Source organism: Oceanisphaera psychrotolerans (genome assembly GCF_001870485.1).
In the GTDB taxonomy this organism is placed as follows: domain Bacteria; phylum Pseudomonadota; class Gammaproteobacteria; order Enterobacterales; family Aeromonadaceae; genus Oceanimonas; species Oceanimonas psychrotolerans.
On record NZ_MDKE01000022.1, the window covers coordinates 55,237 to 170,262 of the forward strand.

The 115,026-nt window shown below is 57.9% G+C and carries 102 protein-coding genes and 5 pseudogenes (2 of these 107 cut by a window edge); 55 read left to right on the top strand and 52 right to left on the bottom strand.

Translation table 11 applies throughout. The features are described from left to right. The 4 genes from BFR47_RS09010 to BFR47_RS09025 all read right to left on the bottom strand — a co-directional run. Nucleotides 1-240: the 5' portion of a head completion/stabilization protein gene (locus BFR47_RS09010; RefSeq protein WP_071472754.1), read on the bottom strand. The gene continues 219 nt to the left of window position 1, outside the view; only the first 240 of its 459 coding nucleotides appear in the window; the start codon lies at nt 238-240; its stop codon lies off the left edge, out of view. A gap of 105 nt (nt 241-345) precedes the next feature. Then, nucleotides 346-1,059, bottom strand: a complete 714-nt coding sequence (gpM, locus tag BFR47_RS09015) for a phage terminase small subunit (RefSeq protein WP_071472755.1) — start codon at nt 1,057-1,059, stop codon at nt 346-348. A gap of 10 nt (nt 1,060-1,069) precedes the next feature. Beyond that, nucleotides 1,070-2,116 (bottom strand): phage major capsid protein, P2 family, encoded by a 1,047-nt coding sequence (locus tag BFR47_RS09020; RefSeq protein WP_071472756.1) that lies wholly within the window; start codon nt 2,114-2,116, stop codon nt 1,070-1,072. 9 nt (nt 2,117-2,125) lie between these two features. Continuing rightward, nucleotides 2,126-3,013 carry a GPO family capsid scaffolding protein gene (locus BFR47_RS09025; protein ID WP_071472757.1) on the bottom strand — a complete coding sequence of 296 codons (888 nt, stop codon included), beginning with the start codon at nt 3,011-3,013 and terminating at the stop codon, nt 2,126-2,128. Between the two features lie 176 nt (nt 3,014-3,189). Between BFR47_RS09025 and BFR47_RS09030 the strand changes: the two genes are divergently transcribed. From BFR47_RS09030 to BFR47_RS09050, 5 genes are all read left to right on the top strand, one after another. Further along, nucleotides 3,190-5,013 carry a terminase large subunit domain-containing protein gene (locus BFR47_RS09030; protein WP_071472758.1) on the top strand — a complete coding sequence of 608 codons (1,824 nt, stop codon included), beginning with the start codon at nt 3,190-3,192 and terminating at the stop codon, nt 5,011-5,013. Next, complete coding sequence (locus BFR47_RS09035) at nt 5,010-5,999, top strand: phage portal protein (RefSeq protein WP_071472759.1); 990 nt, start codon at nt 5,010-5,012, stop codon at nt 5,997-5,999. Before BFR47_RS09030 ends, BFR47_RS09035 begins: the two co-directional genes overlap by 4 nt. 94 nt (nt 6,000-6,093) lie before the next feature. Next, nucleotides 6,094-6,348 carry an ogr/Delta-like zinc finger family protein gene (locus BFR47_RS09040; RefSeq protein ID WP_071472760.1) on the top strand — a complete coding sequence of 85 codons (255 nt, stop codon included), beginning with the start codon at nt 6,094-6,096 and terminating at the stop codon, nt 6,346-6,348. 103 nt (nt 6,349-6,451) lie between these two features. Next, a complete protein-coding gene (locus BFR47_RS09045; protein WP_071472761.1) occupies nt 6,452-6,634 on the top strand; it encodes a type II toxin-antitoxin system HicA family toxin in 183 nt (60 codons plus the stop codon). A gap of 42 nt (nt 6,635-6,676) precedes the next feature. Continuing rightward, nucleotides 6,677-7,117: a type II toxin-antitoxin system HicB family antitoxin gene (locus BFR47_RS09050; RefSeq protein WP_071472762.1), complete on the top strand. Its 441-nt coding sequence runs from the start codon at nt 6,677-6,679 to the stop codon at nt 7,115-7,117. Between the two features lie 59 nt (nt 7,118-7,176). On the opposite strand, the gene BFR47_RS18000 is transcribed toward BFR47_RS09050, so the two are convergent. The 10 genes from BFR47_RS18000 to BFR47_RS09095 form a co-directional block, all read right to left on the bottom strand. Continuing rightward, entirely contained in the window at nt 7,177-7,353 is a 177-nt protein-coding gene (locus BFR47_RS18000) for a hypothetical protein (protein WP_175514086.1), read from the bottom strand. Between the two features lie 79 nt (nt 7,354-7,432). Then, entirely contained in the window at nt 7,433-7,744 is a 312-nt protein-coding gene (locus tag BFR47_RS09055; RefSeq protein WP_071472763.1) for a hypothetical protein, read from the bottom strand. Next, on the bottom strand, nt 7,737-10,079 hold the full coding sequence (locus tag BFR47_RS09060) for a replication endonuclease (RefSeq protein WP_071472764.1): 2,343 nt from the start codon (nt 10,077-10,079) through the stop codon (nt 7,737-7,739). Before BFR47_RS09060 ends, BFR47_RS09055 begins: the two co-directional genes overlap by 8 nt. Then, nucleotides 10,079-10,330 carry a hypothetical protein gene (locus BFR47_RS09065; RefSeq protein ID WP_071472765.1) on the bottom strand — a complete coding sequence of 84 codons (252 nt, stop codon included), beginning with the start codon at nt 10,328-10,330 and terminating at the stop codon, nt 10,079-10,081. Before BFR47_RS09065 ends, BFR47_RS09060 begins: the two co-directional genes overlap by 1 nt. Then, nucleotides 10,327-10,569 (bottom strand): hypothetical protein, encoded by a 243-nt coding sequence (locus BFR47_RS09070; RefSeq protein WP_071472766.1) that lies wholly within the window; start codon nt 10,567-10,569, stop codon nt 10,327-10,329. Before BFR47_RS09070 ends, BFR47_RS09065 begins: the two co-directional genes overlap by 4 nt. 50 nt (nt 10,570-10,619) lie before the next feature. After that, complete coding sequence (locus BFR47_RS09075; RefSeq protein WP_071472767.1) at nt 10,620-11,033, bottom strand: hypothetical protein; 414 nt, start codon at nt 11,031-11,033, stop codon at nt 10,620-10,622. Then, nucleotides 11,030-11,278: a hypothetical protein gene (locus tag BFR47_RS09080; RefSeq protein WP_071472768.1), complete on the bottom strand. Its 249-nt coding sequence runs from the start codon at nt 11,276-11,278 to the stop codon at nt 11,030-11,032. Before BFR47_RS09080 ends, BFR47_RS09075 begins: the two co-directional genes overlap by 4 nt. 12 nt (nt 11,279-11,290) lie before the next feature. Then, nucleotides 11,291-11,830 carry a phage regulatory CII family protein gene (locus BFR47_RS09085; protein WP_071472769.1) on the bottom strand — a complete coding sequence of 180 codons (540 nt, stop codon included), beginning with the start codon at nt 11,828-11,830 and terminating at the stop codon, nt 11,291-11,293. Nucleotides 11,831-11,869: 39 nt separating this feature from the next. Next, nucleotides 11,870-12,100: a regulator gene (locus BFR47_RS09090; RefSeq protein ID WP_071472770.1), complete on the bottom strand. Its 231-nt coding sequence runs from the start codon at nt 12,098-12,100 to the stop codon at nt 11,870-11,872. Nucleotides 12,101-12,142: 42 nt separating this feature from the next. Continuing rightward, on the bottom strand, nt 12,143-12,388 hold the full coding sequence (locus tag BFR47_RS09095; RefSeq protein ID WP_071472771.1) for a hypothetical protein: 246 nt from the start codon (nt 12,386-12,388) through the stop codon (nt 12,143-12,145). Nucleotides 12,389-12,544: 156 nt separating this feature from the next. On the opposite strand from BFR47_RS09095, the gene BFR47_RS09100 reads away from it, so the two are divergent. The 3 genes from BFR47_RS09100 (at nt 12,545) to BFR47_RS17495 (ending at nt 15,576) form a co-directional block, all read left to right on the top strand. Continuing rightward, nucleotides 12,545-13,252 carry an XRE family transcriptional regulator gene (locus tag BFR47_RS09100; RefSeq protein ID WP_175514087.1) on the top strand — a complete coding sequence of 236 codons (708 nt, stop codon included), beginning with the start codon at nt 12,545-12,547 and terminating at the stop codon, nt 13,250-13,252. A gap of 418 nt (nt 13,253-13,670) precedes the next feature. Beyond that, nucleotides 13,671-14,870, top strand: coding sequence for a reverse transcriptase family protein (locus BFR47_RS17490; RefSeq protein WP_083399069.1), 1,200 nt, complete (start codon nt 13,671-13,673; stop codon nt 14,868-14,870). After that, nucleotides 14,854-15,576: a retron Ec48 family effector membrane protein gene (locus BFR47_RS17495; RefSeq protein WP_083399070.1), complete on the top strand. Its 723-nt coding sequence runs from the start codon at nt 14,854-14,856 to the stop codon at nt 15,574-15,576. Before BFR47_RS17490 ends, BFR47_RS17495 begins: the two co-directional genes overlap by 17 nt. Before the next feature lie 165 nt (nt 15,577-15,741). Here the strand turns inward: BFR47_RS17495 and BFR47_RS09105 are convergent, their stop codons facing one another. Then, nucleotides 15,742-16,266 (bottom strand): hypothetical protein, encoded by a 525-nt coding sequence (locus BFR47_RS09105; RefSeq protein WP_071472772.1) that lies wholly within the window; start codon nt 16,264-16,266, stop codon nt 15,742-15,744. A gap of 122 nt (nt 16,267-16,388) precedes the next feature. After that, nucleotides 16,389-16,862 (bottom strand): ImmA/IrrE family metallo-endopeptidase, encoded by a 474-nt coding sequence (locus tag BFR47_RS09110; protein WP_071472773.1) that lies wholly within the window; start codon nt 16,860-16,862, stop codon nt 16,389-16,391. A gap of 257 nt (nt 16,863-17,119) precedes the next feature. Here BFR47_RS09110 and BFR47_RS09115 point away from each other — a divergent pair. Then, a pseudogene (locus BFR47_RS09115) lies at nt 17,120-18,174 on the top strand (phage integrase). A 256-nt stretch (nt 18,175-18,430) separates the two neighbouring features. On the opposite strand, the gene BFR47_RS09120 reads toward BFR47_RS09115, so the two are convergent. The 8 genes and pseudogenes from BFR47_RS09120 to BFR47_RS17805 form a co-directional block, all read right to left on the bottom strand. Continuing rightward, nucleotides 18,431-18,967 carry a hypothetical protein gene (locus BFR47_RS09120; RefSeq protein WP_071472774.1) on the bottom strand — a complete coding sequence of 179 codons (537 nt, stop codon included), beginning with the start codon at nt 18,965-18,967 and terminating at the stop codon, nt 18,431-18,433. Between the two features lie 261 nt (nt 18,968-19,228). Further along, nucleotides 19,229-20,701 carry a Na+/H+ antiporter NhaC gene (nhaC, locus tag BFR47_RS09125; protein WP_071472775.1) on the bottom strand — a complete coding sequence of 491 codons (1,473 nt, stop codon included), beginning with the start codon at nt 20,699-20,701 and terminating at the stop codon, nt 19,229-19,231. 132 nt (nt 20,702-20,833) lie between these two features. Then, entirely contained in the window at nt 20,834-23,113 is a 2,280-nt protein-coding gene (locus BFR47_RS09130; protein WP_071472776.1) for an ATP-binding protein, read from the bottom strand. Between the two features lies 1 nt (nt 23,114). After that, nucleotides 23,115-23,894 (bottom strand): substrate-binding periplasmic protein, encoded by a 780-nt coding sequence (locus tag BFR47_RS09135; RefSeq protein WP_071472899.1) that lies wholly within the window; start codon nt 23,892-23,894, stop codon nt 23,115-23,117. Then, nucleotides 23,894-24,613, bottom strand: coding sequence for a response regulator (locus BFR47_RS09140; protein WP_071472777.1), 720 nt, complete (start codon nt 24,611-24,613; stop codon nt 23,894-23,896). The genes BFR47_RS09135 and BFR47_RS09140 overlap by 1 nt, the downstream gene beginning before the upstream one ends. A gap of 285 nt (nt 24,614-24,898) precedes the next feature. Further along, nucleotides 24,899-26,136: pseudogene (locus BFR47_RS09150) on the bottom strand (NAD(P)/FAD-dependent oxidoreductase). A gap of 205 nt (nt 26,137-26,341) precedes the next feature. After that, nucleotides 26,342-27,535 carry a sodium:solute symporter family protein gene (locus BFR47_RS09155; RefSeq protein WP_139215142.1) on the bottom strand — a complete coding sequence of 398 codons (1,194 nt, stop codon included), beginning with the start codon at nt 27,533-27,535 and terminating at the stop codon, nt 26,342-26,344. Further along, nucleotides 27,496-27,753: a hypothetical protein gene (locus BFR47_RS17805; RefSeq protein ID WP_139215143.1), complete on the bottom strand. Its 258-nt coding sequence runs from the start codon at nt 27,751-27,753 to the stop codon at nt 27,496-27,498. Before BFR47_RS17805 ends, BFR47_RS09155 begins: the two co-directional genes overlap by 40 nt. A gap of 148 nt (nt 27,754-27,901) precedes the next feature. On the opposite strand from BFR47_RS17805, the gene BFR47_RS09160 reads away from it, so the two are divergent. Further along, the gene (locus tag BFR47_RS09160; protein WP_083399071.1) at nt 27,902-28,819 is read left to right on the top strand and encodes a LysR family transcriptional regulator; all 918 of its coding nucleotides are present in this window, start codon (nt 27,902-27,904) and stop codon (nt 28,817-28,819) included. Nucleotides 28,820-28,896: 77 nt separating this feature from the next. On the opposite strand, the gene cuyB is transcribed toward BFR47_RS09160, so the two are convergent. Beyond that, nucleotides 28,897-29,607: a cysteate racemase gene (cuyB, locus tag BFR47_RS09165; RefSeq protein ID WP_071472781.1), complete on the bottom strand. Its 711-nt coding sequence runs from the start codon at nt 29,605-29,607 to the stop codon at nt 28,897-28,899. A gap of 275 nt (nt 29,608-29,882) precedes the next feature. Here cuyB and BFR47_RS09170 point away from each other — a divergent pair, with 275 nt between their 5' ends. The 9 genes from BFR47_RS09170 to BFR47_RS09210 all read left to right on the top strand — a co-directional run bounded on the left by BFR47_RS09170 (nt 29,883) and on the right by BFR47_RS09210 (nt 43,377). Further along, complete coding sequence (locus BFR47_RS09170) at nt 29,883-30,800, top strand: LysR substrate-binding domain-containing protein (RefSeq protein ID WP_071472782.1); 918 nt, start codon at nt 29,883-29,885, stop codon at nt 30,798-30,800. Continuing rightward, complete coding sequence (locus BFR47_RS09175) at nt 30,797-32,497, top strand: transporter substrate-binding domain-containing protein (RefSeq protein WP_071472783.1); 1,701 nt, start codon at nt 30,797-30,799, stop codon at nt 32,495-32,497. Before BFR47_RS09170 ends, BFR47_RS09175 begins: the two co-directional genes overlap by 4 nt. 341 nt (nt 32,498-32,838) lie before the next feature. Further along, a complete protein-coding gene (locus BFR47_RS09180) occupies nt 32,839-34,104 on the top strand; it encodes a dicarboxylate/amino acid:cation symporter (RefSeq protein WP_071472784.1) in 1,266 nt (421 codons plus the stop codon). A gap of 409 nt (nt 34,105-34,513) precedes the next feature. Then, nucleotides 34,514-35,713: a formaldehyde dehydrogenase, glutathione-independent gene (gene fdhA, locus BFR47_RS09185; RefSeq protein ID WP_071472785.1), complete on the top strand. Its 1,200-nt coding sequence runs from the start codon at nt 34,514-34,516 to the stop codon at nt 35,711-35,713. Between the two features lie 154 nt (nt 35,714-35,867). Continuing rightward, nucleotides 35,868-36,359: a formate dehydrogenase subunit gamma gene (locus BFR47_RS09190; RefSeq protein ID WP_071472786.1), complete on the top strand. Its 492-nt coding sequence runs from the start codon at nt 35,868-35,870 to the stop codon at nt 36,357-36,359. Then, the gene (locus BFR47_RS09195; RefSeq protein ID WP_071472787.1) at nt 36,359-37,906 is read left to right on the top strand and encodes a formate dehydrogenase beta subunit; all 1,548 of its coding nucleotides are present in this window, start codon (nt 36,359-36,361) and stop codon (nt 37,904-37,906) included. Before BFR47_RS09190 ends, BFR47_RS09195 begins: the two co-directional genes overlap by 1 nt. 3 nt (nt 37,907-37,909) lie before the next feature. Then, nucleotides 37,910-40,795 (top strand): formate dehydrogenase subunit alpha, encoded by a 2,886-nt coding sequence (gene fdhF, locus BFR47_RS09200; protein ID WP_071472788.1) that lies wholly within the window; start codon nt 37,910-37,912, stop codon nt 40,793-40,795. A 185-nt stretch (nt 40,796-40,980) separates the two neighbouring features. Continuing rightward, on the top strand, nt 40,981-41,826 hold the full coding sequence (fdhD, locus tag BFR47_RS09205; RefSeq protein WP_071472789.1) for a formate dehydrogenase accessory sulfurtransferase FdhD: 846 nt from the start codon (nt 40,981-40,983) through the stop codon (nt 41,824-41,826). Nucleotides 41,827-42,210: 384 nt separating this feature from the next. Continuing rightward, nucleotides 42,211-43,377, top strand: coding sequence for a BCCT family transporter (locus BFR47_RS09210; RefSeq protein WP_071472790.1), 1,167 nt, complete (start codon nt 42,211-42,213; stop codon nt 43,375-43,377). Nucleotides 43,378-43,505: 128 nt separating this feature from the next. On the opposite strand, the gene BFR47_RS09215 is transcribed toward BFR47_RS09210, so the two are convergent. Next, the gene (locus BFR47_RS09215) at nt 43,506-43,925 is read right to left on the bottom strand and encodes a MarR family winged helix-turn-helix transcriptional regulator (RefSeq protein ID WP_071472791.1); all 420 of its coding nucleotides are present in this window, start codon (nt 43,923-43,925) and stop codon (nt 43,506-43,508) included. 120 nt (nt 43,926-44,045) lie between these two features. Between BFR47_RS09215 and BFR47_RS09220 the strand changes: the two genes are divergently transcribed. Further along, nucleotides 44,046-44,795, top strand: coding sequence for a siderophore-interacting protein (locus tag BFR47_RS09220; protein WP_071472792.1), 750 nt, complete (start codon nt 44,046-44,048; stop codon nt 44,793-44,795). Nucleotides 44,796-45,187: 392 nt separating this feature from the next. Here the strand turns inward: BFR47_RS09220 and BFR47_RS09225 are convergent, their stop codons facing one another. Further along, nucleotides 45,188-46,294 (bottom strand): FAD-binding oxidoreductase, encoded by a 1,107-nt coding sequence (locus BFR47_RS09225; RefSeq protein ID WP_071472793.1) that lies wholly within the window; start codon nt 46,292-46,294, stop codon nt 45,188-45,190. 295 nt (nt 46,295-46,589) lie between these two features. On the opposite strand from BFR47_RS09225, the gene BFR47_RS09235 reads away from it, so the two are divergent. Then, nucleotides 46,590-47,864: an aromatic ring-hydroxylating oxygenase subunit alpha gene (locus BFR47_RS09235; protein ID WP_071472795.1), complete on the top strand. Its 1,275-nt coding sequence runs from the start codon at nt 46,590-46,592 to the stop codon at nt 47,862-47,864. 129 nt (nt 47,865-47,993) lie between these two features. Here the strand turns inward: BFR47_RS09235 and BFR47_RS09240 are convergent, their stop codons facing one another. From BFR47_RS09240 to BFR47_RS09250, 3 genes are all read right to left on the bottom strand, one after another. Further along, nucleotides 47,994-48,221, bottom strand: a complete 228-nt coding sequence (locus tag BFR47_RS09240) for a hypothetical protein (RefSeq protein WP_071472796.1) — start codon at nt 48,219-48,221, stop codon at nt 47,994-47,996. Between the two features lie 224 nt (nt 48,222-48,445). Beyond that, nucleotides 48,446-50,392 carry an acetoacetate--CoA ligase gene (locus BFR47_RS09245; protein WP_071472797.1) on the bottom strand — a complete coding sequence of 649 codons (1,947 nt, stop codon included), beginning with the start codon at nt 50,390-50,392 and terminating at the stop codon, nt 48,446-48,448. Between the two features lie 226 nt (nt 50,393-50,618). Next, the gene (locus BFR47_RS09250) at nt 50,619-51,101 is read right to left on the bottom strand and encodes a thioesterase family protein (RefSeq protein ID WP_071472798.1); all 483 of its coding nucleotides are present in this window, start codon (nt 51,099-51,101) and stop codon (nt 50,619-50,621) included. 185 nt (nt 51,102-51,286) lie between these two features. Between BFR47_RS09250 and BFR47_RS09255 the strand changes: the two genes are divergently transcribed. Then, nucleotides 51,287-52,243 (top strand): GlxA family transcriptional regulator, encoded by a 957-nt coding sequence (locus BFR47_RS09255; protein ID WP_071472799.1) that lies wholly within the window; start codon nt 51,287-51,289, stop codon nt 52,241-52,243. A gap of 13 nt (nt 52,244-52,256) precedes the next feature. On the opposite strand, the gene BFR47_RS09260 is transcribed toward BFR47_RS09255, so the two are convergent. Next, the gene (locus tag BFR47_RS09260) at nt 52,257-53,111 is read right to left on the bottom strand and encodes a LysR family transcriptional regulator (protein ID WP_071472800.1); all 855 of its coding nucleotides are present in this window, start codon (nt 53,109-53,111) and stop codon (nt 52,257-52,259) included. A gap of 131 nt (nt 53,112-53,242) precedes the next feature. Here BFR47_RS09260 and BFR47_RS09265 point away from each other — a divergent pair, with 131 nt between their 5' ends. The 5 genes from BFR47_RS09265 to BFR47_RS09285 all read left to right on the top strand — a co-directional run bounded on the left by BFR47_RS09265 (nt 53,243) and on the right by BFR47_RS09285 (nt 60,772). Then, a complete protein-coding gene (locus BFR47_RS09265; protein WP_071472801.1) occupies nt 53,243-55,771 on the top strand; it encodes a CoA transferase in 2,529 nt (842 codons plus the stop codon). A gap of 218 nt (nt 55,772-55,989) precedes the next feature. Next, a complete protein-coding gene (locus tag BFR47_RS09270; protein ID WP_071472802.1) occupies nt 55,990-56,880 on the top strand; it encodes a beta-keto acid cleavage family enzyme in 891 nt (296 codons plus the stop codon). Between the two features lie 47 nt (nt 56,881-56,927). Further along, a complete protein-coding gene (locus tag BFR47_RS09275) occupies nt 56,928-57,896 on the top strand; it encodes a 3-hydroxyacyl-CoA dehydrogenase NAD-binding domain-containing protein (RefSeq protein WP_071472803.1) in 969 nt (322 codons plus the stop codon). 118 nt (nt 57,897-58,014) lie between these two features. Beyond that, entirely contained in the window at nt 58,015-59,691 is a 1,677-nt protein-coding gene (locus tag BFR47_RS09280; RefSeq protein ID WP_071472804.1) for a BCCT family transporter, read from the top strand. A gap of 61 nt (nt 59,692-59,752) precedes the next feature. Then, nucleotides 59,753-60,772 carry a GlxA family transcriptional regulator gene (locus BFR47_RS09285; protein ID WP_083399072.1) on the top strand — a complete coding sequence of 340 codons (1,020 nt, stop codon included), beginning with the start codon at nt 59,753-59,755 and terminating at the stop codon, nt 60,770-60,772. Nucleotides 60,773-60,797: 25 nt separating this feature from the next. On the opposite strand, the gene BFR47_RS09290 is transcribed toward BFR47_RS09285, so the two are convergent. The 8 genes from BFR47_RS09290 to BFR47_RS09320 all read right to left on the bottom strand — a co-directional run bounded on the left by BFR47_RS09290 (nt 60,798) and on the right by BFR47_RS09320 (nt 69,505). Further along, a complete protein-coding gene (locus BFR47_RS09290; protein ID WP_071472805.1) occupies nt 60,798-61,976 on the bottom strand; it encodes a gamma-butyrobetaine dioxygenase in 1,179 nt (392 codons plus the stop codon). Nucleotides 61,977-62,173: 197 nt separating this feature from the next. Continuing rightward, nucleotides 62,174-63,598 (bottom strand): NAD-dependent succinate-semialdehyde dehydrogenase, encoded by a 1,425-nt coding sequence (locus tag BFR47_RS09295; protein WP_071472806.1) that lies wholly within the window; start codon nt 63,596-63,598, stop codon nt 62,174-62,176. A 98-nt stretch (nt 63,599-63,696) separates the two neighbouring features. After that, a complete protein-coding gene (locus BFR47_RS18175; RefSeq protein ID WP_217645501.1) occupies nt 63,697-64,176 on the bottom strand; it encodes a zinc-binding dehydrogenase in 480 nt (159 codons plus the stop codon). Further along, nucleotides 64,173-64,778, bottom strand: a complete 606-nt coding sequence (locus BFR47_RS18180; protein WP_217645502.1) for an alcohol dehydrogenase catalytic domain-containing protein — start codon at nt 64,776-64,778, stop codon at nt 64,173-64,175. The genes BFR47_RS18175 and BFR47_RS18180 overlap by 4 nt, the downstream gene beginning before the upstream one ends. An 85-nt stretch (nt 64,779-64,863) precedes the next feature. Then, on the bottom strand, nt 64,864-66,204 hold the full coding sequence (locus tag BFR47_RS09305; RefSeq protein ID WP_071472807.1) for a class-II fumarase/aspartase family protein: 1,341 nt from the start codon (nt 66,202-66,204) through the stop codon (nt 64,864-64,866). Between the two features lie 336 nt (nt 66,205-66,540). Further along, on the bottom strand, nt 66,541-67,818 hold the full coding sequence (locus tag BFR47_RS09310) for a TRAP transporter large permease (RefSeq protein ID WP_071472808.1): 1,278 nt from the start codon (nt 67,816-67,818) through the stop codon (nt 66,541-66,543). Nucleotides 67,819-67,828: 10 nt separating this feature from the next. Then, nucleotides 67,829-68,359, bottom strand: a complete 531-nt coding sequence (locus tag BFR47_RS09315; RefSeq protein ID WP_071472809.1) for a TRAP transporter small permease — start codon at nt 68,357-68,359, stop codon at nt 67,829-67,831. Between the two features lie 147 nt (nt 68,360-68,506). Further along, the gene (locus tag BFR47_RS09320; RefSeq protein WP_071472810.1) at nt 68,507-69,505 is read right to left on the bottom strand and encodes a TRAP transporter substrate-binding protein; all 999 of its coding nucleotides are present in this window, start codon (nt 69,503-69,505) and stop codon (nt 68,507-68,509) included. A 385-nt stretch (nt 69,506-69,890) separates the two neighbouring features. On the opposite strand from BFR47_RS09320, the gene BFR47_RS09325 reads away from it, so the two are divergent. Continuing rightward, entirely contained in the window at nt 69,891-70,619 is a 729-nt protein-coding gene (locus tag BFR47_RS09325; protein WP_071472811.1) for a GntR family transcriptional regulator, read from the top strand. Nucleotides 70,620-70,855: 236 nt separating this feature from the next. On the opposite strand, the gene BFR47_RS09330 is transcribed toward BFR47_RS09325, so the two are convergent. From BFR47_RS09330 to BFR47_RS09345, 4 genes are all read right to left on the bottom strand, one after another. Beyond that, nucleotides 70,856-71,737 carry a LysR family transcriptional regulator gene (locus BFR47_RS09330; protein ID WP_071472812.1) on the bottom strand — a complete coding sequence of 294 codons (882 nt, stop codon included), beginning with the start codon at nt 71,735-71,737 and terminating at the stop codon, nt 70,856-70,858. A gap of 223 nt (nt 71,738-71,960) precedes the next feature. Further along, nucleotides 71,961-73,598 (bottom strand): BCCT family transporter, encoded by a 1,638-nt coding sequence (locus tag BFR47_RS09335; protein ID WP_175514088.1) that lies wholly within the window; start codon nt 73,596-73,598, stop codon nt 71,961-71,963. 335 nt (nt 73,599-73,933) lie between these two features. After that, the gene (locus BFR47_RS09340; protein ID WP_071472814.1) at nt 73,934-74,296 is read right to left on the bottom strand and encodes a YqfO family protein; all 363 of its coding nucleotides are present in this window, start codon (nt 74,294-74,296) and stop codon (nt 73,934-73,936) included. Nucleotides 74,297-74,309: 13 nt separating this feature from the next. Next, nucleotides 74,310-75,167, bottom strand: a complete 858-nt coding sequence (locus BFR47_RS09345; RefSeq protein ID WP_071472815.1) for an N-acyl homoserine lactonase family protein — start codon at nt 75,165-75,167, stop codon at nt 74,310-74,312. 161 nt (nt 75,168-75,328) lie between these two features. Here BFR47_RS09345 and BFR47_RS19120 point away from each other — a divergent pair, with 161 nt between their 5' ends. Beyond that, nucleotides 75,329-75,451, top strand: coding sequence for a hypothetical protein (locus BFR47_RS19120; RefSeq protein WP_281245957.1), 123 nt, complete (start codon nt 75,329-75,331; stop codon nt 75,449-75,451). A gap of 365 nt (nt 75,452-75,816) precedes the next feature. Then, entirely contained in the window at nt 75,817-77,421 is a 1,605-nt protein-coding gene (locus tag BFR47_RS09350) for a BCCT family transporter (RefSeq protein ID WP_071472816.1), read from the top strand. Between the two features lie 154 nt (nt 77,422-77,575). Here BFR47_RS09350 and BFR47_RS09355 read toward each other — a convergent pair whose 3' ends face one another. The 3 genes from BFR47_RS09355 to BFR47_RS09365 are packed head-to-tail and all read right to left on the bottom strand — an operon-like array spanning nt 77,576 to nt 80,189. Further along, entirely contained in the window at nt 77,576-78,757 is a 1,182-nt protein-coding gene (locus tag BFR47_RS09355; protein ID WP_071472817.1) for an acetyl-CoA C-acetyltransferase, read from the bottom strand. A gap of 19 nt (nt 78,758-78,776) precedes the next feature. After that, nucleotides 78,777-79,439: a CoA transferase subunit B gene (locus BFR47_RS09360; protein WP_071472818.1), complete on the bottom strand. Its 663-nt coding sequence runs from the start codon at nt 79,437-79,439 to the stop codon at nt 78,777-78,779. A gap of 51 nt (nt 79,440-79,490) precedes the next feature. Next, nucleotides 79,491-80,189, bottom strand: a complete 699-nt coding sequence (locus tag BFR47_RS09365; protein WP_071472819.1) for a CoA transferase subunit A — start codon at nt 80,187-80,189, stop codon at nt 79,491-79,493. Nucleotides 80,190-80,365: 176 nt separating this feature from the next. On the opposite strand from BFR47_RS09365, the gene BFR47_RS09370 reads away from it, so the two are divergent. From BFR47_RS09370 to BFR47_RS09385, 4 genes are all read left to right on the top strand, one after another. Further along, on the top strand, nt 80,366-81,259 hold the full coding sequence (locus BFR47_RS09370) for a LysR family transcriptional regulator (protein ID WP_071472820.1): 894 nt from the start codon (nt 80,366-80,368) through the stop codon (nt 81,257-81,259). Nucleotides 81,260-81,405: 146 nt separating this feature from the next. Beyond that, nucleotides 81,406-82,077, top strand: a complete 672-nt coding sequence (locus BFR47_RS09375; RefSeq protein ID WP_071472821.1) for a CsgG/HfaB family protein — start codon at nt 81,406-81,408, stop codon at nt 82,075-82,077. 13 nt (nt 82,078-82,090) lie between these two features. After that, nucleotides 82,091-82,450 (top strand): DUF4810 domain-containing protein, encoded by a 360-nt coding sequence (locus tag BFR47_RS09380; RefSeq protein WP_071472822.1) that lies wholly within the window; start codon nt 82,091-82,093, stop codon nt 82,448-82,450. Further along, the gene (locus BFR47_RS09385; protein ID WP_071472823.1) at nt 82,447-83,106 is read left to right on the top strand and encodes a DUF799 domain-containing protein; all 660 of its coding nucleotides are present in this window, start codon (nt 82,447-82,449) and stop codon (nt 83,104-83,106) included. The genes BFR47_RS09380 and BFR47_RS09385 overlap by 4 nt, the downstream gene beginning before the upstream one ends. A gap of 129 nt (nt 83,107-83,235) precedes the next feature. On the opposite strand, the gene BFR47_RS09390 is transcribed toward BFR47_RS09385, so the two are convergent. Further along, nucleotides 83,236-84,132, bottom strand: coding sequence for a choline sulfate utilization transcriptional regulator (locus BFR47_RS09390; protein WP_217645503.1), 897 nt, complete (start codon nt 84,130-84,132; stop codon nt 83,236-83,238). 238 nt (nt 84,133-84,370) lie between these two features. Between BFR47_RS09390 and betC the strand changes: the two genes are divergently transcribed. The 14 genes and pseudogenes from betC to gbdR (BFR47_RS09455) all read left to right on the top strand — a co-directional run bounded on the left by betC (nt 84,371) and on the right by gbdR (BFR47_RS09455) (nt 101,077). Next, nucleotides 84,371-85,903: a choline-sulfatase gene (gene betC, locus BFR47_RS09395; RefSeq protein WP_071472825.1), complete on the top strand. Its 1,533-nt coding sequence runs from the start codon at nt 84,371-84,373 to the stop codon at nt 85,901-85,903. 59 nt (nt 85,904-85,962) lie between these two features. Further along, nucleotides 85,963-87,537, top strand: a complete 1,575-nt coding sequence (locus BFR47_RS09400) for a SulP family inorganic anion transporter (RefSeq protein ID WP_217645504.1) — start codon at nt 85,963-85,965, stop codon at nt 87,535-87,537. Nucleotides 87,538-87,549: 12 nt separating this feature from the next. Next, a pseudogene (betT, locus tag BFR47_RS18660) lies at nt 87,550-89,606 on the top strand (choline BCCT transporter BetT). A gap of 176 nt (nt 89,607-89,782) precedes the next feature. Continuing rightward, on the top strand, nt 89,783-90,019 hold the full coding sequence (locus BFR47_RS17810) for a hypothetical protein (RefSeq protein WP_175514089.1): 237 nt from the start codon (nt 89,783-89,785) through the stop codon (nt 90,017-90,019). A 156-nt stretch (nt 90,020-90,175) separates the two neighbouring features. After that, nucleotides 90,176-91,228 (top strand): choline metabolism transcriptional regulator GbdR, encoded by a 1,053-nt coding sequence (gbdR, locus tag BFR47_RS09410; RefSeq protein ID WP_071472827.1) that lies wholly within the window; start codon nt 90,176-90,178, stop codon nt 91,226-91,228. Between the two features lie 332 nt (nt 91,229-91,560). Next, a complete protein-coding gene (locus BFR47_RS09415; RefSeq protein ID WP_071472828.1) occupies nt 91,561-92,421 on the top strand; it encodes a LysR substrate-binding domain-containing protein in 861 nt (286 codons plus the stop codon). Between the two features lie 158 nt (nt 92,422-92,579). After that, complete coding sequence (locus BFR47_RS09420; protein ID WP_217645507.1) at nt 92,580-93,383, top strand: class II aldolase/adducin family protein; 804 nt, start codon at nt 92,580-92,582, stop codon at nt 93,381-93,383. Nucleotides 93,384-93,779: 396 nt separating this feature from the next. Further along, a complete protein-coding gene (locus BFR47_RS09425) occupies nt 93,780-94,778 on the top strand; it encodes an ABC transporter substrate-binding protein (RefSeq protein ID WP_083399074.1) in 999 nt (332 codons plus the stop codon). Nucleotides 94,779-94,837: 59 nt separating this feature from the next. Beyond that, nucleotides 94,838-95,701 (top strand): ABC transporter permease, encoded by an 864-nt coding sequence (locus tag BFR47_RS09430; RefSeq protein WP_071472830.1) that lies wholly within the window; start codon nt 94,838-94,840, stop codon nt 95,699-95,701. Between the two features lie 21 nt (nt 95,702-95,722). Further along, nucleotides 95,723-96,784: a quaternary amine ABC transporter ATP-binding protein gene (locus tag BFR47_RS09435; protein WP_083399075.1), complete on the top strand. Its 1,062-nt coding sequence runs from the start codon at nt 95,723-95,725 to the stop codon at nt 96,782-96,784. 46 nt (nt 96,785-96,830) lie between these two features. Further along, nucleotides 96,831-97,916, top strand: coding sequence for a mandelate racemase/muconate lactonizing enzyme family protein (locus BFR47_RS09440; RefSeq protein WP_071472831.1), 1,086 nt, complete (start codon nt 96,831-96,833; stop codon nt 97,914-97,916). Between the two features lie 94 nt (nt 97,917-98,010). Continuing rightward, entirely contained in the window at nt 98,011-98,940 is a 930-nt protein-coding gene (locus BFR47_RS09445) for a 2-hydroxyacid dehydrogenase (RefSeq protein WP_071472832.1), read from the top strand. Nucleotides 98,941-98,982: 42 nt separating this feature from the next. Next, nucleotides 98,983-99,875, top strand: a pseudogene (locus tag BFR47_RS09450) (NAD(P)-dependent oxidoreductase). A gap of 149 nt (nt 99,876-100,024) precedes the next feature. Further along, nucleotides 100,025-101,077 (top strand): choline metabolism transcriptional regulator GbdR, encoded by a 1,053-nt coding sequence (gene gbdR / locus BFR47_RS09455; RefSeq protein ID WP_071472833.1) that lies wholly within the window; start codon nt 100,025-100,027, stop codon nt 101,075-101,077. A gap of 64 nt (nt 101,078-101,141) precedes the next feature. Here gbdR (BFR47_RS09455) and BFR47_RS09460 read toward each other — a convergent pair whose 3' ends face one another. Beyond that, nucleotides 101,142-101,423: a hypothetical protein gene (locus BFR47_RS09460; RefSeq protein WP_071472834.1), complete on the bottom strand. Its 282-nt coding sequence runs from the start codon at nt 101,421-101,423 to the stop codon at nt 101,142-101,144. Between the two features lie 305 nt (nt 101,424-101,728). Between BFR47_RS09460 and BFR47_RS09465 the strand changes: the two genes are divergently transcribed. From BFR47_RS09465 to etfB, 6 genes and pseudogenes are all read left to right on the top strand, one after another. Continuing rightward, nucleotides 101,729-102,709: a dipeptidase gene (locus tag BFR47_RS09465; RefSeq protein WP_071472835.1), complete on the top strand. Its 981-nt coding sequence runs from the start codon at nt 101,729-101,731 to the stop codon at nt 102,707-102,709. A 31-nt stretch (nt 102,710-102,740) separates the two neighbouring features. Then, a complete protein-coding gene (locus tag BFR47_RS09470; RefSeq protein WP_071472836.1) occupies nt 102,741-103,271 on the top strand; it encodes a DUF5943 domain-containing protein in 531 nt (176 codons plus the stop codon). A 146-nt stretch (nt 103,272-103,417) separates the two neighbouring features. Further along, a pseudogene (dgcA, locus tag BFR47_RS09475) lies at nt 103,418-105,477 on the top strand (dimethylglycine demethylation protein DgcA). A 45-nt stretch (nt 105,478-105,522) separates the two neighbouring features. Beyond that, complete coding sequence (locus BFR47_RS09480; RefSeq protein WP_071472837.1) at nt 105,523-107,490, top strand: (Fe-S)-binding protein; 1,968 nt, start codon at nt 105,523-105,525, stop codon at nt 107,488-107,490. Continuing rightward, nucleotides 107,483-108,721, top strand: a complete 1,239-nt coding sequence (gene etfA, locus BFR47_RS09485; RefSeq protein WP_071472838.1) for an electron transfer flavoprotein subunit alpha — start codon at nt 107,483-107,485, stop codon at nt 108,719-108,721. Before BFR47_RS09480 ends, etfA begins: the two co-directional genes overlap by 8 nt. Then, entirely contained in the window at nt 108,711-109,499 is a 789-nt protein-coding gene (gene etfB, locus BFR47_RS09490; RefSeq protein WP_071472839.1) for an electron transfer flavoprotein subunit beta, read from the top strand. The genes etfA and etfB overlap by 11 nt, the downstream gene beginning before the upstream one ends. Nucleotides 109,500-109,625: 126 nt before the next feature. Here etfB and BFR47_RS09495 read toward each other — a convergent pair whose 3' ends face one another. After that, complete coding sequence (locus BFR47_RS09495) at nt 109,626-110,567, bottom strand: 2OG-Fe(II) oxygenase family protein (RefSeq protein WP_071472840.1); 942 nt, start codon at nt 110,565-110,567, stop codon at nt 109,626-109,628. A 771-nt stretch (nt 110,568-111,338) separates the two neighbouring features. Here BFR47_RS09495 and BFR47_RS09500 point away from each other — a divergent pair. Then, nucleotides 111,339-111,995: an NAD(P)H-dependent oxidoreductase gene (locus BFR47_RS09500; RefSeq protein ID WP_071472841.1), complete on the top strand. Its 657-nt coding sequence runs from the start codon at nt 111,339-111,341 to the stop codon at nt 111,993-111,995. A 63-nt stretch (nt 111,996-112,058) separates the two neighbouring features. On the opposite strand, the gene BFR47_RS09505 is transcribed toward BFR47_RS09500, so the two are convergent. The 3 genes from BFR47_RS09505 to BFR47_RS09515 all read right to left on the bottom strand — a co-directional run. Continuing rightward, nucleotides 112,059-113,747: a BCCT family transporter gene (locus tag BFR47_RS09505; protein ID WP_071472842.1), complete on the bottom strand. Its 1,689-nt coding sequence runs from the start codon at nt 113,745-113,747 to the stop codon at nt 112,059-112,061. Between the two features lie 235 nt (nt 113,748-113,982). After that, a complete protein-coding gene (locus BFR47_RS09510) occupies nt 113,983-114,312 on the bottom strand; it encodes an AzlD domain-containing protein (protein WP_071472843.1) in 330 nt (109 codons plus the stop codon). Further along, nucleotides 114,305-115,026: the 3' portion of an AzlC family ABC transporter permease gene (locus BFR47_RS09515; RefSeq protein ID WP_071472844.1), read on the bottom strand. 10 nt of this gene lie beyond the right edge of the window; 722 of the gene's 732 nt are visible here — the last part of the coding sequence; its start codon lies off the right edge, out of view; the stop codon is at nt 114,305-114,307. Before BFR47_RS09515 ends, BFR47_RS09510 begins: the two co-directional genes overlap by 8 nt.

Here is a 115,026-nt window from a genome sequence, read left to right on the forward strand (position 1 = left end):
CGATGGGCCGGGCACGCCGGCGGCGGTCAGGTGGCCGTCGGCCATCAAGCGGGCTTTGGTGAACACCAGCTCGATGTTGACCTGGGCCACGGCAGAGAGCACCGCTGCCGCTACGGTGGCGGCTTGCAAATCGGCCGGCATGGATCTGTCGCGCTCAAAGTCGCCGACCTCGATGTTCGGCCAGAAACCATCGTTGGTGACGGTGGTCTGCTGATAGTCGGTGGTGTTGCCGTTAAACATGGCTGCCCTCTGCGTTAAATAGGTGCCCCCCTGGCCACGGTGGTGGGAAGCAGCTCATGGCATGGCCTGGCTGTTCCCGCACCGCCGGGGGGCGGCGGCGTTGAGCTAGTCTTGCTCAAGCGCCCGCAGGCGCATGGCAATTCGGTTACGGTGGGTTTTTACCTGGGCACCCACCGGATCCCATTCGTGTGCTTTCACCAGCAGCGCGTCGGCCTGTTCCAGTACCTCCGGATCGGTCACCGCGCTGGGCCTGGGCTCTCCCATGGCGTCGCGCAGCAACAGCAAGCCGGCGAACTTGAAATACTTGGCGGTCAGCTTTTCGTTCAGTCGCCAGTCGCTGGCCACATGCCGAAATACCCGACTGAAATAGGGCTCGACCGCCTGACCCTCTGCCGCTTGCTGCTCGGCCCACTCCAGCACCGTGTCCGCCACAAAGTGGGGGAAGTCGCGCTTCATGCGTGTGGGCGTGTGCTGGCCCTGGGCTATGGCCACTTCGGCCCAGTCCAGCGCCTGTTCGAACTCGCCCAGGTCGAACAGCCAGACCACCAGAGTGGCGAACAGCGGGTTCTGGTGGGTCTTTTCCCCGGTCAGATACTGCTCCACATAGGGGCGATACTTGGGCAACAGCTCCCGCTTGAGCGTGACCTTGTCGGCGATACGGTCCAGTGCTTTCAGCCGTTGCTGGTCCTGCTCCAGGGCCAGCAGTTGCAGGTGCAGGCTGTGCGCCAGTTCACCTGCGGCTTGCCCGGTGTCGGCGGCCTGTTGGGCAGCCTGCAGAGCGCGGTGCTTGTCTCTGTGTCGCTGGGCCGGGGTGCTCATGAGTCAGCCCTTACGCCGCCGGATCGGGGCCGGGACCGATAACCACATGGTCTTCATCAAAGGCGGCATAGGCGCGGTAGTCGCCCACGGCGTAGCCTTCCATGCGCCAGTATTGGGACTCGAAGCCCTTGCGGTCCTGATTCTGGGCTGCGCTGCGTTGGCGGGTGCCACGCTGGGTATACAGGTGCAGGTTGCCGGGCATGGTGACCACCATGCGCTTGCCGGGGAAGAACGGCGGCGTCATGGCGCGGCGGCCGGCAATGGAGGTGGCCAGCTGCTGGGCGGCAATCTGTTCGGTAGGCTTGTCGGCCTGGCTGTACAAACGGCCCTGAGCGGCGGCCACCAGATCGGCACCGACCAGCACGGTGAGGCGCGGATCGTTACGAAACGCCGGGTCCATGGTGCTGTTGATGAGATCCGATGCCATGGCGTCCAAGGTGTTGTATTCGCCATTTTTGCCGTCCGGCTCGAAGTACACCTTGCTGCCGGCGTCGCCCACGATCTGGGATCCTCCGTTCCATTCTTTTGCCAACTGCTGCCAGCCCTTGTTCACGTCCTGGCCCAGCGGGTTGGTGACAGGGTCTGTGGTAGCGGCAATGGAGATACCGTTAAAGCCGACGCGCAGCATATCCAGCGCAAAGCTGCGGTTGATGAACTCGTTCACCTTTTGCAGGAACTCGCCTTCGTTGCCGGCGTTGGCCCACACGGCTAGGGTCGACCAAGGCAGCACGGCGCCGGAGTCGGTTTCGGTCAGCTCGTAGTTGTGACCATCAACCCCCACGGCCTGCAGGAAGCGGCCGTTGGCCTTGCGGCCTGAGTGGATGCCGCCGATGCCGACGTCGATAACCTGCCCCTTGATCTGGTCGACGTCGGCCAGGGTGATCATGCGCAGAAAGTCGACCGATTCCAGCAGGGCCGTACGCAGGCGGGTCTCTTGCGGACCGGTAACGGAAAACTTGTCTTTGATGCGGCTAACATCAATGCCATAGCCGGTGGCCAGCGCCTGAAAGTATTTATTCAGCTGGGTTTCGGCGGCCTGGGTGAGAATCATGCTCATGCTGGTTCCTTACACCACGTGGTAGATATCGCCGCCGGCAGGGGCGGGGTTGGGTGTCTGGCCGGGCTTTTCTTTCAGCAGGGTAGAGAACTGGTTTTCCAGCTCGCCCTGCTTGGAGGCCACGCCCTTGACCACGGTAAGCAATTCACTGAACTGCTCACTGGTGATGCCCGTTTCAGCGGGTACCGGCGGAGGCTCGGGCGCCACTGTTGGCTCGGGTGTGGTCTTGGGTTCTTGTTTGCTGAACTGCTCGAACTTGGTTTCAAGTTCGCCTTGTTTGGCGGCCACGCCTTTGACGGCGGTCAGCAGCTCGTTGAACTGTTTTTCGTCCATTGCTGGATCCTCGGTTTCTGGTATTGGGAGGGCAGGGGTTTCGGGTTCCTGGGCTTTGAACCAGGTCATGAATTTCTTGAACATGCCGGCCTCTTGCTCACGGTCGGCCAATTCGGCCAGGCTGAAGGGCTCGCTCTGACCAATCACTTTCGGGGGCTGGTCTTTGGCGCTGAACTGCATGCGGGTGGTGCCTGTGCTGGCCGGGCGGTCGGTGACGCCCAGACCGCCCAGGTAGGTTTTGTCCCCACCGGCAAACTGCTCTTTCGGTTCAATGCTGCAGAACTGGTACTGGCCGAGCTGGTTGTAATAGATGAGATCCCGGGTCGGGCGAAGGATGGCGAACAGCTTCATCTTGCCGTCCACTTCTTCAGCCTTGAGTGCTTCCACGGTGCCCATGGCGGACCCTTTGTAGTGATCTGCCCAAATGACTGCCGTGTAATGCTCGGGGTCATAGGTTTCGGCCATGTCGGTCAGCCACTCACGAGAGATAAAGCGTTCGTCGACGCTGTGGCCCTCGGTGGCAATACAAATCCAGCCTGTGCGTAACCGTGAATCGGGTTTCATGTTCCTGCCCATGTTCTGTGATGGCGACAGGCTAGGGACTATTCGGGGCAATTTCATCCGGTGCCGTTCCGCGCAATTCCGATTTTTGGGAAATCGGAATTCTGTGGAATTTCATGGCGATAGGTGACGGTTTTCGGTGGGTATGATGGCCGCATTTATCATTACCACGGACTGCCATGGCCTACACCGAAGAAATCCGCAACGCCGCCAAAGGGCTGTATTTAAAACGCTGGCTACCCCGGGAGATTGCCCAGGAGCTCAACCTGGCATCGGTGCGGGTGGTGTATCAGTGGGTAGAGAAATACAGCTGGGATGCACTGCTGTCGGACGAGCAACTGGAAGACGCCATTGCCCGGCGGGTGCAGCTGCTGCTGGGCCGGGAGAAAAAGAACCAGACCGAGCTGGACGAACTGGATCGCTTGATTGGTCAGCATGTGCGGCTGAAGAAAGAGCTGCTGCAGCTGCGCGAGAAAGAAGTGGGGCTGAAGGAGCGGGAAGCCGCCATTGCCGCCGGGGTGCCCGCCGATGACTTGCCAGCGGCCAGAACCGGCAAACGCGGGGGCGGGCAGAGTAAGGGCGGCAAGGGGAAAAAGGGCAAGCAGCGCAAGAACGACATCGGCGAACTGTTGCCGGAAGACTTTACGGGCTGGCTGGGCACCCTGTTCGGCTACCAGTTGCGTTGCCGGGAGGCAAAAGACGACCCGAGCGTGCCGCGTACCCGCAACATCCTGAAAAGCCGCCAGGTGGGCATGACCTACTATTTTGCCGGCGAGGCGCTGGAAGACGCGGTGGTGACCGGTGGCAATCAGATATTCCTGTCGGCGACACGGGCCCAGGCGGAAGTGTTCCGGGCCTACATCATCAACATTGCCCGCGAGTTTCTGCAGGTGGAGCTGTCGGGCAATCCGATTATCCTCAGCAACGGCGCCGAGCTGCATTTTCTGTCCACCAACTCGAACAGCGCCCAGTCCCGTTCCGGTAACGTCTACATTGACGAATACTTCTGGATCCCCGGCTTCACCAAGCTCAGCAACGTGGCCTCGGCCATGGCCACCCAAACCCGCTGGCGAAAAACCTACTTCTCGACCCCTTCGGCCAAGTCGCATCCGGGATATGGCTTCTGGACCGGCGACACCTGGAAAGAAGGCAAGGACAGCCGCAAGGACATTGAGTTTCCCACGCTCGACGATTACCGCGACGGCGGCCGGGTGTGCCCGGACCGGCAATGGCGTTATGCCATTACGGTGGAAGACGCGGTGGCCAGCGGCTGCAACCTGATTGACGTGGAGGAGCTGCGGGACGAATACGCCGACGAGGTGTTCCGCAATCTGTTCATGTGCGAGTTCGTGGACGATGCGGCCAGCGTGTTCAAGTTCAACCAGCTGGAAGGCTGCGGCGTCGATACCGATATCTGGACCGACTTCAAACCGCGAGAGGCGCGGCCGTTCGGCAATCGGGAAGTGTGGCTGGGTTATGACCCCAGCCGCACCCGCGACAACGCCACCCTGGTGGTACTGGCCCCGCCGGAAGTGACTGACGAGCCATTCCGGGTACTGGAAAAGCACCACTGGCGGGGGCTTAACTTTCAGCACCATGTGGCTGAAATTGCCAAGCTGTTCAAACGCTACCGGGTGACCTACATCGGGGTCGATATCACCGGTATTGGCGCCGGGGTGTTTGACCTGATCAAGACCAAGTACCCGCGCGAGGCGCACGCCATTCACTACTCGGTAGAGAGCAAGAACCGCCTGGTGCTGAAGATGATCGACGTGGTGGAAGCCGGCCGCATCAGCTGGGATCAAGAGCAGAAAGACATTCCCCTGGCATTCATGGCCATCAAGCGCACCACCACCGGCAGCGGCAATGCCATGACCTTCAAGGCGGGGCGGGACGCCACCACCGGCCACGCCGACGCCTTCTTTGCCATTTCTCACGCGGTGATCAACGAACCGCTGGATCACTCGAACAAACGTTCTTCAACCTGGGCCATACAAGCATGACCGAGCAAACCACCCCCAACCCGATGATCGCCTTCAATTTTGGCGAGCCGGAAGCGATAGAAAGCGGTCGCTGGCTGACCGATTACACCGAGCTGTTTTACGACCACTTTGCCGACTACTGGAGCACCCCGATCAGCCGCCAGGGGCTGGCCCAGATTGCCAACACCAACGCCCACCACGGCGCGCTGATTTATGCCCGGCGCAACATGGTGGCCGGCAAGTTCAAGGGCGGCGGCGGCATGCAGCGGGTGCAGATGCAGGCCTTTGCCCACAACCTGATCCAGTTTGGTGATGCCGCCTTTCTGAAGGTGCGCAACGGCCTGGGTCGGGTGGTGCGGTTGCACCCGTTGCCGTCCATCTATCTGCGCCGGCACCAGAGCGGTGACTTTGTGTTACTGCAGGCCAACAATGAGCAGATTCGGTACCGGCAGGAAGACGTGATTTTTCTGACCCAATACGACCCCCGGCAGCAAATCTACGGCCTGCCGGATTACCTGGGCGGCATTCAGTCGGCGCTGCTGAATCGGGACGCCACCATGTTCCGCCGGCGCTACTACCAGAACGGGGCGCACATGGGCTTTATCTTCTACGCCACCGACCCGAACCTGAGCGAAAGCCAGGAAGAAGATCTGAAAGCCAAGATCCAAAGCTCGAAGGGCGTGGGCAATTTTCGCAGTCTGTTTATCAATATTCCCAACGGAAACCCGGACGGGGTCAAGCTGATCCCGGTGGGAGACATCGCCACCAAAGACGACTTTGACCGTATCAAGAACATCAGCGCCCAGGACGTACTGACAGCGCACCGGTTTCCGCCCGGGCTGGCCGGCATCATTCCTACCAATGCCGGTGGCCTGGGTGACCCGGAAAAAATCGATGTGGTTTATGCCCGCAACGAAGTGCTGCCGCTGTGCGAGCTGATCGCCGACGTGGTGAATTCAGACCCGGATATACCGGCCCGGCTGGCTCTGCAGTTTGCGCTGGAATAGTGGGATCTTGGCTGTATAAATAAACAGTGGTTTGGTGTTATCCGGAAGCGGATGATTTATCATAGGTGCATGTTTACTCGGGAGAAAAATAAAGATGCGTGTTTACTGCAGAGAGTGCGGCGACCGAGGCCGGATAACCAAAACCAATCGTCTGAGCCCGGACTATACCGAGCTGTATTGCCAGTGCAACGATGCCGAATGTGGCCACACCTGGGTGGGTGGCTTTGGTTATCGGCACACCCTGAACCCCAGCGCCAAGACCACCACTCAGATGGCGTTTCAGTTGGTGAAGGCACTGCCGCCTGGGGCACAGAAGGATTTACTGAGGGAGCTGGAAGGGGCGCGATAAGCGCCTTTTTTATGTGTCCTCGCTTCTTGTGTGTATTGGTGTGTATTGGTTGTGCTTTGTGTGTGTGCGTGTGTATAATTGTGACACTTGATTAGGAGGTTCAATGACGTCAGGTGACCTGATCAAGGAATTGAAGTCCGCAGGCTGCGAACTTGAACGGCAAGGGAAGGGGAGCCACCAGATATGGTACTCGCCGATTACGGGCAAAAAGTTCGTAGTTCCGCATCCTAAAAAGTCGTTACCTGTTGGAACTCTCAAGTCCATTAAGAAAGCGGCGGGGATTTAATCCCCCCGCTCCTTGCCTGATATAGATTTAGCGGAGGTACTTATGTTGTTTTCAGTCGGTGTTGAATATCCGTCGCATGATGGGGAGGCGCTCGGCCTGGTAGTGCCTGCGCTCTGCAATGATGATTATGCCTGTTTTAGTGCTGCCGACAGCGAAGAACAGGTGAAGGTGATGGCCACCGAAGCCATCGCCATGGTGGTGGAAGAAATGGTGAGTAACGGCACTAGCGTCGATAGCATCAAGGATCTGGGACCGCGTCATTATCGACAGTTAGAAGACTATGATCACTGCGATGGCTGGTTACTGCTGGACGTGGATTTGACCGAATTTATGGGCAAGCCCAAACGCATCAACGTCAGCTTGCCTGATGGTCTTATTCAGCTGATTGATTCCCGAGTGAAAGCTTCACATGGGGAATATAAAGATCGCAGTCACTTTCTGGCGGTGGCCAGCCGTCACGAACTGGAAGAACGCAGCCACTAACACCTTAAGTCCCAAGCCCCTGCCGACTTTCAGCAGGCCGGGGCTCAGTTCTTCGAGAGTTACATCCAGTCCAGGTAGATATGTACTCCCCATTCATCTACCAATTTCTCGAATTGTTGCTGCGCCTCTTCCCACGAGTTGAAAGGGCCAGCAACAGCTTCAGATCCTACGAATGCCCAAACCTGTTCATCTTTTAGTTCATCGCACTTTTGGGGAGATTGGTTTTGCTGAATCATTCTTTCTCCTTGCCTGCTTAGTGTGACCGGTCACAGCTCTAACTGTTTTGCTTGCTCGGTGTGCCACAGCGCCCTAGCTTCACCACTTGCCCCTTTGGTCTCTACGCCATTGATCTTCTATTTCGTCTAGATACTTCTGATCTGGATCACGATTGAGCTTTCCTCTTTGCTCTTGCCATGCTTCTTTGAATTCCCAGTACTTGCCCTTGAGCTTTCGTTCATCCGTGCCATTGGCCAGGCTGATGTAGACCTCTCTATGCACCACAGCTTGTTCTTTTGACATGGCGCCGAGCCAGGCTGTCACTTCGGGGGGGAAGGTGCCGTGGAATCGCCGGACCATTTGCCGGCAGTCTCTTATCACAAATACATCGGCAAACACGTATTTACTCAAGGTATAGCCTCCAGAACTCTGAATCGGCAATAGTCTCTTCTATCAGTTGCTGTAACTGTACCAGTAGCATGTCTTCTTTATAAGTCAGTGGGTTTAGCTGGCGTTCTTTCAGCAACATATCGTCGATTTGCATAATGACATCACCCAGATCGTGTTCGGGTACCGTCTTCAGCCACTCATTCACCGGCGTGTTGCCAGTGAACAGTTCACCTTGGATCCGACGTTTCCAGTATGCCTTGCCGGATTTCAAAGGCTCCAAATCATGATCTAGTTTGTCATATTCCGGTCGCACGTTCGGGCGTTGGCGGCAGGTGTTCAGGCAGCCGTTGCGAATGCTGACGAATAAACCATCAATTTCGATAACGGCACCGTTCAGCAGCAACTTTTTGTCTCGGGCATCCAGACCGAGCATTGCCATTTCCCGGTCTAATGGGTCCTTTTCTGCCAAAACTGATCCTCGCGTACAGTTATTGTCAGAACTCCAAGGGGCGCGGCTGTCGCCGCTTAAGGGCAGTTCGCTGCGCTTACCAGAAGGCAACTCGCTACGCTCGCCAAGGCCAGTGCGCGACAACTCCCAGCCCTGGTGGCGGGTTTGAGCCTCAGACATGCCCACCATGATGCCGGTGGCAGTACCGTTCACACTGGTGAAGATGTTGGCGGTGCGCAGACCGGTGAGCTTGGCCACGTCTTCGCCGTACTTGCTGGCGGCGGGTTTAACCAGGTGAGCCAACTGGATGGGGTGATCTTTTCTGGCGGCATCAATGCCGCCCATGGCATCCACATAGGCGGCCCACTTGCCGGCATCTGCGGCTTTGCGGGCAGGTTCAAGAATGGGGTTTTGGGTGGCTTCGCGCAGGCGGCGCAGCTCGCGCCACACGGTTACGCTCGGACCACCCACTTGTTGAAACTGACGAATACCCCATAGGCTCGACCAGGCGGCCACGGCGGGGACAGCAGTAGAAATGGCTTCTTCGGACTCTTCATCCCAATCCATATTGAAGCCGTCGATGTTCTTGGCGATGTACTTGGCAATGTAACCGGTGGCAGTACCCTTGGCGGGGTCAATGGCGCTCCAGTCGAAGCGGGGCTTGTAAGACTTGGCCAACTCTTTTTTGTCGTGCTCACAGGCATATTTGCGCAGCACCCAGCGCAGTAACAGGCGTTGGCTGGGATGAACAAAAAACAACATGTGCCAGTGCGGGGTGCCGTCGTGATGGGGCTCAACGACCCGAAAGCCGAAGAACCGCACACCCAGGCGTGCCAGTTTGGCGCGGGCCTTTGCCCACTGGCCGCACAGATAACGCTGGGTATGGCGCGGGGTGCTGCCGTCGTAGCGGGTATTACGTACCGTTTTTTTGGGTTTGGTTTTGTCCTTGCCTTTGTCCTTGCCTTTGTCTTTGTCTTTGTCTTTGATAATGGTCCAGGCATGGAAGCGGCTGGGGGCGGTCCAGGTATAAAATTCGCCGACCAGATCCTGCTCTTCTGCCACCTCTTCAAAGCCACGCATACGAACCATGAGTTCCATACGGCGGATCTCAGGGTTGGCCACGCTGGCCTTAACGGCATCGGCCAGGGGAACTTCCAGCTCCAGCTCGGGGTTGATGGCGTACATTGTTTTCAACCAGGCGGCACCGGCCTGCTTGCGCGCGCGGTAGTCTTGCAGCGATCGCTGAGAGACATAGGCGCTAACGCCCTTGCGCACCTTGCCGATCAGAATGGCGACGTGTTCGGCATAGCGGCGCCAGGCGCGGGTGATTTGGCGCTCCCACCACTCGGCATCCTGCAACCGGGCCACGGCGCTAACGGCCATGTCTATATGCTGATCGCTGATTTCAGCATGGGGGCAGGCCTTGCTAAAGGAAGGCAGCAGCGGAGAAATGCCCCATTTTCGGGCCGGCTCCATGGCGGCATCCAGCAGTTGCTCGGCATTAACCGGGGTGGTGAAGTTGGCGGTTTTCTCTTGCACGATGGCGGCACAGGCGTTCGACCACTCGCGGGCAATGTTGGCCCGGCCCAGTTCGCTGGCGACCATGCGCAAGGGGAGAGGGAAACGGGCGGCATGTTCCCGGATTTGCTCTACCGATTTACGCAGCCAGATATTGGCACTGAGGGTCTGATTCTTGTTCAGGCGGTACTGATATTCTTTGAACAGGGCGCTGGCTGCGTGATCTTCTATCTGGGCCAGCAGTTTTCCGGCCCAGCGCAGATTGTCCTTTTCGTGGCGTTGTTCGAACAGTTCCTTTTCTACCGGTACTCCTGCCACTCGTTTGGCTTTATCTTTTTCAGCAGGCGCAAAAAAGGCGGCCACATCGGCCGCTTCAATAGCGTGAGTCATTAAATTACCTGTGGACCGAGTTGATGAACGGGGGCGGTTTTGCGCCACCAGGCGCTGATGGTTTTGGCGATGGAAAGGGCATTCAGGCCCAGCGCCTGCCAGTAGAGGGAACGGATGGTTCCCAAGTCCAGCAGCAGGCGGGCACGATCTTCCCCTTGTTCAAAACAGGGGCGCCAGTGACGCCAGAAGTCGGCTTTGGCCTGGTGCCAGTGGGCACGCAGATGATCCGCGGCCAGGTAAAGTGTGCTCATACCCCCACCCCCATGGCGGTGATCGGGGCCAGCACCCGGTGCTGCTCCAGCTGATGTATGCGGTTGGTAATTTGTTGATACATGCCCAGCGCACCGAGTTCGTCGGCCAGCTCGGCCAGCACTTCCAGCGCGCATTCGGTGGCAAACTCGATGCTGTGCGATTGCTGGCGGCGCACCAGCTGGTTGTAAGCGTAAATACGCTCGTTGGCTGCTTTGCGGATAGCATTAAGCTGTGTCATAGTTATCTCGATTCGATTGGCGTGAGTTCACGTCTGAAGGCCGCTTTCAGTTACAGCTGAGCGGCCTTCAACTTTTTTGCCCGTTGTTGCAGCCGGCGCGCCTGCTGGTGCAATTCCTCTCGGCGTTGTTGCTCTGCCTGCTTCACTTCTTCACCAGATTCCGCACCGGCAAAGTCCGGCACGTGCAGCCATTCGCTGCGGTCGGTGGCACTAAATCCGGCCAGTGCCTGTTTTAATGCCACTACCGCCCGGCGGATGGCTTCGCGCTCGTCGTCGGTCATGTCTTCCAGGCGTTTATCCCAGTACGCCACCGGCTTGAGGGCGGCCGCCCGGCAGATGCCTTCGCGTACCTCTTTGTTTTGTTCACTCCACCAGGCAGAGATACGGCAGCGGCGCAGCAGGTGCCGCATGTGGTTGATCGCCAATTCGGCAGGTGGCTGGGTAATGGGGTGATAAGAGCTCATGCTTTACCTCCGGATTGAGTGCGGCTGTTATCGCCGAGCATGCCGGCCAGCCAATGCCACAAACGACGACGAGCCTTGGGCTTGTTGCGACGGCGCTGCACCGGTGAGTGAATGGGCAGGCAAATCCAGCTGCCATCCTGGCGTTCGATAAAGCCGGGGCGGCTGCGATGGGTGACCACTTCCGGGCGTTGCGGGGCGTATACCGAAGCAGGGGTACGCAATAAACGGGCGGTATTGATGTACATGGTTCGGTCTCCTTATCCGGTGATGCCAGGCATGGCGCTGTTGCTGAAGGTGTCGATGGCTATGGTCAGCCCCGGCACGGCCTGAAAGCGGGCCTCAACGTCGTGCACAAACAGCGCGAGGGCACCCATCAGACTGGTGGCCTTGTTTACGGCGTTGTCGCGTTTGGTGCGGCTTACCCTGCCGGCCTGTTGCACGGTAATGGCGTCGCGGGCCAGTTCGCCGGCGGTAGCGGTGATCTCCAGCGCCTGACTGGTCAGCGGGGTGTCGCTGCCCTGGTGATCAGATTTGGGCAGGGTGATACCGGCCATATCCAGTTCCAGCAGCAGACCGTGTACCAGGGTGTGATCACCGGTAACACGGGCGGCGGCAATCACGTTTTTAACCGTGGGCTCGCCGTTCTGGTCTGCCGACAGCTTATTGATCCACAGCTGCGGCTTGCTGCCGATGGCGCGGGCTACGTCGCTCTGGTTGTGAGCCGCTTTAAAGCGGGTAACGGCGGATTCCCAGTGCGGGAATTCGGTGCCGTATTTATCTAAATGAGGCTTATACATTCGTTGGCATCCTTGGCGTGGTTGAATAAGCGTGAACACTCAGAGGGCGCTGCGGCGTTTGGCCGCCATCTGCTGGCCCTGGGCCAATGCCTGCTGGGTGTAGAGCACCAGGTTGATCAGCACTTTTTCCGCTTTGCCTTCTTTGGGCATGATGGGAATGCGACCGGCTCGTACATAGTTTTCTACCGTGCGCTGGGTCAGCCCGGTGAGCTCAGAAAAGCGCTCCACCGTGCACACCGGCACATCAAAATGAATGGGGAATGGGGTCATGGTTTATTCCTGTGGTGATGGTTATCTGGGCGATGGCCGCCGTTATGCCCGGGGAGTAACAGACTGGGCTTGCTTTCTGCTCTGTATCTGCTGGAAGCACTCCATGCCCAGAGCCGCCAGGCCCATCAAATTCACCATGACCACCTCGCGCTTGCCCTGCTTGGGCAGCACCGGAATGCGGCCTTCTTCTATACGGCGTTGCACCGTGGCCTTGGTCATGCCCGAAAGCTCACAAAAGCGGTCTACACTGACCACCGGGCAGTCGAAATGGATAGCTATTTGAGTCATAATTGGAACCTATTGCTTGTTATTGCGCTTAGTTGGTCTTGTTTGAATCGGTTAGTCGGCTCATTCGTTTTCGTGAGGTGATTATTAGATCATTTGGTTTGATCATCAAGACCATTTAAACTGCAATATTCACCATAAAGGCGCTAAGTGTGATCTATGTCAAACTTTGAGGGTTCAAAAGAGGCTGCTGCAGGCATGGACTCGTTCGATCTGAAGGGTTTTACAGAACGAATGGAGCTAATCCTCGGGGATGAGTCAGCTCGTTCGTTCGGAGCTAGATGTGGTTTGAGCGATACGGCGATCAAAAAGTATCGCTCAGGCGCATCAACTCCAAACGTAGAGAGACTAATTGCTATCGCGAATGCTGCTGGCGTAGATGTTAAGTGGTTGGCTACTGGTCAAGGTAATCGCTCGGCAGATGACAGTGATGCCGAATCACAATCCAAAGTGCTCTGGGTCGATAGCTACGACGTTTTTGTCTCGGCCGGTAACGGTGCCCATAACGAGTGGGATCACCTGGAAGCCCGCGTGCCGTTCTCTACTGCTTGGCTGGAAGACCACGGCCTGATCGGCAAACGCCTGGCCGTGCTTAAAGTGCATGGTGACTCCATGAGCCCGACCCTGGAACACGGCGACACTCCTTTAGTGGAAATGCTGCCCGAAGACGCCGTCGAAAACCTGCCCGACAGCGTGTACGTGCTCCGCCTAAACGGCCAGCTGCTGATCAAGCGCCTCCAGTCCGACCTGATGGGCGGCCTCTACATCAAAAGCGACAACCCGGCCTACGACAAGCTCCACCTCACGCAAGACAATAAACCCGACGACATACGCATCATTGCCAGGTGGACAGGGAAGAAAATTTAATATTAGTTTCATTAAAATTTTACACGCAATAAGTAATAGCTGAGGGCAAAACATCTCAGTTGGTCACCAATAAATTAGTGATTTCTAATTTATTGGATATTATTAAGCTACTTATTGCGTTTTGTTGCTTGTTCCGCTAGAGTCCCATGTGCATGAGCGTATCGCTCAGCTTGCTGCAGTTGATGTAATCGTATTTGTCTTTTGCTCTATTTTATATAGAGCGCTGGAGTTAAAAAACCAGCATTGCCGAGGCCTGCACCCTATGCGCCCCTCCCGGCCCTTCGGACCGAGAGTAGCGAAGGACGATGAGCTTAGCCAGAGAAATGGTGGCAGTTGACAAATATAATCAATGAATGCAACACCATTTCTCGATCTCTAGAGTATGAGTGGCTAAGCTTTTATTGTCAGTGATCCCTTTATGTATATCAAAAAACCTCAAATCACAACATTGAACGCTATCGCTAATGTATCAAATTTATGCAGTGTTCTTGATATTAGCGAAGAAGAGCTTAATCAGGCTCTTGCGTTGAGTGATTATGATAGATACGTTCAAGCCAAAACTGAAAAGAATGATGGTTCATTTAGAACCATTCATAAGCCACATTATTTATTGCGGAAAGTGCAGAGGCGAATAAATACTCGAATTTTTCAGAAAATAGTACGTTGGCCTAGTTATATATTTGGATCTGTTCCTAATACTAAAGATGAAGGCAATAATGTTGTTGAGAATAAGGATTATGTGAGTTGTGCGGCTCAGCATTGCGGAGCTAAAAGCTTATTGAAGTTAGACATAAAAGACTTCTTTGATAATATAGATATTTTTCATGTCAAGAAAATATTCACAGGTCTTTTTAAATATAACTGTGATGTGTCAAATGTATTGAGTGATATTTGTTGTTATAGAGGAGTGGTTGTACAAGGTGCATTGACATCTAGTTATATTGCTAGTCTATGTTTGTGGGATGAAGAGTATAAAATTATTGAGAGGTTGCAAAGAAAAGGATTAGTTTACACTCGGTTGGTAGATGATATTACAGTATCATCTAGAATATCAAATTTTCAATTTGATCATGCACAATCGATTATATCCAAGATGTTGCAAGACAAGGACCTTCCGATAAATAATAATAAGACAAAAGTATTTCACGCATCTATTGAGCCATTAATGGTGCATGGTATGCGAGTTAATTTTAAAGAACCACGATATCCTTCTGATGAGGTTAGAAGATTACGGGCAGCTGTACAAAATATTGAAAAGTTATCATCGGAAGTTGGTTATAGAACAACATTTGCTTATAGAAAAGATTTTAACCGTTGCATGGGGAGGGTAAATAAATTAAAGCGTGTTAAACATGAAAAACATCAGGTGCTAATAAATAAACTAAATAAAATTTTGCCTTTGCCGTCAAAGACAGACTTAAGAAGATGTAAGCTGGCTGTTAAACGGTTAGAAAATGACTTCAATAACAAAAAAGAATCATATTGGTACAAGAAAAGATACTATATGGCTCAAGATAGATTAAACGTCTTGCAACGGACATATTATAAAACTGCATTAAAATTAAGAAGCAGGTTGAACGTAATAAAGCCAGAGTATGACAATGTTGAAAATGCTTAGAAAAATAAAACTGATACCTTTTGTTGTTTATTCTTTTGTTATTGTAGTTCTGGTCAGTTTGCTTTTAATGGTAACGATACTCTACACTACAATTTATAATGAAAAAATGTACTTGCTAGAGTTTTGTTTTACCAATGAATGTGTTTTGTATACCAATAAAAAACTTAGTGCTGTAATTAAGGTTTTCAATGCAACTATTTCTATTTTGACATCAATCGCTACTGTTGGTGGTATTGCTGTTGCCGTGAAAAGTTATCTTAATGTCACTCGCTCAAACGCATTAAATAATCATATTGCGCATTTTAAAATATTCCAAGACTATATAGATTTTGAAGTGAAAAAAAGAGATAGACTGCTACTTTCCGCCATTGATACTTTTAAGTGGTACAACTTGATTTTTAAACGTTCACGCTCTGGGTCTATGAATGTGTCTGATGAGTATGTTGAAGTGGTTACTCGAATGAATAATGAAATATTATCATCTAATAAACAGGCTCAGAGTGCAACAGAAGGTTCCTATCGTTATAAGGAGCATCAAAAAAGAATTTCTGGTGCAGTAAGCTTTTTTGGTATTAATTTAAGTTTTCATCCAAGAAATGATTTTTATGAAATAGAGACACAAATGTTAGATTTAATTTCTACAGTGAATAAAGCGTTTTGTACTGAATCGCTCGTTCCTGAGATTGAGAAGAGAAAATACATTTAAAAATAGACACTAAATAAAGAGGAAGGTAAAAATAAAGATAGGACCAAGGTTACGCACATCCGCAAGCAGTTAGCCACCAAGGTCGAGGTGCTGGTATTTGAGAGTTTCATTGAAGAACCTGGGCAACACCGCCCTTGGTGAAAGGACGGTGCTGAGGTCGCTTTGTTACTTGCCTTTACTCTTCAACCAGTTTGCAAATTGTGTCAGTAGTTCACTGAATGGGCCGGCCAAGCCTACATAATCTGATGCTGGTTCGTTTGGCTTGTTGGCCGAAATTGATAACTTAAGTACCGCAAGTATCAAGGTCAGGCCTACACCCAGCACAAATGCAATAAGCGTGATAATGGAGCCGGACGAAATCAGCGCCTTGTCCCATTCATTTTTTTCGGTCTTGTTTTCTTCGGTGCCTTTGCTATCCGTACTGGCTTTGCTGCGGGCGCTGGCCTGGGTTTCGTTGGCAGGGGAGATATTGGCCTCTTGAGCCTTTGCTGATGCTATGACTACAGCTGATGATTCTTTCTGGCTTGCATGACCAACCACACTGGTTATGGCCAAGTCGGTATATTTCAGGCCTTTGTACAAGAAGCAAATAGACACTGCCATAGCTAGTACAAGTGAAATGATACGAAGCCACATCATTGCCTTGGCATCAAACGTTTGCCACCGGAGTACATGCTGGGCCTCGTTCACTTTCTCGCTGGGGAGATCGCCTTCGGCAGATCATCAAATGTTATTTTTTCTTTTTTATCGGACATAAAAAACCCTCTGCAGTCAGAGGGTTAATGTATTGGCCTGTACGCTTAGTTGCAAGCCTATAGCATGCCAAGGTTCTTAAGGCGGTAGTACATGGCTGCTTCAGACACGCGCAAGGTCTCTGCCAAGCGGGAAATGTTGGTCATGCCTTCGCGATATACCAGAGTCTCAATGGCCAGTTTAGGCATGAGCAGAGCGGCAGCGAAACGGTTGGCCTGCACTTCCTGCCAGTCGTTGTTGCCGCTTGAAAACGAGCCAGCGTTATCGCGGTGTTTGGACTTAGAGGATGTGACATGCCCCAGCACATGATGGCCAATCTCGTGCGCCATGGTAAAGCGTTGACGATTGGTACTCTCATTGCGGTTAAACTTGATGACTTTCTGTCCGTCACGGATTTCTGCTTCACCGCTCAAATCAGGCCCATCAAGCACGTCGATCCGCATGCCCAGAGAGCGGGCAATGTCGGCTGGACGAACTGGTAGCAACTTGTCCCAATGGGCGTCAAGTATGCGTTTAACAACAGCTTCTTCCATCACACCCTCCTTTTAAACCCGGCAGGTATACGCTGCCTCGTTACGGTTACAGCGGGATGACGCTTCCACTGCGTCACCCCTAACATAGCACTCCCACACAAATTTGCATTGATGCAAATGGGGCCTCACATTTTACACCAAACGTGTTCGTTGTCACTGTATGTCACTACTGGTGTTTATTGGTTGCATCTTTAAAGATAGCTCAGTTAGGATTTTGCTGTATAAATTAACAGTATCCTGATGTGCTGAGTGAGACCATGGCAGTAAGAAAACTCCCGTCCGGTAAGTGGCTGGCCGAGCTGTACCCCGAAGGCCGGCCCAGCAAAGACAGGCCCAAGGTGCCGCGCATCCGCAAGCAGTTCGCCACCAAGGGCGAGGCACTGGCGTTTGAGCGCTTCCTGGATGATCCCGAAAAAAGCACGCCCTGGCTGGAGTCTGGTGCCGAGCCGAGCGATCCACGACGGTTAACCGACCTGGTGGAGCGGTGGTTTGCCTTGCATGGGCAAAGCCTGCGGGATGGCGAACGGCGGCAGGCAAAGCTGATTAGCTTGTGCGAGGCATTGGGCAATCCCCTGGCGGCATCGTTTTCAACGCGGGACTTTGCCGCCTACCGAGAAGCCCGGCTTTCCGGCAGTCTGCCGGACCGGCGAGCGACCAATCAAGCCAGCCAGGGGGTTACCCCCAACACCGTTAACCGGGAGCATGCCTATTTGCGGGCGGTGTTCAACGAACTGAAGAGGCTAGGGGAGTGGCAGGGCGAAAATCCGTTGGACGGGCTGCGGGCCTTCAAGGTGGCCGACAGTGAACTGGCGTTTTTGTATGAAGCGAGATCAAGCGACTGCTGGATGCCTGTGCCGACAGCAGTAATCCGGATCTGCTGTTGGTGGTTAAGCTGTGCCTGGCCACCGGTGCCCGTTGGTCCGAAATTGAAGAACTTACCCAGTCACAGGTGACCCCTTACCGACTGACCTTTACCCGCACCAAAAGCAAAAAAAGCCGGGCTATTCCCATCAGCCCCGATCTTCATGCCCAACTGCCCAAAAAGCGCGGTCGGCTGTTTGGTGACTGTTACCGCGCCTTCGAAAAGGCACTGACCGTCGCCGGTATCGAACTGCCCGACGGCCAATGTACCCACGTGTTACGCCACACCTTTGCCAGCCACTTTATGATGAACGGCGGCAACATTCTGGTGCTGCAAAAAATTCTGGGTCACTCCACCATCACCATGACCATGCGTTACTCTCACTTTGCTCCCGATCATCTGGAAGATGCCATCCGGCTCAACCCGCTGGCATCTATCAAACCGTCCTGAAAAGTGGCGACGAAGTGGCGACAGAAAAAGTAGAGGCTGGCTTTTTTTAGTCGCCATTGGTTTATAAGTGATTGATTTTAAACGTAACGCATTGATTCATAAGCACTTGTAACTGATTTAAAATCCCTCGCTGGTAACAGCGTGCCGGTTCAAGTCCGGCTCCGGGCACCATTTCCTGTCGTATTTTATCCAGCTTTTTTCGGTATCTCTACCTGATGGCACCGGCCTTCGGCCGTGGCTTCATCGTTGCGCAAACTTATCCCGCTACACACGCATCCAGCTGTTGATATAACCGCTGCAGTTCCAGGTATACCTGTTGGGTGGTCCGGCCTGCGGGGGGTATGGTGATAAAATCATGGTTGCCGAGATTCAGCGCATCTTGCCGTGCCACGCGGATCTGGCTGAAGCCGTAGGTGGTGCCGTTTTTCTGGCTGAGTTCGGCCATCTGAAAACGTATCCGGTAACGGCTGGGCAGAATACCAAGCTCTCTATTGTTGACCTCGATCATCCCCCTGGCGTTAAGCACGTCTTCCCCCACATAACCAATCGGTTCGGGATCCTGTTCGGGTGCCTGCATCAGTTGTCTGGCACAGGGCTCGGCCCGGTTGGCGGCAAAGCGCCGGGAGGAGAAGAACGACAGGCTCTCCAGTCGGGGTGGTTGCGTCCGGGTTACGGCGACGCCGGGAGTTTGGGCGGACACCTGCTCGGTCTGTCCGAGATAGCTATAAAGGGATTCCATACTGGTGCAGCCTGTCAACAGCAACGCCAGCAGGGTGGTGATGCCTGGGTTCATCCTAAACCTCCGATTGCGTCCATTTGCGTTAAGTGTGGTGGCTGCCCGGCCGTATGACAATGTGAATGCCTTCATCCGCCGACCCCGGTCCTCTGCTCGGCTGAAGAACAACGTGTTGCAGGCGATATGGAAAGGAGGGCTCGGTGCCCCCTGTATACGGAGCCCGTCTTTGCGAGGGTGACGATTGCACCAATGAACAAGGGCCCCGATGGGGCCCTTGTTGTTTAGTTTGCCTGCCGCCGGTTTCTGGCCGGCTGGTGCTTATTTGGCGAGGGCCGGCTTGACGCTCGCTGTCTGCTCGGATTGGTTCTGGTCGGCTTCTGCCGGGCTGAGCCTGGGCGAGAACCAGCCCAGGTGGGCGTAGGCCATGCCGATCAGCGGCGACAGCCAGCAGGCGAAGGCCAGGGGGATATAGAGCAGGTTCTCGGTCTGGCCTTCGGCAATGCCGAGTCCGAGGGCGGTGATCACCACGGCACCACCGGCGTTCCAGGGGATCAGCGGCGATATCAGGGTGCCGCCTTCTTCAACGGCCCGCGACAGGTTCAGTGCCGAATAGCCTTTGGCCCGGTAGGCGGGAGCATACATGCGGCCGGGCAGGGCGATGGACAGGTAGGGGTCGCCGCCAATCACGTTGGTCATGGCCGAGGTGGCGATGGCGGATGACTGGATGGCGCCGAAGCTCTTGGCGCGGGTCAGAATTTTTTCCATGATCACTTCCAGACAACCGGTACGCTCCAGCACGCCGCCGAAGGCCAGGGCCACCAGCATCAGGGTGATGACCCAGGTCATGCTCTGTATGCCGCCGCGGTTGAGCAGGGCATCGATTTCGCGCACGCCGGTATCGATCTGATAACCGCTGAACATGAAGTTGAAGGCCTGCTGCAGGCTCACGTCCTGGGTCAGCATGGCGGTACCCAGGCCCAGCATGGCGCCGGCAAACAGGGTAGGCAGGGCGGGCATCTTCTTCAGCGCCAGCAGCACGGTCACGCCCAGGGGCAGCAGCAGAGGCCACGACAGGTTGAAGTGTTGATCCAGGCCGTTGATGATGGTCTCGATACGGCCGAAGTCCACGGCCTGATCGCCAATCAGACTGAAGCCGGCGAACAGATAGATAACCAGGGCAATCAGCATGGCCGGAATGGTTGTGGGCAGCATGTTGCGGATATGGTCGAACAGGTTCACGCCGGTCACCGCCGGCGCCAGGTTGGTGGTGTCCGACAGCGGCGACATCTTGTCACCGAAGAAGGCGCCCGACACCACGGCGCCGGCGGTCCAGTACATGGGAATGTCGAAGCCGCTGCCGATGCCCATCAGCGCCAGGCCCACGGTGCCGGTGGTGCCCCAGGAGGTACCGAGTGACACCGACACCACGGCACAGATCAGCACGCTGGCGGCCAGAAACAGCTCGGGGGAGATCAGGCTCAGGCCCAGCTTGATGAGATAAGGCACGGTGCCGCTGGCAATCCAGATGCCGACAATCATGCCCACGATGATCAGAATGCCGACCGACTGCAGCCCCAGGCGCACCACACGCATGATGCCGTCTTCCATTTCGGGCCAGCGGTAGCCGCGCAGCCAGCCGATCAGGGCGGTAATGGCCACGCCGATGGCAAGCGGAATATGGGGGGTAAAGTTGCCGAAGTAAAACAGCTGTACGCCCAGCACCACAAAGGTCAGGGCGATGGGCAGGCAAGCCAGCCAGAAGCCGGGTTTGCGTGGAATCGGTGTTGTCATTGGTTCTCTCCTTGAGCCGGTAAGGCAGGCCAATACTGCTGGCCTGCGCGGTTATCCCTTGGGATGACTCCAGCTTACGGCGTGGATGTAACCTGTATTGCTGTAAATGTAATGAATTGTAAATGGGTTGTCTTAAGTGACATGGGTCAGGCGGGTGCGAATGGCGTCCAGCTCGCTCAGGGTCTGGTTTACTCTCTGGTTCAGCTGTTCGACCAGGGCCGATGGCACCGGCTGTTGCTGCTCGGCGAGGGTTTCCAGCCGGGCCAGTAGATTACCCAGATTTAGTTGTCCCAGCATGTGTGCCGTGCCACGCAGGCGATGGGCCAGCTGAGCCAGCTCTATATGGTCACCGCAGGCCAGTTCCCGGCGCAGGGCGGCATGCTGCTCTGGCAGCTCCTCTGCAAAGCGGGTCAACAGGGCCAGCAACCGGGAGTGACCCAGTACCGTCAGTTGTTCCTGCAGAAGCGGATTGTCCAGCCGGGGCGGCACCGGCCGGCCGAGCGCCTGGATCAGTGCCTGATGCAGGGCGGGCCATAGTACCGGCTTGGCCACCACCGCCCGCAGCCCCGCCGCCAGATACCGGGCTATATCCTGCGGGGTGACGCTGGCGGTCAGCGCCACAACCGGCGTGTCGTGGTTCAAGCCGTGAGCCTGGCTCTGGATGTGACGGTGGGTTTCCAGGCCATCCATGCCCGGCAGATGCATGTCCATCAGGATCACGTCGAAGGCCTGCTGTTCGGTCATGCTTTGGGCCTGTTCGCCGCTGTCGGCCAGGCTCACCAGGTGGCCCTGTTGCTCCAGCAGGGCGGCGATGATCTGCTGGTTGATGGCCATGTCTTCCACCAGCAACAGACTCAGGCTGGGGAACGGGGGCAGCGGTACCTCGGGCATGGGTTGCGGCGGCGTCTCGGCCGGCGTCAGCGGCAGTTCGAACCAGAACCGGCTGCCCCGGCCCGGCTGGCTCTCTACCCTGATGCATCCGCCCATGGCGGTGACCAGTCGCTGTGAAATGGCCAGCCCCAGCCCGGTGCCACCGTAGCGGCGGGTGATGCTGTCGTCGGCCTGGGTAAAGCGGTGAAAAATACGCTGCTGCTGCGCGGGGGCGATACCGATACCGTTATCGCTCACGCTGAATCGCCAGCCGGCATCGACGGGGGTGACGGCCAGCTCCACCCGGCCGTGTTCGTCGGTAAACTTGATGGCATTGGACAACAGATTGATCAGCACCTGGCGCAGCCGGTTGGCGTGCCCCTGTACATGACCGCCTGGCAATGCGGGAGCCGCGACTTCCAGTGTTATCCGTCTGGCATCGGCATAGCCCTGCATCATGGCCCGGGTGGTATCCAGCAGCTCGGTCAATGCAAAGGGGGCGGCGGCGTCGGACAGTTGTTCCTGCTCCAGGGCGGCAAAATCGAGCACGTCGTTCAGCAGCATCAGCAGGTGCTCGGCCGACTGTTGCAGGGTATCCAGTCTCGGGCCTTGCGGGCTGTGCTGCAGGGCCGGACGCAGCAGCGCCAGGGTGCCGAGAATGCCGTTCATGGGGGTGCGCAGCTCGTGGGTCATGGTGGCGATAAACCGGGTCTTGGCCCGGTCCGCCGCCTCGGCGGCCTCCTTGGCCTGGCGCAGGCGTTGGGTACGCTTGTCGACCAGTGCCTCGAGCCGGTCTTTGTCCAGTTGCAGTTCGCTCTGGCGCCGTTCCCGGTGCTGTATGTCCTGCTTCACCGTGTGGCGCAGGGTGTTGATGGCCTGCACCAGGGTGTCCAGTTCGTCCTGCTGGTGCCCGGCTCGGCGATCCAGCGCCAGCGTCTGGTGCCAGCGGCCCTGCACCAGCTGTTCCACATAACGGGCCATCCGTTCCAGATGACGGGTAACCAGTCGCTGAAACAGCAGCATCAGGCTGCAGGCAATGGCGAGCACCGTCAGCGTCTGGCCGGCAAAGGTCGAGAGGGCATTCTGTACCAGCTGCTCACGGATGCTGGCCCGGCTGAAGGCCAGTTCGAGCTGCCCCAGGGGACGCGGACCCAGTAGCGGGCTGGGATAGATCAGCTCGAAACGATACAGGTAAGGGTCGCCTTCTTCGTGCCGGGTCAGCACCAGTGGCGCTGCCAGGTCGTCGCCGGTCAGGGTCAATTGGGCCACATGGGGCATGTCGAGCATACTCTTCAGTTGCAGTCGGGTCTGGGGCAGGTTGAGATCCCACAGGCTCTGACTCAGGCTGTCCAGATAGCTCTGTTCGATCAGGCTGACTCTGTCAGTCATGTCCTGCTGAGTCTGGCGATAGTCCAGATACAGCTGTACCGAGGTCGAGATCAGCGAAAACAGCAGGCTGAAGCCGAGTACCAGCAGCAACAGTCGATAGCCGAGCGGGTGCCGGCGACGCCAGGCGGGGAACAGGGCAAACGACGTGAACATGTCAGCGGGCATCCGTGAGCGCCAGATAGCGTTGCTCGTAATAGGGGGTGATCTGGCTGATGTAGTGATCTTCGGTGAGCTGGCGTAACCGTTCGGAAATCACCGGCAGCAGTGGCAACAAGGCGGAGCCGTTGGGCAGGGCCAGATGGTAATACTCTACGGTGATGATGGACGGCAAGGGCCGGATCTGCTCCTCAAGGTGCAGCCGCTGCGCCTGCAAACGGCCGGTGGACAGGCCGATAGGCATGTAGTCGATTCGTCCCAGTGCCAGCTTGCCGACGTTTTGCTCGCCGGTGGAGACCCGCTCTACATCGGGATGGCGGGCCAGCGCCTGGTCGAATTGATCGCCGAAGCTGTCGCCGAACAGCAGCCCCAGGGTCTTGCCGCTCCAGTCCGGGGACGATTCCGGCTCGCTGTTGCGCTCGGCCCGGGTGAACAGCACCACGGGATCTGCGATGATGGGCGTCTCGCTGAACTGGAATACTCGCTCGCGCTGACGCGTCTTGTAGGCGGCCACAATCACGTCTACCCGTCCCTGCCTGGCTTCCAGCTGACAGCGTTCCCAGTTGCCGAACACCCGCAGGTCCAGCTCGTAGCCGAGTTCGCCAAAAATCAGCCGGGCCAGATGAGGTGCTATGCCGGTAAGCTGGCCGCTTTCATTCCATGACAGCGGCGGATACATGGGGTGGCCGCAGGCGGTGAGGACGCGGACATCGGTCCGGGCTTTAGCCTGAGCCTGAAGCGGCAGTGCCGGCAGCAGGACAAGCAGCAGCGTGAGCATCAGGGGCACGATATCGCCCGGGGCGTGAACACATAGCCGGCACCGTGCACGGTGAGAATGGTTCTGGGCTGGGCGGGGTCGTCCTTCAGCTTGCGCCGGAGCCGACCCACCAGCACGTCCACGGTTCTGTCGTTGGGCGCCCATTCCCGGTTTTTCATTTGATCCATCAGCTGATCCCGGGACAGGGTCTGGCCCGAGTGGCGCATGAAGGCGCACAGCAACTGGTATTCGCCGTGGGTGAGGGGGGTCTGTTGGCCGTCCTGGTCGAGCAGTACCCGGCGATCCAGGTCGAAGCGCCAGTCGTCAAACTGGCAGACGTTGCCTGTGGCTTCCGTCGGCAGGCCGGCGGTCGAGGCGCGCACCCGGCGCACCAGGTTCTTGGCCCGGGCCAGCAGCTCCCGCGGATTGAAGGGTTTGGTCACGTATTCGTCGGCGCCGCATTCCAAGCCGATGATGCGCTCGATATCGTCCTGGCGGCTGGTGACCAGTATGATGCCGACTTCGGAACCGGCGCGCAGCTCCCGGGTAAGCGTCAGGCCGTCTTTGCCCGGTAACCGGATGTCCAGCAGGATCAGGTCGACCTCCTGCCCGGATAACAACTGCTCGGCCGCTTCCGCACTTTGTGCCGAGAACACCCGATATTGTTCTTCCCTGAAGTAATCAACCAGGCAATCCCGGGTGATAGCATCGTCTTCCACTATCAGGATGCGGATATCCATATCATTCATTCTCATCTGTTCGGGCAGGCGCGAACCTCACTGTCCGCGGGAGCAAACTTCTAACACCGCCGGGCAGAGCTTGTCAACTTGTCGCCGGTTGTGTCACCGGCGCTGCGCAACCCCGTACCGGCCGGCAGTGCCGCCGATGATCTGAGGCCGGTGATGTGAGGCAGAGCGACGATCACCAGGCCGCGGGGCCTCGGCCACCATAGGTTTCATGCCCCGGGGGCCGATAGGGCCGGTGTTTGGGCAGGTGTTTGTGCTATAAAAATCAAGCGGTGAGTCTTACAGGAAGCGGCTCGGCGACAGTGCCCTGGCCAGCCGGTCGGGTTGATGGCCGGCCAGGGCATCGGCGATCAGCTCACCGGTGACCGCGGCCAGGGTCATGCCCAGATGGCCGTGGCCAAAGGCCAGCAACACGCGGTTGTGGTCCGGCAGGGGCCCGATGACCGGGAGTGAGTCGGGGGTGCTGTGGCGGACTCCCATCCAGCGCGACGTCACCTCAACCGGGCGGCCAAACAGGCGTTCGGCCCATTCCTGCATATGGCGGTATCTGTCTTGTGCCGCGGGCGCGACGGTTGGGCAAATTGGGTGGTACCGGCGATGCGGATGCCGTTGTCCATCGGGGTGGCATAAAAATAGCGGGCGAGCCAGCCAACGGGCCGGTTCAGCACCAGTTCCTCATCATCCAGCATCAGGTGATAGCCGCGCTCGCTGACCACCGGCAGTCTGACTCCCAAAGGCGCCAGCAGTTGCTGGTTGCCGATGCCGGCAGAGAGCACCACGGCATCGGCCGCCAGCTCCTGATCGCCGGCCCGCACCAGGGCACGGCCACCGGCCTCGCTGATGCTGTCGACCGCCAGCGGCTGGTAATCCAGCCCTTGCGCCAGTAACCGCTGGTGGAGCTGCGTGCAGAGCTGCCGGGGATGGCGCAGCGACCAGGTGTCCGGATACCAGAGGCCGCCCTCCAGACCCTCTGGGTTCAAGCCCGGCTCCAGGTTCAGCAACGCCTCCCGATCCAGGGCTTCACACTGCACCCCGTCTCGTTGCTTGGCGGCGGCCAGTTCGGTCAGTTGCGGGCCCATGGCGGGAGCCTGGCGATAGACTTGCAGGCATCCTTTGGTCTGATAGAGGTCATCCGAACCCAGGCTTTCCAGCAACCGCTGCTGCAACAAGGTTCCCCTGGTGACCAGCTCGACCAGGGTTTGTTTGTTTTCGGTAAAGGGGCCGTGGCCGATGGCACGCAGAAAAGCGCGGCCAAAGCCGGTCAGTTCGGCAAGGTAACGGGGATCTATCGACAGCGCACGCTGGCGGCGGGTGATTTCTTTAAGCATGGCACCCAGGCTGTCGGGGTTGGCCAACGGGGTGGTGGCGTAGTTGGCAATAAGACCGGCATTGCCCGACGAGGTACCCGATCCGGGTTGATTCCCATCCAGCAAGGTGACCCGATGGCCCTTGTCCAGCAAGGTTTTAGAGACGCACAGGCCGACAATACCTGCGCCGACCACGATGATATGTTTCATGTTGATAAAACCACCTGATTGACTTGAATGGCAGTGACAAGATGCGCTGTTGAATAACGGCGGGTAAGGGGGGCGAGCCCCCCTGTTGATCAATGTGCTTTATAGAACCGGTAGGACATAACTCCGATAGCCAGTGCCGTCAGAATACAGGTGGCGGAGGTGGCATAAATGGCGAATTCGAACCAATGCATATCTGAACTCCTTGTTAGCTGTTTTTGGTCACGAGCGACGTGGCTCGGCTGTTTTTGAAGGTGTGATAAATCAGGGTAAAGGTCAGCAGGTTGGCCGATACACCGGCGACCAGTGCCGACAGCCCCGTCATGCCGCTCAGATCCCAGGGGCCCCATTTCCACACAATGGTGACCAGGGCACCGGCGATGATGGCGCCGATGGCCGACTTGCTGCATTTAAGGTCAAGGAGCACACCCAGCACGAAAGGAATGAGGATGGTCGGTGCCCACAATGAATAACTGATCAGCAGGGCATCGATGATGGAGGTCGCATACAGCGCGAACACCACGGCGCCGATACCGATCAACAGATTCACCAGACGTTCAATCCACAGTTTCTTTTTCTCGTCGACATCGGGGTTGATAAAGCCCTGATAGATATCCTTGACGAAGATGACCGATGCCGAGTTGAGGTAGGAATCGGCAGTCGACATCACCACCGCCAGCAGGGAGGCGAGTACCAGGCCGGTGATACCCAGGGGCAGGGCGGTTCTGATCAGTTCCGGCATGGCCAGATCCGGGCTGATATCCGGGTAGAGGATCAGCGCAATCAGACCGATGGTCGAGCTGACAAAGTAGAACAGAAAACCGAACAGGCCCGAGATGGTGTAGCCGATTTTGGCATTGCGGGAGTCCGGGGCCGCCAGCGCGCGCTGGGTATAGGGCGGGACCAGGGTTTCACCCAGCAGGAAGGCGATAAACAGGCTCAGGAACATGCCGGGGCCGTAATCGCCCATGATGCTGAAATGGCTGTCGGGCAACCGGGCAATCAGCTGTTCTGCGCCACCCACCTCATTGATGCCGATCAGCAGGGTGATGGGCATGAAGATGGCCAGCATCAGGAACTGGACCACATCGGTCTGGATCACCGCCCACATGCCGCCAATGGTGGAATAAAGCAGCACCACGCCCATGCCGATCAGGATGCCGGTGGTGATATCGATACCGATAATGGCATTGAATACGGTCCCGACCGCCAGGGCCTGGGCACCCAGGATCCCGACACAGAATATCAGTGAAAAGATACCGGTAATCAGCCGGGCATAACGACCGAACTGTTGTTCCATGATGTCGCCCACCGTATGGGCGCCGATATACCGCTTGAGTTTGGGGGCAATGAATATCCCGGTCAGCACAGTGGCAATCGGAAAGGCACTGGCCGCGAACATGAAGCGTAGCCGTGATCAAATGCCTGTCCGGCCCGGCCCATGGAGGCGCCGCCGCCGAGGAAGGAGGCCGCCAGGGTGGCAAACAGGATCGGCCAGGTTATCTTGTTGCCGGCAACGGCAAAGTCGGCGCTGGAGTTTACCTTTTTGACACTGCGGTATCCTATGTATCCCAGCAATATGAAGTAGGCCAGCAGGCCCATCGTATCCAAATAGTGCATAACTCTCTCCTACATCCCTTGTTTGTTGTGAGTCTGTGTTGATTATGTTAACTGTGTCGGTATAAGAACAAATAATACTTTTCGATAGATGTATAAATAATATTTTTACCCTACTTTGGTTAACGGCAACCGCTATTCGAGGTAACGGATGATCCCGAAAATAAATGCGAAACAACTATATATATTTCAAGAGGTTATGCGTGGTGGTAGCATCAGCAAGGCGGCGCGGAGACTGGGGTTGACGCAACCGGCGGTCAGTGCCGCCATCGCCAACCTCGAAAGTGACATGGGCTTCTTGCTATTCAAACGGAACCACTATGGCACCGAGATGACCCTGGAAGCCAAGTCCTTCTCCGAAGGAGCAGAGCGGGTGATCACGGCGTTGAACAACCTCGAGGAACTGGCCGAGGATCTGAAGCATGGGCGGGTCGGTAAACTGCAGATAGGGTGTATGCCGGGATTGTCTACCATCACGCCCACCATTGCCGCCCGCTTTATGCGCGACAATCCGGAAGTGAGGCTTTCCCTGCAGACCTTTCCTTCGAGGAAGGTAGAGGAGTGGGTGGCCGCCGGTCACTTCGATCTTGGTATCGTGGAACGGCCACAGTCTAAAAACGAGCTGGAGATCTTTCCCTATAAGTTCGAGATGCTCTGTGCGCTACCCGCCGATTCGGCGCTGGCAGCCAAAGATGAAATAACCATCGGGGATCTGGATGGCAAGCCCATGATCACCCTGGGTGATGGACATCAAACCACCATGCAGCTGCGCAGCCTGGCAAACCGGCATGATTGTCGGCTTAATGTTGTTGCCGAAACCCAGCTTTTCCCTTCGGCGATGGCCCTGGTCAATGAAGGGGTTGGCTATGCGCTGATCGATCCGGTCACCGCCATGGAGTACGGCAAGAGGAGTGACAGTCAGGTACTTTTGCGGCCGTTCAGGCCACTGGTCGAATTCGAGGTGGCCATCATACTGCCGAAATTCCATCTGGTTTCCCGGCTTTGTCGCCATTTTCAGGTGGCCCTGAAAGAGGAGTTTGACCAGCTGGTGCAGTCGCTGGCCGAATAACGGCAAGCGGCGAGTGTGAGCTCGCCGCCAAACCGGGTATTGCCGTCAATAGTGATGGGTTCCGGCCTGTGGCCGAACTACGCCGCGACCGCCATCTGCCGTGAGCCGTGCCACTGAATGCAGGCGGCCGCCAGTGCCTTGGTGGCATCCATGCCCAGGTGAGCGTTGGGCGAGCCGATGTGATCGAGCGCAAAGGGGATTTCGGTACAGCCGAGGATTACCCGTTCCACGCCCTGTTGCAGCATCTCGCTCATGCAGGCGTCCAGCAACCGGCCTCCCTGCTCGACGGCGCCGGACTTGACCAGGTAGATCCCCTCCATTACCTGCCGCTGCAGTGCCGCATCGGGCATCTTCATGTCGATACCGAACGCCGCCAGGTGTTTGGGGTAGAAGCCGGCCTTCAGGGTGCCGTCGGTGGCCAGCAGCCCCACCGAGGTGATCTTGTCCTGCGCCAGCGACTCGGCACAGGCCTGGGCAATATGTAGTATGGGGACGCTGCTCGCCTGAGCCAGTTGCTCGTACCAGTGGTGGGCGGTGTTACAGGGAATGGCGATACAGCCGGCACCGCCATTGATCAGGGTGTTCAGTCCCTGCAGCAGCGCATCGATAGGGGACTCCCGGTTGTCCATCAGGCAGGCGGTGCGGTCCGGGATCTGGGGGACGGAATGGACCAGCAGCGGCAGATGATCCTGATCCCGGCTGGCCGGAGTCTGGTTGATGATTTTGGTAACGAAATCGACGGTGGCGAGGGGGCCCATGCCGCCAAGTATTCCTATCAGGGAACTCATAATGGCTACTCCATGCTGTTTGTCAGCAGCCTAAGACAGCCGATAGCGTCGGTAACAATGCTGTTTGAGTACCCCCTATGTCCAATCTGTATAATGGGCAGGTAATACTTTATATATCAAAAAGATGGCGCCGTTATGCGCAATTATCATAACCGGTGCCCGGTTTGCATGGGCCCATATTGGCCTGAGGAATGGCACCATTCGGGTGATATAATGCGGCAGGACCGGTCATAACCTGACCGCAAGCAGATCATTATCGAGCCGAGGGGTGGGGCATGAATATAGAAACAAAATGGCTGGAGGACTTTCTCTCTCTGGCCCATACCCAGAGCTTCTCCCGCTCCGCACAGGAACGGCACATGACCCAACCGGCATTCAGCCGGCGGATCAAGGCACTGGAGGCCGCACTCGGTTGCGAGCTGATAGACAGGACCGGCACGCCCGTTCAGCTGACCGACGAGGGGCGGCTGTTCCGCATCACCGCGCGCAACCTGGTGTCCCAGCTGGCCGACAGCATCGGCCACCTGCGTTCGATGAAGCAACGGGGGGCCAGCACCATCGATTTTGCCGTGTCCCATACCCTGTCCCTGTCCCTGTTTCCTGCCTTTCTGCAATCCTTTCGGCAGGAGCTGGAGGGCGTCAGTACCCGTCAGCTGGTGGCCAACGTGGATGACAGCGTGCAGGCACTGAAAAACGGCATCTGTGATTTCCTGCTGGCGTTCGAAGATCAGACCCTGGCATCGGAACATTTTCACAAGTTCGATCTGCAGACGGTGCAGCTGGTGCCGGTGTGCCGGGGAGATGAAGAGGGCCGGGCGATTTTCAACCTGGATACCGCCGAGCCGGTGACCCTGCCTTACCTGGGTTACCCCGGGGAAATTTTTCTCGGCCGCTGCGTAGAGCAACTGTTGCGTCGCCGGCCGCGAACGGTGGCACTGCAGCAGGCCTTTGAATCTCCGCTGGCCGACAGCCTGAAGGTCATGGCCATGCAGGGGATGGGCATTGCCTGGGTGCCGAGCTTCGCCATTCGGGAAGAATTGCGCCAGGGATTTCTGGTGATATGCGGCGGCAGTAGCTGGCAGCTTCCTCTCAATGTCTGCCTCTATCGTTGCAGCCGGCCCTTGTCTGCCACCGCCGAGGCCTTCTGGCAGGTGTGCGGGCACCGCTATGGTCAGCCGGAGCCGAGGAGATGACGCTGTCCCTGTATCGTCCCGGGCGGTATCTGCTGTCCGTCGCCCTGTTGTGGTTGCTGAGCCTGAGCGGAGCGACGGCCGCCGACCGCCGCAATGACGACATCATCAAGGTGGGCGGCGATCACAGCTATCCGCCCTATGAGTTCCTGAATCAGGAAGGGGAACCGGACGGGTACAATGTTGAACTGACCCGTGCCATCGCGGAGGTGATGGGCATGAAAATCGACATCCGGCTGGGGGACTGGGATGCCATGCGCAAGGCCCTGGAGGAGGGCGAGCTGGATGCGTTGCAGGGCATGGTGTTTTCCGATGAACGGGCGGCCGAATACGACTTTTCACCTTCCCATGCCTTCGTGCACCAGTCGATCTTTGCCCGCAAGGGCGAGGGCCAGGCGACCGATCTCGCCGAGTTGCGGGGCAAGGAGGTCATCGTGCAACGGGGCGGCATCATGCACGACTACCTGGTGCACAATAACGTGGGGGCGCGTCTGATCCTGGTCGATACCCACGCCGTCGGCCTGCGGCTGCTGGCCGCGGGCAAGCACGACTATGCCCTGGTGGCCAACCTGCCGGGGCTCTATCTGGGACGCGAGCTGGAGCTCTCCAACCTGGTACCGGTCGGTCAGCCCTTCAATCCGCAGCGCTATGGCTACGCGGTCAAAAAGGGCAACGAAGCACTGCTGGCGCGCTTCAGCGAGGGGCTGGCCATTCTCAAGAATACCGGCCGTCACCAGCAAATCTATGACAAGTGGCTGGGGCCGCTGGAGCAGAGTGGCTGGCCCTGGAAGAAGATCGGCCTGGCCGCCGCCCTGTTGTCTGCCGTGCTGCTGGTGGTACTGGGAGGCATCGTTATCTGGAACCGGATGCTGTCCCGGGAGGTAACCCGGCGTACCCGGGAACTGAATCTGCAGCATCAGCAGCTGATCCAGGCCGACAAGATGTCCTCCCTGGGCATCCTGGTGTCCGGGGTGGCCCACGAGATCAACAACCCCAGCAGCCTGCTGCTGCTGAATCTGCCGGTGCTGAAAGAGGCCTATCAGGATATGGAGGAACTGCTGGAGGCACAGTATCAGCAGCAGGGCGACTTCTATCTGGCCGGGCTGGCATACAGCCGCATGCGCGAAGAACTCCCCGCCATGCTGGATGATATGCTGACCAGCGCCGGCCGGATCCGGCGCATCGTCGATGATCTGCGGGACTTTGCCCGCCAGGGCCCGAGCGAACTCGGTGAAAGGGTTGATCTCAACCAGGTGGTCGCAACCGTGATCCGGCTGGTCGACAACAGCATCCGTAAATCCAGTGACCATGTCGAGGTAAGCTATGCCGAGGCGCTGCCGGTGTTCAAGGGGAACGCCCAGCGAATCGAACAGGTGGTGATCAACCTGATCGTCAATGCCTGTCAGGCCCTGACCTCCCGGGAACAGGGCATTTCGATCAAGACCGGATATCATGCCCGGAGCGAAGAACTGTGGCTCGAGGTCATGGATCAGGGTTGTGGCATAGAGGCACAGGACTTGTCTCGTCTGAAAGACCCGTTTTTCACCACCAAGCGCGAGCAGGGGGGCATAGGACTGGGTCTGTCCGTCTCGGCCAGCATCGTGCAGGAGCATGGCGGACGGCTGGTCTACGAGTCCGAACCGGGCAAAGGAACACGCGCCACCCTGTTTCTGCCCGCGATAACGGAGGCCTCGGCGTAATCCATCGTCACCCGCTTTTGATGCCTGGCAAACCCCTATAACCCGGGGTGAGGTTATAACCCGGGCTATATTTTTTATCTCATTGATTTTAAAGCTTATTTGTTCTTTCTCGCTCGACGCTATTACTTTGGTTATACCTTGGCAGTGTCACGACTGTCGCCTTGTTAAAAAATAAAATCATTAATAAACAATGGCTTATATTTTTTAACGGACTTGGCACACAGCTTGCTTTTATCTGGTCAGGAATTGGCGATTGACCGCCAGATACCGATGGGCCGGACCGCCGCATCGTGCAGTCGCGTCCGGTAGCAAGCCATGACATCAATGACAAGGAACAGGCGATGGAACAGACAATATTGAAACAAGAGCGCACCGGCTTCTGGAGCAGACTCGCACTCTGGAAAAAAATTCTGGTGGGCATGGTCCTGGGGGTTATTGCCGGGGCTGTAATGGGACCCGATGCCGAGGTACTCAAGCCAATCGGTACCCTCTTTATCAATGCAATCAAGATGCTGATCGTGCCGCTGGTATTCTGCTCCCTGGTAGTGGGGGTGACCTCCATGCAGGATACCAGCAAGATGGGTCGTATCGGCCTCAAGTCGGTGGTGCTCTATCTGGGCACCACGGCGGTGGCCATCACCATCGGCCTGGCACTGGCACTGCTGTTTACCCCGGGTGCCGGTCTGAACATGACCATCACGGACCCGACGGCGGCAAACGAAGCCCCTTCTCTGGTTGAGACCCTGCTGGCGCTGATCCCGCAAAACCCCATCGGTGCCATGGCCGCAGGCAACATACTGCAGATCATCGTCTTTGCTCTGGGACTGGGGATTGCCCTGACCCTGTGTGGTGAAAAGGCCAAGCCGGCCATCCAGTTGTTCGAAAGCCTGGCCGAAGGCATGTACAAGCTGACCGAAATGATCATGAAACTGGCTCCCTACGGTGTCTTCGGTCTGATGGCCTGGGTGGCCGGCAAATATGGCCTGGAGGTACTGCTGCCGCTGATCAAGGTGATTGCCCTGGTTTATGTGGGCTGTCTGATCCATGTGCTGGTGTTCTACACCGGCCTGATCAGCGTGCTGGGTCGCCTCAACCCCGTTCGTTACCTGAAGGGCCTGATCAACCCGGCCGCCGTGGCCTATACCACCACCAGCAGTTCCGGCACCCTGCCGGCGACCATCAAGGCTTCCCGCGAAGAAATGGGTGTTTCCCAGGGTATTTCCAGCTTTGTGCTGCCGCTGGGCGCGACCATCAACATGGATGGCACCGCCCTGTATCAGGGTATCTGTGCCGTGTTCGTGGCACAGGCCTTCGGGATTGATCTGGCGGTTTCCGACTACATGCTGATCATCATGACTGCCACCCTGGGTTCCATCGGTACTGCCGGGGTGCCCGGTGCCGGCCTGATCATGCTGTCACTGGTACTGACCACGGTCGGTCTGCCGCTGGAAGGCCTGGCCATTGTGGCCGGTATCGACCGCATCCTGGATATGGCGCGGACCAGCGTCAATGTCTGCGGCGATCTGATGGTATCGGTACTGATCGGCAAGAGCGAAAACGAGCTGGACGAAGAGGTTTATAACCGCGCCGGTTCCGACAAGGCATAACAGACGCCGATAACACGGGACGGGGCATGGCCCCGTCCCGTTACCGTCTCTGCCCCCGTCTGAGCTGGGCAGAGACGGGCCACCGCCAGATACCCCCGTATCGCCATTCCCGCCGCAACACCCCCAAACCGGCCATGCCGACAGGCTCTGCCACACTCGTCCCTTTCCTGTTTCGTCCCGCTAGATGGACACGTTGCCTTAATTCTTCATTTTCCCGATGACCTTCCCCGTGTTGACTCATGTCGTGTTCTGACACGCCGGTGCCTTATTCAGCAATGTTGCCAGAGTGTAACGGATGTTTACTGTCGGTTATCCGAGCAGGGGTACCGATATGGCTGCCTGCTGCGGTTTTATAACGCCCAGTTCAGATGCCGGCGTTGGCTCCCGTTAAGCAAAAAGGACGTTGATTATGTGCGCAATTCACGGAAACAGAGGTGTTGTCTATACCGGTCCGGGTAAGGTCGAGGTGCAATCCATCGCCTTCCCCGAGCTGTCCATCGGCAAACGCGCCTGTCACCACGGGGTGATCCTGAAGGTAGTATCGACCAATATCTGCGGCAGCGACCAGCACATGGTGCGTGGGCGCACCACCGCCGAAGCCGGCCTGGTGCTGGGTCACGAAATCACCGGACAGATCATCGAATGCGGCCGTGATGTCGAGTACCTCAAGGTGGGCGACATCGTTTCCGTGCCGTTCAACATCGCCTGTGGCCGTTGCCGCAACTGCAAGGAAGGCAAGACCGGTATCTGTCTTAACGTCAATCCGGCTCGTCCCGGTGCCGCCTACGGTTATGTAGACATGGGTGGCTGGGTCGGTGGCCAGTCCGAGTACGTGATGGTGCCCTATGCGGACTTCAACCTGCTCAAGTTCCCGGATCCGAACCAGGCCATGGACAAGATCCGAGACCTGACCCTGCTGTCCGATATCTTCCCCACCGGCTTCCACGGCTGCGTGACCGCCGGCGTCGGCCCCGGCTCCACCGTCTATATCGCCGGTGCCGGTCCGGTCGGTCTGGCTGCCGCCGCCTCGGCCCAGTTGCTGGGAGCCGCCTGCGTCATCGTCGGCGACATGATCCCGGACCGTCTGGCCCAGGCCCGCAGCTTCGGTTGCGAAACCATCGATCTGCGTGAAGAAGGCTCGATGGAAGACAAAATCGAACGGATCCTGGGTGAGCGCGAAGTCGACGCCTTCGTCGATTGCGTCGGTTTCGAAGCGCACGGCTGTGGTTGCGACCATGGCAAGGAGCAGCCGGCCACGGTGTTGAACTCGGCCATGGCCCTGACCCGTGCCGGCGGCCAGATTGGTATTCCCGGCCTGTACGTGACCGAAGATCCGGGTGCCGTGGACGAGGCCGCCAAGCAGGGTGCCCTGAGCATGCGCTTCGGCCTGGGCTGGGCCAAGTCCCATTCGTTCCACACCGGTCAGTGCCCGGTAATGAAGTATCACCGGCCCCTGATGCAGGCCATCCTGTTCGACAAGGTGAAGATTGCCGATGCGGTCAACGTGCAGGTCATCAGCCTGGATCAGGCCGCCCAGGGCTATGCCGAGTTTGACGGCGGGGTGGCGAAGAAGTTTGTGATCGACCCCCATGGCATGGTGCCGGCGTAAAGGATAGGGTTGACTGGTTCATGCCTTCCATCTCTGGTGGAGGGCATGTTCTGGTTGAAAGAAATTGTCCGGTCAGGAGCGGCCGGCAGCACAGAACAACAGATGGCGGTGTGCACAGCGCCGCCGTCATGACCGCTTTTATAAGGTTGATACTATGGATGAGACTCAAGCAGGCGTTCTAGACACTATCGAAGAGATAGTCGGTTCGATAAAACACAAACCCGGCGCACTGTTGCCCATCCTGCATAGTATTCAGGACCACTTCGGCTATATCCCCGATGCCGCCATCGAGGTCATTGCCACCCATTTACGCAGCACCGCGGCCGATGTGCACGGGGTGATTAGTTTCTATCATTATTTCCGCAGCCAGAAGCCGGGCCGGCATGTGATCGAGGTTTGCCGGGCCGAGGCCTGCCAGGCCCAGGGCAGCCGGGAGTTCGAGCGCCATGTGCGGGAAAAGCTCAACATCGACTTCGACCAGACCACTCCGGATCAGGACATCAGCCTGAAGGCAGTTTATTGCCTGGGCAACTGCGCCACCGGCCCCTCCATCCGGGTAGGGGACAAGATCAAGGGGCGGATGAACCCGGCCAAGTTCGATCGGCTGGTGGACGAACTGACCACTTTCAAACTGGAGCTGAAATAATGACCCTGCGAGTCTATGTTCCCTATGAAACCACCGCCCTGTCGCTGGGCGCCGACGACGTGGCGACCCTGATCCGGCGTGAAGCCGAACGGCGTGGTATCGAGATTGAATTAATCCGCAATGGCTCGCGCGGCCTGTTCTGGCTGGAGCCGCTGGTCGAGGTGGCCACCGACGAGGGGCGCTATGCCTTCGGCCCGGTGGAGCTGGATGATGTGGCCTCCCTGTTCGAGGCCGGCTTCGAACGCGGTGCCGTCGAGCACCCCCTGGCCCTGGGCCTGACCGACCAGATCCCCTATCTGAAAAAGCAGCAACGGGTGACCTTTGGCCGTATCGGTATCACGGATCCGGTGTCGCTGGACGATTATCGCGCACTGGACGGCTTCAAGGGCCTGGACAAGGCGGTGACCCTGCCGTCCCAGGCGCTGGTCGACAGCGTCAAGGCATCCGGCCTGCGCGGCCGCGGCGGGGCGGCCTTTCCCACCGGCATCAAATGGCAGACGGTGCTGGATACCGAAGCCTCGCAGAAATACATCGTCTGCAATGCGGATGAGGGCGACTCCGGTACCTTTGCCGACCGCATGGTGATGGAATGCGATCCCTATATGCTGATCGAGGGCATGATCATCGCAGGCCTGGCGGTGGGTGCCACCCAGGGTTACATCTACCTGCGGGAAGAATATCCGCTGGCTCACGAGCTGCTGAACACCGCCATCGAGCGGGCCTATGCCGCCGGGGTACTCGGTGCCGATGTCGCCGGCAGTGGTCGCCGTTTCGAGCTGGAAGTGCGGCTCGGCGCCGGCGCCTACATCTGCGGCGAAGAGACCTCCCTGCTGGAAAGCCTGGAAGGCAAGCGCGGCATGGTCCGCGCCAAGCCGCCGCTGCCGGCCATTGTCGGCCTGTTCTGTCAGCCGACCGTGGTCAACAACGTACTGACCTTTGCCGCCATTCCTTCCATCCTCGCCGAGGGTGCCGAGCATTACGCCAATTACGGCTATGAGCGCTCCAAGGGCACGCTGCCGTTCCAGCTGGCCGGTAACCTCAAACAGGGTGGTCTGGTGGAGCTGGCCTTCGGCCAGCGCCTGAGTGACCTGATCTATCAATTCGGCGGCGGTACCCGCAGCGGTCGCCCGGTGCGCGCGGTGCAGGTAGGCGGCCCCCTGGGGGCCTACCTGTCGCCGGAGCAGTTCGATGTGCTGCTGGACTACGAGTCCTTCGCCAGCATCGGCGCCGTGCTCGGCCACGGGGGCGTGGTGGTGTTCGACGAGTCGGTCAACATGGCCGAGCAGGCCCGGTTTTCGATGGAGTTCTGTGTCGAAGAGTCCTGCGGCAAGTGTACCCCCTGCCGGATCGGCTCGGTACGCGGGGTCGAGGTCATCGACAGGATCATCAAGGGCGACAACAGAGCCGCCAATATCGAATTACTGGAAGACCTGTGCGACACCATGATTCAGGGTTCCCTGTGCGCCATGGGCGGCATGACGCCGTTCCCGGTCAAGAGTGCACTCAAATATTTTCCCGAAGATTTCAATCGCTCAGAGGGGGCGTAACAGATGGTTGAGCATTTTTATCCCGAGAAGGATTACGGGACGCCGGCCCGGCTGTCGGAAAACCTGATTACCCTGACCATCGACGGTGTCGAGGTGACGGTACCCGAAGGCACCTCGGTGATGCACGCGGCGGCCCGGGCCGACATCAATATTCCCAAGCTGTGCGCCACCGACAGCATGGAGGCCTTTGGCTCCTGCCGGCTGTGCACGGTGGAAATCGAGGGGCGGCGTGGCTATCCCGCCTCCTGCACCACCCCGGCCGAACCGGGCATGGTGGTGCGCAGCCAGACCCAGGCCCTGGCCAGGCTGCGGCGCAACGTGATGGAGCTGTATATCTCCGATCACCCTCTCGACTGCCTGACCTGCCCGGCCAACGGCGACTGCGAGCTGCAGGACATGGCGGGTGCTGTGGGCCTGCGCGAAGTGCGCTACGGCTTCGACGGCGAGAACCACCTCGATGCGGTCAAGGACGAGAGCAACCCCTATTTCAGCTTCGACCCCAGCAAGTGTATCGCCTGCTCCCGTTGTGTGCGGGCCTGCGGCGAGGTGCAGGGCACCTTCGCCCTGACCATCGAAGGCCGGGGCTTCGACTCCAAGGTGTCCACCGGCAAGAACACCAGCTTCGTCGACTCGGCCTGCGTGTCCTGCGGTGCCTGCGTGCAGGCCTGCCCGACCTCGACCCTGATGGAAAAGTCGGTGATCGCACAGGGGCAGCCCGAGCACAGCGTGATCACCACCTGCGCCTACTGTGGCGTCGGTTGCTCGTTCAAGGCGGAAATGAAGGGCGACAAGGTGATCCGCATGACCCCCTGGAAGGGCGGCAGTGCCAACCATGGTCATTCCTGCGTCAAGGGTCGTTTCGCCTTCGGCTATGCCACCCACAAGGACCGGTTAACCAAGCCCATGATCCGCGCCTCGATAGACCAGCCCTGGCGTGAAGTCAGCTGGGAAGAGGCGATTAACTTTGCCGCCCGCCGGTTGCGCGAAGTGCAGGATCAGTATGGCCGCAAGAGTGTGGGCGGTATCACCTCGTCCCGCTGCACCAACGAAGAAACCTACCTGGTGCAGAAGCTGGTGCGCGCGGCGCTGGGCAACAACAACACCGATACCTGTGCCCGGGTCTGTCACAGTCCCACCGGCTATGGACTGAAGATGACCCTGGGCGAGTCGGCGGGTACCCAGGACTTCGACTCGGTGATGCAGGCAGACTGCATCATGGTGATCGGGGCCAACCCCACCGATGCCCATCCGGTGTTCGGCTCCATGATGCGCAAGCGCCTGCGCGAAGGCGCCAGTCTGATCGTGGCCGACCCGCGCCAGATTGATTTGCTGGACACCCCTCATGCGCAGGCGGGTATTCACCTGCCGATCCGTCCGGGCACCAACGTCGCGCTGATCAACGCCCTGGCCCATGTGGTGGTCACCGAGGGGCTGGAAGATGAAGCCTTTATTGCCGAACGCTGCGATCCGGAGGATTATGGTATCTGGCGCGCCTTTGTTGCCGAAGAGCACCATGCTCCCGAGCAGATGGCCGAGGTGATCGGCGTACCGGCCGAGACCATCCGCCGGGCGGCGCGGCAGTATGCCACCGCCGGCAATGGTGCCATCTATTATGGGCTGGGCGTGACCGAGCACAGCCAGGGATCGACCATGGTGATGGGCATCGCCAACCTGGCCATGGCCACCGGCAACATCGGCCGGCCCGGGGTCGGGGTCAACCCGCTGCGGGGCCAGAACAACGTGCAGGGCTCCTGCGACATGGGCTCCTTCCCCCACGAACTGCCGGGCTACCAGCCGGTCAACAACGACCAGATTCGCGGCCAGTTCGAGGCGGCCTGGGGCGTGAGCCTCGAAGCCGAACCCGGACTGCGTATTCCGCACATGTTCGATGCCGCCATTGCCGGCCAGTTCAAGGCCATGTATGTGCAGGGGGAGGACATCGCCCAGTCGGATCCCAATACCCAGCATGTGGAGGCGGCGCTGCGCTCCCTGGAGCTGCTGATCGTGCAGGATATCTTCCTCAACGAGACCGCCAAGTTCGCCCATGTGATCCTGCCCGGTTCCACCTTTCTGGAGAAGAACGGCACCTTCACCAATGCGGAGCGCCGCATCAACCGGGTGCGCAAGGTGATGCCGCCGCTGGCGGGCAAGGAAGACTGGGAGATCACCATGGCGCTGGCCAATGCCCTCGGCTATCCGATGCGCTACGGTCATCCCTCCGAGATCATGGATGAAATCGCCAGCGTGGCCCCGTCGTTCGCCAATGTCAGCTACGAGCGGCTGGAAGAGCTGGGCAGTATCCAGTGGCCCTGCAACGACGAGCATCCCGACGGCATGCCGATCATGCACGGTGACAGCTTCCCCATCGGTTTGGGGCGCATGGTGGTGACCGAGTTCATGCCCACCACCGAGAAGGTGTCGGAAAGCTACCCGCTGCTGCTGACCACCGGGCGTATCCTCAGCCAGTACAACGTGGGCGCCCAGACCCGGCGTACCGACAACAACGTCTGGCACAGCGAGGATGTACTGGAAATCCATCCGCACGATGCCCGGTTGCGGCAGATTGCGGACGGCCAGCCGGTGACCATCGCCAGCCGCACCGGCAGTACGGTGCTGAAGGCCAGGTTGAGCAAGCGCATGCAGCCGGGGGTGGTGTATACCACCTTCCACTTCCCGCACAGCGGCGCCAACGTGATCACCACCGACAATTCCGACTGGGCCACCAACTGCCCGGAATACAAGGTGACGGCGGTGCAGGTGTTGGGCACGGATGCCAATACACTGTCTGACTGGCAGCAGAGGTTCTACGCCTTTACCCGCGATCAGCTGGATCACCTCGAGGCTGGCGGCCAGCAGGAGACCGACAAACCGTCTCATAACGCGCATTAATGTCGTTGTTTGCCTGACAGACATTGCGAGCGGGTCGGGGTTTCATGATACTGACCCGCTGATATCGATGCTCACAGGGGGCGCTTGTTTGACAGGCGCCCCCGTTTTTTTTAGGAATGGCTTGCCGATGGTCGCGGGTAGCGGTATCAAGGCAGGGTATTCAAATAACAGCGCAAGGAGTCACCATGAGCGCCCAGCAGTCCAGGACACCCACCGCGGGGGTGATCAGTGCAGAAGTGGAGCGGAGCCGCCAGGGCAGCCTGTCTCGGCAGCAGGATCTGGTGGCCGAAGAGGTGCCGGTGGCGTTGGTCTATAACGGTATCTCCCATGCGGTGATGATGGCGAGCCCGCTGGATCTGGAAGATTTCGTACTGGGCTTCAGCCTGACCGAAGGCATCATCGACCGGCCCGGGCAGATCTATGGCATGGAGCTCAGCCAGCAGCCGCTGGGTATCGAAATAGAGATTGAGCTCAGCAGCGAGTGCTTCCTTAAATTAAAGGAAAAACGGCGAGCCTTGACCGGTCGCACCGGTTGTGGCCTTTGTGGCCGGGAGTCGCTGGTGCAGGCCCTGCCGCCGGCGCCGCGGGTCAGTGCCGCCGCCTTGCCGGAACTGACGGTCATTGCCCGTGCCGGCGAGCAGTTGCAGGAGCGGCAGACGTTACACCGGCTCAGCGGGGCCGTTCATGCGGCGGCTTCCTTTGACCAGGCCGGCCGGTTGCTGGCGGTGCGGGAAGATGTGGGCCGGCACAATGCCCTGGACAAGTTGATCGGTGCCCAGCTGAGCGGCAGCGCACCGGTTGCCGGTTTTATCATGGTCACCAGCCGGGCCAGTTACGAGATGGTACACAAATGCGCCATGCTGGGCGTAGCGACGCTGGTGGCGGTGTCGGCGCCGACGTCGCTGGCCATCGACTATGCTCGCCAGTCGGGCATGAACCTGCTTGGCTTCACTCGCGGCGATAACAGCGTGATTTACCATCGGGCCGCCGATACCCGCCCGTGTGACACTCTCCCCGATTTATCCGCATAAAGCCGGACCCACCCATCCGGTTCGACACCTTCGAGCCTAATATTCGGGTCTACAACAGTCCGCCGACGTTCTGTTGGCGCGGTAGGCCTGATCTGCCCGGGAGCCGTGTGTCGGCTCCGCCATGCCCTGTCTCATACGAATCTCATCGTTAATTGAATAAATCTCCTCTGTCGCATCCGGATATGAAGGTGACGTATACAGCGTCTGCCCGATAGGTTAAGTTGTCTAGAGTTAAAATTAATTGATCGTTCAATCAAAAAACCGGACGGCAGTCGTCAGGCAAGTCGGTTCATGTTCGCAAGGGGGTACTCACCGACCAGAAAAACCAGTGGATGGTATTGATGTTAATGATGAGTCATGGAATCAAGACAAGAGGGTTTACCCATGGAAATGGTGTTATCGGTTGCAATTATTTTTACCCTGGTGGCTTCAGTGGTGATACTGCTGCGTCACGGGAATGTTCGCTGCAAGGGCGAGATGCCCACCTCCCTGTTTACCTTTATCGCAATTCTGTTTACCTCCGGCCTGGATGTGGGCCTGATCATGTTCCCGCTGACCGAATTTCCGGTGTATGCCAGTGAAGCCGAATACGGCTTTGCCAATCCGCTGGCCATCGAATTCGGTTTCTGGGGCTTTCTGGTGTGGGGCTTTTACTTCCTGACCACGTTCTACTTTGTGCTGATCGAGCCCAGGGTCAGGCTGTTCGAGCTGCCGCTGGTCAAGCTGGTCAACAACCTGGTGATCATCGGTACCTGTGCCTTCACCGGCTTCCTGTTTCTCAGTTATCTGCCCAGCTACATCGAAGGCATCTCACCGGCCATGACCTACGGTCTGGTGGCACTGGTGGTACTGGCGGCGGTGTGGTCGAGCTCGGACGTGCGTTATGTGAAAGTGCTGAGCGTGGCCTCGACCTGGTTGTTTATCGCGTTGATTGCCGCCATGTGGCTGAATACCGGAGCGGGCGTACAGGGGCTGGGCAATACCATGGCCGGCCTCGGTGAATATTTCGGCAATATCCATCAGTTTGTGACGCCCATCAGCGATTACCATGCCTTTTATCTGTTCTGGTGGTTCTCCTGGAGTATCATGATCGGTCAGTTCGTGGCCCGTTTTTCGGGTGGTCTCAAGGCCTGGCAGCTGTGCATCTCCATGCTGGTGGTGCCCTCCATTCCCATCGCCATCTGGTTCTCCGTGCTGTATCTGCACTTCGAACAGGCGCTGGCGATCGGCGGCCTGCTGAATATGGCGATGGTGGTGGTGGGGGTTATCTTCGTGGTCAACTCCCTGGACTCGCTGATCCGTCTGTATACCACCAACCTGCGTATCGAAGCGGAGAAGCTGGGGCCGGTGCGTTATGTGGCCTTTAACTGGACGCTGATGTTCGGCCTGGTGCTGTTGTTCCAGTTCACGCCGCTGAAAATAGAGTGGGTGGGCCTGGTGGTGATCGGTCTCTATGCCCTGATCACGGTACTGCTTTGGCAACGCCGTCGTCAGTTGGGGAATTTGGGACAGGAGGCTGCCAAGGTAAGCACGGCATCGGCCAGGGGCTGATAGTTTCCTCTACGCTGATACCCTGATTCAGGCCGCCTCCGGGCGGCCTTGTTGTTTTCGGCGCTGGCGTAACATGCTGCCACGCTACCTGCGTTCTGGTTGAACGGCGCCACATGATCAATGACCGCTCATTGCATGTTGTTGATCATTTTTTTGGCGGTAGCTAAAAAGTCGCTGATTTGCTGCTCATTCAGGTTTTTACACATTTGCTCGTTGACCTGCTGTTCGGCATCAAGCAGCTTGTTGAACAGTTCGGTTCCCTGAGGGGTAAGCGAGATAATAAAACTGCGTTTATCATGTTCGCTGGCATATTTATTGATGAGGTTTAGTGCAACCAACTCTTTGATCAAACGCGCTATTTGTGCCTTGTCGCGTTGAGTCTGGGTAACAATATCGTTAGCGGTACAGTGACTGGTTGCTGAAATGATATGCAGGCAGCGTACATGCATGGCATTTAATCCCAGCTCATTGGCATCAATGGCCTGACGTATCGTTACGCGGTAGTGATTCATCAGTGTGAAAAGGGTATTGACCAGGGTGGTGTTCATAGTAGATCCATGTGGTTGACAATATCAACTAAACTGTTATAGTTGATTTTATCAACCAGTTTGGCGTTGCGCAATTTTTTCTGCTCATCGCTTAAATATTCTTGTAATACAAGGTGATACATGAGCAAACAAGTCCGCAAAGCCAGGGTGCTGAGTACGGAACAAATTACACCGCATCTACAACGTATTACCGTCGGCTCTGACGAATTCAAAGGGCTCACACCCGCGTACACCGGCAATTACGTCAAAGTGCTGATCCCCCGGGATGGTGCAACCGATGCCGAGCTGAATGTGAAAACGGCGTATATGCGTTCCTATACCATCAGGCATGTAGACCCGGCCACGGGCGCGCTTACGCTTGATTTTGTGATTAATATGCACCAGGGCCCCGCCACCGACTGGGCAAAGGCGGCAAAGGTCGGCGATAACCTGGCCATAGCGGGCCCGGGCCCGAAAAAGCTCGATAACCTCAGTCATTCACATTATGTATTGCTAGGGGATTTAACCTCGGTTAATGCCATTAAAGCGTACCTCGAACAACTGCCCGCCAGTGCCAGAATTGATGCCTTTGTGCATGTACCTACCAAGCAGGATATTATTGATCTGAATACATCACGAGCCGTCAACTGGGTGGTCACCCACACACCGGATACCTGTATGTCGAGTGCATTAAATAACCTGGAGTGCACCGCGCAGGCGCCTGTCGTTTTCATGGCGCTGGAGGCCGGACTGGTGCGCAAGCTGAAAACAAGGCTGGATGAGCAATACGCCATACCGCGCGGCAATATCGTGGCGTCGGGCTATTGGAAAAAAGGGCTCAACGCCGAGCGGTACAAGCAACAGCGCCAGCAAGAAGCGGAGGCGGTATGAATGTGCCGTCAAATCATGGTCGTAAAAAACTGGCCTGGGCATGGGCCCGGGCCAGTAAAAGTGGACCGACCTTATCAAACAGCATGCCTGTCAGGCATGCGTTGATAATGTCATAAGGCGGTTTGGCCATATTGCCCGAAAGCGACACAAGTCATTGTTTTAATGACGGAATAATCAATATGAAAGGTGCTTTTTCCGGGGATGTGGCGAGTGTCGGGTCATCGAGGTAATGGGGGCGCTGGTGCCTGACCGGCGTTCGGTTGAGCCGGGGAGGCGACCATGGTGGTTGTCGCGGTGTAACTCAGGCGGGGGATGGGGGCGTGAGGGCTTCCATTCCATCGTGCGCCGGGGCACATCGGGAATGGAAGCCGGGAGGGATTATGAAGCGATGCTTAGAACGCCACTTCCACATTGCCCTTGGGTACGCTGCAGCAGCTCAGCACGTAGCCTTCTTCGATGTCTTCGTCAGTGATGCCGCCGTTGTGCTCCATGGTGACTTCTCCCTTCACTACCTGCACCTTGCAGGTACCGCAGATACCCATACCGCAGGCCTTGGGAATGTGCAGGCCCACCTGGGCGGCGGCGCTGTGCAGGGTTTCGCCCGGCATTATCTCTACCTGCAGATCGCTGTCCTGGAATGACACGGTCAGCCGTTCCTCGGTACGCTCCAGCTCCTCGGCCAGCTCGACCGCATCACGGACCTGCTCTTCGACGTCTTCGGCCACATCGACCGGCGTGGCGCCGAAGCTTTCCTCGTGGTAGTGATCCATCGGGAAGCCGCTGTTCTGGAGCAGGGTACGTACCGCTCTCATGTAAGGAGCGGGACCACAGCAGAACACTTCCCGCTCCATGAAGTCCGGGGCGATCAGGGCGAGCATGGAGCCGCTCAGATATCCCTTGAAGCCGCTCCAGGTTTCGCCGATGTCGGTACGTTCACAGATCAGGCTGAGGTGGATGTTGTTCAGTCGGGAGTCCATGTGCTGCAGCTCCCGGTAGAACACCAGATCCTTGGGCGTGCGGGCACTGTGCACGAAGTGGATGTCCACGTCGGCATTGGTGTCGAACCACCAGCGGGCCATGGACATCACCGGGGTGATGCCGACGCCGCCGGAAAGCAGCAGCACCTTGTCATTGGGGAAGTCGATACAGTTGAAGTTGCCGACCGGGCCATGGACCGCCAGGGCGTCGCCCTCGTTGAGGTTGTCGTGCAGCCAGTTGGACACCTCGCCGCCGGGCACCCGCTTGACGGTAATGGAGAAGCTGTAGGGCACGGAAGGAGAGGAGGCGATGGTGTAGCTGCGCATCACCGTCTGTCCTTCGATTTCCAGCTCCAGAGTCACGAATTGTCCCGGTTTGAAGAAGAACAGCAGGGGGCTTTCTGCGGTAAAACAGAAGGTCCTGACGTCCCAGGTTTCCTGGATGACCCTGACACACCGTACCGGATGGCGCCCGTTACTCCAGGTCTGGGTATTGATGGGTGAGATAAAATCCTGATTCATCGCTGTTCTCCGTCTCGCTTCGCCAGATTGTCCTTAATGACGGCATTTTTGTGCACTTTGGTCCTTGGCGATTGCCTGAAAACGACATGCAGATGTCTGCCAGCCCCGCTTTTGATCATGAGCAGACGTATATTGGCCGGGGAGGGAGCCGGGAGGTCGGAAATCACCGGCTGTCGAGTCGTTTTCAGATAATCATGAAAGGATGACCTTGGTAAGAATAGGGCCATCCGGTGGGGTTCCATCCTGGGTGTCAGGGACACACCGTTCAACCACAACAGCAAAGGAAGCAGCACACATGGAGCAGACCAGCACCGCATTGTTAGGCACAGCCCCCGGCTTGGGTGAGGCAGTGCAGATGTTGCAGCAGCGTCGTCCCGGCTATTCACTCCCGCAGGCGTTTTACAACAGCCCTGAAGTCTTTGCCGCCGACATGGAACATATCTTCTGCAAGGAATGGCTCTATGTTGGTATGACCTGCGAAATCCCCAAGGTCGGCAACTTCATGACCCTGGAAGTGGGCAACAACCCCATTACCATAGTGCGCAACAAACAGGGCATTCAGGCGTTTCATAACGTCTGTCGCCACCGGGGTTCGCGTCTGTGTACCTCCAGGAAAGGCAAGGTCGCCAAGCTGGTTTGCCCTTACCACCAGTGGACCTACGAGCTGGACGGCGATCTGATCTATGCCGGCAACGACATGGGAGAAAGCTTCAACAAGGCCGACTTCCCGCTGAAGCAGGTGCACACCAAGACGGCGGGCGGTTATATCTTTATCAGCCTGGCCGACAACCCGCCGGAGATCGACGACTTCCTGGCACAGCTCGAGCATTATCTCGAACCCTATGATCTGGAAAATGCCAAGGTGGCGGTGCAGTCCGAGATTGTCGAGGATGCCAACTGGAAGCTGGTGATCGAGAACAACCGCGAGTGTTACCACTGCAACGGCTCGCACCCCGAGCTGCTCAATACCCTGCTGGAATTCGATGACACCACGGATCCCCGTGCCACCGATGCCTTCAAGGCCCATGTGGCACGCATGGCCGAGGAATGGGATGCCGAGAACATTCCCCATGAACATGTGTCGTTCGGACTGCGCAACCGCATGGTGCGTATGCCGCTGGCCGAAGGCAAGGTGGCCATGACCATCGACGGTTCCAATGCCTGTGAAAAGACCCTGGGCCGGGTCAAGAACCGGGAGCTGGGCTCGCTGCGTATCCTGCATCTGCCCAATTCCTGGAACCATGGCCAGAGCGATCACCTGATCACCTTCCAGGTGGTGCCCATCGGTCCGCAGAAGACCAAGGTGATCACCAAGTGGCTGGTACACAAGGATGCGGTAGAAGGGGTCGATTACGACGTGGAAAAACTACGTCGGGTGTGGGATGCCACCAATGCCCAGGACAGAACCCTGGCCGAAGAAAACCAGCGGGGCATTAACTCCATGGCTTATGAGCCAGGCCCTTATTCTGCGACCTATGAATTCGGGGTGGTGAACTTCATCGACTGGTATTCCGATACCTTTATCGAGCATGCCACCGGTCAGACGCTGTCTATCGAGTTACCCGAGTAAGAAACCTGTCGGGGGAGCCAGCGGCTCCCCCTTTGTCAGTGACCTGACACCCTTCCCGGATTATCTGTTGTCACTCCAGCGGGTCTTTCGCCGTCACTTCCGTGCAGGCGTGAGTCCGGTGACCTTATGTTATTTCACGCAGGCATTGAGCACGGCCTGAACCTCCGGGTGCAGCAGCTCCCGCTTGGCCAGCAGTGATGCCAGCCGTTCCTGCCACAGTTCCCGTTCCGGTCCTGCCAGCACTTCGCTCAGTCTGTCACTGCACTCCGCCAGCGTCAGCCGGTTTGATCCTTCCAGCCCCCATGCCTGCAACTGGACACGAAAATCGTCCTGATCCATCAGCTCGGTGATCATCATGGCTTTGTTCTCCTTTAACCAACAATGGCTACAGACTATTCAGCCGGTTTCCGCCCGGCAATAGCTAACTGTCTTTGATGTCGCATTCAGGATAGTGGGCGGCCGGCAGAGTAGCTAACGGGTACGGTTAACCACCCGGTCCCGGCTCTGCCACCCTAAAACGGCGGCGCGGCGGCCTGTAGGGCAGGTCGCCGCGCCGGGCGGGAAGTGTCATCAGCAGGACATCAGCAGGACAGTTGCGGCAGATCCCGGTACAAGGCCAGTGCCTCGGGGTTGGCCAGCGCATCCAGGTTTTTCACCGGCTGCCCCTCCACCGTGCTGCGAATGGCCAGCTCCACCAGCTTGCCGGTCCGGGTGCGGGGGATATCCGCCACCTGGATGATCTTGCCCGGCACATGGCGTGGTGTGGTATGGCGGCGAATGGTCTGGCGGATCTCCTGCTCCAGCGCCGTGTCGAGGTGGTATCCGGGTTTGAGTACCACAAACAGGATCACCCGCACATCGTCCTGCCAGCTCTGGCCGATGGCCACGGCTTCCTGCACCGCGTCGACCTTTTCCACCTGGCGGTAGATCTCGGCGGTGCCGATCCGTACCCCACCCGGATTGAGTACCGCATCGGAACGGCCGTGAATGACCACGCCGCCGTCGGGAGTCAGCTCGGCGTAGTCGCCATGGGCCCAGACATGGTCGAAGGTGCTGAAGTAGGCATCATGGTATTTGCGGCCATCGCTGTCGTTCCAGAAGCCGATGGGCATGGCCGGAAAGGGGCGGGTACAGACCAGTTCGCCCTTGCCGCTTGCCACCGGACGACCTTGGTCCCGGATCTCGACCGCCATCCCCAGTCCCCGGCACTGCAGCTCACCGGCACGCACCGGCAGCACCGGGCAGCCCAGAGCAAAGCACGACAGTATGTCGGTGCCGCCCGAGATCGATGACAGGCAGAGATCGGCCTTGATCTCCCGGTAGACATATTCGAAGCTCTCGTGGGTGAGGGCCGAGCCCGTGGACAGCAGGGTCCTGAGCGCATCCAGCCGGTGACTCTGGCCCGGGCGGACGCCGGCCTTTTCCTGGGCGGCAATATACTTGGCGCTGGTGCCGAAGACGGTGACTTTTTCCTGTTCCACGATATCCCACAGCACCTCCGCCGTGGGGGCGAAGGGGGAGCCGTCGAACAGCATCAGGGTGGCGCCACTGGCCAGGCCACTGAGCATCCAGTTCCACATCATCCAGCCACAGGTGGTGTAATAGAACAGGGTATCCTCGCGCCCGAGGTCGGTATGCAACTGGTGTTCCTTGAGGTGCTGCAACAGGGTGCCGCCCACGCCATGGACGATACACTTGGGTACGCCGGTGGTGCCGGAGGAATAGAGAATACAGAGCGGACTGTCGAAGGCCACCTGGGTAAATTCGACCGTCGTTGCCGCCGGGTCGATAAAGTCATCGAGCAGCACGGCGCCGGGCACCGGACCCAGATCGGGCGCGGTGTCGAGGTAGGGCATCACCACCAGCTGGCAGGGTGCCGGCAGGTGCGGCAGCACCTGCGCCAGGCGTTCCAGCGAGTTGAAGCGCTTGCCGTTGTAGAGGTAGCCGTCGGTGGTGAACAGTATTTTGGGCGTGGTCTGGCCGAAGCGGTCGATGATGCCCTGGAGTCCAAAGTCGGGCGAGCAGGCGGTCCAGACGGCACCCAGGCTGGCGCTGGCCAGCATGGCCACGGCGGTGTCGATGACGTTGGGTACAAAGCCGGCCACCCGATCACCTGCCACCACCCCGGCGCGGCGCAACCCGGCGGCCACCTGCGCTACCCGTCGGTAAAGTCCGGCGTAGCTCAGGCTGTCGCGCCGGCCGGCCTCGTTGCGAAACACCAGCGCCGGCCGATCGTCACGACAGCGCAGCAGGTTTTCGGCGTAGTTCAGCCGGGCCTCGGGAAACCAGCGCGCGCCCGGCATCCGTTCACCATCGACCAGTACCCGATCGCCGCGCACGCTCGCCTGCACCCCGGTAAAATCCCAGATCAGCGACCAGAAGTCTTCCGGCTGTTCGACCGACCAGCGATAAAGCGCCTCGTAGCTATCCAGGTTCACACCGGCCCGTTCGCCAGCCTGCTGCATGAATCGGTGCAGATTGCTGCGCTCGATGCGTTCGGCGTCCGGTTGCCACAGTAGTTTGTTCATCGTCACTACTCCCATTCAGTCCTTGTGGGATTACGCCCGTGGTACCTTCGCGTGATGCCATGGGCGCGCTGATTGTTCCTGTCAGCCACAGTGTGTAATGCTGGCGTTTATTTATTAAGTTTGTTTTTCTTGTGTATTATTTAATTTTTACAATAAATTGCCGCGCTTCGGCACGGCCCCGGATGTCGGTGACATACCGGACCGTTTTGTGAAGGCGGCCCTACATTCAACCACGCGGACGCGTCAGGGCGATGCTGCGTCCGGCCAGTGCCGGCCAGTCGGTGTTACCCTGGCGCTGTTGCAGGGTCGCGACCCGGTCGGCGGTCGCGGGCAGCATGGGCGCGGCGCGATGGGCCGCCATGTCCATGTGCAGCAACAGGGTTTCCATTGCCGCCAGTTCCTCGCCGCTGTCGCCGTGGCGCATGGTGAAAAAGACCCGCAGCTTTTTGGCATCGCTTTCGAGCAGGCGCGCCTCCACCAGCAAGGGTTCGTCCAAGCTCACCTCCTGCAAGTAGTGCACCATGCTCTGCAGCGTATAGACAGATACCTGATGCGCGGCACGAAACGCCTCGTCCAGGCCAATCTGTACCATGAATTCGTCGATGGCCTTGCTGAACACCACTACGTAGCAGGCGTCGTTCATATGGCCGTTGTAATCGATCCACTCGGGCAGGACAGCCCCGTCAAATACCTTGAGTTCAGTTGTCATGTTCAGTCTCTTGTGAAGATTGCACCAGGGTACCTTTTGGACAATACTACCCGGCCTTTTCCGAGTAATTTGCCTGTATCCGCTTATTATTAGCCTTATGGATCAACAGATGATGGAGGAAGGCATATCGCTGCTTGCAGAGCGATATCCGAAAACAACCCTACACCCAAGGACCGAGTGAACCCATGTTTGGAGATCGTCCCCACAGCTACCCTCAGCGCATCGGTTTTTTGCTGGTGCCCGGCTTCTCGTTGTTCGGCCTGACGGCCATGCTGGATCCGTTACGTCACGCCAATCACAGCAGCAACCGCGAACTGTACCGCTGGCAACTGATCTCGGAGCAGGGGGGGGCGGTGCGCAGCAGCGATGATCTGGACATCATGAGTGATACCGGCATCCGTGACCTTTCCGTTTGCGATACCCTGATTATCTGTTCCGGCTACGATCCCCATGCCCGGATCACTCCCGGGCTGCTGGGGTTTATCCGCAAGCAGGCCAGCCACGGGGCCGATATAGGCTGTCAGGACACCGGCGCCTATATTGCCGCCGCCGCCGGCATACTGGATGGCTATCGCGCCACCCTGCACTGGGAAAACCTGGACAGCACCGCCGAGGCATACCCCCGGGTCGATTTCGTGCAGGAACTGCTGGTGGTGGACCGGGGCCGTTTCTCTTGCCCCGGCGCCCTGTCGGGGCTCGACATGATGCTTTATCTGATAAACACCCAGCACGGTAACGGCCTGGCGACCACGGTGTCGGACGAACTGATCTATACCCACAAGCGGGCCCACAGCGATCCCCAGCGCACCTCGCTGCAGAAGCGCCTGGACAGCCGCAACCCGCGGCTGCTTGAGGCCGTGCAGCTAATGGAGCTCAACCTGGAGGAGCCGCTGCGCATCAGCGACATCGCGGCCCAGCTGCAACTGTCGGAGCGGGAGCTGGAGCGCCTGTTTCGCCATTATCTGCAGCAGACCCCCAGCGCCTACTACCGCAACCTGCGTCTGGATCAGGCCCGCTGGATGCTGCAGCAAACCAGCCAGAGCGTGACCGACATCTCCATCGCCTGCGGCTTTGTTTCCCTGTCCCACTTCACCCGCAGCTACCAGCAGCGCTTCAACAAGAATCCCAGCCGCGAACGCTGAGTTGGCATCACGGCTACCATCGGTTATCAACCAACCCTGCCAGATCCTGGAGGGCCTGGTCCAACAGGGCCCGATCCGGCCTGTCGGGTGCGTAGGTGGCGAATATCGGTCGCCTGAACTCCGGCGCACCTGTTACCGGCCACAGGATACCGGCTGTCAGCTGCGGCTCGACCGTACGTGTGGGCAGGTAGGCCGTCCCGCCATTTTTCAGCAGCCAGGGTAGCCCCAGATCGGCCTTGCCGAAGGACAGAAGGCTGTTCTGCAACTGAGGCAGGTGCTCGGAGTGGGCCGCATTGTAGCCCCAGCCCCAGTCCAGGTAGAGATAGTTGTCGACGCTAACCTGATCGAGACGCCTGGCTGCGCTGGATACCATGATCAGGCGATCCTCAAGAACCTGGTCGACCACCAGTCCGGCCGTTGTATCGGCGACGAAGATCAGGCCGATATCCAGTGCCCCCTGTGCCACCTGGCGGACAATCTCGCTGGAGTAGCCTGTCTCCAGGTGAAGCTCCAGTTCCGGATTGCGGTGACGGACGGTACTGCCCCAGGCCAGTAGCAGATCGTTGGCGAGTGCCGAATGCGCGCCCAGGCGCAGAAGCGGGGCGGCGTTGCGCTTCTGGCTGATTTCCAGCTTGGCGCGTATCCAGCGCTGGTGCATCACCATGGCATGGCGATAGAAGTGGCGCCCGGCATCGGTTAACTGCATGCCCCTCGCGCCCCGAATGAACAGCGGTTCACCGAGCTGTTGTTCCAGCTGCCGAATACGTGCACTGACGGCGGATTTGGTCAGGCATAGCTGTTCGGCACAGAGACTCAGCCGTTGCACCTCCGCCAAGGTCAGAAAGGTTTTCAGTGTCTGAATATCCATGGTTCCTGCCTCCGTCACCGATTTTAAGGTGTACAAAATTATCGAACACTCGGGCAAAAATTATCCGATATGCGGCGTTGAATCAATCTCTTAGGATCACACCCATGACAGGAACAACAACCGAGGTGTGTATGAAAAATGTGAACACTGCAAGCAATCGTCCCCTTGCCGGTATCCGGGTAGTCGATTTCGGTCAGTACATCGCAGGCCCGGCGGTCGCGATGATGCTCGCCGACCAAGGCGCGGAGGTGGTGCATATCGATCCACCAGGGGGACCTCGCTGGGACAATCCGGCAGATGCTATTCTCAACCGCGGCAAGCAGCGAATCTGTCTGGATCTTGCCGACGACAGCGATCTGCAGCTGGCCCGGGGGCTGGCTTGTCATGCGGATGTGCTGGTGGAAAACTTCCGTCCCGGCGTCATGCAGCGCCTGGGATTGGGAGCGGACAGCCTGCGTGAGCAAAATCCGGGTCTGGTCTACCTGTCGTTGCCAGGCTTTTCCGCCCGGGATGCCAACTACGCCGGCGTACCCGCCTGGGAAGGCGTTATCGCGGCCGCGGTTGGCCAGTTCACCGATATGGGGCTGAATCGCATCCTGATGGGCATCAACCCCTCCTTCTCTCCTTTGCCACTGGCCTCGGCCTATGCCTCGGTACTGGGTGCCACCGCGGTTACCCTGGCCCTGTTCGCCCGTGAGCGCTTAGGCCAGGGCGATACCATAGAAGTTCCGATTTCCGCGGCCCTGATGGAAGGGCTGGCCTACAATTCGATGCATATAGAGAGCCTGTCCGACCGTTACAAGTCGCCACGCGAAAAGGAAATAGAACGCCGGCGCGCGAGTGGCGAGCCGCTGAATCTGGATTATCGGGATTTGCAGGAGTTTCTCGATCCCTTCTATCGCACCTACCTCTGCAAGGATGGCCGTCCCTTCTATGCCGTCTGTTCCTCTCACCGCCGCCATCCCATCGGCTGCCTGAAGCTGCTGGGTCTGTGGGAGGAGGTCGAGGCGGCCGGCATACCCACTCACAGTCCCTACCTCGACCTTGCCGACTGGCCGCAGGGCGCCGACTGTACCTTACTCTCCTACCCGCTGTCGCGCGACTGGGCCGGGTTTGTCTCCGAGCGGATGAAGGCGGCCTTCAAAACCCGCACGGCCAGCGAGTGGGAACATCTGTTCGGTGAAGCCGGGGTTCCCGGTTGTGCCCACCGCACGACCCGGGAGTGGTTGCATTCGGACCATGCCCTGCAATCACGCAGCATCCTGGAGGTCGAGGATCCGGTGCTGGGCACCATGCGCCAGCCGGGCAATATCTGCTGGCTCAAGGACGACGAAGCGGTAACGCTGAAGCAGCCGGCGCAACGGCCGAACCGGGACCATGCCCCGATCAGGGCCACGCTGCAGCGTTGGCGTGAACGCGGTGACGGACCAGGTGCCGGATCAGCGACAGCACAGGGCTGGCTGGAGGGAATTCAGATCCTGGATCTGACCAATGTCATCGCCGGCCCGACCATCGCCGGCACCCTGGCCCGGTTCGGCGCCGAGGTGATCAGCATTGACCCGCCCCAGCCCGCGCTTGACCCCTGGAACAGCACAGTGTTCGGCATGCAGGCAAATCAGGGCAAGTCCAGCCTGCTGCTCGATCTCAAGTCGCCCCAGGGGCAGGCGGTGCTCGACCGGCTGCTGCCCGATATCGACATTGTCACCATCAACGCCAGCGACGTTCAGCTTGAACGCCTGGGACTGACCGCCGAGCGGCTGCAGCGGGCGAATCCTGAGCTGATCCTGTGCCAGTTCGACGCCTGGGGCGGACCCGCCATCGGCCCGCGCAGCAACCACCCTGGCTATGACGATCTGGTGCAGGCCAGCACCGGCATCATGTGCCGTTTCGGCGGCGGCATGGCGACGCCGGAGGAACACGCCCATTTCGGCACCATCGATGTACTCGGTGGCTATTGCGCCGCGCTGGCCATCGGGGTAGCGCTGATCAAGCGTGCCAGGGGGCATGGCGGCTCCGTGGCCCGTAGCTCGCTGGCCGCGGCCGGCCAGCTGATCCAGTTGCCTTTTATGTACGACTACGAGGGGCGGGGTGCCTTCAATGAGCCCAGCGGTCGCGAGATCAAGGGAGCCCATGCCCTCTATCGCTGCTATGAGGCGGCCGATGGCTGGTTCTTCCTGGCGGTCGACCGAAAGCAACGGGGTGAGGCCTTTGTGGCGTCGCTGGATATGGAGAATATCGACCTCGATGACCATGACGTGCTCGAGGTCCGGCTGGCGGATCTGTTTCGCACTCGGCCACGGGTCCACTGGAAGCGCCTGCTGGGGGCGGCCGACATCGGCTGTCAGCCGTTGGCGACCATGAGCCAGTGGCGCGAGCAGTCGCTGATGACCAGGGCAAGCGGCATCGATCTGGCCGGCCCGGCCAGCGTTGCCTTTATTCGCCACCTTGATCATCCCTGTGGCCGCACCGTCGATTTGATTGCGCCCAATGCGATCCGCCCGCGCCTTGGCAAGGTGACGCTGCCTGCAGCGATGCGCAAGTACGGCAGCGACACCTGTGCCCAGCTGTCGAGACTCGGCTACGGTGCCGCGGAAATCGAGGAGATGCTCGCCGCCGGTGTCGCTGCTACCTCCTGGAGCCGGCATTACCTGCCGGATTGAAACTATTCCGGTCCATTCCCCGGCCTGCTGACGCAAACAGATATCTCGTATCGATTTACGACAACACGCAAAGGTGTTCGTCAATGGGCAATATTAGTGCGGATTTGGGCAAAATTCGAGATCTCAGACGAGTAACTTAGTCATCAACCGATGGCGTGACGGGCATCCGGACTCCCGATCGGTCATTTAACGAAATCCTAACAGGAGCGAGCAACAGCATGAATCAGGACGTCATCATCACTTGCGCCATTACCGGCGCCGCCGATACCGCCAACCGCAGCCCTTACGTGCCGGTTACCCCGAAAGAGATTGCCGATGCCGCCATCGAGGCCTGGAATGCCGGCGCCGCCATCGCGCATATGCACGTACGGGATCCCGAAACCAAGCAGTGCTCCCGGCGCCTGGATCTGTATGCCGAAGTCTGCGAGCGCCTGCGTGCCGCCGACTGCGATGTCATCATCAACCTGACCGCCGGCATGGGTGGCGACCTCTACATCGGCCCCGAAGAAGACCCCACCGCCTTCTGCCCCGAAACCGACCTGGTCGGTGGCCTCGAACGCCTGGTGCATATCGAAGAGCTCAAGCCCGAGATCTGCACCCTGGACTGCGGTTCGGTCAATTTCGGTGACAGCAACCTGGTATACATCTCGACGCCGGACATGCTGCGCAAGGCGGCGGCCCGCATCAAGCAACTGGACGTCACCGTCGAACTGGAAATCTTCGATACCGGAAACCTCTGGTTTGCGCTGCAGATGATGAAGGAAGGCCTGCTGGACGACAACGCCATGTTCCAGCTTTGTCAGGGCATTCCCTGGGGCACGCCGCCCGAGCTGAGTCTGCTTAAGGGCATGGTCGACATGCTGCCGGCCAACACCAACTGGACCGCCTTTGCGCTGGGCCGCAACCAGCTGCCCTGGGCGGCGCAGTCCGCCCTGCTCGGCGGCCATATCCGCGTCGGCCTGGAAGACAACCTGTATCTGGGCAAGGGTCAGTTCGCCACCAATGGCCAGTTGGTGGAGCGCGCCGTCAATATCGTCGAGAACATGGGCTCGCGTATTCTCAGCCCCAGCGAGGCCCGCCAGAAACTGCGCCTGCGCGGCACCCAGTAACGCCTGTTGCAACGACACAGCACCCAACCTTATTCGGAGCAAATATCATGAATCGTCCCTTACCAACCGAAGTCACCAAGGCCGGCGTACTCGGCACCGGCGTTATCGGCGGCGCCTGGGCGCTGCATTTCCTGAGAATGGGCATGGACGTGGTTGCCTACGATCCGGGCCCCAATGCCCGTGAAAGGCTGCTGGCGATGGTGGACCATATCTGGCCGACCATGGAAAAGCTGGGCCTGCGCGAGGGTGCGAGCCCCAGCCGGCTGCGCTTTGCCGACAGCCTGGAAGAGCTGGTCAACAGCGTCGAGGTGATTCAGGAAAGCACGCCGGAAAACCTCAATGCCAAGCGCGGCCTGTTCGCGGAACTCGACCGGCTCGCCCCGCCCGAAGTGGTGATTATTTCCAGCACCTCGGGGTTTGCCATGACCGACATGGCCGTCGAAGTGCAGCAGCAGGCCGATCGCTTTGTGGTTGGCCATCCGTTCAACCCGCCCTATCTGGTGCCCTTCTGCGAAGTCTGTGGCGGCGAGCGCACCAGCCAGGAAGTGGTTGACTGGACCGCGGCCTTCTACGAGGCGATCGAGAAACAGGTCGCCAAGATGGACAAGGAGCTGCCGGGCTTTATCGGCAACCGTCTGCAGGAAGCCCTGTGGCGCGAGGCGCTGCACATGGTGGCCAACAACGAGTGCTCGGTCGAGGACATCGACAAGGCCATCGCCTACGGGCCGGGTCTGCGCTGGGCCATCATGGGCCACTGCCTGACCTATCACCTGGGCGGCGGTCAGGGTGGCATGGCGCACCTGCTGGATCACTTCGAGGAATCCCTGAAGGAGCCTTGGACCCGGCTGGATGCCCCCGAGCTGACCCAGCAGCTCAAGGATGATATGGTCGCCGGCTGCCTGAGCCAGGCCAATGGCGCCTCGATCAACGAACTGATCCAGGAGCGGGACGACTGCCTGATCCGCATCATGCAGACGCTCAAGGAATACCGCGACGAACACGGTATCCGCCGCTAAAACACTCGCAATGGGGCCGGACACAGGCCCCATTGTTACCTATCCCCAACCTTAAGGAGGCTGTTGATCCATCAAGCAATACAAGGACCCGTATTATGGCTTATCGGAGACAAACAGAATGTCTATAGAACAACAAATTTCAGACAGTGGCAGTCAGGTTTTCAAGTCTGACACCCTGGCCCGCGAGGGTATTTTCAAGGGCATGCACAAGGGCATGACGGTGGCCTCGGCCGCACTGGTGCTCGCCTTCGTGCTCTTCACCGGCTTCAATACCGAACTGGCCAGCAGCATCTTCGGTACGGCCCGCAGCTGGATCGAAACCACGTTCGGCTGGTACTACCTGGTGACGGTGGTGTTCCTGATCCTCACCTGCTGCTACATCGTGTTCAGCCGCCATGGCAGCATCCGCCTGGGCGATGACGACGCCCGACCCGAGTTCAGCAACTTTGCCTGGTTCTCGATGCTGTTTTCCGCCGGCATCGGCATCGGCATCCTGTTTTTCGGCGTTGCCGAGCCCATCTTCTACCTCGACAACAGCGGCGCCTTTGGCTATCCCAACAACCCCTACGCCGATATGGCCGGCGCCACCGCCATCGGCCACGACCGCGCCGTCGATGCCATGCGCGTCACCTTTTTTCACTGGGGTTTCCATGGCTGGGCGGTCTACGTCATCGTCGGCCTGTCGCTGGCCTATTTCGCCTACCGCATGAAACTGCCGCTGGCATTGCGCTCGGCCCTGTATCCCTTTATCGGTGATCGCATCTATGGTCCCATCGGGCATGTGGTGGACATGCTCGGCGTGCTGGGCTGCGTGTTCGGCGTCGCCACCTCGCTGGGCCTCGGCGTCAGCCAGATGTCGGTGGGCCTCGAACGGCTGATTGGTGTCGACCCCGGGATCAATACCCAGCTGATACTGATCGCGGGGATTTCGGTGATTTCCATCCTGTCGGCGGTGTCGGGCGTTCAGCGCGGCATCAAGGTCATCTCCGAGTGGAACATCATTATCTCGGTGATGGTCATCGGCTTCTTCCTGTTCGGGGGCCCGACCACCTGGCTGCTGAGCCTGTTCGCCGAGTCTCTGGGCGACTATCTGGTCAACTTCGTGCAGATGGGACTCTGGTTCCCCGAAGAGGAAGGACCCGCCAGCTGGCAGAATGGCTGGACCGTATTCTACTGGGGCTGGTGGCTGGCCTGGGCACCCTTTGTCGGCCTGTTCATCGCCCGTATTTCAAAGGGCCGTACCCTGCGTGAATTCGTGCTCGGCGTGCTGCTGGTCCCGACCCTGGTGATTTTTGTCTGGCTGGGTATCTTCGGTGGCACCGCGCTCTGGCAGGAACTGCACGCCGCCGGTGGTCCCGGCAGTGCCGGTCTGATCGATCTGGTCAAGGACTGGAACCTGCCCGCCGCGCTGTTCGCCAGCTCCGACGGCATCGCCGGTACCGGCCCCCTGGGCTGGATTCTCTCGGCGCTGATGGTGTTCCTGCTGATGAGCTGGTTTGTCACCTCATCGGACTCCAGCACCCTGGTGCTGACCACCATACTGTCACTGGGCAATGACGAGCCGCCGCAGCTGTTCCGGGTGTTCTGGGGCCTGGTGATCGGCCTGGTAGCTGCCGTGCTGCTGCTGGCCGGGGGCCTCAGCGCCCTGCAAACGGCGCTGATGGCCGCGGCCCTGCCTCTGAGTCTGGTCATCCTGGCCATGACCTTCGGGGTCCTGAAATCCCTGTGGCAGGAGTCGGGTCAGATTGCCGCGCCGAATCCCGCGGCCAGCGTCTCGGCCCCCCAGAAAGACTGACGTCGCCCGGGCCTGCGCTGCACTTAACTTTACGCAGCGCAGGCCCGTATCAGGAATTCATATGCCAGCATCCATACCCACCGGGACGGCGGCGCTCAGCCCCGTCCCGTCCGTTCTCCATCCCGATGACGACGGTGTGATCACCGTCTCTTTCCTGTTGTTGCCTGAATACGCCATGGTGTCGCTGCTGTCGGCCATAGAGCCGCTACGCATCGCCAACCGCCTGGCCGGCCGGGAGCTGTATCGCTGGCAGTGTCTGAGCGAGAACGGCCAAGCGGTGATGGCCAGCAACCAGATGGCGTTGCAACAGCACCTGGACATGCATGCCGTCGACCCGCCGCGTAACCTGTTCGTCAACGCCAGCTTTCACCCCGAACGCCATCGGAGTCGCGAGCTCATCGACTGGCTGCGGCGGCTGAACCGGCGTGACAGCCTGCTGGGTGCGCTGGACACCGGCTGTTTCCTGCTGGCCAGGGCCGGCCTGCTGAAAGGGCATCGCGTGACCCTGCACTGGGAAGCGGTACCGGCGTTTCAGGAAACCTACCCCGATATCCTGATCAGCCCCGAGCTGTTCGAAATCGGCCGCAACCGTATCACCTGTGCCGGCGGCACTGCCGCCACCGACATGATGCTGCACCTGATCCAGCAGCAATCGGGTACCGCGCTGGCGCTGCAGATTTGCGATCAGTGCATCAAGAACGGCATACGCCCGCCCTCGGACCGGCAGCGTATCGGCCTGCCGCGACAGCTCAATATCCATCATCCCCGCCTGATCCGGGTGCTGGCGCTGATGGAACAGCACCTCGAAACCCCGCTGACCCCGGCAGAACTGGCCAGCAGCGCCTTTATCTCGCTGCGTCAGCTGGAACGCCTGTGTCAGCGCTTCCTCGAGGCATCGCCTTCGGCCTACTACCTGAAACTGCGCCTGGAACGGGCCCGGCAGTTGCTGCAGGAGACGGATTTGAGTGTCGCCGAGGTCGCCGGTGCCTGCGGTTTTGTCTCGGCATCCGGTTTTTGTCGCAGCTACCGGCGTCATTTCGACATGACGCCCGGTGAGCAGCGGCGCCGTGGCGCCGCCTGATCCCCAAATCGGCAGGGGGGGGAGATTACAGGGTGCGTTCCAGCACCCGGATACGGGACAGCAACTCGTCGCGATCCACATAGCAGCCCTGCAGGTGACGATGGCCCTGTTGCAGATCAAAGGCTTGGCGGGCATGCAGCACGCGGCGGTTGTCGAACACCAGCAGATCACCGGGCACCAGACGATATTCAAACTGGAACCGGGGCTCCCGGGTCAGGCTGATAAAGGTACGGTAGGCGCGATAGTGCCGCACGACCTGATCGGCCGGCACATCCAGCGGGCCGCGGAGGAAGTTGGCAAAACGCACCTCGATAACCGTGCCCTGGCCGTCGAGCACCAGAGCCGGCCCGCGGAACCGGTAATCGCTGTGGCGGTCCTTGTTGTAAAAGTCCATCGGCAGGCTGCTGAGGGCCTCGAAGTCATCGGGATACTGTTCGCGCATGTGTTGGGCAATGCGAAAGCCGTCCACCAGAATCGACTCGCCGCCGGTGGCGTCATTGTTCAGACAATGCAGAAACTGTAATCCCGGCTGCAACTCCCGCGTGGGCAGATCGGTGTGCAGCGGCAGACGCAGGTTGGTGTAGGCGGCGCTATTGGCGTCGGGCTTGGCGCGCACATCGAACAGGGTGCCGAAATTGGTTTCCCGGATAAAGGAAATACGGGCGGCCACCTGCTGTAGGGTACCGGGCGTGGTATCCGTGTTCTGCAGCAGGGAAATGCCTGTATCACGCAACTGGCGCAGCCAGCTCAACAGCACGGTATCGTCCTGCATCATGGCGGTGTAATCATAGGTAGGCAGGCTGGTTTCGATCGTGGCCTTATCCCAGATTTCGGGTTGCCACTGCCGTGCCGCCCGGGCCTGTTCGCTGTAGCAGTGGCTTCGCAACCAGCCGGGGTGGAAGCGACTGACGTGACCATCGTGATCCCACTGGATATGAAGATAGCCTCCGTCCAGTTGCGCCTCCAGCGGCCGGATGGACAGCGGCACATCGCAGATTTCGAACATCTGCTCCCGGGTCAGGGTCGATACGCAGCCGGGGCAGGGGCAATTGTCCCGCAGCCACAGATAATGAAATTCGCTCTCGTGACCGTCGTCCCAGGTCAGGCGCAGAGAGTCCGGCCCGGTCTCGATACTGAGCGGCTGGTGGTTCACCGGATAGTGGCCGTAGCCGGCGATGTCGAAAGTGGCGCTATTGTCCGTCATGTTGGGTTCTCCTACCTCGTTACCGCTGTTCACGCGATAGCATTGGCAACGATAGTAAGGGGAAATCCCACTCCGCCGGTGTTCCCGAATCGCCATGCTATAGGCGTGGCGCGACAATCGAATGGTTAACACATCAATGAAAAAGGGGGAGCCTGATGACAGGACTCCCCCCAACTCATGCTGTTATCTCATGCGCATCAGCGCAGGCTAACGTACTGGCTCTTCATGTAGGATTCCAGGGCTTCAATGCCGCCCTCAACGCCATAGCCACTGTCACCCCAGCCGCCCAGCGGCACTTCGGCAATGTGCGCGGGCACGTCATTCACGCCAATGGTGCCGGCGTACAGTCTTTCACTCACACGGCGGCGGCGGGCCACGTCGTTGGTGAAGAAGTAGGCGGCCAGGCCGTAGTCCACGCTGTTGGCAATGTTCACCACTTCTTCTTCGCTGGAGAATGGCAGAATGGGCACGAGGGGGCCGAAGATTTCGGTGTTCATCAGATCGGCGTCCAGGCTGACGTTGGTCAGCACCGTCGGCGCAAAGAAAAAGCCCTTGTCACCGATGCGCTTGCCGCCCACTTCCAGCCTGGCGCCTTTGGCGACCGCGTCTTCCACCAGGTGCTCCATGGCCTGTAGCCGGCGTTCGTTGGCCAGCGGTCCCATCTGGGTGGCGCTGTCGGCGCCGTTGCCCACGGTCAGTGCTTTGGCGTGCTCGCAGAAGATGGCGACAAACTTCTCGTACTGTGATTCATGCACAAAGAAGCGAGTGGGGGACACACACACCTGGCCGGCATTGAAGAACTTTTTGGCGACCAGTGATTTGGCCAGCGATTCCACGTCGGCGTCATCGAAGATGATCACCGGAGAGTGGCCGCCCAGCTCCATGGTCACCGGCTTCATCACTTCTCCGGCCTTGGCGGCCAGCAGCTTGCCCACTGGCGAGGAGCCGGTAAAGGTGATCTTGCGAATGGCCGGGTGGGCGATAAGCGTGCTGGAAATCTCGGCAGGCTTGCCCAGCACCATGTTCAGGGCGTTGCCGGGCACGCCGGCATCCAGCAGGGCCCTGACCAGCTCCACCGCCGAGCCCGGGGTTTCTTCCGCCGGCTTCACTACACAGGAGCAGCCCGCACCCAGCAGGCCGGCCAGTTTCTTGGCGGTGAGCACCACCGGAAAGTTCCAGGGAGCAAAGGCGGCGACCACGCCCACGGGCACCTTGCGAATTTCAATGGTATTGCCCTGATCACGGCCATGGATCAGGCGGCCGGCCACACGGCGGGCTTCCTCGCCACCCCACTCAATAAAGTCGGCGGCGCGCTCAATTTCGCCCAGCGACTCCGCCAGCGGTTTGCCCTGCTCTTCGGTCAGGATCTCGGCAATCTGCTGTTTGCGCTCGCGCAGCAGGCCGGCGGCACGCACCAGAATGGCACCTTTCTCCCACTGGGGTACGGCCTTCCACTCTTCAAGCCCCTGTTTGGCCGATGCCACGGCGCGCTCGATATCGGCCGAGGTGGCGTGGCAGAAATGCGCGATCACCTCTTCGGTGGCCGGGTTGATCACCGCTTCGGTAACGCCGTCGGCGCCATCGGTCCAGCGGCCTTCAATATGCAGTTGATACGTTTTCATATGAGATCCTTTACATGTAACCGGTAAAAACAATAGATAGTCTGCTTCTTTGACCCGCGGCCGGGACGGTTATCACCATGTTGGCCCGGCCCTTCGGGTTATTCCATCACAATGGAGGCCCGGGTCACCTTGCGTTCCATCGAGTCGCTCAATGCCTTTTCAACGCAATCGAGCGAATACTCGGCATCCATCATCTTGTGGAAGGGCAGCGTGTCGATGTTGTCGCTCAGGAACTGCAGCGACTTGTTCAGGTAACGGGGGTGGTAGCGCATGATCGGCAGAATCGAAATCTGATTCCGGGTGATATAGCCGGGATCAATGGCCACGGTTTTACCCGGGGTGACGTTACCCATGGTGACCAGCTTGCCCCCGCTGCATACCAGCTCGATGCCTTCGGCAAAGGCAACCGTCACGCCGGCCACTTCCAGGCAGACATCCGCGCCCCGGCCCTTGGTCAGAGCTTTTACCGCCTGCACGCGCTCTTCCTTGGTGGCCAGCTCTTTCATGTTCAGCACATGATCCGCACCAAATTCCTGAGCCAGCGCCAGGCGAGACGGATCGGCATCAATCACAATCACGGTGACGCCCTTGCTCTTGGCGATGGCGGTGGCATAGATGCCCAGGCCACCGGCGCCTGAATAACCAGGGTGTCCTGAATGGTGACGCCGGCCTGCTCGATGGCGTAATAGACCTGTGACAGGGCGCAGTTGGCACCTGCGGCCAGTTTATCCGGCACATTGTCGGGCACCTTGTAGAAGAACTGGCCCGGGTGAATGTAGTAATGGGTCGAGAAGGTGGTATGAAAGTGAGGCGCTTCTTCAGGCTGCTTGGCCCAGAAACTGAACACATTCTCGCACAAGTTGAGCTTGCCTGCCTGGCAGGAAGGGCAGCGCTGACAGGTGATAAAGTAGGCGGCCGCGATACGGTCTCCCACCTTGATGGCCTGGCCGGCATTATCGGTGGTGACGCCCTCGCCCAGCTGGTGCACCAGGCCGACCGTCTCATGGCCCAGGCCGCCGCTCTTCTTGGGGTGATGGCCAGACCAGATATGCAACTCGGAACCACACACGTTACTGCACAGCACCTTGACGACAACCGAGCCGGGACCAGGAGAGGGAACCTCGTACTCCTGATACTCGAGGCTGCCGGGCTTGTTCATTACTGCGATTTTACCTTTCATGTCAGTACCACCATAAATCAGTTCATGTTTCATTCTGAAAACCGACGGCCATACATCCTGTGGTCATCGGTGCATACGGTTGCGGTCAGCCTGCCAGCACCCGGTCGACGATATGCTGGGACAGCCCCAGATAGGAGGACGGCGACACGATTTTCTTCAGCGCTTCGGCATCAATGTACCGGGTGACCTCACTTTGTTCCAACAGCGCCTCGTACAGCGACGATCCGCTGGCCTGAGCTTCGCGGCAGGCGTCATAAACGATATCGTGGGCGGTCTGCCTGCCAACATGGGGCGCCAGCGCCATCATGGCCGACTCGGCGACGATCAGCCCCTTGCTGATGTCGAGGTTGCGGGCCATTTTGTCGGGAAACACTTCCAGTCCTTCCAGCAGGAAGACGGCCTGTGACAGGGCACAGTGCGCCAGCACAAAGACCTGAGGCAGGGCAATCCATTCCGCATGCCAGGGACCGGTGGCCCGTTCGAAATCGGCTTCCTGGGCGTCCATCAGCAGCGCGGCGGCCTTGGCGACCCCCAGGTTGCAGCCGCGAATGACTTCACAGGAAATGGGGTTGCGTTTCTGCGGCATGGTGGATGATGCGCCCCGATCCTTGACGAAGGGCTCGGCGGTCTCGGAGATTTCGTCCATGCACATGATCATGATGTCGAACGCAATCTTGCTCAGCGAGCCGGTCATCAGAGCCAGATTGCAGCCGGCCTCGGCGAATCCGTCCCGGGTGGCGTGCCAGGGGGCGATGGGCGTGAACAGGTCAAGCTCCTTGGCCAGGGTATCGGTCAGCAGTTCGGCCCGCTCACCAATGGAGGCCAGGGTGCCGGCGGCGCCCCACAGCTGGGCATTCAGTACCCGGGGACGCATTTGTTCAAGGCGCTGCTGGGCACGGCGTACGCTGTCCAGCCAGATTGCCGCCTTGTAGCCGAAGGTCACCGGCAGCGCATGCTGCAGGTGGGTGCGCCCGGCCATCACAGTATCACGGTGTTCCCGTGCCAGTACCATCAGCGCCTTCTCTACCCGCTTGAGATCCTTGTCGATCAGCGCCAGGCCATCACGGATCTGCAGTACCGAGGCGGTATCCATAATATCCTGGGTAGTTGCTCCCCAGTGCACAAAGCCACCGGCTTCCTTGCCCGCGGCCGCCGCCAGCTGACGCACCAGGCCGAGAATGGGGTATCCAACGGTGCCGGTATCATGAGCCAGGCGATCCATATCAATCTGTACGCTGCCGGCGGCCTGGTCGATCTGCCGGGCGGCCTCGGTCGGAATCATCTCCAGCTTGGCCTGGGCGCGGGCCAGCGCGGCCTCGGTGTCCAGAAAGGCCTTTACACGCGCATCGTCATTAAAGACAGCCTGCATTTCCTGCGAATGGAACAGGGGAGCAAATATTTTCGAATCAAGAATGGAAGAGGTCATTAGGGGTACCCTCGGTTTGCGATAACGGTTGATATAGTTGTCCGTACAAATATTGAGTTCACACTATCACCGCGGAAATTATTTGTCCATACATATTATTTAATATTTATGTAACATCATTTCGGGTACATATGGTGCTTTTTGGAATGATTGTGCAGTAGAGACAGGGGGGTGCCGAGGGGGGCGCCGTGCCGCTGCCGCCATCACGGGGTTGTGTTGCAACCGCCACTCACTGGCTTGAGTGAGCGGCGGTGTGACGCAGGTGGAAGCTTCACCGAAGAATGGACCCACGCTCGTTACGGTGGTTGAGTGTGGTTGGCGGTGGTTGCCTTTGCGTTAATAGGCGCCCGCCAGCCTGGGGACATAGAGCACGAGTTCCGGGAACAGCATGACAATGCCGATCACACCGAGCAACAACAGCAACCAGGGCAGGATGAGTGAAGCAAACGCGGGAACGGAAACCCGAGTGACCCGGCACAGGGTGAACATGACGATGCCAAGCGGCGGCGTGATGGTGCCAACCGACATGATCAGCGCGAGAATGACACCGAAGTGCACAGGGTCAATGCCAAAGGACACCAGCACCGGCATCACCACCGGAATGGTCATGGTCACGATGGCAATGGCCTCGATGAAGCAGCCCAGCACGATATACAGCAGGCCGAGCAGGAACAGCAGAGTCATGGGGTTCGAGGTCAGCTCGGTCAGCAGGCTGGCCGCGGCCTGCGGTGCCTGTTGGTAGGCCAGTGACCAGGAGAAGACCGCGGCCATGGCCATAATCAACAGAATGCCGGCCGACTCGACCACGGTCTCGACGACAAGCTGCCAGGCCTGGCGAAGCCCCAGGCCCTGCTTCGCGACCAGCGCCACAACAAGGGCATAGAAGGCTGCCACCGCGCCGGATTCCGTGGCCGTGAACACACCGGACAGGATGCCGAGCACAATGATAAAGGGCGTGATCAGGGCAGGAATCGCCAGCCATGCCGCCGTTCTGACGTTTGCCATGTTGAACGGTATTCTTTCAACGGCCTTCTCGCGCCGGGCGAGCACCGACACCATCGCCATCATGGCGACGGCCATCAGAATGCCCGGCACCACCCCGCCCAGAAACAGCGCCCCGATGGAGGTGCCCGAGGCGATGCCGTAGACGATCATGATGATGCTGGGAGGAATGATCGGGCCCACGGTTGCCGAGGCGGCGGTGACACCGACGGCAAACCGCCGGCTGTACCCGGCTTTTTCCATGGCCTTGACTTCCACCGCGCCCAGCCCGCCGGCATCGGCGACCGCCGAACCGGATACGCCCGCAAACAGGAAGGAAGCCATGACATTGGCGTGGCCCAGGCCACCGTACATCCAGCCGACGAGGGCCTTGCCCAGCTCCATGATGCGATCTGTCGCTCCGCTGGCGTTCATCAGCTTGCCGGTGAGAATAAAGAACGGCAGCGCCAGCAGGGTATAGGAGTCGACCCCCTTTGCCGCCATTTGCACAAAGCTGGCCAGGGGCACTTCCTCAACCACAAAGAAAACGATCGACACCACGGCCAGCGCGAAGGCGACGGGCACGTCCATCAGCATCAGGGTAATGACACCGACAATCATAAAGAAAAGCATGAAAAACTCCTTAGACTGACTGGCAACCCATGCCGTCCGGTTTCTGGTGACTGCCCGCCCGACGAACCTCACCGAGATGGTGTATTGCGTTGACCACGGAATACATCATGATCAACCCGCCCCCCACGACAGTGGGTAAAAAGAAGAAGCCGCGTGAAAATCCGAGACTGGTCGAGTGATCCGGCATTGCCAGCTCAACAATCACCGCGCCCTGCCAGCACAGGACGACGCCAACGGCAGCGACCAGCAGATTGATGAAGACGTTGAACAGGTGCTTGAAAGCATGTGGCAGCCGGTTGATCACCAGATCCACGGCGAGATGGTTCTGATCCCGGGTCGCAGCGGCGGCGGCGAGAAAGGTCATCCAGATAAGCAGCAGGCGGGCCACTTCCTCGGTCCAAGTGGCCGGGTTGTCCAGGGCATAGCGCCGGAATACCTGAACCCACGACAGCCCGAGAATAATGACGAACATGGCGCTGGCCAGGGCCTCGACCCCGTGGTGATAGATGATTCTGAATAGTTTGGTGGCTGAATGTCGCATCACATGACGCTCCCGAGAGGTGATTCAAATAACCGGGCGCCGTTGACGCAATCTGCCGACGCCCGTTTGTCAATAACGGATACCAATACCGTGACGAACCTGACTGCAGCGGCATAATCAGAACCCGTTATTGACCCGACGGCGAATTTACTGACTGGCGGCCTGTACCTGATCGAACAGCGCCTGGCCCCATACCTCCATCTTGGCGTTGTAAACGGGCTGCACCGACTGCTGGAATGCCGCGTAATCGGTGTCAACGAAGGTCACGCCCTTGCTCTGGATTTCTCCGCGCAGGGCGTCTTCTCCTTCCATCACCAGCCGAGTGTTGAGCTCACCGGCGTTTTTGGCCGCCTCGACGACAATGCCGGCCAGATCCTCGGGCAGCTTGTCCAGCCACCTGCCGTTAACGACCATCACGTTGGAGTACAGGTAGTGTCCGGTGAGGGCAACGTGGCTGCCCAGCTCGACGAAGCCGCCCTTGATCATCCAGTCGAAGGGAAGCTCGATCGCATCCACGACCCCGGTTTTCATGGCCGCATTCGCTTCAGGAAACGCCAGGGGCACCGGGTTGGCACCCATGCCTTGCCAAAGATCGTTGTACAAGGGCACTCCGGCCGGAACCCGAATCTTGATGCCGGCCAGATCGCCCGGCTTTACTGCCGCCCGCTTCATCAGGGCATGGCGCGTGCCCTGCTGCCAGTTTGAGGCGATAACGCTGATCCCGGTGCTGTTCCTGTATTCATCCCACAGCGCCTGACCGATGGCTCCGCTCAGCACTCGGCTCATGTGATCCCGGTCTTTCCACAGGTAATACATGTTGAGAATATCCAGTTTCTTGAGCTTTCCGCTCATCACCGGCGTGCCGATATTGGCCGCCTGAATGGTGCCGAGGGCCACCTGGTCCTGCAGTTCGATTTCCCCGCCCAACTGGCCGCCGGGAAACACCTTGACGCTGATTTTGCCATCAGAGTTTTTTTCCACTTCCTGGGCGAAGCTTTGTGCGGCCACCTCGACCGGATGCCCGACCGGTGCAATGAGACCGAGCTTCATGGAGTAGTCGGCGGCCATGGCCAAAGGCGTGATGGCAAACGATGCCAGCACCGCGACAATATTTCGTTTTACACGCTTTCCCATTTTCTTATTCATTTTTCACTCCCTCGTATTAAGCATGATATCGACCCACTTCCCGCTCGGCACCACAAGGCCCGATACGCCGAAAAGGGCGAAGCTGTTGAAAGCACGAACCGGCAGCTGGCAAATCAAAGGGTTGCTCCACATCACTGCACCTGCCCTTCTGACAAATGGATATTTGTCCGCACAAATTGACAGTGGTCAAGCTAACACCGGATACATTATTTGTCCACACATATTTAACAATCACCTTACCTTGCCAGAAGGCCTCCGATCGGGAAGTCACCGGCGCGGGCGACGTATCGGCGTGTTCCAAGGGGGGAGAGTTTGTAAGGACATATTTTTATACGCACCAATCTGAGGTAAAATCCCGGTTAAATTTTTTTTGAGATCGAACCCCATGAGCAAGGCTGCACCTCGCTATATAGAAATCGCGGAAAAACTGGAGGGCGATGTTCAAAAAGGCCTGTACCCGGTTGGTGATCTGCTGCCAACAGAGGCGCAGCTTTGCAAAACCTATGAGATCAGCCGGTTTACCGCACGCAACGCCCTGGCCGTACTCGAAGATAAAGGGCTGATTCAACGTACCCAGGGGCGGGGGAGTGTGGTGGTGTCGCTACAGACCTCGATGTTTAAGGACACCTGGTCTTCCATCGACGAACTGCTTGCCCACGCCGGAACCGTGCATACGGTGTTTGAGTCTGTGGACGAGGTGGTGGTTGACGACGCGATGGCGGCCAAGCTGGGCTTTGCCGTCGGTGAGGCGTTGATTGAAATTGACGGACTTCGCTATCAGAATGAAGGCGGTGAAGCTTTTCCCATCTGCACCATTAAAATATGGATTCCCTCCCAGTTCAAATCAGTGGTCGATAATCTTTCTCAGTTGAAAGGCTCGGTGGCTTATCTTCTGGAAAAGCAGTTTGGAAAGCAATCAACTCAGGTCGATCAGGCTATTTCTGCATGTATCATGGACCAAACCATAGCCAGCCGGCTGGAAGCCAAAGAAGGAGAGGCCGCGTTACACCTGGTGAGAAGATTTATCGACGAGAAAAATGCAATATTTGAGGTGAGTGAATCCGTGTTGCCAGCAAAACGGTTTACCTACAATATGCGTTTAAGGCGAAACTGAGTAAAGGCTGATACGTTTTTCGCCTTGGTATGCTTTCCATTCTTATTGATAACACCAAAACCGAGAAATGCTTGTTCCATCCCAGCATTTCCGGCCGTCCAAGACGGTCTGTGGTGGGGCGTCTCACCTATGATGGGGTTACGACGAGTCTGTGTATTGTTCCTGACCCTGCGGTACAATCAGGAACAGTTTTCATGATGTTTCAGCTAATTAATATTAAGGTAACCACTGGTTTTTCATTGCTCTTGTTTATAATTTGATGTTATCCATTCGATAAACGTCTTGTCCTTTTCAGATATGCAGTAATTATTGGGTTCCAGAAGGAAGAAATTTTCCCGACTCTTTACATCACCATACTCAAGCTTGATCAAACTACCATCTTTAATAAAGTTATCGACCAGTGAGTTGATCCCCAATGTAATATAATCTCCTTCAGCCGAAGCTTTGTAGGCTAACAGGTTGCTCTCAACATAAAGGCTGCTTGGTTTGATATCTGAACGAATTCCCTGCTCGAGAAACCATTCTGCCCAACCAGTCTTGTTACCCATCACCGAAATAAGAGGATAATCAAGAATGTCTTCGGGTTTGTTTATTTTTTCTTTAAGTGATGGAGAACAAACCGGAAACACACGGTCATTTGTCAATTGATGACATTTCAAATCACTCCAGGAGCCATCCCCATACCTAATTTCTATTTCGCTACCCACATCCCGGAAATCGGATAACCACAGCATGGTATATATCTCGACACTGACCCCCGGATGGCGTTTGTGAAAGTCGGATATATTTCTGGATAGCCAAACATCAACGAAAGAATAGTTTGATTTTATGGTGATGGTATTCTTGTGCTCAAACCCAAATAACTGTTCGGTTGCAAGAGATATTCTATCTAAAGAAATCTTTATGATGTTGAAATAGTGTTTTCCTACATCAGTGAGTACTATCCCCTTCTTTCCTCGTATGATAAGGCGACTGCCCAGATAATCTTCCAGCGACTTTAATTGCTGGCTGACAGCCGACTGGGATACATTGAGCCTTTCAGATGCTTCTGTTATTGATCCTGACTCGACAATAACCTTGAAAACAAACAGCCAATTATGCGGTGGTGGTCTTTTCATGTTATATCTCCAGTGGCAGCTGCTTGAGATAATCAGGGAGGCCGTATAACACTCTGATTATCTCAATGCCTCATGTGTCAAGTATAGCCTGATTTATACCACATTGAACTGTGTTAAAAAAGTTAATGTGCCATTAGTATCTGAATTGGCTCTGTTTATAGTTGTAAAAAAATCCTCGCAAAAAGCGAGGATTTTTATGGGTTGCAAAACCAGTCAATGCGGGTTATTGCACGGCCTGCTGTTGTTTTGCTGTTATCACTTCCTCAGACGGTATTGTTGTCTTGTTAGCTTCCTCGACGACAAGCTCGAGTTTATGCATGGCCTGAATTTCCGTTACAAGGAGATGCGAGTAATCTGCATGCATGTAACCAATGGTTTTATACAACATAAAGGAAGTAAGCAGCATTATCGGCAGTGCAAAGATGAGAATTGCCGATTGCATTGACTGCACTGGAGCATCAACAATGATAAAAATGGTCGGCAATGCCACAATCACCAGGCACCAGAACATTTTCAGCAAGGTGGACGGGTTGTTGTTCTCATCCAGTTTCTTCTGCGTGTTACAGGCAACGGTGAAAACGGAGCCATCCAGAGTCGTCACCAACAGCAGAAACGTGGAGATAATAAACACCACCAGCATGACGGAAGAAAGTGGTAACGTATTGAGTGCCTGGACAATTGCTTCGCTTGCCTGACCATCGGATACCATCTTACTGATGTTAACCTTTCCATCGAGCTCCGTTTCCATCATGAATGAACTCACAATGGAGAAAAGAGCTACTACACCAGCAGTACCGCCACCAATCATGCACACTACCACTTCACGGATGGTCCGGCCTTTTGATACCTTGGTAACGAAGACACACATCAGCGGGATGAAGATCATCCAGTACGCCCAGAAATAGGCCGTCCAGGACTGAGGAAATTTGGCTTGGTTGATCGCATCAGTATATAGGCTCATCATGATGAAATTTTGTGCCCAAAGAGCAATGGATGAGCTCGTGTTTTCAATGATGAATTGGGTCGGTCCCAGAAACAGGATGCACAGAACCAGGGCAATAACAAAGTAGGTGCCATAATTGCTTATTTTTTGCATGCCTTTCTCGATGCCAAAGAAAGAGCTGGTAAGCAATATTGCAGCAACAATGCCAAGCATTAATACTTTCATGAACAGGGTGTTTTCAACACCAAAAAGCAATGATGCTGCGGCAGAAGCGATGGGGACCCCAAGCGACAGTACGATGATCAACCCAAATGTCAGTGCAATTGGATATGTGATATCGATCACCCGGCCAATAATTCTGGCTGTTGTTGGGTTCTTGATCATTGCCTTGACCACATTGCTGATCTTGAGTGAGCGGTTCTTCCTGATATAGAAAGAATACATCACAGGAATCGCTGTGATGCAGTAGATGGTCCAGCCAATAACTCCCCAATGATGAAGACTGTAAGTTACTGCCCATTCGATAGCAGTAACCGAACTTGCTTCAATGGTAAATGGCGGCGTCTTGATATAGTAGGACCATTCCAGGAAGGCCCAGTAGATTGTTCCGGAGCCAAATCCAGCCATCGCCATCATGGCGATATAGGAAAAGGTGGAGAAGTCAGGCCTCTCGTTTCCCATACGGATGTGACCATATTTACTGAATGTAAAAAAGCCAGCTAGGATAACGAGTCCAAAAGAAAACCAGAGAATTGGTGTGCCGAAATTATATGCTATCAAGGTGAATATGTCACCGGCCAGCTTGATAGCCTGTTCAGGGCTGGTTAAAAAATACATTGATATTGATGACACAATAACCAACGAGGAAATGATAGTAGATCTATCAAAGTTATTTATTCCCTTCATACTTATCATCATATTTTTCCTGTGATTAGTAAGTAACGTCCACATTGTTGCAGGCCAGTTCAGTTGCTAATTAAAGGCAGTGCTATGCATATTTAACAGTACAATGACCTATCACACTGTCGATGTGATGTAGGTCTGTTTATATACTTGGGATTAATTCGCCAGAGTATACGAAAAAATTACTTTCCTATGCGTGTTTAATTTTTAGCGTACAGATCGGGGCTTATATATTATATATGATCAATAGTCGGCGATGACTGTAAGCTAATACTACCTTTAAGTTGGCAGCTGATCGCATACTGTTGCATTATTGATGAGCCCAACTCGATATCGAGTTGGGCTCAAATTTATATAACGCCGTTCTTTCTTGTTTCTACTGATTCGAATATAGATATGACCGGCTCGTCCCATGGATGGCTTTCGAAAATCATCTCGACAACTTTCGACAGCAGCTCTTTATCCCTCGGGATTGAAAATTCGATCTGAATAGAGCCAATGAAAAAGGGTTCGCCGATCGATCCTCCCCAGGTATCCGACCCTTCGCGAGGTGTACATCTTTCTACACCGGGATGGGAGCACCACGAAACACCATCATAATTACCGTATTTAAGGTTTGTTACCCGTTGAACGGCATTCAGCACCTTCTCTACACACTCTTCGATGACATAAACCTTGATCCGGAATGTCTCAACAAACATAATCTGGCTCATTTTTACTCTTCCTTTATTCGTAATAACCATCGGTTGATTTGATAAGAGTGTTGAACTGATCACCGTCATGTCCGAACCAGACTTTTGAATCGGTCTTGTGGGACAGTGTCTTTATTTTTTCAATTGTTTTCATATAACCAATCGAATCATAAATGGTGGCAGGGAGCCGGGCAGGGGGACCATAGTTTTCTGCGGAATAAACGGCATCAGACGCAAGAATCAAGCCGCCATGATCGGGAAGATCAATGTGCAATCCGAGCATGCCAAAGGAATGGCCGCTACCCAGATTCAGGATTTTAATCCCGTCGAGCAAGTCCAGATCACCTTCATCACCTTTCACCACGCGCCAGGTCAGGTCGTTTTTAATCCATGCATCGATATCATCCCAGATGAAACCATCAGCACTTTTGTTTTGTGCATAGTTTGACAGCGCTGCGTTAAACTCGTTTTGATGCACGATGATTTTTGCGTTGGTGAAAAGCTCTAAACACCCGGAGTGATCAAGGTGCAGGTGAGAAACCACCACATAGTCGATATCGCGCGGATCAAAGCCGATTTCTTCCAGGCGGCTATGCAAATGGCAGTCTTGACCATTTACTTCAGCCGTGAAGTGAAGAATTTTTTGAAGCTCTTGTGGCCAGCGGCCGTTTTCGCCCATGCCATTGGGGCTGCAGGCAGTGTCAAACAAGACCTTTCCATCCGGATGATCGATCAACACCGTGTATATGGGAAACTCGATCATTTCGGCCGGTTTGTTCGGCTCGTCAATGGTCGCCGGATTGTGCATGCTGACCATGAAGTTCTTGTCCATCGTCATACGCCCATTATCCATAACATAGACTTTGGGAGTCTTTTTAATGATATTTGACATAATCAATCCTTTTGTTCGGGTCTTGTTTCGCGGTTGTATCTTCTGCGGAGTTCATGTTGACAAATTCGTAACAAAAACAAAATTCGTATTCTTCATGTTAACCAGAAGACATCCTTATGTAATGAATCGGTCACGCCCTTCTGTTGGGGTCATATGTATCCATGTGGTCTGAACCGCGCCGACAGTACCTCGTCGCCAGCCATCTTGCGCTGGCTGGCGGGGAGCAAGGAAACTCTGGCTATCTGTTCAACGACGTGGTGCATGATCTGGTGTTCGAAATATGACCGCTTTATCCAGATTCAGGCATTGACCGGGAGGAGGCTGACCCGGTGAGTGCACCGGCTCAGGTGGCGGTATTTACCTGAGCCGGAGTGACTTCGATGGGGATGCCGAGGTGCCCCTGACAGATCACTGCCTGTCATGTCGTATTGGGGACAGTCGGTGGCCGGCAGGACGTACAGACATAAAACGGTGTCGTATCGGGCACATTCCATTCCGGATTTAGCTGTTGTTATAGCGGTTGGTTTTTGCTCACCACGACGGCCCGCTGCCGTGATGGGCAAAATCTGCACCGGCCAGCGGCGGGCCTTCAGGACCTTAGGTCCCCGTTGCCGTTAGATGTTTATTAACCCGACGGAGATCTTGTCCTATGTTAGGCAAAGATGGACTTTTGAAAGGAATGAGCCCGGCGGCGACGATCAGTTCCATGATTATCGTTACCCTGTTTGTGGTGAGCGGGGCCTTCTTCCCCGATGCCGCTGCCACCCTGTTTGATGGCGTATCGGGATATCTCATCAACAACTTCAAATGGTATTACATTGCCATTCTGGCGTTGATGCTGGTGTTCTGTGTGGTACTGGCCTTCAGTCGTTTTGGCACTTTGCGCCTGGGAGCCGATGACTCCCGCCCGGAATACAGTCTGTTTTCCTGGTTTGCCATGCTGTTCAGTGCCGGCATGGGCATTGGCCTGGTGTTCTGGTCGATTGCCGAACCCATTTATCATTTTCAGAGTAACCCCTTCATTACCGAAGGCATGACGCCGGAAGCCGCCGAAGTCGCCATGCGACTGACCTTCTTCCACTGGGGCCTGCACCCCTGGGCCATTTATGTGGTGGTGGGCCTGTCTCTGGCTTATTTTTCCTACCGTAAAGGATTGCCGCTGACCATCCGCTCCGCGCTTTATCCGCTGATTGGCAAACGCATGTATGGCTGGATGGGGCACACCGTGGATACCCTGGCGGTATTCGGCACCATCTTCGGCGTGGCGACCTCGCTTGGTCTGGGTGTGGCACAGATCAATACCGGCCTGAATCATCTGTTCGGCATGGAAATCAGCACCACCAGTCAGCTGATCCTGATCGTGGTGATCTCGCTGGTCGCCACCCTGTCGGTGCTGTCCGGCCTGGGCCGGGGCGTGAAATGGCTGTCGGTGATCAACATGTGGTTTACCGCCGCCATCCTGCTGTTCCTGCTGTGTTACGGCCCCACCCGTTATCTGCTGTTGAGCTACGTGCAGGGTATCGGTGACTATCTGACCCATGTGGTGTCTTTGAGCACCTGGACCGATGCCAGCAAGGACAGCCAGTGGCAGTCCTGGTGGACGGTATTCTACTGGGCCTGGTGGATGTCCTGGTCTCCCTTCGTGGGCATGTTTATCGCCCGTATCTCCAAGGGCCGCACCATCCGCGAGTTTATCTGCGGCGTACTGCTGGTGCCGACGCTGCTGGGCATGCTCTGGCTGACCATGTTCGGTGGTACTGCCCTGTATCTGGAGCTGACCCATACGGTGACCAATGCCGCCGGAGAAGCGGTAGCGGCCGTCGGTCAGGCCGGTATCGTCACCGCGGTGGGCGAAAACGTCACCACGGCGCTGTATGCGACCCTGGAACTGCTGGATGGTGGTGTCATGGGCACCCTGGCCGCGATATTGTCGACTCTGCTGGTAGCGCTCTATTTCATTACCTCCGCCGACTCCGGCACCCTGGTGGTGACCACCATACTGTCGCTGGGCAATGAACATCCGCCGCGCAGTCAGCGGGTGCTGTGGAGTATGGCGGTGGCGGCGGTGGCGGCCATCCTGATGCTCGCCGGCGGCCTCAAGGCGCTGCAGACCGCGGCCATTATCGCCGCCTTCCCGTTCTCGTTTGTCATGCTGGTGATGATGTGGGGCCTGTACCGCGCCCTGCACGAAGAGGTGCCGGTGGGGAGCGTTCTCGCCCCGGCTATCGAGGTAAAGACACCACCGGCGTCGTAACCTGCCGAACCGGCGGCCCGTTATCGGGCCGCCTCGTTGCCTCAATCCGAATATCGAAATGCCCCGTTCCGGGGCATTTTCTTGTCTGTATTATTTGCTCTGTCTGGTGTTGTTTGCCCGGGGTCCCTTGCCGGAACCAGATCCGGGCAAGGGTTCAGGGCCGTTCTATGGCCATGGCCACGCCCTGGCCGCCACCGATGCACAGGGTGGCCAGCCCTCGCTTGGCATCGCGGCGAACGAGTTCATGCACCAGGCTCACCAGTACCCGGCAGCCGGAGGCGCCGATGGGATGGCCGAGGGCGATGGCACCGCCGTTGACGTTGACCTTTTCCGGATCCCAGCCGAGCTCCTGGCCCACCGCCAGCGCCTGGGCGGCGAAGGCTTCATTGGCTTCAATCAAATCCAGTTGTTCCAGGCTCCAGCCGGCTTTTTCAAGGCAGCGGCGGGTGGCGGACACCGGCCCTATACCCATGATGGTCGGGTCCACGCCGGCGCTGGCACAGGCACTGACGCGGGCCAGTACCGGCAGGCCCAACGCCTGGGCGCGTGTGGCGCTCATCAGCAGCACGGCGGCGGCACCGTCATTCAGGCTGGAGGCATTGCCGGCGGTCACGCTGCCGTCTTTGCGAAAGGCGGGCCTCAGTTTGGCCAGTGACGCCGGCGTGATGTCGGGGCGCGGCTGCTCGTCGGTATCGAAGATCAACGGCTCGCCCTTGCGCTGGGGAATGGCAACCGGACAGATTTCCTGGCGGAAACGGCCCGCTTCGATGGCAGCCATGGCCTTTTGCTGCGAGTCGGCGGCAAAGGCATCCTGCTGCTCCCGGCTCATCTGGTATTTATCCACCAGGTTCTCGGCGGTGATCCCCATGTGGATGTCGTTGAAGGCATCCCACAGGCCGTCCTGGATCATGCTGTCGACCAGTTCGGCATGGCCCATGCGCAGACCGGTTCTGGCCTTGGGCAATACATAGGGGGCCAGGCTCATGTTTTCCTGGCCGCCGGCGATGACAATGTCGGCATCGCCGCAGCGAATGGCCTGGGTGGCCAGTTGCAGCGCCTTGAGGCCGGAGCCGCAGACCTTGTTCAGGGTCATGGCCGGTACCGTGACCGGCAGGCCGGCGGCGATGGCCGCCTGCCGGGCCGGGTTCTGACCGGCGCCGGCGCTCAGCACCTGACCGAGAATGACTTCATCCACCTCTGCCGGCTTCACGCCGGTCTGTTCGATAAGGTGGCGGATCACGGTGGCGCCCAGCTGATGGGCGGGGAGCCCGGCCAGGCTGCCCTGAAAACTGCCGATAGGGGTACGGGTGGCGGCAACGATAACAACATCCTGCATGGTGTTCTCCTTGGATAACTCAGTCGGCGAAGGTCATTTCGGGGACATGGTCGGGCACGATCAACTTGCCGGCGGTCTTGGCCTTGATCTCCTCGACACTGACCCCCGGGGCCCGTTCCTTGAGGATAAAGGCGCCGTTTTCGATCTCCAGATAGGCGAGGTCGGTGAGCACCCGCTTGATGCAGCCGGCGCCGGTCAGCGGCAGTGAACAGTGCGGCAGCAGCTTGGACTCGCCATGTTTGGAAGCGTGGGTCATGGTGACGATGATGTTGTCGGCACCGGCCACCAGATCCATGGCGCCGCCCATGCCCTTGACCAGTTTGCCCGGGATCATCCAGGACGCAATATTGCCGTTGACGTCCACTTCGAAGGCGCCGAGCACGGTCAGATCCACATGGCCGCCGCGGATCATGGCGAAGGACTCAGCCGAGTTGAAAATGGAGGCGCCGACGCGGGTGGTGACCGTCTGCTTGCCGGCGTTGATCATGTCGGCGTCCAGCTCTTCCTCGGTAGGAAAGGCGCCCATGCCGAGCAGGCCGTTTTCGGACTGGAGCATGACTTCGATACCGTCCGGGACATAGTTGGCCACCATGGTGGGAATGCCGATGCCCAGGTTGACGTAGAAGCCGTCCTGCAGTTCGCGGGCGACGCGCTGGGCCATTTGTTCGCGGGAAAGTGCCATGTTATTGCCTCTTGTACTGATTCAATGGATAGGGGTAAGGGGCCCGCAGGCTCAGTCGCGCAGGGTGCGCTTTTCGATACGCTTCTCGAACTGGCCGCAGATGATGCGGTTGACGTAGATGCCGGGGGTATGGATCTGGCTTGGCTCCAGCTCCCCGGGCTCGACGATTTCCTCGACCTCGACCACGGTTATCCGGCCGGCGGTGGCCGCCAGCGGGTTGAAGTTCTGGGCGGTATGGCGGTAGACCACGTTGCCGAAATGGTCGGCCTTCCAGCCCTTGACGATGGCAAAATCGCCGGTGATGGACGGCTCCAGGATATGAGGACGGCCGTTGAATTCGCGCACTTCCTTGCCCTCGGCAATGGTGGTGCCGTAGCCGGTAGCGGTATAAAAGGCGGGAATACCGGCGCCGCCGGCACGCAGCTTTTCGGCCAGGGTGCCCTGGGGGGTCAGCTCCACTTCCAGCTCGCCGCTGAGCAGCAGCTGTTCGAACAGGGCGTTTTCGCCCACGTAGGAGGCGACCATCTTGCGGATTTGGCGGTCTTCGAGCAGCAGCCCCAGACCAAAGCCGTCGATGCCGCAGTTGTTGGATACCACGGTCAGATCCCGGGTGCCCTTGCGCTTGACCTCGGCGATCAGGTTTTCGGGGATACCGCACAGGCCAAAACCACCGGCCAGCAGGGTCATGCCATCTTCGAGGCCTGCGAGGGCTTCAGCGTAGGAACTCACTCGTTTATCGAAACCAGCCATACCATTTCCTCTTTTTGTGTACTAACTGACACTTGATTGTTGTAAAAGAGTATCGGTGTGGGTTACTTATTAGTTAAGTTTGTTTTTGTCATTGATTAATTGGTTTATTAAAACAATGTATCTGGGTGCGGGGAGCTATCTCCCTGCGACCAGTGGATCCGGAGGTCATCGATTCAATGACGGCAAAACAACTGCGCGCCTTTATCGCCGTGGCGCAAACCCTGAACTTTGCCCAAGCCTGTGAACGGGTGCATCTGTCCCAGTCGGCACTGAGCCTGACCATCAAGGCGCTGGAAGACAGCCTGGGGGGACGGCTGTTCAGTCGCACCACCCGCCATGTGCGCCTGACCCCGGAAGGCGAGGCGTTGCTGCCGTTGGCGCGGCGGTTGATCGCGGAATGGGATAACATCGAGGACGTACTGCGCAATCGCTTTACCCTGCAGCAGGGGCAGGTGGCCCTGGCGGCCATGCCGTCCTTTGCCGGCAACCTGCTGCCGCCGTTGTTGCGGGACTTTCGTGGCCGTTATCCCAAGATCAACGTGACCGTCAACGACGTGATCAACGAGCAGGTCATCGAAATGGTGTTGGATGGATACGTTGAACTGGGCATCGCCTTCGAACCCGCGCCCTCTACCAAGCTGCAGTTTACGCCGCTTTACCTGGATCGTTTTGTTGCCGTGGTTCCGGCAGACTCGGCCCTGGCCGAACAGGAGGCGCTGAACTGGCGGCAACTGCTGGAACAGCCGTTTATTGCGTTGCAGCGGCCGTCGGCGGTGCGGCTGATGCTTGAACAACACTTGCGGGACCGGGATCTGATCTTGCCGGTGGCGTTTGAAAGCCATCAACTCGCCACCGTGGGCCGGATGGTGGGCTGTGGCCTGGGGGTCAGCGTGGTGCCGGCGCTGTGTATCGGCCAGATGCATGAGCTGGGCGCCCGCTGCCTGCCGCTGCATGACCCGGTGATCGAGCGGCCCGTGGGCATACTGACCAGGGCGGAACACGAGCTGTCCGTGGCCGCCCGGGCACTCTTTGATACCCTGCTGGCATCCTCTGTTCCGCCCCTCGGGTAAACCGGGCCGGAGGGAGAGCTTGCCCGCAGTGCATCAATTCGGGATGCGTCGCTGGTTAGCCATTACTCACGCAGGCGGATAGCAGCTATGATGGGCACTTCTGTGTTACCAATTGAATCGCTATTGAACTGAAGAGAGTCACCATAATGAAAAAAACAAAGATAATCTGTTCAACCCTGGTGTCCGTGGCCCTGCTCGGCGGCTGTGCCACCGAAACCTCCCGTTCACTGGAAGTGGAACGGGTCGCCAGTTACGGCAGCCAGTATCATGGTCCGCGCAGCCCGATTGCGGTGGGCAAGTTCGACAACCGTTCCAGCTACCAGCGCGGTATCTTTTCCGACGGGGTCGATCGTCTGGGCAACCAGGCCAAGACCACCCTGGTCACCCATCTGCAGCAGAGCAACCGCTTCAATGTGCTGGATCGCACCAATATGGCGGAACTCCAGGCCGAGGCCGGCATCAGCGGGCAGGGGCAAACGCTGAAGGGCGCCGACTATGTGGTGACCGGCGATGTCACCGAATTTGGCCGCAAGACGGTCGGCGATCATCAGCTGTTCGGCATCCTCGGCCGGGGCAAGTCGCAGGTCGCCTATGCCAAGGTCCACCTCAATGTGGTCAATGTGCAGACCTCCGAAGTGGTTTTTTCCGCCCAGGGGGCAGGGGAGTATCAGCTGTCCAACCGGGAAATCATCGGCTTTGGCGGTACCGCCAGCTATGACTCGACCCTGAACGGCAAGGTGCTGGATCTGGCCATGCGCGAGGCGGTCAACAACCTGGTGGCCGGTATCGACAGCGGCGCCTGGCGCCCTGCTCAATAAGCCGGGAGCAAGCATGACCTTTATCAACAAGACCAGTGCATTGCTGCTGGTGGTCGGCCTGCTGGCGGGCTGCAGCGGCCCCACCAGCCTTTATCAATGGGACAGCTATCAGCCCGTTGTCTACCAGTATTACCAGGATGACCAGAGCGGGCCCGAAGAGCAGATGGCGGCGCTGGAAGAAAGCATCGAAAAGGCCCGTTCCCGGGGTGTGAGCGTGCCGCCAGGCCTGCATGCCCATCTGGGCCTGCTGTATGCCAATAACGGACGGGAAGACGATGCCCTTGCCCAGTTTGCCCTGGAAAAGACCCTGTTCCCCGAGTCGGCCCCGTTTATGGATTTTCTGCTGAAGCAGAATAAGGAGCAGGTGCAATGATGCCGATGACTAAACTGGCCGGTGTGGCGCTGGCAACCCTGCTTGCCGGCTGCGTGACTCCCGAGCCCTATAATTACAGCGCCTTCAGGCAGAGCAATCCCAGGTCGATACTGGTGCTGCCGCCGGTCAATCAGTCGCCCGACATCAAGGCCAGCTACAGCCTGTTGTCGCAGGTGACCTACCCGCTGGCGGAGTCGGGCTACTACGTGCTGCCGGTGGCGGTGGTGGATGAAACCTTCCGCCAGAACGGCCTGGTCAACCCGGAAGAAATTCAGGGCGTGCCGCTCGCCAAACTGCAGGAGATCTTTGGCGCCGATGCCGCCCTCTATCTCGATATTACCGAGTATGGCACCACCTATATGGTGATCAGCAGCGATACCCGGGTAACCGCCCAGGCCCGGCTGGTGGATTTAAAAACCGGCGAGCAGTTGTGGTCGGGCACCGCCACCGCCTCCAGCAATGAGCAGGACGGCAGCGGCGGAGGCGACTTGGTTGGTCTGCTGGTGCAGGCGGTGATCACCCAGATAGCCAATACCCTGAACGACCGGGGCCACCAAGTTGCGGGCATCACCAGCATGCGCCTGCTGTCGGCAGGGCAACCCAATGGCATCCTCTACGGCCCGCGTTCTCCTCACTACGGCCAGACCGAAGAGTAAAGGCAGGGTGGGGTCCTGACACCAACGTCGGACCATAACAGGGGCGAAAGCCCCTTTTTAATGTGCGTTTTTCAGTAGGAAATGGTTGGGACGTCCAACCATCGGAAACATTTCCGATTACGGAGCCATTTATTGGCTATCAACTTGTTGTGCCGTGCAGTCCAGCACCCATTGCAGCAGGAGTCGCTTGGCGTCGCTGGATACCTTGGGGTGGGCATCGATCAGGCCATAGCCCCGTTGAGAGCGGAGCGGCTGTGTGTCCAGGGCGATCAGGATGCCGCTGTCCAGCAGGCTGTCGACCAGTCCCCCCCAGCCCATGCCGATGCCCTGACCGGCGATCACCGCCTGTAACAGCAGGGTATAGTTGTTGAACGTCAGCTCCGGGGATTGCAAATAGTTGATACCTGCGCGTTGCTGGAAGTAGCCGGGCCAGTCCATCCAGCTCTGGCCCTGATCGGCGGTCAGGGTCAGTAAGGGGAGATCGGCGAGCCGGGCAAGACCATCGATGGGCCCGTGCTGCTGCAGGAAGGCCGGGCTGCAGACCGGAAACACTTCTTCGTGGAACAGCCGCGGCACCGTGGTCAGGGTGCGTTCGTCGCAGAACACGATGGCCACATCGACCTCCTTGTCCCGCCAGTCGAACACGCCCTGGTTGGTCATGATGCGCACGTCGATCTGTGGATGCAGCCGGCGAAACTGCGGCAGTCTCGGCATCAACCAGTAGGCCGCAAATGAGAAATCGGTCAGGATATTGACCCGCGGATGCTGCTGCTGTTGCTGGAGGCGCTCCAGGGTGTGTTCGATGGTGGCGAAGCCGTCCTGTACGCTGACAAACAGTGCCTGGCCGGCGTCGGTCAGCCTGACGCCACGATAGATACGTTCGAACAGCGGCAGGCCCAGCTGCTGCTCCAGAGAACGGATCTGCTGGCTGACCGCCGACTGGGTCGAGCGCAGCTCCCGCGCCGCGGCGGTGAAACTGAGCAGCCGGGCCGCGGTCTCGAATACCCGCAGGCTGTTGGGTGACACTGTTCTGTTCAGTAACGACATTAGCTCAGCAGATACCCCCGCAGGACAAGTTGATCAGTATATAGCGCCCGAGTCTAGCAGGAATATCACCTTGCGACATGATCCTGCCTTGCAGCGGCATTAGCTGAGTTAATGCGATACATAAAAATTTAACGAGTTTACAGCCTGTGGGGTTGGCTGGGAGACTGGTTGCAGAGCCGAGTTCCGGCCGTATCAACTACTCAGGGAGAGCCCGTTCATGACTGCCAAGCAGCCCAATATCCTGTTCCTTATGGCCGATCAGATGGCCGTGTCGTCGCTACCCTTCTACGGTCACCCACTGGTCAAGACGCCACACCTGTCCCGCCTGGCGGATGAAGGTGTGGTGTTTGATTCGGCCTACTGCAACAGCCCGTTGTGTGCACCGTCGCGCTTCACCCTGATGTCCGGTCAGCTGCCGTCGCGGATCGGTGGCTACGACAATGCGGCCGATTTTCCCGCCGATATCCCGACCTTCGCCCATTATCTGCGCGATGCCGGTTACTACACGGCCCTGTCCGGCAAGATGCACTTCTGCGGCCCCGATCAGCTGCATGGCTTCGAGGAGCGGCTCACCACCGATATCTATCCGGCCGACTATGGTTGGTTCGTCAACTGGGAGGACTTTGACACTCGCCCCAGCTACTACCACAATATGTCCTCGGTGACTCAGGCCGGTCCCTGCGTGCGCTCCAATCAGCTGGATTTCGATGACGAGGTCAGCTTCCGGGCCCAGCGCTTCCTCTATGACTACGTGCGTAATGGTGAGCAGCGGCCGTTCTGCCTGACGGTGTCGATGACCCACCCGCACGACCCCTACACCATCCCTCAGCAATACTGGGATCGCTACAACCACGACGACATCGACATGCCCAGGGTGCCCTTCTCCCAGGAGACGGCGGATCCCCATTCCCGACGGCTGCGCTATGTCTATCAGCTGGACGAGCATACCCTCACCGAGGCCCAGATCCGCAACGCGCGCCATGCCTACTACGGGGCCATCAGCTATGTGGACGACCAGATTGGCGCCGTGCTCAAGGTACTGAAAGAAACCGGGCTGGACGAAGACACCATCATCGTGTTCTCGGGCGATCACGGCGACATGCTCGGCGAGCGGGGCCTCTGGTACAAGATGAGCTGGTTCGAAGGCTCGGCCCGGGTCCCCATGATCGTTCACGCGCCGGGCCGGTTTGCGCCGAAACGGGTCAGCGAATCGGTGTCGACCATGGATTTGCTGCCCACCTTCGCCGAGCTGGCGAATTACAACACCGCACCCGACTATGCCGCGTCCCTCGACGGTCGCAGCTTGCTGCCGCACCTGACCGGCACCGGCGGACACGACGAAGTGATCGGCGAATACCTGGGCGAGGGGGCCATAGCACCGCTGCTGATGATCCGTCGCGGACGCTACAAGTTTGTTCATTCGGCGCCCGATCCCGACCAGCTGTTCGATCTCGAGGCCGATCCGCTGGAGCTCAATAACCTGGCGTTGGACCCGGCCCATGAGGAGCGATGCCAGCAGTTTCGCGACGAGGTCGCCAGCCGCTGGAACTATGAGCAGCTGCATGGAGAGGTGATTGCCAGCCAGCGTCGGCGTCGGCTGGTATCCCGGGCCCTGAGCACCGGTAAGGTCACCGCCTGGGATCATCAGCCGGTGTTCGATGCCAGCACCCAGTTCATGCGTAATACCATCGACCTCGATGATCTCGAGCGGCGGGCGCGCTTCCCTGTGGTTGCCGAACCGTCGGAATAATGATGAACCAGGCCAAGGTCCAGCGGTATCCGGCACTGTTGCAGTGCCTGATACCTTTTATGAGCTGGCTGCCGCAGCAAAGCACTCGCTCGTTGCGAGCGGATGTGCTCGCCGGGATGACCGGGGCGGTACTGGTGGTGCCTCAGGGAGTGGCCTATGCCTTGCTGGCCGGGCTGCCCCCCGAGTACGGCCTGTATACTGCCATCATCCCCACCATACTGGCGGCCCTGTTCGGTTCTTCACGGCAGATGGTCAGCGGGCCGACGGCGGCGCTGTCAATCGCGCTGTTTGCCACCCTGCAGCCCCTGGCCGAAGCGGGGTCCGCTGAATTCGTTGCGCTGGTGCTGACCCTGACGTTTCTTACCGGGCTGTTCCAGCTGCTGCTGGGCCTGGCGAGGTTGGGGGGGCTGGTCAATCTCGTGTCCCATGCGGTGGTGACCGGCTTTACCGCCGGGGCGGCGCTGATCATCGCCACCAGTCAGCTTCCCTATGCGCTGGGGCTGGGGCCACTGGAAAGCAGTGGTTTCCTCGAGCTCTGGCCGGCGTTGCTGGAACGGCTGGACGATATCCGCCCGTCTGCCGTGCTGATCGCCGGGTTTACCCTGGCGGTCTGCCTGGCGTTCCGGCGCTGGCTGCCCCGCTGGCCCGGCATGCTGCTGGCACTGGCGGGGGCGTCGATTCTGGCGGCCTGGCTCGATCCGCAGGGTCTTGATATCCAGCGTATCTCCGCCGTACCGGCAGGCCTGCCTCCGCTGTCGACCCCGATCTTTTCCCTCGATATCCTGCGCCTGCTGATCCCCGGCGCCATCGCTCTGGGACTGCTGGGACTGGTCGAAGCCGCCGCCATTTCGCGGGCCATGGCGGCCCGTACGGGCCAGCGACTGAACAGTGATCAGGAATTTATCGGCCAGGGGCTCTCCAACCTGGGGGGCGCCTTCTTTTCTGGTTATGTTTCATCCGGTTCCTTTACCCGCTCGGGCCTCAATGCCAGCGCCGGGGCACAGTCCCCGCTGGCCGCGGTGATGGCCGCGCTGTTTCTGGTGCCCCTGGTGCTGCTGGCGGCTCCACTGCTGCACCATATGCCCATGCCAGCCATGGCCGGCATGCTGCTGCTGGTCGCTGCCAACCTGGTCGATCGACACAGCATCCGCGAGGCGCTGACGGTCAGCCGTGCCGAGACCACTGTGCTGCTGATCACCTTCGCCTGCACCCTGCTGCTGGCGCTGGAGTTTGCCATTTATTTCGGGGTGCTGGCGTCGTTTGCCTTCTATCTGCTGCGTACCATGCGGCCGCCGGTGGTGGCCTGCGAGCTGGCCCAGGCGCCCGAAGCAATCCGGCAGGCAGTGGAAGAACACAACTGCTCTGTGGTCAGGATCGACGGCTCCCTGTACTTCGGTGCCTGCGACGGGATTGCCCGGCGGCTCGAAGGGCATGACAGGCCCAACCTGGTGATCCTGGCGGAGGGCATCAATTTCATCGATATCAGCGGTCTGCATCTGCTGCAGCGGCAGGCCGGCATTTGCCGGGACAGGGGAGGAAGGCTCTACCTGTCCGGAACCAAGGGTGACGTGTTGTCTCGTCTGCGGCGAGCCGGCGTGTTGGAAAGTGACAGGTTCACCGTAATCACACTATGAGAGGGATTCTCCATGACACAGCAAGTGAGTGACAACGGGCAGGGTGGCCGCCTTAACACGGCGGTCTTCCACGGCTCGGTGGTAGGCATACTGATATTTCTGATCTACGCGATCGTCTTTACCGACCATGCCACGGCGTTTTTCAATGCCGGGCTGGACTGGATTGGCCAGACCTTTGGCTGGTACTACATGTTGGTGATCATCTCCTACCTGGTATTCGCGGGTATAGTTGGCGTCTCGCGTTTCGGCAAGATCCGCCTGGGCCCGGATCACTCGCGACCGGAGTTTTCGCTGCTGTCCTGGTCGGCCATGCTGTTTGCGGCCGGGATCGGCGGGGCCATCCTGTTCTTTGTGGTGTCCGAGCCGCTGACCCATTACCTGACGCCGCCTGTCGGCGTCGGGAGCGATGTCGATGCAAAGCGTCGTGCCATTGTGCAGACCTTTATGCACTGGGGCATTTCGGGCTGGGGTGTGTTTGTGGTGATGGGCATGGCGCTGGCCTATTTCAGTTACCGCCACCGGTTGCCGCTGGCCATTCGTTCTACCCTCTATCCGTTGTTGGGCAAGCGTATCTACGGACCGATCGGTGACGTAGTGGACATTGCCTCGGTGGTGGCCACCGTCTTCGGCATTGCCACCGCCTTGGGCATCGGCGTGATGCAGATGAACTACGGTCTGGCCTATCTGTTCGACGTGCCGGAAGGGCTGACGACGCAAGTGATGCTCATCCTGCTGGTGGTGACCCTGGCGACTCTGTCGGTAGTGAGCGGGGTCAACAAGGGCATTCGCCGGCTGTCGGAATTCAACCTGCTGATGGTGGCTGCCGTGGTGCTGTTCGTGCTGCTGCAGGGAGACACCCTGATGTTGCTTAATGCCTTAGTGATGAACACAGGAGACTACCTGGCGGCTCTTGTTGGCAAGAGCTTCGATACCTATGCCTACAACCCCGAGGCCCAGGGCTGGTTCAGCGGCTGGACCGTGTTTTTCTGGGGCTTCTGGGTTGCCTGGGCCCCCTTTGTCGGTCTGTTTTTGGCGCGTATTTCACGCGGTCGCACCATTCGTGAGTTTGTTGCCGGCGCCTGTTCATCCCGCTGATCTTCGTGATGGTGATGATTTCCGTGCTGGGCAACAGTGGTATCAGCCTGGTGGAGCAGGGACTGGTGATACTGGGCGAACAGGCCGTCAATATGCCGCAGGCGACCATCTATACCTTGCTCGAGCAGCTGCCCTGGGTCGGCCTCACCGCCAGCGTGGTGGTTTTGCTGAGCATCATTTTCTTCGTGACCTCGGCCGACTCCGGTGCGCTGGTGTTGTCCAACTTCACCTATATCTTGCGCGATGTGAACCATGATGCGCCGGTTCGCCTGCGCATCTTCTGGTCGGTGCTGATTGGCCTTATCACCATAGTCCTGCTGATGGTTGGTGGTTTCAGAACCCTGCAGAGTGCGGTGGTGATCACCGCCCTGCCGTTTTCGGCGATCATCCTCCTGAGTATGATCGGCATGTACCGTTCGCTGAAGATCGAGGCCGGCAAGCTGGAGGCGCGCCAGCAGGTGGTGACCGGCAATGGTGCCGCGCTCGACTGGCGTGAGCGACTCGATCGCACCCTGGATGCGGGCACCCATGACCGGGCAGAAGCCACCATACGCCATGCCATTCACCCGGCTCTGACCGAGCTGGCCGAGGAGCTGAGGTTGCGGGGCCAGAAGGCCAGCCTCACCGAGCGGCAACTGGAGGGGACCCAGCTGGCATGCCCCATGCTGCGGGTGGACTTTGATGGTGCCCCCAGCTTTGTCTATGAGATCCGTACCCGGCGCATGCAGCCACCGAGTTTTTTGCCGGCGGACGATGATTACTATCTGTGCCTGGATGTTCATTTGGCCGACGGCAGCGTGGGGCAGGATCTCAACGGCTATACGCGGCTGCAGGTGGTGCACGATGTGCTGAATGAATACCAGCAACATCTGTATTTCCTGACTCAGGTCGGTGCAGACGGGAATCTGGAGAACATTCCCGGTCACCCGCATCAGGTTGAGGGCGAAATTTCGCTGCGGGCTGAGCCTGCATGATAGTAGCTGCCAGCTTGATTCAGAGTTGCAGGTAAGCACACCAGAGAGAACCTCAACCCAGGGGCTTTACGAACGGTCCTGTAGGAGGGACGGGGAGTAATCCCCGCCTGCCTTCTTTTGGGGCAGCTTTGCCCCGTTTTGGCCCCGTATAGGCCGTTTGGCCGAGCTTGTTCGTGATGAGTAACGATTTTTTACCGAAAAACCTCGTCAAGCAGCCGTTTGACGAGGGTTTTTCATCTTTTTTCGGGCGTAGAAAAGTGGCACGTATCTTGCCATCTCTTGCCGGTGAAGATAAGAAAAACGGTTGTGCCCTCATGCGTTTGCCGGGGCAAGACGGCGACAACCGAGTCTTTGAGGGCGTGCATAACGATGCAATTATTATAGGTTGGTCACAAGTTATCACCGGGCGCTAAAAAATCAGCAATCATCTGGTTTCAGAAATCCCGCTTTGTGGTATATGTTTCGCAAATGTGAGTATTTGTAATTCAAATGCTTCGCTGGGGTTATTTAATCGCCACCGTATTAACAGGGTCCCGGATGCGACAGTACAGGGGCCAGGAGTAAGCGCAATGAGTCAAACACAACGGGTCGGTTTTCTACTGGTGGACAACTTCACCATGATTTCCCTTGCTTCTGCCATCGAGCCCTTGCGCATGGCCAATCAACTGTCGGGGCAGCCCCTCTATGAATGGGTGATGCTGACCGAGACCGGTGCGCCGGTGCGGGCCAGTGACCATATCCTGGTGACCCCGGATCACAGCATTCAGGACTGCGGTCATCTGGACATGATGATCCTCTGTGGCGGGGTCGGGGTGGTCAACGCCCGCAGCCGCAATCTGCGCGCCTGGTTGCAGCAGCTGGCCAAGCGTCGGGTCAAACTCGGTGCCGTCTGTACCGGCAGTTATCTGCTGGCCGATGCCGGTGTGCTGACCGGCTATCGCTGTACCCTGCACTGGGAATACATGGCCTCGTTCAAGGAAGCCTTCCCGCAGCTGGAAACCAGCAGCGCCCTCTATTGCATCGATCGGGATCGGCTGACCAGCAGTGGCGGCACCGTGCCGATGGACATGATGCTGCACCTGATCGAGAAAGAGCATTCCAGCGCCCTGAGCACCGCCATCTGCGACATGTTTTTGTGCGAACGCATCCGCGAGGGACAGGAAGAGCAGCGGGTGCCGTTGCGCCATACGGTGGGCACGGCCCAGCCCAAGCTGGCCGAGGTGGTGGCGCTGATGGAAGCCAACCTGGAAGAACCGATCACCCTGGACGAACTGGCCTGTTATGTGGGACTGTCCCGGCGCCAGGTCGAACGGCTGTTCCAGCGTCATGTCAAATGTTCGCCTTCCCGCTATTATCTCAACCTGCGACTGAAGCGGGCCCGGCAGCTGTTGCGTCAGACCTCGTTTTCGATCATCGACATCGCCACCGCCTGCGGTTTTGTGTCGACACCTCATTTCAGCAAATGTTACCGGGAAAACTTCGGGGTACCGCCGCGGGACGACCGTTGTGGACGCACCAGTACAAGGCCGATGATCGAGACGCCGGTCATGCCGGATCTGGTGATGAGTATCCAGCTGGATATGGCCCGGGGAGAACCCACCTTCGCCTCGGTGACACTGTAACTTCTTTGTCTGTCGCGCCAACTGAAGTGGCACCTGTTCTGATATGTCACAAGCCCCGCCTGGCGGGGCCTGTTGTTTTCGGCACAGACAACCTCTCACATCTATCGATCACGCACGGCACGGGTATCACCGTGGTGACTGACGTTGATGCTTTGTTCTCTGCTGAGTGGTCAGGGACGATCAATCCTGAACGCCCATGACGTTGTGTAACCAAAGTGATATCTCCTGATTTCATGACACCGTCGTTACCGTTCTTGATGAGTTCACAAGAGGATGTATGCCACACTGGCCGTTATTTGGGGCAGACGAAGCTTGTACCGCAGGAGTGAATAATGAAGCGGCTCGATTTTAATTTATTGGTCACTTTTGTATCGATCGTCGATGCCGGCAGTATTTCCAGAGCGGCGGCATCGCTGCATCGCACGCAGGCCGCGATTAGCATTCAGCTTAAGAAGCTTGAAGAGTCAACAGGAAAGCAACTGTTGAACCGGACTTACAACAGCATCAGTCTGACCCGTGAGGGAGAGATCCTGCTGACCTATGCACGGCGGATTCTTTCACTGGCGGACGAAGCCTACCATGCCATCAGTGAAAACGAGCTCGAGGGAGTGGTCCGCTTTGGCGTGCCGGATGGATATGCCCGCACCTTCATTCAGGATGTGCTCAGGAATTTCATTCAACGTTTTCCAAAAATCCGGCTGCAGATCAAGAATGCGCCGAGTTCCCAGTTGTTTCAAAGCCTGCACAAAGGAGACCTTGATCTGATCCTGGTGACGCGTTCGCAGAAGGAACCGGGCGGGACCATAGTCCGTAAGGAAAAACTGGTCTGGGTTGGGTCCCATGACTATGTGCTTGATAGTGATGCGCCCATCCCGCTGGCTCTTTACGAACAGGGTTGTGATTATCGGCGTCGGGCGATTGAAGTGCTCAACCAACATGGCAAGGAGTGGTATATCTCGTTTGAATGTCAGGGAGTAACTGGCTTTGATATTGCCATCAGCAACGGCCTGGCGGTGTCAGCCATGTCAGCATCTCTGGTGAAGCCCACTGAATGGCGAATACTGGATATGCCTGCATCCTTGCCCGATCTCGGCATGATCGAGATTGAACTGCACCGCAGTGCGGGAGAAAGCAGTGAAGCCATCAACTGCTTCGCCGAGGAACTGGAAGCTCATATCTCCAATATGCTCTGAAACAGAACACCTGGTAGAGTCAATTGAGGTGGTGACAGTGGCCATTGCTTACAACCTGTCGACCAAACAGGCGGTATAAATTATTTTTAAGTAAAAGCCCACAAGTATTAATTTTACGAAGCCAGAGAGGGGCTTTACTCTACCGATACGGAGAATGAATGTGTCCCGGCACATGTCGATACACACAGCTTGAATGGAGCATAGCAATGGCTGAATTTACTGGAGCGGCGTCATCTGCGGCGCGTTATACCAAGGAAGAGTGGCAGGTTAGGGTTGATCTGGCCGCCATGCATCGCCTGGCTCATGATTATGGCTATGACGATATCGTCTGGAACCATATTACGGCGCGCGTACCGGGGGGCGGTCACAACTTCCTGATGAACCATTTTGGGCTGCACAACACCGAAATCACGGCCTCCAACCTGATCAAGATAGACCAGGATGGTAATGTGCTGGACGGTCCGCCCGATGTGAATACCGCAGGCTTTGTGATTCATAAAGGAATTCACAACAGCATTCCCAATGCCAAGTTTGTTTTTCATTCCCATGCTCCGGCGGCGCTGGCGGCCACGGCGATTGAGGAAGTTGTGCACCTGGTGCAGGATTCGTCAATGCTGTATGGCAAAATCAGTTATCACGACTGGGAAGGCCTGTCGGTTGATCTTGACGAGAGCCAGCGCCTGGCCGACAACCTGGGCAATAACAAGTGCATGATCATGCGCAATCACGGTTTCCTGACGGTGGGTGAGACCGCCGGTGAGTGCTTTATCAACATGTACTACCTGGTACGCGCCTGTCAGACCATGCTTCAGGCCTACTCGACCGGCCTGCCGTTGGTGAAAACGTCCCCGGTTCTGTGGGAGAAGGCCTGCAAGCAGTATGAAAGTTTTCCGGCTGGTAAATACGAGTGGCCTGCGATGTTGCGTTTGCTGGATAAAAAAGACCCTTCTTACCGTTACTGAAGTTATTCGCTCAGTGAATGCCGGGACAAAGTCCCGGTGTTTCAGTTTGCTCACACCTTGATGTATTCCTCTTTCCGTCTCCACAGTACTCTTTGTATTGTTTCTTTAAACAAAATAAATTGTCCCACTAGGTTATTCTCTCCCCCAGAGTAGATACACCAGTATTGACCCTGTTTGTTCATGGTTTAAACAAATTCCTGGCGCATTAACGTGTTTTTTCTATTTTTTATCAGTGGGTTACGCTTAATCTTTTGTTTTTCTCTATGGGGGTTTGGGTATAAATAATATTTTAATTATGGCTAACAAACTTTAATTTTTAATATCATAAAAACCGACTTAATATGACTCTAGTGATGCAAGTATTTACATATGGATAACAACCTGGAGAGGTGAGTCATGGAAAAGATAACGAAACTGGGTGCGCTGATTACTCTTGTTTCTGGCATAGGCGCCATGCCGGTACATGCTTCCTGTGAAATGGATGAAGTTATCAAGATCGCCGATATGAGTTGGGCTTCAGCCTCTGCGATTGCCCATATCGAGTCCAGAATACTGGAGCAGGGATTTGGTTGTAAAACCCAGCTGATCCCGGGTGATACGGTCCCGACGGCCACCACAATGGTAAGAAAGGGGCTCCCTCATATTGCGCCAGAAATGTGGAGCAGCAATGTCCGCAAGGTGCTGGAGGAGGGAGAGCAGAGTGGCGCCATTACCATTGCCGGTGATACCTATGTATCGGGTGGGGTAGACGCCTGGTGGGTGCCCAGGTATGTGGTGGATGCGAACCCGGAGCTCAAGTCGGTCAAGGATCTGGCCCGTTACAGCCACCTGTTCAATGACCCGAATGACCCGGACAAGGGACGTTTCTACAACTGCCCTCCTGGCTGGGCCTGCGAAGTCATGAGCAAGAACCTGTTGAAGGGATACGGGCTGGATCAGCATTACAATCTGTTCTCTCCCGGCTCCAGTGCCGCCCTCGATGCCGCTATCAGCTCCAGTTACAAGCGCAAGAAACCCATCCTTTTCTTCTACTGGGGACCAACTGCCCTGCTGGGCAAATATGACATGGTTCAGCTGGAGATGACGCCCCATGACCCAGAGCGGGATGCCTGTAATGCCAAGGCCGAATGCGACAATCCGACGGCGGGTGGCTTCCCTCACGCCGAGGTCAATACCGTCGTTTCCAAAGAGCTCAAGGAAAAAGCTCCTTCTATCTATGATTTTCTTGCCAAGGTGAGTCTGGAAACCGACATGGTCAACAGCCTGCTGGCCTGGGGCGATGAACACAACGCAGAAGCCTCGGAGATTGCCGAGCATTTCCTGGAAAACTATCAGGAAGTCTGGACCCCCTGGGTGTCACCGACAGTTGCTGACAAAGTCATCGCCAGCAACTGACATAAATCATTGGAAGAGAGGGTGCCTCGGCACCCGATAACATGCGAGGTAACGCGAATATGTTTCCGGAATTGATAGATCCCAGGGAGTTTAGAGGCGCCATTGATGACTTTGTCGATAACTTTGTCATTGAGTGGGCCACCTTCCTCGAGCAGTTTTTTAACCCTTTCCTGCAAGTGCTGAATTTTTTTGAGTCCACCTTGCTGAATAGCCCCTGGTGGCTGGTCATCGGCATTATCTCTGCCGTGGCCTATGCCGGCTCGCGCAAACTGTCGTTGGTGCTCTGGCTGGCCGGTGCCATGATGCTGATGGGATTTCTCGGTTTGTGGGAAGACGGCATGCGCACCCTGGCGCTGATGCTGGTATGTACCCTCATCTCGATCCTGGTTGGTATTCCGCTCGGTATTTTCATGTCTTGGTCGAACAAGTTCCGCGCGTTCATGTTGCCGGTGCTCGACATCATGCAGACCATGCCCAGTTTCGTCTATCTGATCCCGGCTATCATGCTGTTTGGTCCAGGCAAGATTCCAGCAGTGCTGGCTACCGTTATCTATGCGGTTCCGCCGCTGATCCGACTGACCGATCTGGGGGTTCGGATGGTTGATAGCGAGATCATCGAAGCCACTGAATCTTTCGGTGCCAACAAGATGCAGAAACTGTTCTGGGTGCAGATCCCCCTGGCCCTGCCCAATATCATGGCCGGCATCAACCAGGCCACCATGATGGCACTGGCGATGGTTGTGGTGGCGTCGATGATCGGTGCACAGGGTCTGGGTTACCAGGTATTGCAAGGCATCACCCGGCTTGAGGTTGGACGCGGACTGTTGGCTGGTATTGCCATCGTCATTCTGGCTGTGGTGTTCGATCGCATCACTCAGGCCTATGGCAAGCGGGCCCAGGCCCATCTGCATAGCAATAGTTAACTATCTGACGGGAAAGTAATTATGAGCAGCAACTACCAAATAGAAATCAAGAATATCTATAAGGTGTTTGGAACCAACCCGGCGGATGTGATGAACAGGATCAAGGCCGGGGCCAGCAAGAAGGAAGTACTGGAACAGACATCGCATGTAGTGGGACTGAATGATGTTTCGCTGTCAATTGAAGCTGGTCATATCTATGTGATTATGGGGCTGTCCGGCTCCGGCAAGTCGACCCTGATTCGGCATTTTAACCGCCTGATCGACCCGACCAGCGGACAGGTGATTGTCGACGGCAAAAACGTGCTTGAGTTCGGCAAGAAGGAACTCGAGGACTTTCGGCGCAACAAGATCAGCATGGTGTTCCAGCGCTTCGGGTTGTTACCCCACGAGACGGTGCTCAGTAATGCCGCATTCGGCCTGAGGGTTCAGGGAGTGGCAAAAGCCGAACGTGAAAAAAAGGCCCGTTACTGGCTCGAACAGGTTGGGCTTGCCGGGGTCGAGTCTCATTATCCATCTCAGCTTTCCGGTGGCATGCAGCAGCGGGTCGGCCTGGCCCGGGCGCTGGTCAATGATCCGGATATCCTGCTGATGGATGAGGCGTTCAGCGCACTGGATCCGCTTATCAAGAGTGAAATGCAGGACCAGTTGCTGGTGCTGCAGAAGCAACTGAACAAGACCATTGTCTTCATTACCCATGACCTGGACGAGGCGCTCAAGATCGGTGATCGCATCGCCATTCTCAAGGATGGCGAGCTGATCCAGGAGGGAACACCGTCAGATATTCTGATGAGGCCTGCCAATGGCTATGTTGAGGAGTTTATCGGTGGCGTCAATCGCTCCAAGGCCATTCGCGTTGGGCACCTGATGCGTTCAGCAGCGGTGACCATGGCCAGCGGAGCCGAATCATTCGGACAGGGACGATTTGATGCCACTCATGCGGTGCGGATAGAACAGACCCTGGAAGAAATACTGCCGCAGCTGATAAGCAATACATCGTCGATTCCGGTGATGGATGAATCAAATGCCCTGGTGGGTTATCTCGACAAGGCCGATGTGGTGGCGGCGCTCAACCGCGGACGGTGAGAGTGTCGTTATTACGTAATTATTTCTGATTGATGGCAGGTGCTTAGTGAAAATTGTAAACATCAGGACCCTGAAGGTCGAGATCCCGCTGGAGAAGCCGATGATAACGGCGATCCATCGCACCGATACGGTTGGTTGTGTGCTGGTTTCGATAGAAACCGAGTGTGGCCTGGTGGGCGAGAACTATATTTTTGCACTGAACAAGGCGCGGCTGGGGGTATTCGAGGGCATGATCAAGAGCCTGATCCCGCATGTGCTTGGTCAGAACCCGCTCTATGCCGAGCGGATCTGGGAAAACATGTGGGCGGATATCAATCCTGTTGGTCAGCAGGGTATTGCTGTGTCGGCCATCTCGGCGATAGATACCGCCTTGTGGGATCTGGTCGGGAAAAAAGCACAACTCCCGCTTTATCAGCTGTTCGGTGGCTGCCGTGACAGTGTCAAGGCCTATGCCAGCAGCGGTCTCTGGCTCTCGTCGAGTATCGATGAGCTGGTCGACGAAGCCCAGGACTTTGTGCGCCAGGGGTTCCGCTCGGTCAAGCTGCGCCTGGGCAAGGAAAATCCGGCAGAAGATGTGGCCCGGGTCGCGGCTCTGAGAGAAGCGCTGGGCGATGATATCGAGATCCTGACCGATGCCAACCAGGCTTTGACACCAAGGCAGGCGATACGTCTCGCAGGGCAAATCGAGAAGTACAATATCGGTTGGTTTGAAGAGCCGGTATCGGCCAACGATCTGGAGGGCCACGCCCGTATTCTGGAAGCGAGCAATATTCCGGTGGCAAGCGGAGAAACCGACTACACCCGGTACGGCATGAAAAACATTTTGGATGCCCGGGCGGTCGATATTCTGATGCCGGATCTGCAACGCATCGGTGGGCTAAGCGAGTTCAGAAAGTCGGCGGCACTGGCTTCCAGCTATCACATACCGGTGTCTACCCATATCTTTACCGAGCAAAGTCTCAGCATTGCAGGTTCTGCCGCCAACTGTATCTCGGTCGAGCATGTTTCCTGGTTCTCGCCGCTTTACAAGGAAAAAATGGTGCTGGTTGATGGGAAGATCCCGATGCCCCAGGCGCCGGGACTCGGTTTCACCTTTGATTATGACTTTATCGAGCAACATCTGATGCGCTGAGTTGGCCTGTACTGTGGGGCCAACAAGACATGACGGCCAGGCAGGGTGGATGACTTCGATCGGCAACAGGCTGTAAACGTTTAGGGATACAAGCATGGCATTACTCATCAGCTATGAAGGCGCAAACGCCGACGTCTGGCGTCAGGAATTTGGCAAGCACTTGCCAGACATGGATATTCGAATATTTCCCGAGGTCGGTGAGCCAGAGGAGATTGAGTTTGCCGCCCTATGGATGCATCCCATCGGTGACTTGCAGCGGTATTCCAATCTCAAGGCGATCCTGTCGTTCGGTGCCGGTGTCGAACATATTACCCGCGATCCCGAATTTCCCCGGCATGTTCCCATCGTGCGCTTGGTCGATGAGCTGGTGGTACAGGATATGGCGCAGCATGTGGTTCATTGGGTGCTGCATTTTCATCGGGATTATTACCGCTATCTGGAAGGGCAAAAAGCGGCCAGCTGGCAGAAATATCCTTTGCGTGAGCCCGGGCAAAGACGTGTCGGTTTCCTGGGAATGGGCGCCATGGGGGCAGTCGCTGCCAAAATGGTGCGGGATCTGGGGTTCAGTGTCACAGGCTGGGGGCGGGATCCGGTCAGCCTTGAAGGGATCAGGTTCTTTAACGGTGATGAAGAGTTGCAATCCTTCCTGGAAAATACCGATATTCTGGTCAATGTACTGCCACTGACACCGGCGACGGAAAACCTGCTTGATGAGCAACATCTGGCCATGTTGCCGGCGGGCGCCTGTGTTATCAATATCAGCCGGGGCGCCATCATCGTTGATGAGGATCTGCTGGCTGCCCTGGATAGTGGACACCTGTCGGCCGCGGCGCTGGATACCTTTCGCACCGAGCCGCTGCCGGCCGACCACCCATTCTGGTCTCATCCAAGGGTGTTTGTCACCCCGCATGTGGCGGGAATCAATTATCCGCATTCCGCTGCCAGACTGATGTCTGACAATATCAAAAAGGTGATGGCGGGAGAGGCTCCCTCTCCTGTTTTCGACCCGGTTCGCGGTTATTGAGCACTCTACAATCCAACGGTATTCTGTTTAAAGGAGTAAATGATGAAAATTGGATTTATTGGTTTGGGCAACATGGGCTCGGGCATGGCGGACAATATTCTGCATTATTGCCAGCGGTCGGAAAACAGCCTGAAAGTTTTTGATATTAATGCCACCGTTGTCGAAAAGTTTGTTGCCAAGGGTGCGGAGAAAGCAGCAACAATAAAGGACATTGCCCAAAGCTGCGATGTGATATTTACCTCACTGCCAAGCTCAAAACAGGTTATTCAGGTGGCGTTTGGAGAAGAAGGCATTCTGGCCAACGTTCAGGAAGGCACTGTCTGGTTTGAAACCAGTACCAACGAGCTGGCTGAGTGGGAAAAGGTGCGTGAGGCGGCACCAGCATACCTGACACTGGTTGATGCTCCTATAACTGGCGGTTCCGAAGGCGCAGCTGCCGGCACATTGACCATGTTGCTGGGCATTGAGGAAGGCATACTGGAAGACTTCAAGCCTCTGTTGGCTTCCTTTACCAAAAAGGCGGTGCGTATGGGGCCGTCAGGTGCTGGTTATGTCACCAAGCTGGTTCAGCTTCATCTGAATTATCTGGTGGCCCAGGGGATAGGTGAAGCCCTGATGCTGGGTGCAAAGGCGGATCTGGACTTGAAAACGCTGCACGAAGTGTTGCAGAACAGTTGTGCCCAGAGTTATGTGGTTGACAGGTATATACCAAGGTGCTTGATGGCAGCTATGACCCCTCTTTCGCATTGGGCCTGGCAACCAAGGATATGCGATTGATCGCCGGGCTGGGTGAGCATTTGAATGTGGATTTGCCTCTGGCCAACAAGGTTTATGAAACCTATCAAGTGGCAACCGAAAGTTATGGTCCTGATGTGCCACACCTTTCCATCGTTAAATTGATTGAAGAAAGTTCCAATAAAAAATTGAGAGGGTAAGTTAGGTCATTGTTGTTTGACCGTGAAGGTACCTGGCTGATTCAGCCGGTTGTCACGGTCTTTTTTATTTTCAAGACAGGACTTTTTTGCAAGTTCGACCGACTTGCTCTGCCGTTTTATATCGATGACGATAGCTTCAGGAGGCAATGATGAACCAGACTCACCGTATTGGTTTTTTACTGGTGGACAACTTCACCATGATTTCCCTGGCGTCGGCCATCGAACCCCTGCGCATGGCCAACCAGCTCTCGGGCCAGTCTCTCTACGAATGGGTGATGCTCACCGAAACCGGCTCGCCGGTGCGGGCCAGCGATCACCTGTTGGTGACGCCGGATCACAGCATTCAGGACTGCGGCCACCTCGACATAATGATCCTTTGTGGCGGTGTCGATGTGGCCAGGACCCGTAGTCGCGAGCTGAATAAATGGCTGAGAAAACTGGCCAGGCATCGGGTCGAGCTGGGTGCCGTTTGTACCGGGAGCTACCTGCTGGCCGACGCCGGCGTGCTTGATGGTTATCGCTGTACCCTGCACTGGGAATATATGGCGGCCTTCAGCGAGGCTTTTCCGCATCTCGAAACCAGCAGCGCACTCTATTGCATCGACCGGGACCGGCTGACCAGCAGTGGCGGTACCGTGCCCATGGACATGATGTTACACCTGATCGAAAAGGAACATTCCAGTACACTGAGTACCGCCATCTGCGACATGTTTCTGTGTGAACGTATTCGCGAGGAGCGGGAAGAACAGCGGGTGCCGCTGCGTCATATGGTGGGGACTACCCAGCCCAGGCTGGCCGAGGTGGTGGCGCTGATGGAAGCCAATCTGGAAGATCCAATCTCTCTGGATGAGCTGGCCTGTTATGTGGGGCTGTCACGGCGTCAGGTCGAACGCCTGTTCCAGCAATATGTCAAATGCTCTCCCTCCCGTTATTACCTCAATCTGCGGTTGAAGCGGGCCCGGCAGCTGCTACGCCAGACTTCTTATTCCATCATCGATGTTGCCGCCGCTTGCGGTTTTGTTTCCAATTCTCATTTCAGCAAGAGTTATCGGGAATATTTTGGCGTGCCGGCTCGGGACGATCGTATCGGCTGTCTTGTTTCCCAGGCGGCGGATAATGTGCCGGTCATGCCCGGCCTGACCTTGAACATTCAGCTGGAATCGGCTCGAAAGGAGCCTACATTCGGCTCGGTTGGTCTGTAATCTCCTGTCTTCGAAAACAACAAGCCCCGCGATGCGGGGCTTGTTGTTTTCCGGCTTGCCGGACTTATTTGTGTTTGGCCAGGAAGCGCTCCGCCACTTTGCGGTGGGCGTCGGACATCTTCGACTTGCGCTCTTCCAGTCGCTTCAGAAGCTCCTTGCGTTCCTTCTTGTCGGATGCGCGCTCATAGCCATGCTCCAGGTGCTTCCTGAACTGCTCAGGCGACATGTCTTCCATCTTCTGACGCTGTTCGTGCTTATGTTCCTGTTTCTTGTCGTGTTCCGCCGCCTGCAACGGTGCCGCCAGTACCAGGGCACTCCACAACATGATCTTGATATTTGTTTTCATTTTTTTCCTTGGGATGGGCTGAATCTACGGGGCCATTATCCGGGGCCTTTGTGGCCAGGTTATGTCGGGCCGGCGCGCTTTGGCAACAAGGGGTAACAGTTTGTGACAAGGTGTGACAGCCCCCTGCTGCGGGCGGCCGCGGCAGGGCCGACGTGGCCCTTTTCGGCGGCCGGTGGCAACAGTGACGTTTTTGGCTATGTGGTCGTCGTTTTCAGCCAGCGGGCGGGCATGGCCGCGGGCTAGACTGCCCTTGAATCCGGTGGTCTCGATGCCACCTGCCACATTTATTCAAGGAAGGCCTGGCCATGCAAAGTGCTGCTGAACTACATAATCAATCGGTCGTTATCGACGGTCTGATCATCGCCAACTGGGGAAAGGAGCTGTTTGAAGACATGCGCCGGGGCGGACTCACCGCCGCCAACTGTACCGTGTCGGTATGGGAAGGCTTTCAGGGCACCGTCAACAACATCGCCGCCTTCAACCGTCATTTCCAGGAGCACGCCGACCTGATCCGGCCGGTACGCACCACCGCCGACATTCTCAAAGCCAAGGAAGAAGGTCGTACCGGCGTGATCCTCGGTTTCCAGAATGCCCATGCCTTCGAAGATCAGCTGGGTTATGTGGAAATCTTCAAGCAACTGGGGGTGGGCATAGTGCAGATGGCCTACAACACCCAGAACCTGGTGGGCACCGGCTGTTACGAGCGTGACGGCGGCCTGTCCGGCTTTGGCCGTGAAGTGGTGGCCGAAATGAACCGGGTCGGTATCATGTGCGACCTGTCCCACGTCGGCGCCCAGACCTCGAAGGAAGTGATCCTCGAGTCCAAGAAGCCGGTGTGCTACTCCCACTGCCTGCCGGCCGGGCTGAAGGATCACCCGCGCAACAAGTCCGACGAAGAGCTGCGCTTCATCGCCGATCACGGCGGTTTCGTCGGCGTGACCATGTTCGCGCCCTTCCTGAAAAACGGCATCAATTCCACCATTGACGATTATGTCGAGGCCATCGCCTACGTGATGGAGCTGGTCGGTGAAGACGCCATCGGCATCGGTACCGACTTTACCCAGGGTCATGACCAGAACTTCTTCGAGTGGCTGACCCACGACAAGGGCTATGCCCGTCGCCTGACCCGTTTCGGCGAAATCATCAACCCCGAGGGTATCCGTACCATCGGTGACTTCCCCAACCTGACCGAAGCGCTGCTGCGCCATGGTTTCTCACCGCGTCAGGTGGAAAAAGTAATGGGCGGCAACTGGATGCGTGTGCTCAAGGATGTCTGGGGCGAATAAGCCATTACAAGGAAGAACAAGGAGAATCACAATGTCAGTACATGCACCCGAAATGCCGATCGAAGTGAACAGTGAAACCGGCGTCTGGACCACAGACGCGCTGCCCATGCTGTATGTGCCGCGCCACTTTTTCGTCAACAACCACATGGCGATCGAAGAGGAACTGGGCCCGGAGCGTTATGCCGAAATCCTGTACAAGGCCGGCTACAAGTCTGCCTGGCACTGGTGCGAGAAAGAAGCCGAGTGTCACGGTATCAGCGGTGATGCGGTATTCGAACACTACATGAAGCGTTTGTCTCAGCGTGGCTGGGGCCTGTTCACCATCGAAAACCTGGATATCGCCGCCGGTACCGCCAAGGTGCGTCTGGATCATTCCGCCTTCGTCTATCAGTACGGCAAGGTGGATCGCATGGTGGATTACATGTTCACCGGCTGGTTTGCCGGCGCGGTAGACCAGATTGCCGAAAGCCAGGGATTGGCGGTGCGCACCGTTGCCCGTCAGACCCAGAGCGGCGCCCAGACAGGCTGTGATTACGGCCTGTTCGAGGTCAGCCCGCTGTAAGGCGCACCGCCGCAGGTGCAAGGTGCAGGAGAGCGTCGGCATGCCGACCCTCCTGCACCGGGGTAAAGACTCAAGGTGGCAGCACCTTAATCAGAAATCGGCGGGCCGGTTACCGGCCGCCAGGCAAGCTAGCAGAGGGATCCAGGATGGGACAGTTCGACGCCTTGTTTCAACCCATGAATATCAACAAACTCACCATCGTAACCGGGTGGTGAGCACGGCCCATGCCGAGGTGTATGCCACCGACGGCGGCATGACCACAGAACGTTACGTCAAGTATTACGAAGAAAAGGCCAAAGGCGGTCTCGGCCTGGCCATCTGCGGTGGTTCCAGCGTGGTGTCCATCGACAGTCCCCAGCAGTGGTGGAGCTCGGTCAACCTGAGCACCGACCGCATCATTCCCCATTTCCAGAATCTGGCCGATGCCATGCACAAGCACGGCGCCAAGATCATGATTCAGATCACCCACATGGGGCGCCGCTCCCGCTGGGACGGTTTCAACTGGAGCACCCTGGTCAGCCCGAGCGGCATCCGCGAGCCGGTGCACCGTGCCACCTGCAAGGTGATCGAGCCGGAAGAAATCCAGCGCATCATCGGCGACTATGCCCAGGCGGCCCGTCGCGCCAAGGAAGGCGGACTGGACGGTGTTGAACTGTCTGCCGTGCACCAGCACCTTATCGATCAGTTCTGGAGCCCGCGGGTCAACAAGCGTACCGACGAGTGGGGCGGCAGCTTCGAAAATCGCATGCGCTTCGGCCTGGAAGTGCTCAAGGCGGTGCGTGCCGAAGTCGGCCCCGACTTCGTGGTGGGCATGCGTATCTGTGGTGACGAATTCCACCCGGACGGCCTCAGCCACGACGACATGAAGCAGATCGCCAAGTATTACGACGACACCGGCATGGTGGACTTCTTCGGTGTCATCGGCTCCGGCTGCGACACCCACAACACCCTGGCCAACGTCATCCCCAACATGAGCTATCCGCCCGAGCCCTTCCTGCACCTGGCGGCGGGCATCAAGGAAGTGGTGACGGTGCCGGTGATCCATGCCCAGAACATCAAGGATCCCAACCAGGCCCAGCGCATCCTCGAGGGCGGCTATGTCGACTTCGTGGGCATGACCCGGGCGCACATGGCCGACCCGCACCTGATTGCCAAGATCAAGCTGGGCCAGGTGGATCAAATCAAGCAGTGCGTGGGTGCCAACTACTGTATCGACCGTCAGTACCAGGGCCTGGATGTGCTCTGCATCCAGAACGCGGCCACCTCCCGCGAGTCCACCATGCCTCATATTATCGAGCCCACCACCGGCATCAAACGCAAGGTGGTGGTGGTGGGTGGCGGCCCCGCCGGCATGGAAGCGGCCCGGGTCTGTGCCGAGCGCGGCCATGACGTGGTGCTGTTCGAGAAGGCCCCCGAGCTGGGTGGCCAGATCACCCTGGCGGCGAAAGCGCCCCAGCGCGATCAGATTGCCGGTATCACCCGCTGGTACGCCCTGGAGCTGGCGCGCCTCAAGGTGGATCTGCGCCTGAGCACCGCCGCCGACATGCCGGCGATGATGGCGGAGAATCCGGACGTGGTGATCCTGGCCGTCGGCGGTCAGCCCTTCATCGAGCAGAACCCGGAATGGGGTGCAGCAGAGGGGCTGGTGAACAGCAGCTGGGATATCCTGTCGGGCAAGGTCGAGCCGGGCAAGAACGTGCTGGTGTACGACACCATCTGTGAATTCAGCGGCATGTCGGTGGCCGATTACCTGGCGTCCAAGGGCAGCCTGGTGGAGATGGTTACCGACGACATCAAACCGGGGGCGGCCATCGGCGGTACCACTTTCCCCACTTATTACCGTTCGCTGTACGAGCGTGAAGTGATCATGACGTCCGACATGGCGCTGCACAACGTGTACCGGGAAGGGGACAAGCTGGTGGCGGTACTGGAAAACGAGTACACCGGCCAGAAGGAAGAGCGGGTAGTGGACCAGATCGTGGTGGAGAACGGTGTTCGCCCCGACGAGCGGCTCTACTACGAGCTGAAGGCCGATTCCGTCAACAAGGGCCAGATCGATCTGGAAGCCCTGTATGCGGCCAAGCCTCAGCCGAGCCTGTCTCACGATGGCCAGGGATACCTGCTGTTCCGTATCGGTGACTGCGTGTCTCAGCGCAACACCCATGCCGCCATCTATGACGCCCTGCGCCTGTGCAAGGACTTCTGATCTGAAGGCGCCGGAGCCTGCTCCGGCGCCATGAGGTAAGCCCCTATGTTTGAGCCTGTGATCCCCTATCTGTTATTGCTCGCCTTCGCTCTGGCCGTGGCCGGGGCACTGCGGCGGGTCCGCCTGTGGCGTCAGGGACAGTCAAGCCCGGTTTCGTTCTGGCAGGGACTGGCCGCCATGCCGAGGCGTTATCTGGTTGACCTGCACCATGTGGTCGCCCGCGACAAATACATGTCCAACACCCACGTGGCGACCGGCGGCGGCTTTGTGCTGGCGCTGGTGCTGGTGGTGCTGGTACATGGTTTTGGTCTGAAGACCGCCTGGCTGACCTGGCCGTTGCTGGGTGCCTCGCTGCTGATGGCCACCGGCGCGACTTTTGTGTGGCTGCGTCGCCGCAAACCGGCCAGTGAGCTACCCCATTCCCGCCTGTCACGCGGACCCTGGCAGCGCCTGCCCAAGAGCCTGATGGCCTTTTCCATTGGTTTCTTCCTGGCCACTTTGCCGGCCACGGGCATCCTGCCCGCAGGCACCGGCAGCGGGTTGCTGGCCCTGTTGCTGCTCGGCGTCTGTGTCTGGGGCCTGGGCGAGATGGTGTTCGGCATGACCTGGGGCGGCCCCATGAAGCACGCCTTCGCCGGCGCCCTGCATCTGGCCTTTCATCGTCGTCCGGCCCGTTTCGACGGTGGTCGTGACACCGGCCTCAAGGCGCTGGATCTGAACGCCGACAAGCTGGGCGTGGAGAAGGTGACCGATTTTAAATGGAACCAGCTGCTGGGTTTCGATGCCTGTGTGCAGTGCGGTCGTTGCGAAAGCAAGTGTCCGGCCTTTGCCGCCGGCCAGCCGCTCAACCCAAAGAAGCTGATCCAGGACATGGTTATCTCCATGGCCGCCCAGGAGGAAGTAACCTATCGCGGCAGCGCCCATCCGGGCCAGGAGCAGGCCGCCCGCACCGGCTGCCCCGACAAGCCGTTGGTGGAAAGCATCCTCGACAGCCAGACCCTGTGGTCCTGTACCACCTGCCGGGCCTGTGTGGAAGAGTGCCCGATGATGATCGAGCACGTGGATGCGGTGGTGGACATGCGCCGTTACCTGACCCTGGAGCGCGGTGAAACCCCGGGCAAGGGCCAGGAAGTGCTGGAAAACCTGATTGCCACCGACAACCCGGGCGGTCTGTCGCCGGCCAGCCGCAGCCACTGGGCGTCGGATCTGGCGATTCCTCTGCTCAAGCAGACCCAGGAAACCGATATTCTGTTCTGGGTCGGTGACGGTGCCTTCGACATGCGCAACCAGCGTACCCTGCGTGCCCTGGTGAAGCTGCTCAAGGCCGCCGATGTGAACTTTGCCTTCCTCGGTGACGAGGAGCTGGACTCGGGTGATCTGGCCCGCCGGCTGGGTGATGAAGCCACCTTCCAGCGCCTGGCGAAAACTAATATCAAGACACTGGGCAAGTACCGGTTCAACCGCATCGTTACCGCCGATCCCCATGCTTTGCAGTGCCTGGGCACCGAATATGCGGAACTGGGCGGAGACTACCAAGTCGTGCACCACACCGAGCTGCTGGCCGAACTGCATCAGCAGGGGCAGTTGGCGTTCAGTGCCAACGGCAATGCGCGCATGACCTACCACGATCCCTGTTATCTGGGCCGGTACAACGGCGTTTATGACGCGCCCCGTTACCTGATCGATCAGCTCGGATACGAGCGCACCGAGATGGAACGCAGCGGTTTCCGTTCCCGCTGTTGCGGTGGCGGCGGCGGTGCCCCGATCACCGATATTCCGGGCGAGCGCCGTATTGCCGACATGCGCATGGACGACGCCAGGGCGGTGAACGCCGAGTTGATGGCGGTGGCCTGCCCGCAATGCACCCATATGATGGAAGGGGTGGTGGAGCCGCGGCCCGAGGTGAAGGATATTGCCGAGCTGCTGCTGGAGGCACTGATCGTGCCGGACGTGCAGCAAACAGTGCAGCAAGCGGTGCAGCAACAGCCAGAGGAGGAAGCTGCTCATGTCTGATCTGAATCGTCGTGATCCACGCCTGGAGTGGATACTGCGCAACCGGCTTCATCCTCGTCACGGCGAGCTGAATGGCCAGCCGAGCCGAGGTCCGACCGGACTGCTGCGCAAGAACCCCCGGCCCCAGTGGCAATACGGCCCCAGCGGCCTGCGCCGGCTGGACCGCCTGAACATGGGCGGCGTTGCCGGGGTAACCCAGCTGTCGTCCAAGAAACGCAACGAACAGCTGGTATTGCCGCTGCATCAGGTGGTGGAGCCTCAGGCGTATATTGCGGTCTGGCTGCAGACCAGCGGTGGCCGACTGACCAGTCACTGCAAGGATGTGCTGGGCCAGGCCCAGCAGCTGGCCGTGGCCCGTACGGAGCCGACCGCGGTACTGGGTGTGCTCTGTGGCGAACTGAAGGAAAGCGTGGAAGGTGCCGGTGTCGATCGGCTGCTGCAGGTGCAGGGGCCGGAATATGAAGGCTATCAACCCGAGGCCTGGAGCCAGTTGTGTGCCCAGGTGGAAAACCGCCTGCAGCCGCTGTATTGGCTGCTGCCCGACAGCGGCGAGTCCGCCGAGCTGGGTCGTCGCCTGGGGGTGACCCTGGGCGAGCGTCCGGCCACCGGCGTATGGAAGCTGGAAAGCGACCGGCTGCTGGCCAGAAACGGGGCCGGCAATCAGGATATCAGCCGGCCCTGGTCCCGCATCATGCTGTTGCTGGAAGAGTGTGCCCTGCCATGCGGCGAGTACCGCTACGAAGCCAGCCCGCTCGAACTGGAACAGAAGCTGGAACTGTCGGCGCCCATCCGTTCCCGACTCGAGGATCTGGGTCAGATAGCGGTGGATCCCGCCGAAATTCCGCTGGCCGAAGCCGAGTTCATTCTGTCGGCCGGCAACGGGGTGCACGACTGGGATCAGTTCCATCAGGCGGCGGCCCTGCTCGGAGCTTCGGAAGGGGCCAGCCGGGTGGCGGTGGACGACGGCTTCATGCCCCGCAGCCGTCAGGTGGGGGCGACCGGTACCTGGGTCAGCGCCCGGGTCTATATCGCGGTCGGTATTTCCGGCGCCGTGCAGCATCTGCAGGGCATCGGCAAGTGTGAAAAGGTGGTCGCCATCAACCAGGATGCCGACTGTGACATGGTCAAGCGGGCCAGCCTGACCACCATCGGCGACAGCAGCGTCATTCTTGCCGAGCTGATGAAACTGGTCGAGGCCAAATCCCCCCAGGAGGTGAGTGATGCAGCCTGAAACCCTGAATATTGCCGTGCTGGTTTCCCAGGGGCAGCATCCGGTATCCGGGCGCGCGCGTCGCGCCCATCAGGACGCCTGCGCCCTGGAACTGGCACTTTCTCTGCCCCAGTCTTTGAACGGCAAGGTGAGCGCCATTCACGCCGGTGATCCGGACCAGGATGCCCTGCGGGACTATCTGGGCATGGGTATCGACGGCCTGACGGTGCTGAACCAGACGGCGGAAGACGATGCCCTGACGGTGCTTTACCCCTACCTGAGCGAGCAGCAGCCGGATATTTTGCTGACCGGGGTGCGGGCCGAGTATGGCGAAGGTTCCGGCCTGTTGCCCTACCTGCTGGCGGAGCGCATGGGCTGGCCCCTGGTCACCGGCATCGCCGCCATCGAGAGTATCGAGAACGACGAAGCCAGCCTGCTGCAGGCGCTGCCCAGAGGCCAGCGCCGGCGCATCAAGGTCAGGCTGCCTTTCGTCGCCAGTGTGGAGAGTGCCGCCGCCGAACCCCGGCAAATCGCCTTTGCCAAGGCCAGACGCGGCAACATTGCACGGCTGACCCCGGCCACCGAGGTCGATCAGGCTCGTACCGAATGGACCCTGTCGCCGGCCAAACCCAGGCCCAAGCGACTCAAGGTGTCGACTGCCAAGACCGCCGCCGACCGCTTCAAGCAGGCCACCGCCAAGGCCCAGGGCGGCAAGGGCCAGATCATCCGCGATGATCCCCAGGCCGCCGCCAAGGCCATCTACGACCTGCTGGTCGAAGAGGGCGTATTGCGCAAGTAAAATGAATAAGGTTTTGTCTTGGGGAAGACAATGCAAAACGCCGGCGAATGCGGCGTTTTTTATTGTCAGGTTGCCGGCAGATGCTGCGTAAAGCGGGAGTGCTTGCCTTATACCACCGGTTTGTACTTAGAACGGCGCAACCCCGTCGCTTGGTGCCTGTGGTACACGCCAGCGCTGTACGGCATTGCCGGCGGTGTATGGCACGCGATGCTGAGGAATCTGCATATGTTCGCCGTACAGCCACGTCACCAGGTTGGTACGCTTGCCGCTGGTAATGGGTTGCGCCGCGTGGGCGACACTGCCGCGATGCAGCATGGCCATGCCCGGGGTAAAGGCCAGGCGATTCACCCGCCCTGTGGTGGCGTCGTAAAAGTCCACTTCAGAGCCGCCAAATGCCTCGCCCGGCAGGTTCAGGTTGACGTTGAGCGTGGCCGCCGAGGCATCGGTATGCAGGCGCAGCGAGGTGTCCATCCCCGGCTGATACTGAATCGAAAAGCCAAAGGTTTGGGTGTCGTAGCCCATCACCTCCGGGAACAGCAGGCGCGAAATCGGGCGCATGTAGGTGTCCATCAGCTCACGGTAGAGGGCCTGAAAACCCGGTGCGGCGAGGTAGCCCTCGGAGCGCGCGTCCAGCATGGCGCCATGGCGGTTAAGCGCAATACCGTAGGGCGGGCGCAGCGGAATGCCCGCATCGGCCACCTGCTCGAGGTAATCACGCAGCTCCGCCAGGCGGGCCGGGTTAAAGAACTGGCATTGAAACACGCCGGTTGATACTTCCTGCCAGAGCTCGGCGACCGCCAGCTCCTTGGTGGGATCTTGCCACGCCTGCCGCACCGCTTCACGCAGCCGGGCATCGAGCAGGGAGTCGTCCAGGGTGAAATCACCCTTGAACTCGGTTTGCTCCCACTCTTGCCACGCGTCGCTGAGCAATTGCCGGTTGTCGTCCCAGAAGTGCTGCACCGATGGGGCGCGGGCCAGCATGGCGTCTCGCGAAGGCAGCGCCAACGCGCGGGCCTGCTGCAATGGGCTAAGCGACAAGGGGGGTGTTACAGAAGCTGCTGCTGTCATCTCGCTGTCTCCGGGTATCTGGATAAAAGCATCGCATTCGCGATGTGGATGAGGGCAATGTATTACAGTGTGAACTGTTGATAAATAGTGTTCATGAAGATTCAGAGTTAAGCTTTCTTATATAATTGAGCGGAGGTAGGCGATGGCCGCATCGTTACGGATGAAGTTAACAAGGTCATGATATAAAGTCGTTGAATGCATTGCTTATGGTTTTAATTGATGCAGGGGGCTGCTCGCTTGTGCAAGACATTACGTTGGATGATTTATTTCATTAAAAGATTCAGCAGGAAACACAATTAATTATATGGGCGCAACGCGACCCGAACAACCGGGAAATGTGTAATCAAGATTAAGTTAGCCAGGTTTGAATGATTTTTATAATTGTCATGTTAAGGGCTGGAATGTCATGACAGACCTGGCCTGAGGGCGTTTTTCCCCTGGGGCTTCACGGTAGACGCTGCCGTAGCCACGGTGTCGGGACCGGAAGCAGAGGCAGGAGGCGGCCGGTGAGCAGGCCCGGAAGGACGCGCCTCTCCGTGTAATTATCAATGTTTTCTATAAATTGAATTAATGAAAGTCATTATTATCAGGTGATGGTAACCAAGGAATAATAACGCCATTCGATAATAGCTTTTATGTCATCCTTTTTTGGCGGAATGATGATTCAAGCAACTTGAACACCTTTTCACCATGTATGCTGCGAGATCCACTTGTCATTCGAGTTAATGGCAGCGCCATGATTAATTAAATAGTCAATATTCCGGAGTGAAGATGTCCCATCAAATCATTAAAGATCTGAATAGTCGCTACACTGCTAAAAAATACGATACAACCAAACGTATCTCACCAGAGGATATGGGGATCATATTGGAGGCCCTGCGTCTTTCAGCGTCTTCCATCAACTCTCAGCCCTGGAAATTTATCGTGATTGAGAGCGATGAAGCCAAGCAGCGCTTTCATGATACTTTTGCCAACAAGCATCAGTTCAACCAGCCGCATGCGAAAGAAGCGTCACATACCATCCTGTTTGCATATGATCCGAATTTTACCCGAGACAAGTTCCGTAAAAGAGTCGATGCCGAGGTCAGCTCCGGCCACCTTCCGGCAGAGATGTACGATACGTTCATGGGGGCTTACGCATTCGCAGAAGCCAACACCGATGAAAACGGCTTCAATGGCAGCTGGACAAAATCTCAGACCTACCTGGCTCTGGGCAACACACTGCACGTACTGGCTCGTCTGGGGATTGATTCGACCACGATGGAAGGCGTTGATCCTGATCTGATCGGTGAAATCTTCAAGGAGGAACTGGACGGTTATGTATGCGAAGTAGCCCTGGCGATGGGTTACCACAAAGATGGGGAAGACTATAACCACGGTCGTCCCAAGGCTCGTCTGGCGACTGAAGAAGTCATTGCCGTGCTGTAATATTCCAGTTCAAGCCGGATATCGAGGCCAGGTTGATTAACCTGGCCTTTTTGTACATGTTGATTATTGGCCGGACAGAGGGGCGGCTTGCCACCGTTCCTGTGGCTCAGCCTCTGTCTCGGGGTCATCCAGCCGGTTGGGTTCGGGCCGCACATGCTCCGGCAGCATGGCCCAAGGTTGTGGCTCGCGACGGATGCTGTGGAACAGGGTCAGGCTCATCACCGCAATAAAGATGGCGATGGGAAAGCCGGCGATGATGGAGGCGGCCTGCATCGCCTTCAGCCCGCCCGCATACAGCAGCATGGCGGCAATGGCGGCGATGAGCAGGCCCCACAGCACCCGGATCATGGTCGGTGGCTCGCTGGCACCGGCGGCGTCCAGGGTGCAGAGCACCAGGGTGCCGGAGTCGGCCGAGGTGATGAAGTAGGTGGCCAGCAGCACACAGGCCAGTACGCTCAGCAGCTTGCCCAGGGCGCCGCCGTCCAGGTTGTCGAACAGGGTGAACAGTGCCCGGGTGGTGTCGTCCTTGGTGGCGGTCAGTACGGGGCCGCCGGCAAAGGCGTCCTGCGGCGCCTGACCTGATTCGGCCAGTACCGCCGCCTGTTGTTCGAAGGCGAGACGGGCATCCTGCTCCACTTTCAGCGCCGCGCCACCAAACACCGATATCCACAGAAAGGTGATCAGGGTGGGCACGATCAGGGCACCGCCAATCAGTTCACGGATGGTACGCCCCCTGGAAATACGGGCCACGAACATGCCGACGAAGGGCGCCCAGAGCATCCACCAGGGCCAGTAGTAGGCGGTCCATGAATTCTGCCAGCCTGAGTCGGCCTGGGCATCGCTCCACAGGCTCATGCCAACGATGTTCTGGGCATAGTTGCCGGTGCTTTCCAACAGGGTGTTGAGCAGGTAGCGGGTCGGGCCGACGTACAACACGATCAGCACCAGAAGCAGCGACAGCAGCATGTTCCACTCGGACAGCCGGCGGATGCCCCGACCCACCCCCGACAGCACCGAGGCCACGGCGCAGGTGCACAGTACCACTATGATCAGCAGTTGCACGCCGAAACCGATGTTCACGCCAAACACCTGGTTCAGGCCGGAGTTGATCTGGATAACCCCCATTCCCAGAGACTGGGAAATGCCGAAGGCGGTGATGGCCACGGAGAGGATATCCACCGTATGGCCGATGGGGCCGTAGATCCGGTTGCCGATCAGTGGATACAGGATGGATCTGAGGGTGAAGGGCAACCCTTTGCGGTAGGAGAAATAGGATAGTGCCAGGGCGACGATGATGAATACCGACCAAGGGTGCAGGCCCCAGTGAAAGAAGGCCAGTTGCATCGCCATACTGGCCGACTCATTGCTTAGTCCTGCGGTGAAGGGATTGCCGGCATAGAGCCACATGGGTTCGGCCACCGACCAGAAAATCAGGCCGATGCCCATGCCGCCAGAGAACAGCATGGATACCCAGGACAGATAGCTGAACTCGGGCTTTTCATCGTCCTTGCCCAGGCGGATATGGCCGTAGCGGCTGATCATCAGGTACAGCAGAAAGCCGACCATCAGGGTGACCAGTCCCAGATAAAACCACTTTACGTTTTGCAGCAGAATGCCGGAGATGGCTTCGAAGTATTGCCCTGCCTGGTTGGCCAGGATGGCACAGAACAATACAAAGCCGATCACCAGCACCTTGGATGCGATGGTCACGGTCGGATTCAATCCTTTCAGAATCCCGGATGTAGCACGCATAATTCCTCCCTCTGCGTCGCTCGTGATGTAGGGGAAGCTGGTTGTTAACCAGCTCTTAACAAGGCAACAAGAGTAGGGTGAGAAGGTTAGGGGCTCAATCGATTAATACTTATCGGTTTCGGTGAGTTTTGGTAATGAGTGGGCCTGGCCGAAGGGCGACTTTTCGGGCTGCGAGAAAAGGCTGCGGCGGCTCAACGGCGTGAGTGAGCGGTGTGTGAATGCCCCAAGAGGGCGTTTACAGGCCGTAATATTTCAGAGACCAGAAGATGATCATGCCGAGACACAGTGGCCAGAATACCCCCCTGAAACGCCAGGCCAGTATGGCGGTGGCCAGGGCGGCAGCCAGTGCCGGCAGACTGGCCATTACCTCCGGTGTTTTGTTTTGTTGCACAATGGCCGGAATCGACAGCGCCGCCAGCACGGCGGGTGCAAGCAGATGCAGGGCTTTCTTGTAGTTGTCCAGTCTTATCATGCCCTTGCCATGAAGCTGAATAAACGACAACCGGATAAGAAAGGTACCGATGCCAACTGCGATAAAGATGGTCCACAGGGTGGTTTCATTCATCGGTACAGCTCCATTTTCTGAAGAAAAATGTGCTGGCCATCAGGCCAAGGGTGGTGCCGCCGATGATGGCGGTAATAAATCCCAGATTGTAGGGTAGCCAGCTCAGACTGATCGCCAGCAGGGCCGAGCAGAATGCTGTTATCAGGGAGGCCTTGTCGCGAATATTGGCCACCAGCATGGCGAGAAATGCCAGGGGGATGGCGAATTCCAGCGACCACTCGGCCGGAATTTGTTCTCCCACCAGCAGGCCGAGGCCGACGGAGGCTACCCAGCTTACCCACAATGCCAGTGCGGCACCTATGTAGTAATAAAGTTTTTCATGGCCATTATCCTGGGGTGAAAAACGCGATGCGCACAGGCCGTAGGCCTGATCGCTCAGCAGATAGGCAAGGGGCCACTTGTGTCGGGTTTTCATGTCGTGCAGCAGGGGCGCAAAGGCCGCGCTGTAAATAAAAAAGCGAATGTTCACCATGAGGGCGGTAAACACGACAATCGCCGGCAATGCCTGATCCTGAATCAGCTGATAGGCGGCAAGCTGGGCGGAGCCGGCGAAAAACAGCAGGGTCATGCCCAGGGTCATTTCGGGCGTAAATCCCAGGCTGGTGCCGTTGGCTCCGGCAATCAGGCCAAAGGGAAGCACGCCCGGTACCATGGGCAGCAATTCCTTGATACCTTCAATAAAAAAATGCCTGTTGCCCGGACTTGCCGCACTGG

What these genes read in the sequence shown, in the direction of transcription:
- gpM (WP_071472755.1), bottom strand. Translation starts at nt 1,059, where the DNA reads ATGAGCACCCCGGCCCAGCGACACAGAGACAAGCACCGCGCTCTGCAG.
- BFR47_RS09020 (WP_071472756.1), bottom strand. Translation starts at nt 2,116, where the DNA reads ATGAGCATGATTCTCACCCAGGCCGCCGAAACCCAGCTGAATAAATAC.
- BFR47_RS09025 (WP_071472757.1), bottom strand. Translation starts at nt 3,013, where the DNA reads ATGAAACCCGATTCACGGTTACGCACAGGCTGGATTTGTATTGCCACC.
- BFR47_RS09030 (WP_071472758.1), top strand. Translation starts at nt 3,190, where the DNA reads ATGGCCTACACCGAAGAAATCCGCAACGCCGCCAAAGGGCTGTATTTA.
- BFR47_RS09035 (WP_071472759.1), top strand. Translation starts at nt 5,010, where the DNA reads ATGACCGAGCAAACCACCCCCAACCCGATGATCGCCTTCAATTTTGGC.
- BFR47_RS09040 (WP_071472760.1), top strand. Translation starts at nt 6,094, where the DNA reads ATGCGTGTTTACTGCAGAGAGTGCGGCGACCGAGGCCGGATAACCAAA.
- BFR47_RS09045 (WP_071472761.1), top strand. Translation starts at nt 6,452, where the DNA reads ATGACGTCAGGTGACCTGATCAAGGAATTGAAGTCCGCAGGCTGCGAA.
- BFR47_RS09050 (WP_071472762.1), top strand. Translation starts at nt 6,677, where the DNA reads ATGTTGTTTTCAGTCGGTGTTGAATATCCGTCGCATGATGGGGAGGCG.
- BFR47_RS18000 (WP_175514086.1), bottom strand. Translation starts at nt 7,353, where the DNA reads ATGATTCAGCAAAACCAATCTCCCCAAAAGTGCGATGAACTAAAAGAT.
- BFR47_RS09060 (WP_071472764.1), bottom strand. Translation starts at nt 10,079, where the DNA reads ATGACTCACGCTATTGAAGCGGCCGATGTGGCCGCCTTTTTTGCGCCT.
- BFR47_RS09065 (WP_071472765.1), bottom strand. Translation starts at nt 10,330, where the DNA reads ATGAGCACACTTTACCTGGCCGCGGATCATCTGCGTGCCCACTGGCAC.
- BFR47_RS09070 (WP_071472766.1), bottom strand. Translation starts at nt 10,569, where the DNA reads ATGACACAGCTTAATGCTATCCGCAAAGCAGCCAACGAGCGTATTTAC.
- BFR47_RS09075 (WP_071472767.1), bottom strand. Translation starts at nt 11,033, where the DNA reads ATGAGCTCTTATCACCCCATTACCCAGCCACCTGCCGAATTGGCGATC.
- BFR47_RS09080 (WP_071472768.1), bottom strand. Translation starts at nt 11,278, where the DNA reads ATGTACATCAATACCGCCCGTTTATTGCGTACCCCTGCTTCGGTATAC.
- BFR47_RS09085 (WP_071472769.1), bottom strand. Translation starts at nt 11,830, where the DNA reads ATGTATAAGCCTCATTTAGATAAATACGGCACCGAATTCCCGCACTGG.
- BFR47_RS09090 (WP_071472770.1), bottom strand. Translation starts at nt 12,100, where the DNA reads ATGACCCCATTCCCCATTCATTTTGATGTGCCGGTGTGCACGGTGGAG.
- BFR47_RS09095 (WP_071472771.1), bottom strand. Translation starts at nt 12,388, where the DNA reads ATGACTCAAATAGCTATCCATTTCGACTGCCCGGTGGTCAGTGTAGAC.
- BFR47_RS09100 (WP_175514087.1), top strand. Translation starts at nt 12,545, where the DNA reads ATGTCAAACTTTGAGGGTTCAAAAGAGGCTGCTGCAGGCATGGACTCG.
- BFR47_RS17490 (WP_083399069.1), top strand. Translation starts at nt 13,671, where the DNA reads ATGTATATCAAAAAACCTCAAATCACAACATTGAACGCTATCGCTAAT.
- BFR47_RS17495 (WP_083399070.1), top strand. Translation starts at nt 14,854, where the DNA reads ATGTTGAAAATGCTTAGAAAAATAAAACTGATACCTTTTGTTGTTTAT.
- BFR47_RS09110 (WP_071472773.1), bottom strand. Translation starts at nt 16,862, where the DNA reads ATGGAAGAAGCTGTTGTTAAACGCATACTTGACGCCCATTGGGACAAG.
- BFR47_RS09120 (WP_071472774.1), bottom strand. Translation starts at nt 18,967, where the DNA reads ATGAACCCAGGCATCACCACCCTGCTGGCGTTGCTGTTGACAGGCTGC.
- nhaC (WP_071472775.1), bottom strand. Translation starts at nt 20,701, where the DNA reads ATGACAACACCGATTCCACGCAAACCCGGCTTCTGGCTGGCTTGCCTG.
- BFR47_RS09130 (WP_071472776.1), bottom strand. Translation starts at nt 23,113, where the DNA reads ATGTTCACGTCGTTTGCCCTGTTCCCCGCCTGGCGTCGCCGGCACCCG.
- BFR47_RS09135 (WP_071472899.1), bottom strand. Translation starts at nt 23,894, where the DNA reads ATGCTCACGCTGCTGCTTGTCCTGCTGCCGGCACTGCCGCTTCAGGCT.
- BFR47_RS09140 (WP_071472777.1), bottom strand. Translation starts at nt 24,613, where the DNA reads ATGGATATCCGCATCCTGATAGTGGAAGACGATGCTATCACCCGGGAT.
- BFR47_RS09155 (WP_139215142.1), bottom strand. Translation starts at nt 27,535, where the DNA reads ATGTTCGCGGCCAGTGCCTTTCCGATTGCCACTGTGCTGACCGGGATA.
- BFR47_RS17805 (WP_139215143.1), bottom strand. Translation starts at nt 27,753, where the DNA reads ATGCACTATTTGGATACGATGGGCCTGCTGGCCTACTTCATATTGCTG.
- BFR47_RS09160 (WP_083399071.1), top strand. Translation starts at nt 27,902, where the DNA reads ATGATCCCGAAAATAAATGCGAAACAACTATATATATTTCAAGAGGTT.
- cuyB (WP_071472781.1), bottom strand. Translation starts at nt 29,607, where the DNA reads ATGAGTTCCCTGATAGGAATACTTGGCGGCATGGGCCCCCTCGCCACC.
- BFR47_RS09170 (WP_071472782.1), top strand. Translation starts at nt 29,883, where the DNA reads ATGAATATAGAAACAAAATGGCTGGAGGACTTTCTCTCTCTGGCCCAT.
- BFR47_RS09175 (WP_071472783.1), top strand. Translation starts at nt 30,797, where the DNA reads ATGACGCTGTCCCTGTATCGTCCCGGGCGGTATCTGCTGTCCGTCGCC.
- BFR47_RS09180 (WP_071472784.1), top strand. Translation starts at nt 32,839, where the DNA reads ATGGAACAGACAATATTGAAACAAGAGCGCACCGGCTTCTGGAGCAGA.
- fdhA (WP_071472785.1), top strand. Translation starts at nt 34,514, where the DNA reads ATGTGCGCAATTCACGGAAACAGAGGTGTTGTCTATACCGGTCCGGGT.
- BFR47_RS09190 (WP_071472786.1), top strand. Translation starts at nt 35,868, where the DNA reads ATGGATGAGACTCAAGCAGGCGTTCTAGACACTATCGAAGAGATAGTC.
- BFR47_RS09195 (WP_071472787.1), top strand. Translation starts at nt 36,359, where the DNA reads ATGACCCTGCGAGTCTATGTTCCCTATGAAACCACCGCCCTGTCGCTG.
- fdhF (WP_071472788.1), top strand. Translation starts at nt 37,910, where the DNA reads ATGGTTGAGCATTTTTATCCCGAGAAGGATTACGGGACGCCGGCCCGG.
- fdhD (WP_071472789.1), top strand. Translation starts at nt 40,981, where the DNA reads ATGAGCGCCCAGCAGTCCAGGACACCCACCGCGGGGGTGATCAGTGCA.
- BFR47_RS09210 (WP_071472790.1), top strand. Translation starts at nt 42,211, where the DNA reads ATGGAAATGGTGTTATCGGTTGCAATTATTTTTACCCTGGTGGCTTCA.
- BFR47_RS09215 (WP_071472791.1), bottom strand. Translation starts at nt 43,925, where the DNA reads ATGAACACCACCCTGGTCAATACCCTTTTCACACTGATGAATCACTAC.
- BFR47_RS09220 (WP_071472792.1), top strand. Translation starts at nt 44,046, where the DNA reads ATGAGCAAACAAGTCCGCAAAGCCAGGGTGCTGAGTACGGAACAAATT.
- BFR47_RS09225 (WP_071472793.1), bottom strand. Translation starts at nt 46,294, where the DNA reads ATGAATCAGGATTTTATCTCACCCATCAATACCCAGACCTGGAGTAAC.
- BFR47_RS09235 (WP_071472795.1), top strand. Translation starts at nt 46,590, where the DNA reads ATGGAGCAGACCAGCACCGCATTGTTAGGCACAGCCCCCGGCTTGGGT.
- BFR47_RS09240 (WP_071472796.1), bottom strand. Translation starts at nt 48,221, where the DNA reads ATGATGATCACCGAGCTGATGGATCAGGACGATTTTCGTGTCCAGTTG.
- BFR47_RS09245 (WP_071472797.1), bottom strand. Translation starts at nt 50,392, where the DNA reads ATGAACAAACTACTGTGGCAACCGGACGCCGAACGCATCGAGCGCAGC.
- BFR47_RS09250 (WP_071472798.1), bottom strand. Translation starts at nt 51,101, where the DNA reads ATGACAACTGAACTCAAGGTATTTGACGGGGCTGTCCTGCCCGAGTGG.
- BFR47_RS09255 (WP_071472799.1), top strand. Translation starts at nt 51,287, where the DNA reads ATGTTTGGAGATCGTCCCCACAGCTACCCTCAGCGCATCGGTTTTTTG.
- BFR47_RS09260 (WP_071472800.1), bottom strand. Translation starts at nt 53,111, where the DNA reads ATGGATATTCAGACACTGAAAACCTTTCTGACCTTGGCGGAGGTGCAA.
- BFR47_RS09265 (WP_071472801.1), top strand. Translation starts at nt 53,243, where the DNA reads ATGAAAAATGTGAACACTGCAAGCAATCGTCCCCTTGCCGGTATCCGG.
- BFR47_RS09270 (WP_071472802.1), top strand. Translation starts at nt 55,990, where the DNA reads ATGAATCAGGACGTCATCATCACTTGCGCCATTACCGGCGCCGCCGAT.
- BFR47_RS09275 (WP_071472803.1), top strand. Translation starts at nt 56,928, where the DNA reads ATGAATCGTCCCTTACCAACCGAAGTCACCAAGGCCGGCGTACTCGGC.
- BFR47_RS09280 (WP_071472804.1), top strand. Translation starts at nt 58,015, where the DNA reads ATGTCTATAGAACAACAAATTTCAGACAGTGGCAGTCAGGTTTTCAAG.
- BFR47_RS09285 (WP_083399072.1), top strand. Translation starts at nt 59,753, where the DNA reads ATGCCAGCATCCATACCCACCGGGACGGCGGCGCTCAGCCCCGTCCCG.
- BFR47_RS09290 (WP_071472805.1), bottom strand. Translation starts at nt 61,976, where the DNA reads ATGACGGACAATAGCGCCACTTTCGACATCGCCGGCTACGGCCACTAT.
- BFR47_RS09295 (WP_071472806.1), bottom strand. Translation starts at nt 63,598, where the DNA reads ATGAAAACGTATCAACTGCATATTGAAGGCCGCTGGACCGATGGCGCC.
- BFR47_RS18180 (WP_217645502.1), bottom strand. Translation starts at nt 64,778, where the DNA reads ATGAAAGGTAAAATCGCAGTAATGAACAAGCCCGGCAGCCTCGAGTAT.
- BFR47_RS09305 (WP_071472807.1), bottom strand. Translation starts at nt 66,204, where the DNA reads ATGACCTCTTCCATTCTTGATTCGAAAATATTTGCTCCCCTGTTCCAT.
- BFR47_RS09310 (WP_071472808.1), bottom strand. Translation starts at nt 67,818, where the DNA reads ATGCTTTTCTTTATGATTGTCGGTGTCATTACCCTGATGCTGATGGAC.
- BFR47_RS09315 (WP_071472809.1), bottom strand. Translation starts at nt 68,359, where the DNA reads ATGCGACATTCAGCCACCAAACTATTCAGAATCATCTATCACCACGGG.
- BFR47_RS09320 (WP_071472810.1), bottom strand. Translation starts at nt 69,505, where the DNA reads ATGAATAAGAAAATGGGAAAGCGTGTAAAACGAAATATTGTCGCGGTG.
- BFR47_RS09325 (WP_071472811.1), top strand. Translation starts at nt 69,891, where the DNA reads ATGAGCAAGGCTGCACCTCGCTATATAGAAATCGCGGAAAAACTGGAG.
- BFR47_RS09330 (WP_071472812.1), bottom strand. Translation starts at nt 71,737, where the DNA reads ATGAAAAGACCACCACCGCATAATTGGCTGTTTGTTTTCAAGGTTATT.
- BFR47_RS09335 (WP_175514088.1), bottom strand. Translation starts at nt 73,598, where the DNA reads ATGATGATAAGTATGAAGGGAATAAATAACTTTGATAGATCTACTATC.
- BFR47_RS09340 (WP_071472814.1), bottom strand. Translation starts at nt 74,296, where the DNA reads ATGAGCCAGATTATGTTTGTTGAGACATTCCGGATCAAGGTTTATGTC.
- BFR47_RS09345 (WP_071472815.1), bottom strand. Translation starts at nt 75,167, where the DNA reads ATGTCAAATATCATTAAAAAGACTCCCAAAGTCTATGTTATGGATAAT.
- BFR47_RS19120 (WP_281245957.1), top strand. Translation starts at nt 75,329, where the DNA reads ATGTGGTCTGAACCGCGCCGACAGTACCTCGTCGCCAGCCATCTTGCG.
- BFR47_RS09350 (WP_071472816.1), top strand. Translation starts at nt 75,817, where the DNA reads ATGTTAGGCAAAGATGGACTTTTGAAAGGAATGAGCCCGGCGGCGACG.
- BFR47_RS09355 (WP_071472817.1), bottom strand. Translation starts at nt 78,757, where the DNA reads ATGCAGGATGTTGTTATCGTTGCCGCCACCCGTACCCCTATCGGCAGT.
- BFR47_RS09360 (WP_071472818.1), bottom strand. Translation starts at nt 79,439, where the DNA reads ATGGCACTTTCCCGCGAACAAATGGCCCAGCGCGTCGCCCGCGAACTG.
- BFR47_RS09365 (WP_071472819.1), bottom strand. Translation starts at nt 80,189, where the DNA reads ATGGCTGGTTTCGATAAACGAGTGAGTTCCTACGCTGAAGCCCTCGCA.
- BFR47_RS09370 (WP_071472820.1), top strand. Translation starts at nt 80,366, where the DNA reads ATGACGGCAAAACAACTGCGCGCCTTTATCGCCGTGGCGCAAACCCTG.
- BFR47_RS09375 (WP_071472821.1), top strand. Translation starts at nt 81,406, where the DNA reads ATGAAAAAAACAAAGATAATCTGTTCAACCCTGGTGTCCGTGGCCCTG.
- BFR47_RS09380 (WP_071472822.1), top strand. Translation starts at nt 82,091, where the DNA reads ATGACCTTTATCAACAAGACCAGTGCATTGCTGCTGGTGGTCGGCCTG.
- BFR47_RS09385 (WP_071472823.1), top strand. Translation starts at nt 82,447, where the DNA reads ATGATGCCGATGACTAAACTGGCCGGTGTGGCGCTGGCAACCCTGCTT.
- betC (WP_071472825.1), top strand. Translation starts at nt 84,371, where the DNA reads ATGACTGCCAAGCAGCCCAATATCCTGTTCCTTATGGCCGATCAGATG.
- BFR47_RS09400 (WP_217645504.1), top strand. Translation starts at nt 85,963, where the DNA reads ATGAGCTGGCTGCCGCAGCAAAGCACTCGCTCGTTGCGAGCGGATGTG.
- BFR47_RS17810 (WP_175514089.1), top strand. Translation starts at nt 89,783, where the DNA reads ATGAGTAACGATTTTTTACCGAAAAACCTCGTCAAGCAGCCGTTTGAC.
- gbdR (WP_071472827.1), top strand. Translation starts at nt 90,176, where the DNA reads ATGAGTCAAACACAACGGGTCGGTTTTCTACTGGTGGACAACTTCACC.
- BFR47_RS09415 (WP_071472828.1), top strand. Translation starts at nt 91,561, where the DNA reads ATGAAGCGGCTCGATTTTAATTTATTGGTCACTTTTGTATCGATCGTC.
- BFR47_RS09420 (WP_217645507.1), top strand. Translation starts at nt 92,580, where the DNA reads ATGTGTCCCGGCACATGTCGATACACACAGCTTGAATGGAGCATAGCA.
- BFR47_RS09425 (WP_083399074.1), top strand. Translation starts at nt 93,780, where the DNA reads ATGGAAAAGATAACGAAACTGGGTGCGCTGATTACTCTTGTTTCTGGC.
- BFR47_RS09430 (WP_071472830.1), top strand. Translation starts at nt 94,838, where the DNA reads ATGTTTCCGGAATTGATAGATCCCAGGGAGTTTAGAGGCGCCATTGAT.
- BFR47_RS09435 (WP_083399075.1), top strand. Translation starts at nt 95,723, where the DNA reads ATGAGCAGCAACTACCAAATAGAAATCAAGAATATCTATAAGGTGTTT.
- BFR47_RS09445 (WP_071472832.1), top strand. Translation starts at nt 98,011, where the DNA reads ATGGCATTACTCATCAGCTATGAAGGCGCAAACGCCGACGTCTGGCGT.
- gbdR (WP_071472833.1), top strand. Translation starts at nt 100,025, where the DNA reads ATGAACCAGACTCACCGTATTGGTTTTTTACTGGTGGACAACTTCACC.
- BFR47_RS09460 (WP_071472834.1), bottom strand. Translation starts at nt 101,423, where the DNA reads ATGAAAACAAATATCAAGATCATGTTGTGGAGTGCCCTGGTACTGGCG.
- BFR47_RS09465 (WP_071472835.1), top strand. Translation starts at nt 101,729, where the DNA reads ATGCAAAGTGCTGCTGAACTACATAATCAATCGGTCGTTATCGACGGT.
- BFR47_RS09470 (WP_071472836.1), top strand. Translation starts at nt 102,741, where the DNA reads ATGTCAGTACATGCACCCGAAATGCCGATCGAAGTGAACAGTGAAACC.
- BFR47_RS09480 (WP_071472837.1), top strand. Translation starts at nt 105,523, where the DNA reads ATGTTTGAGCCTGTGATCCCCTATCTGTTATTGCTCGCCTTCGCTCTG.
- etfA (WP_071472838.1), top strand. Translation starts at nt 107,483, where the DNA reads ATGTCTGATCTGAATCGTCGTGATCCACGCCTGGAGTGGATACTGCGC.
- etfB (WP_071472839.1), top strand. Translation starts at nt 108,711, where the DNA reads ATGCAGCCTGAAACCCTGAATATTGCCGTGCTGGTTTCCCAGGGGCAG.
- BFR47_RS09495 (WP_071472840.1), bottom strand. Translation starts at nt 110,567, where the DNA reads ATGACAGCAGCAGCTTCTGTAACACCCCCCTTGTCGCTTAGCCCATTG.
- BFR47_RS09500 (WP_071472841.1), top strand. Translation starts at nt 111,339, where the DNA reads ATGTCCCATCAAATCATTAAAGATCTGAATAGTCGCTACACTGCTAAA.
- BFR47_RS09505 (WP_071472842.1), bottom strand. Translation starts at nt 113,747, where the DNA reads ATGCGTGCTACATCCGGGATTCTGAAAGGATTGAATCCGACCGTGACC.
- BFR47_RS09510 (WP_071472843.1), bottom strand. Translation starts at nt 114,312, where the DNA reads ATGAATGAAACCACCCTGTGGACCATCTTTATCGCAGTTGGCATCGGT.